We start from the raw sequence: 110713 nt of genomic DNA on the forward strand, positions 1-110713 counted from the left end.
ATGTCGCGCTGGCGGACGTGTTCGACGACGAGATCCATCATCTCGAGGCGGTGTTTCAGGTCCAGTGCACTCGTCGGTTCGTCGAGCAACAGTACCGAGGGATCGCCCACGAGGGCGCGACCCAGCCGGACCTTCTGGCGTTGCCCACCCGAGAGGTCGCCCACGTTCCGGGACACGAGGCCGTCGAGTCCAAGCCGTTCAATCGTGACCTGGACGGCCTCTCGATCGCGGTCGCTTGGCGTCCACCCGCCGTGGGGCCGTCGCCCCTGAAGGATCGTCTCGAAGACCGAGGCCGGGAACGCCTGTGATTCGGCCTGCGGGACGTAGCCGATCCGGCGAGCCCGCTCGTCGGCCGCGAGGTCGCCCACCGGGTCGCCCTCGAGAGAGACGTGTCCCGCGTCTGGCTCCAGCAGCCGATTACAGCACTGCAACAGTGTACTCTTGCCCGAGCCATTCGGGCCGAGGAGGCCGAGCAGTTCGCCCGACTCAGCGGTAAGGTCGATCCCATCCAGGACAGGTTCGTCACTGTACGCGAACCTGAGATGCTGAATTTCGAGACTCACCAGTAGTCCCTCCCTTCGACGACGAGATAGATGAACAGCGGCGCGCCAATGAACGACGTGAGGATCCCGACCGGCAACACGACCGGTGCCAGCACCGTCCGGGCGACTGTATCGGCCGCGACGAGTAGCGTCGCGCCGACCAGTGCCGACGCCGGCATGAGGTATCGCTCCGTGCCGCCGATGACCATTCGCACGATGTGCGGGGCGACCAACCCGACGAACCCAATTATTCCGACGAAAGAAACAATTAGCGCGGTCACGAGCGAGGCGACTGCCATCCCGCGAATCCGTAGCGACTCGACGTTCATGCCGAGACTTTTTGCCGTGTCCGTTCCAGCGTCGAGGACGTCGTAGTCCCAGCCGTGGTGGACGAAGTACGCCGTCGCGGCGAGAACGACAGCGAGCAGCACGAGCACTTTCGGCCAGCCCACGCGGCCGACGTCGCCGAACGTCCAGTAGACGATCGCCGCAACTTCCGTGTCGCTGGCGAAGTACTGCAACAGCGTCAAGCCGGCCTGGAACAGCGAGCCGAGCGCGACGCCAGTCAGAATCATCGTCTCGGGCGTGGCCCGCCGATAGGTCACCAGCAACAGAATCACCCCAGTCGAGACCATTCCCGCCAGGAACGCGGCGATCGGCGTCAGCGACGTGGCGAGAAATCCACCGGCTGTTGCCCCCGTACCAACGCCAGTGAGGAGTATGGCCAGCGCCGCACCGAAGGCCGCCGCCTGGGAGATGCCGAGCGTGTACGGCGCGCCCAGGGGATTCCGGAGGACGGTCTGCATCGCCGCTCCGGCCACGGCGAGGCCACCGCCGGCCGCGACGGCGGCAAGCACCCGTGGCAGGCGATTGCGCCAGACAATATTCCGGTGGAGTTCCGTGCCACCGCCGACGAGGGCCGCGAGCAAGTCGGCCAGCGGTACTTGCACGGAACCGATCGCGAGCGCAAGCAAGACTGTGACGACGAGCAAGGCTAAAACGCTGCCGAGAAACCCGACTCGACGCCGGGTTGCTCCCCGGTGACTAGTCGTGACGGTGTCTGTCATCTGAACTCGAGTCGTTGGAAAGCGTCGTACGTTTCGAGCAACTCCGCGTACAGGCCCGTGCCGAGCATGGTCTCGAAAATCTCGTTCGTCGTTGCTTCGACGTTTACGTCGTCGAAGCGGTCGGGATAGACCGTTTTCCCGACGAAGTAGGCGTTTGCGAGGATCGATCCGTAGTTGTGGTGGTACGTCGCGTGTGGCAGGATCGAGTAGGTTTCGCCGGTCTCGACCGCCCGGATCGAGTCGTACTCGGGACTTAAGGCCGCGTCCTCGCGAGCACGCCCGAGGTTCGATGCGCTGACGAACATCGTCTCTGGATCCCACGCGAGTAGCTGTTCGTCGCTCACCTGTACCGACGGGGCGTCGGTGTCGATCCCGCCTGCGACGTTCTCGACGCCTGTCCAGTGGAACGGCGCGAACCGCTTTCGCGTCGTCGCAATGCCGTGAGCGCCCTTGTAGCTGATCGCCCCGACGTACGCCCGGGTTCGCTCGCCGGCCGCGATTCCGTCCGCCCGCGTCCGGAGATCCTCGATCGTCTCTCTGACGAACCCGATCAGTGTCTCGGCGCGGTCTTCCTTGCCCAGCACGTCACCGACGAGCCGCCAGGTGTCGAACATCGTCTCACGCGCCTGGCGGTCGACGAAATCGACGATCTCGAGGCCGACGACCGGCGTGTCCGTCTGGGATTGCAGCGACTCGGCCCGGGAGCTATCCCCGTAATAGAGGATCACGTCCGGATCGACGGCGAGGATCTCCTCACTATTGCCACCAGCGTTGGGGCCGGCTGAGCCGATCACTCGGTTCTCGCGGAGTTCGCGGTTCGCCAGATTGTACGGGGCCCACAGTATCGAGGGGTCCGCATCTTCGACGCCGACGACGCGATCGGTGGCGCCGAGATAGGCGATCTGCCGGAGCGAACCCGGCCCCACCCCAACGACCCGCTCGGCGCGTTCCGGGACCGGGACTTCCCGCCCGAAGCCGTCGATGATCTCTCGTGACGTATTCTTCGGTCCCTCCCCGGACGCCGAAATCGCGTCCAGACACCCCGAAGCGCCGAAGACAGTGCTGACACCGAGCGCCCTGAGTACGGACCGTCGCGATTGCATTGGCTATGCCCCGGTAGTCTCTGCCGGAATAATACTATTTCGGATTTAAGTAATACTCTAAGATCGCTGGACGACCACCTTCTGGAGTCGGGGCATCTAACGATTCCCCTCTTCTAAGGGATGGAAATTTAATCCCACATCAATGAGATAGGATTATGACTAGTATTGTCCAGTTGAGTACCCCCGTAACGAGAGTGCGACCGTCTACTGCTTGACTCGGGCGTTGGCGGTTGTAGTAGTATCTGAACCGCCGCAGTCAACGTTTTGCGCTGGCTTGACTGCCCTGCCAGTATGAATGGAAGCGGTTGATTTGCTCGTACAGGTACAGTTGACCGGTGAGTACGAACGCTCGCCCATTGTGACAGCCGACAACACGCTGACGCTGGTGAAGAAGGAAACGGGAATTGGATAGCGAGGGTCTCTCTTCGTGAGAGCGCAGCGTCTGAGTGGCGACACTATCCAGAGTCTCGGAAATCCTCTGGATTAGTTGGCTTGAAAACAAGAACGGTCGTCAGAAAGCAATCTGACGCAGATTTCGCTCTCCGATTCGGTCGATGCCACGCATTATAGACCCGCTATACCGGCTGTAGTCTCAACTTCACAGCCACACTATTTATATAGCGATATATGATATACCAGTCGGTGGTCGAACAGAGTCCTGTGGCCATACGCGAGCAACGAGCCAGTCACCCGATAACTATTCAGCGCAGTTGGTAGATGTTCGCCTCGTAGACGGTCCGGACGCGGTCGCCCCAATCGTGGGTGTACGTGTCGATGATATCTTCGGCGACGTCGCCCCGCAGGTACTTCACGATGCCACGATCGCCGGTTCGATCCCGGAGATGGGTGGTGAAAAAGTGCCGGAAGTAGTGGGGGGTGACGTTTTCGGCAGCGTTGCTCCCGCTATCGTACCACCCTCGGTCTCTCGCACGGGTGGTCACGATATGATGGACCGCGTCAGTTGTCACGCGCTCACCCCAGTTATCTGCTGTCCGGGTAAACAGTGGCCGTGCGTCCGAGACCGGATCCGGGCGAATATCGAGCCAGGCACGCAGCGCCGCTGCCAGTTCCCCATCGACGGGAATGACGGTATCACGTCGGCGTTTGTTCGAAGCTGACCGGCGGTCACCGTTGACGACGCTACCGCGTTGTGGTTCACTCGAGACGTACAGCGAATCCGGCCGTTGTTCGAGGCTTGGCCGAAGTGCCACGTCGTCGCGAGGATCGTCCGCGAGGTGCAAATCCCGTTGATCGAGATTACAGAGCTCCCCGACACGCATCCCTGTTTTGAGGAGTGTGAGGACGAGTGCGTGTTCGAGCGGATGAGTCACGGTATCGACGAGACCCCGCATATCGGCGATCGAGAGATCTCGTCGTGCCGGGTCAGTCTCGATACTCTCATCGAGTTCTTCCATGACGATCGCCATCGGGTTCGAATCGAAGACGCCGACCTGGGTCATATAGGAGTAAAATCGGTGTAAGTACGACGCGTAGGTCGCGACGGTACTCTCGGCGCTGCCGGCACGTTGCTCGTGAATCCACGCCATGCAATCTCGATGTGAAGCCTCTTTGATACTCCCCATGTTGGCTGTCAAAAACTGCTCGAAGTCACGGAGGACACGCTCGTAGGCGTCTCGCGTCCGTTCACTTTTACCCTGGTAGGAAATATCTGTCAGGAAGTATTCGATGGGATCTTCTACTGTCTCCGGATCGACGTTTGCACTACTCATGTATCGACCAGGCGGTAGCCACCGTCACGACCGCTGTATTTGACGACGTTTGCTTCCTGGAGCTCGTCGAGACTTTCTTCGAGATCCCGTTCGAGGTCGCCGATCACTTCTTCGACCAACTCCTCCCACGTCAGTACCTGGTGGGGCTCCAGTAATTGACGAATTTGTTCGGTCAGTTCGATCTGCTCGCTGGCGGACGATGCTGACTGTGACTCTGACGCCGGTTGTTCAGAGAGGTCTTCGTCCGAAAAGTGTCGACGACCGGCCTGGACCATGGTCCGGACAAACTCACTCTGACTCATGTCGAGATCGTCCGCGTGGTCCTGCCAGGCCTCTTTTTGATACGCCGGGATGTACGTTTTTACTGATTTTCGAGATGTAGGCGTCTCGTCGGCCATTGTCGGTGCTTGGATTGTGATGTCCTTCAATCTATCCCCACAAACCCAGATAAGAGGAGTTATCTGTAATTGTGTAACTCTCTATTCGGCCGATATGCAAATATTAGGTGCATATCTGAGCCCATAATCTGCCTATTGTGCCTATGTAACCAAATAAAAGTCAAACGTCAAGTGCACAGCACGGTTCCCCTCTCTCGGAGTATCAGTCGGGCCACCCGTTCGAGGAGAGGGCATCTCGGTGCTTCGACCCCAGGGGCCACACCCCACGAATGCCATTTCTCGGCCATATCCCAATATCGCGATCACCGAGGGCCGATAGCTCACAACTGGCCACAAAACGATTTCGACACGGACCGCCAGCACGAGTAGTTGGTATGGTGAAACGCGATCCAGTGTCCCACGAAGCGATGCCCAGCGACGTTCGAGGGCCTGTCCCAGTTCTCGAATCACGAGCGCGAGGAGGATAGCTATCGGCCGGTCCGACCAGCGGGGAGTTCCTGGACAGAGACAGTCTGGCGACGTTTGGAGTATCGCCACGACGCGCAGTGTCGAATCCGTAACGCTGAGTCGACACCCAGTATCACTTCCTGCTGCTGGGCACCACTGGTACGATTGCCGTGTTCGTCTCTCGGTAGTCTGGGCCTCTCCTCGAATTGGGCTGGTCCACGGAAGATAGCCCTACCCCGGTAGTCACATGTTTCCCTGTGTCTGGCTGGGCTAGCTGCCCGCAATCGGTACTACGTCTACCACGACCATTACTGAGGCCCTGGGAGCGTTGGAGTTTACAATCGTTCGTGGAGACAGAACTTTTCCTCTGGCCGTGGTTTTGACTTGGGCAGATCCTCCCGTACGTGTGTTTCGAGTGGCTGTCACTACGTTTCCACCGCTTGCCCTACGGTAATAGTGTCGCCGTCCGAGCCCCACATGCTGCCCCTGAGCGTATATCGTGCGTACTTCGAGCTTCTCGAAATCGTAGTGCGTATACTAGGTGAGCGACCGCTCTCGGCGCAATCCCACGACCGGTGAATCCACCGCTCGCCCGAGCGAGCCGATTCACGATTGCGATTCGTTCTCGGTCTCGTCGACAATCCAACTGGGAGGAGAGGCAATGTCGTTGGCCCCCGACTGGCTCGACTGCACTGCTACCCAAGTGTAATCGACGTGTCTTCCCTCGCTGGCTGTCTAACCGTGACCTCGTTTCTGGCCGCCTGTACACTACCCCAAGGAGGGCCGTTCATACAACTGCAAAGTGGTGCCAGTGCTCTCGTTTCATGGTCGAGACATAAACCAAATAACGATATATTGACTGAAGGGTGTGACGCGGGCTTTCGTTTGGGACTGTACACAGCACGAATCGCCGAACGTGTAGCCTGTGGCCGCGAATCGATCGGTGCTGGCGTCAACGCCGATCAGGCACGGAGAGAGCAGTTCCTCGCTCAGTATTCGCGGACAGGCGTGTACAATCGGCCACCACAGATCGAATTCGACGTCGGAACGTGATCGATCAGGGTGATCGAATATAGCACAGCTCCATCCGAGTCCGAGCGACCGACTGACGAGTTACGGATACACGCGATTCAACTCGTGAGACGTGAGATCCATAGAACACAGATCTACGAAGGGGCGTCAGTGTCGATTCGTCGGACAGTAACGTCTTCAAATGTAGCTGTCGTGGCTCGTCGGGCGACAGCACTGCAAGTTGCCAATCCGACCAAGACTTCTTTGGCCAGCGGGACGTGTCGCTGGTCGATCAGATTCCAAGTGGCTCCGTCCCGTGATACCGAGCAGGTGAGCACGTCGCCCTCTCGGTCGATTCGGAGCCATTCGTAGTCGTCGTTGGCCTCCTCGAGGTGCTGGGATGTCGTTTTGGTTCCTGGTCGATCACACCAGAGCAGTTCAGTCCCGTGTTCGGCTGTCCGCCCAACGAACCCATGCAGCGAGTCTTCATCGAGCGAGTTACGGACCATGACCCCGCCCTTACTGTACGGACCGACGGCCTCGAGATCGGCAACGTGGGCTTGGATTCGCGCGTCACCGGCAACTCGCGTGAAGACGTAGTGAAACTCGTTTTCCGGGCCCGAGATGTCCGCTCCAGCGCCCGTGATCGACCACGTTTGGGCATTCGGATCGTATATCGCGTCACCTGCGCTGACCGGGTTGCCGACATCAGTCGCAGTGGTGAGCGAGACGGATTCGCCAGTCTGGACGTTCCGATCCGGCTCGGTTACCGAGAGGACGTTCGTAATTTCGAATCGTGCGCCGCCCTCGGAACTGTCGCAGACTTCGATGGTCCAATCGTGTGAATCGACGACGTCTTGGACCATCGCCAGACCGATACCGCTTCCATCGTCGGCCGTGGTGTGGCCGTGTTCGAAGATAGCGTCCCGATCGTCGGGCGGGATCCCAGGCCCGTCATCTTCGAGAAAGAAGCCTGCATTGAGCGGCCCGACCGTCACGGTCACGTCAGAGCCCCCGTGATCGATAGCGTTTCGAAGCAGGTTCTCCAAGAGAGGGCGAAACTCGCCTTTGGCCGCATTGATGTACATATCTTGAGGGAGTTCGAGTTCGAGAGTGGCCTCGCCTGTCTCGAGGTTCTCCCAGATCGTCCGGATGGGTTCGACGATCGGGACTTCGTGAAGCCGTAGCTGGTCTTCTCGCTCCCGCCGAGCCAGAATCTTGATATCGTCGATCATGCGGTCCATGCGATCGAGGGCGCCTTGCACCTCCGCGAAACTCGCTTCCTGGCCGTCCCGCGCAAGGTCAAGGTGACCACTGGCGACCTGCAGCGGGCTTTTGAGGTCGTGTGCGATGTAGTCCGAAAACGCTTCGAGTCGCTTGGATTGTCTGGCTAGCTGCTGTTTGAGTCTCACCCGGTCGGTGACTTGCTGGGAGAACCCGACGAGTCCGCGTATATCACCGGTTTCGTCCCGCCAGGGGAGCTTCGTGTATTCGATCCAGAACGGGCTCTCCTCGCCGTATTGTTTGACCTCCTGGTGGATCGGGTCGCCTCCGAGAACCTGCATATCGTCGGCATACCACTGCTCGCCGAGGTTGAACCGCCCAGCGTACAGTTCACGGTCCGTCCGACCGCGTGCCTCCTGGTCGCTTGGCCCAGTCAACCCCGAAAACAACTGCAGGAAGCGAGCTTGGTCGTCTTTGACCATGACCGTGTACTCGAGGTTCTCGAACAGCGTTTCGATGGCATCTGTCTTGAGAGTCTCTTCGAAAGATTGTAAGTGCGCCTCGACCTGCGTGCGGACCGTCTCGGGAAGCGTCTCTCGATGGGACGGCGGGACGACCGCGGTGACGGGCCCGCCGGTCGCTGCAACGAGCTCGGGGTCGAGAGTCTCGGCGTTGATAACGACTGGTGGCTCGATCGCAGTCTCGGCGAGTTTCCGAGCAAGATCAACGCCCCGTGATGCGGGCAACTCTTGGTCCGCCACGACACAACAGACGGACTCGTCGACGGCGCGACGTGCCTGGCGTCCCGTCTCGACGTGTTCGACTCGATAGAAATTGTCGTCCGGCGACAGCGCCCGAGTGAGCGGCGCCGCTTCGTCGCTCGCACCGACGAGCAAAACAGTGGGCTCTTGGTTCAAATAGTGATACGCGAACTCCACAGTGCCCAACCGTTCCGCGTCGGGCCACGTTAATCCTCCCCCACGTGTAGCATATCAGGAATATCGTGCGCGGGCCCGATCGGAACCGATCGAAGGCCCGGGCACCCAGAGAGTGAGTACGATTGTCCGCAAGGCCATGCGATGGACAAACACAGCCACAACTATTGAACAGCAGGCGTTCCACCACTCAGATATGGACACACAGCCGAAAGTGCAGGCGGATGCAGCTCGGGTTCGGGAGGGTGCATAATGGCTGGCGTGCGAGAGCCGGCAGTCGCCGGCCGGTTCTACGCCAGCCAGGCAGAGGCGCTACAGGAGCAATTGCGCGCCTGCTACGATCACCAAATCGGTCCAGGGACTCGTCCATCCCCACCAGCGGGGACACCGGCTGTCGCGGGCCTTCTCACACCCCACGCTGGGCTGCCGTTTTCGGGGCCTGTCGCCGCCCATGCCTACGCCGCCCTTGGTACCGGAGGGACACCGGAGACGGTCGTCGTCATCGGCCCGAATCACACCGGGATCGGTGCGAACATCGCGATCCCAGGGCACGACGCGTGGCAAACGCCGCTGGGCACGGTCCCAATCGACGGGACAGTTCGCGAGCAGCTCGTCGAGACGACTGACGCGACGGTCGATGATCGAGCACACGCCCGAGAGCACGCGACCGAAGTCCAACTCCCCTTCCTCCAAGAGCTGTACGATTCCGTCTCGGTCCTCCCGATCAGCCTCCGGCAACAGGACGAAGCCACGGCCCGAGAGCTGGGGAGTGCAATCGCCGAGACACTCACCGAACGAACAGTCCTGATCGCGTCGTCGGATTTCACGCACTACGAACCCCACGACGTCGCGATGGCACGTGACGAACTGGCGTTAGACCCGATCCGCGAGCACGACCCGGACGCACTGATCGAGACAGTCGAGCGCGAAGCCCTCTCTGTCTGTGGGTACGGGGCGATCGCGACACTGCTGTATGCCCTCGAGGGAAGCGTCGACGTTCTCGCCCACGCGAGTAGCGGAGAGACGGCCGGTTCGATGGCAGAAGTCGTCGGATACGGCGCCGTCGCAATCGAGTCCTGAGCAGCCCGGCGCTGTCTACACTGGCTCGCCGAGCGCGTACACTGTGTTGTGGCCGGTGATTTCGACGGTGACAAAATCACCGAGCGACAGCCCCATCGTTTCCGCTTTCGGGACGGCGACCTGTCGGTGAGCTTCGTCGTAGCCCACCAGTGACTCCTCGGTCCCGTCTTCGACGAGGAGGAGTCGCTGGTTCTCACCGACCATCGCCTCGTGGGCCGCGCCGACGACATCCATTTTCACCTCGGTCATAGCTTTCGAGCGCTCTTTTTTCACCGTGCCGCCCAGACCGTCCAACTGGGCGGCATCGGTGCCCGGTCGCTTCGAGAACCGGGTGACGTTGAGCTTCTCGGGTTCGACCGCCCGGAGGAGATCCAAACTCGCTTGGAAATCGGCGTCGCTCTCGGTCGGGAAGCCGACGATGAAGTCGGTCGCGAGCGTCCAGTAGTCCAGGTGTTCGTCGAACGCGGCGACGATCTCTTCGAATTGCGGGCGGCGATGTCGGCGTCGCATATCCGAGAGCACGTCGTCACTGCCCGACTGGACGGGCGCGTGCAGGAAGTTGTACAGTTCGTCGTACTCGGCGAAGACGGCAGCGAGTTCGTCGGCCATCCCATAGACGCCTTTCGGGTTCGCCATGCCGACCCGGACACGGAACTCCCCGGGCAGTTCACAGATCCGCCCAAGCAGCTCTGGGAGTTTCCGTTCACCGTCTTCCAATCCATAGACGCCGGTGTCTTGGCCCGTGATCCGAAGCTCCCGTGCGCCGGCGTCGAGCAGTTGGCGGGCTTTCTCGACGTTGTGGGCGACGGGCGGGGAATCGATCGTCCCGGTCGCGTGTTTCGTGATGCAATAGGAACAATCCGAGAGACAGCCACGAGCGATCGGGAGGATCCCGGTCACACCATCCAGGAGGACGTCAGTATCGGGCGTCACTGTCGGACACTCGCCGTTGCGAACGTACTCGGGGACGTCATCCCAGTGGAGGATCTCGGCATCGATGCCGGCGTCCCGAAAGGCCTCGTCCTGGGCCAGGGCCATACAGCCCGTGATGACGAGATCCGCGGGCGTCTGTTCGTCGAGTTCCGCGGCCCGCCGGAGCATATTGCGCTCCGTCTTCTCGACGACGGTACAGGTGTTGAGAATCGCGACGTCCGCCTGAGATGGATCGTCGACCGGGTGGTGGCCCCCATCGCGGAGCGACCGCTCGATCGCCTGGCTCTCGCCACGATTTGACGTACAGCCGTACGTCTCGATGTGATATCGGGCCATCCGCTATCCATGTCTACGGGTACGCGAACAAAAGGGCGACGCATCGAAGGCGACTCAATCGCCAGTGCAGCCCGTCAGAAGCCAGAATAGCGGCAATCGAGGCCGCAATCGCTTCTCAAAACAGTTAACTGTCGCTCACCAAATCATCCACTTGCATGTCACGACTGCAGCGAGCCGTCCTGATTGTAGTCCTCCTTGGATTGGTGGGGAGTTCGACAGTTGGGGCGATCGGGATTGCAGAACGCGGAGAACCGATAGCAAACGAAACGAGTGGTGCCCAAGACGCGTACGTCGCCGACGACGGGGACGTCGTGCTGGTCTTCGAAGAGAATGATTCGACCCCCGGGAACGGGCACCTCGGCATGAACGTCGAGAAAGGCCTCGCCTATGGAATCTACGAGTGGGCGGCGGTCGAATCGAACGTCACCGGGTCGATGACGATGGCCGCCAATCGCTCGCGGCTCAACGGGTCGGGAACGATCTCCGCCCCGCGGCCGGACGCCCTCGAAGAGCTCGACGTCGACGTCCAGAGTCGCCAGACCGAAGATGTCGCCAAGAGTGACGCGACGGTGGACGCAACCATCGCGCTCCCGGACGACAGCAAGATGCTCGCCGCCATTTTCAGTCAGGCCCAAACGAGTGGTGAGATCTACACGAGCGGCACGCGACTCTCGACTGCGGGGACAGCGAACCTCTCGATGATGCTACCCGGTACGTCTTCGACCAGCGTCGACTATCGATTGCGTGCCACCGAGGACGGCCACGTCCTCGAGGTCGCCCGCGAGAGTCACGTCACCGGACGGAACGCCGATCGGTGGGCGACCCGCGAGCGGGCTGCCGACCGGCTCCGCCGACAGTTCGAAAGCATTTCCTCGATGGACGGGACATCGAGTGCGGTCTCCCTCGATACCTATGCCTTCGAGCGAACGAACGATGGAGCGACTCTAGAACTTGCGTACACGGTCGAAATCGAAGGCCTCAACGAGATGCTGCAACAGGCCGTCACGGACGGGTTGGCCACTCAGACAGGAGGTGCTGACCAGTCTTTCGGGCCGACGACTGACGCGATCAGCGACAGCCTGGCGAACGTTTCGATCGATCGAGCCGTCGTCACTGCCGACCTGGGATCGAGCGGTGGCAATGTGAGTTGGAACCTGACGGTCGACAACTACGACGGTCTCGCACGGGCGTATTTCACGGCCATGGAAGCGTCCGTCGAGGGGAACGTCTCAGACCGCATCGACAACTTCCGTTCCCAACTCGACGCCATGGCGGCCGCAGAATTCTCGCGGACCCTCTCTTGGAACAGTACGGTCGAGTCGACAGACGAGGGAACGATCGAACTCGACCTCGACGCCAAGACGCGAACGACAAACTGGGAGACGTTGGTCACTGAGCGACAAGACCACGATCTGCCGCCGATCGGTACCCAGCGGTTTTCGCTCCAGATGGCAGCCACTGACGATCGGATCGACGGGAACGGCTCGTTTTGGGTCCAGCAGGCGAACCTCTACAATCGGACGATGGAGAGCTATCAACAGTCCGTAGCACAGTCGACGACGGCACCCGTCGAGTGGCTCGGTGACCTCGAAGCGGCTGGATTCAAGGGGGCACGCCTCGATGCGTCGGTGAATCGATCTGGTGCTGTCCTCGAAGGAGGTATGGCCTTCGAGAATCTCTCGGCGATCACGAGTCAGGTCGCGGACCGAACAGGCAACGGGACCATCGAGCGAGCGTACGTCGAACAGGCCGACAACGGGACGACGGCCTATCTCCGGATGGCCAACGCCGTCGATAGTGAGTCCAACGAGTCTGCTGTTCGCCAGTTGGAAATGGTCTCAGAAGAAACGACGGTTCACTCATCGGACGAATGGGACCAGGAGTCGGCGTCGTTCCCGACGATGGACGCCCAGTCAGTGCGTTCGTACGTCCCCAACGCCGCAGCTTCTGAGTCGGGCGACCTCCCGCTGCCCTTGCTGGGCGGCGGCGCCGGTGTCGCGGTGCTGGCCGCAGGCGCGGTCGTCTACGTCTGGCGGCGGTGAGTGGCTGACCCGGCGAGTCGGCGCTATCGACGGAAAATATTTTTTGTTCGCCATGTCCACAGTAATTGGCCCAAAGCCCTCTGAGCGCCGATAGCCGCGGGACGATCCGATAGCAAACAGTGGGCCGTGGCCAGTGTGTGGCCTTGACAGTCTCTTGTCGATGAGACCGGAACGTTTTCCACAGAGCCAAAAGGGATATGACATATGCCGCTATTGCCAAGCGGACTCGTTGTGCCGGATCTGCCGTACCTCCTCGCGCTCGGGTTGGGCGGGTTGCTGACAACAGTCTTTCTCGTGGGGATCGAACCGCCCGTGAGGAAAGGCCACGTGGTCGCGTTCGTCCCCTGGATCGCAGTGGGGGGTATCAGCCACGCGTTGTATCAACTATCGGTGCCGCCGACGGTAACCAGTCCACCGGGGCTGTATCCGGAGTGGGTCGCGCCATTGTTCTCAGCACCGGCAGTGTACGTGACGATCTACGTTGTCGTCGGTGGCGTTTGGCTCGCACTGACCATGGTTGGGGCCTTGAGCGGCCGTCTCGATCGTGTGGGGACGTACCTGGGTGCTGTCGGGACTGGCGTGTTGCTCGTCTTCCTCGGGGCGATCGTCTGGCAAGGACTCGGTGACGCTCTCGACTTTTCGCCCCTGTGGCCGATCGTCGGCTTCATCATCGCCGTGCCACTGTCTGGCATCACGTACGCACTGGTTAGTATTCGGTGGACGACACAGGCCGCCCGTGCCGGATTGGCCGGTGGCAGTGTCGTCTTCGCACACGCCTTCGACGGCATCACGACAGCGATCGGCACAGACATTTTGGATGTGACCGAGCGAAGCCCCCTTCCCGAAGCGATCATGGACTTTGCGGCGTCGTTACCGACGGCGGAGTATCTCGGCTCTGGCTGGTTGTTCGTCCTCGTGAAACTGGTGGTGGCCGGTCTCATCGTGGTCGCAATCGCGGACACGCTCGATGAACACCCCATACAGGGGAGTCTCCTGTTGGTGTTCGTCACGGCGGTCGGTCTGGGGCCGGCCGCGAACAACTTCGTCATCTTCACGCTCGGGTGACCTGACCCACAGCAACCGTCGAGCCAGACTGTTCGTTCCTGTTACTCTCGGGTGTGGAAGTTCGGCGATGGCAAAACAGCCACACTGGTCGAACCCGGCGACCGCCCTCAGACTGCATTGGTTCCGGATGGTCGCGGGTGCGTCGCCAAGATCAGCCAGTGTACAGTGGCCGAAGCAATCACACACAATGGCGAGTAAATTTCGAGCGACTGGACGAATTCAGACTCTGACGGTCTCCGCTGCGGCCGTGGGCTCGAAGGGCTACAGCAGTATGCACGTCGGTTCGGTCAGATCTCGGATTCGTCTTCGACTTCGAGTAATCGATCGGCAATCGCTTCCATCCCCATCCCGCCCATAGCCGACTGCACGAGGAGGTGGCCACCGATAACAGCGGGGCTGATGACCGAGTGTGCACCGGCCCGACGGAGTTTCTCGATGTTCTCTCGATCAGTGGCGGCAGCGACGATCCGTGCGTCCGGGTTGAGTTGGCTCGCTGTCAAGATGCCGAGTGCGTCTTGAGCGTCGTCGTTCGTTGCCACCAAGACGGCGCGTGCGCGTTCGATCCCAGCGCGTTGGAGCGGCTCTTCGTCGCTTGGATCGCCGACGATGGCGTTGATGTCGCGATTTCCGAGCATCGTCGCGGTCTCCTCGTCGGGTGTGACGACGATGAAGTTGACCGTTGCCTGCAGTTCTTCGAGAATCGGTTCCGTGAGATCGCCGTAGCCAAGCACGAGGACGTGATCCTCGAGTTGGTCGAGTTGTGAGCGGGTCATCGTACCGAGTGCTGCTGCGAGTCGTGCCTGGATGAGTGGGCCGATAAGCGAGCCCAGTGCGAGGGCAAACGATGCCGTCCCGAGCAGGACCACCGACAGTGCAAACAGTCGCACACCGTCGCTCCCCGACGGGATCGCGTCACCGTACCCAACTGTCGAGGCCGTCACGATCGTATAGTAGAGGGCGTCCGTCAGCGTCTGGACACCCTCGAAGCTGTCTCGGAGGGTGTAGGTCCCGATCGTCCCGTAGGACAGAGTCCCGACGAGGGCAGCCAGGGCAGCGAGTTGGGCCGTCGAGAGGTCGATCGTCCGATCGAATCGTCGGTAGCTCACCAGCACCGTCGGCATCGAAAGTATTGATAGCCCGATCAACGGGAGCGACGCGACGTTCGTCTGGACGAGCCCCTGCAGAGCCGTCACCGGCAAGAGGATCATCGTCGAGAACCACGCCGAGCGAAGCCGATGGCGCAGGCCATATGCCGAACCGAGCATCAGAAAGCCCGTGAGTGCGCCGGTAAAGCCGGCCGTCCGCTGAATCGTCGGCGGCACGATAGCGGAAAGCGGCCCGGAGATGGACTGTGCGCCGACGTTGATCAGACCAGTGGCTACCGAGAGGACGGCGACAGCAGCCGTCAGGTAGATCGCCGGCCTGGGACCGAGCCAGTCCCGTAGCTCGTCCATACCCAGAGTTCCGACTGGGAGCGAATAAAATCCGTCGCCTGCGATCGCCGACACTGACCTGAGACTGGTCTCCCCTGGGAGCTCTCGTCTCGACCACGCTCGAATTGGGGCACAGTGACCGAAACGACTGATACAAGCAGACCGAGACCGGAGTGAGTGCAGCCCGGAACGTTCATTCCGTCGGCGGTCCCCAGATTACCTATGCACGTAACCTGGCGACTCTTTGCCACGCTGGGCGAAGCGGCCGGTGACAACGAGGTGTCCGTCGACGTTTCGGGAGACCCGACTGTTGCTACCGCGATCGAGGCTCTCTTTGAAGCGTATCCCGCCGTCGCCGAGGAAGCTCGTGACGACGAGCAGGGTGTCTACGAACACGTTCGAACGCTCCACGACGGCGAAGACGTCGAAGAGCCGCTACAATCCGAGCGCGAGGTTACACGCGGAGACGAGCTCGCGCTGTTTCCGCCGGTCAGTGGCGGGTGAGCGAGCGCTGGGTAGCAGACGTCAGCATCGACGCCCGCAGCGATCGAGCAAAGGCGTTCTGGGTCGGCGTGGTTGTTCCAACTGCTGGCAACGCAAGTCGAGACCAGAAAATCAGTTACACGAACAGGCTGATTGGTGTCGTCACTCCCAGGGTGTCGACCGGTCGGTGATTTCACCGGCCAGTGGTTCCTGCATCGCCTCCGCAGGGTCGTCACGGTTTGCCAGTACCCACATGAGTTTGACCATCGCCGTGCCCGGGAGCATGTCTTCACCTTCGATGACGCCCGCATCGAGCAAGTCACGCCCGGTGTCGTAGACGCGATCACAGATCCGGCCGTCGAGACACTGGCTGGTCATCACGACCGTCGTCCCGTCCTCGACCAGGGCTTCGATGCGGTCGATCCAGTCGGTGTTGACGTGACCCAATCCGGTCCCTTCGATCACGAGTCCGGCCGATCCCGCAACCGGATCGAGCATCGACGGTCCGGCTCCCGGGGCGAACTTCACGAGATCGACGTCCGTTTCGAGATCGGCCTGGAAGGCGAGTTCTGTCTCACCACGTTCGGCGTAGTCCCGTCTGAACGTGACGTCGCGGGTCTCGTACTCGACTGTGCCCAGGGGCTCACGACCGATCGTCTCGAACGCGTCCCGACGGGACGTGTGGTTCTTGCGGGCTCGCGTCCCTCGGTGGAGAGCACAGACGTCGTCGCTCTCGGCAGCGTGCATGCAGATCATCACCTCTGCGGCGTCGCTTTTGGCGGCTGCGACGGCAGCGACAGCGTTCATCACGTTGTCCGACGATGGCCGGTCAGCCGAGCGCTGGCTGCCGGTGAAGACGATCGGGACCGGTGTCTCGAGCATGAACGAAATCGCGCTGGCCGTAAACTGCATCGTGTCCGTTCCGTGCATGACGACGACGCCGTCGGCGCCCGCTTCGATTTCGTCGTGGATCGCCTCGGCGAGATCCTGCCAGACGTCCGGCGTCATGTTCTCAGAGAGGATATTCGCGACGACACGGCCGCGGTAGTTCGCCAGACCAGCCAGTTCAGGGACGGCCCGGAGGACGTCTTCGGCGTCGAACTGAGCAGTGACAGCACCGGTCCGGTAGTCGACGGTCGAGGCGATCGTCCCGCCCGTCGAGATGAGCGAAATCGTCGGGAGGTCGTCGTCGAACTCGACGGTCGACTGGTCGCTGGCGTCACCGGATTCGATATCGTAGACGTCGGCTTCGAGGACCGTCGCCTCGGCCGCCTCGCGATCGAGGCCAACGTTGTAGCCACTCTCCAGTTTCACGACGAGTCGTTGGTCGTTCGAGGACGGCAACAAGACCCCCTCGAAGGTCTGGTCGTCGCGATCGACCTGCACGCGATCTCCTGGGTTCATGTAGGCCGGCTACCGGGGCAGGCGACTTGAAACCATCTTTCTCGCCCGGGGGCAAAGTCCAAGTCTCCCAGGAACTGAGAGATAGTATGGCAGAGCGGTCCGATCAGCTCTCGCGTGGCGAGGAATCCATGGGGGACACTGACCTCGAAGAGTTACTGGACACGCCCGAGGACGCGGCCAAAGACGCGACTGGGCCATCGGGCGGTCGTCTCGCCCGCATTCGCGCACGGCTGGGCGGGCTGGTCTCGGTTCGCCCCCAGCTCGGTCGCATCTTCTCGATTCGCTCGTTTCTGCTCGCGCTCGCGGGGAGCGTCTTGGGGGCAATTGGGTTTGGCATTGCGATCCCGTTTTTCGATTCGCTCGCGGCGCTTGGCGGGATCTTTACCGCCGCATTCGTCGCGGGCGTGTTTGGCTCACGTCGATCGTATCTCGAATTTACACTCGCCGGTGCGGCGACGGCAGCGCTGGGGACGGTCTCGAAGTTCATGGTCGTCGCCGTCGTGGGACAAGGCGAATTGCTCGCGATTTTCGGCGCCGGAAGCGGTGCGATCGCGGCACTGCTTGGCCACTACTTCGGGCGTGACCTCCGAACCGGCATGACGACAGATATCGAGGGCCAGTGACGGCCTCACCCGTCGAGTTGCCACTGCTGGCCATCCTGCTCGACGACACCACGTGACTCTAGAGTGTGTAACACGTCTTCGACGACCGAGGGTGGTACTTCGACTTCGCGACTGATATCTTCGATGTCAGTTGGCTGGTCAGCCAATGCTGCCATCACTTCGACGACGATCCGACTGTCGTCGTCGATATGATCGCCGATCCCTTCCATGACATCGGTTAGTCGGCCCTGGACCCATCGCTGTGCCAACGAAAGTTCGTTCTGGAGTCGCCGTAGTCGTCGGAGTTCGATCGCTAGCTCAGAGAGATTTCCGGCCCCATCGGGATCGACATCGATCGAGAGATGTCTGCAAGAGGCCATATCCAAGCCCGAACTCGCGGGATAGGCCGTTTTCGTCCCGAAACTGTAGGGAGATGCCGAGACTTCGAGCCGGAACCCCCGAGAGATATAAAAGTACTTGCGGCGCCGATCGTCGGTTCGGCTCTCGACTAACCCCGCCTCTTCGAGCTGTCTAAGATGGTCGATGACGGCTTTTGGACTGACACCGAGGTAGTCGCTGATTTCGGTGACGAAGCAGGGTTTGCGCGCCAGCAGACGGAGGATCCGTCGCCGATTTGCATTCCCCAATAAATCGAGCAACTCCGCGGAGTCCATTTACGTGACGTTACCTCTTACCCTTGATAACTCTTTCCTACGTGGTCGAAACCGTATTGACGCGACAACAGGCGATGTGAGGGATGTCTCCACGCGAACGCCCCGGCGCGTAGAACCGCTCAGTTCGGTCGGTCGCCACCGTGGTCGTCAGATCCTGTCGCCGCCCCGTTCGAATCCGATCCACCGCTCGAACCCTGGCTACCACTCGAACCGCTCGAACCCTGGCTACTCCCGCCTGGAGTATCGGTATCTTTGCTGTCTTTCCCGCCGGAGTCTTTCGACGACCCAGTATCGTCGCTCGACTGTCCAGTATCCCCAGTTTCCGCAGCATCGTCGGCCCCGTTTGTCGGATGATCGGTTTCAGTCGTCTCGTCTCCCGGCCCGGATGACGGCCCGGCAGTCCCGTTCGGTGGGCCTTGCTCGTCAGTGGTTGGCGGCCCAGCGGTCCCGTTCGGTGGGCCTTGCTCGTCAGTGGTTGGCGGCCCAGCGGTCCCGTTCGGTGGGCCTTGCTCGTCAGTGGCTGGTGGCCCGGCAGTCCCGTTCGGTGGGCCTTGCTCGTCAGTGGTTGGTGGCCCAGCGGTCCCGTTCGGTGGGCCGCGTTCGGCACCGGCGGGCGGGCCACCGGGAACGGCATCAGGCGGCCCAGCGGAGAGATTCCGGGCCATGGAGGCGACCTCTCGGCCAGTCATGTTTGCGGCCTGCGTTCGTAGCGACTCGAGTCGTGTGGTGTTGACACCTGTCTGCGTTGCGACCCGATCAGTCTCGTTGATTGCGGACTGTAGTGTCCGGATTTGGGCTGCGAGTCTCGACACCTGGGCGGCCTTGGCCGGTCCAGCGACATCGGAACTGCCGTTCTCGAAGCGATCCAAACGAGTCTGGAGTCGGTTTAGACGGCCTTCGAGCGTGCGAATGCGGTTCGACACGGAGCGATTCGCCGCGGATGCATTAGCCCGAACACTGGCAGCCCACATCCCGGTTTCGACGGATGCGTTCGCCTCGACGGCGTTCGATTGCATGAAGGCACTTAGCTGGCTGCCAAGTGATGGCGAACTTTCGTTGGTCGCCGTCGTGTTCGCCTCTGTCGATGGTGTTGCGTCCGATGGCGCATCGGCTGACTGTGACACCGCGGTAAGCGATCCCCCACCCGTAAACGCCAGCGCCGGGGCAACGACAAGTGACGCGACGACGAGTGTGACGAACACGCTGGCTCGGACGGTCATACCCAATCGTCCCACCGGTATCTACTAAAACCCAGAGCTTCGTTCGTGCTGTTCATTCATCAACGTAACACGTGCTAATTGTCCAGTAGCGTTTATAGCGCTGTCTCGATGGATCTCGTGACTGCGGGAATGTGTCGAAAGCGCCCTTGATGGGGCTGACGTAGCGTCGTGCCCGCGGGCGGCAATGACCGCCGCAGTCAAAACGCTTTTTCGACTTGGTATGATGTATGTTAGTGTACCGCATGTTTGAACAGTTCTCACGGTCGTACTATCTCGGCCGGTTGTACGTCCAGTCCGGCAAACGAGAGACTGCAGTCATGTGCGACCAGCAATACCAGCACGTCCACACGCAATTGTACGGCCAGTCCCCACCCGCTTCGGACGGACACCCGCTCGTGATGAAACTCGGATCGCGACACTTTCCCGTGACCGGTGCGCGATCGGTCCCCAGTGACACGCTTGCCGTACCGCCAGACGTGCTGACAGATACACCCGTCGAGCACCCACCGGCGCTACGGGAGGTGCTCCTGGCGACCGAAGACCGGGCAGAGCAACTCCTTGCGCTGGTCGGCGTCGCCAACGAGCCTGCTGGGATTTAAGCCGCTCGGGCTGTCGGATCGAAGTAATGCTCGATAAGCTACTCGGGAGAGAGAGCCTCAAAACACGGATCGAGGCACTCGAATCCGAGAAAGAAGATCTACAGCAGCAACTAGCGGCCGAATCGGACCGACGGGCAGACGCGGTGACGGAGCGCCAAGCGGCCCAGCGCCGCGTCAACGAGCTCGAAGACAAAGTTGCCCAACTGCAAGACCGGATCGAGCGCTTACAGAACACGGATCGTGACCTCTCCGTTCGGCACCGCGAGCGTCTTCAGGGAGAGCGCCTTACCGACGTCTTGGATCGACTCGAATCCATCGACGCCGGCCCAGACAGAGCGCTCACAGCGTTCATCGGCAACGGAGCCGTTCCGGCCCACGTTCGTGAGGCCTTCGGTGACCGAGCTCCACTCATCGCCGAGAAAAGCCCCTGTTTTGCACTCACTGACGATGCAGGCGTTTGCAGTGTCGCACTCGATCCGCCGATCACACCGATGCCGTTCGTCGAGTGGGGATCTGGATTCGACATCGATCGCTCACTGTTCGAGCCGACTGGCGAGTTTACCCTGGCGCTGGTCCGGTCCGATCTGTTCGCGATGGGGGAATATCGTGGTCGAGAACGGGTCGCGTTTCACGGGTTCGACAGCGACCTCGGGCGCAACCACTCGAAGGGGGGCTTCTCACAGGCCCGTTTCGAGCGCCTGCGTGACGAACAGATCGACAATCACCTCGATCGTTGCCGGGCCGCACTCGACGAGCGGACGACAGACCGCCTCTATGTCGTCGGTGAACGCTCGGTGCTGGGTGACGTCGCCGCCGAGGCAAACGCCACAGCAGCTGTCGACGCGACCGGCGATCCCGAGGACGCCCTCGAAGATGCCTTCTGGGACTTCTGGACGACGACGCTGTACGCGATTTAGTCCAGCCACTCGGCGAAAGAGTCCGTCCGCTGACTGTGGCGCACGTACTCCCGTTGCATCTCCCGAATCGCTCTCTCCAATGTCGCCCCGTCGGCAAGCCGGCGTCGAACCGTCTCACGCTTCCACTGGCTCGGCGTCGATTGCTGGGTCCACCGCGCTTCGATCGGGCCGAGCACCTCGTCGATCCGGCTGTCGGCAAAGCCCTGGACGGCCAAGCCACGGCGCGCGTACTCGAATACTTCTGCAAAGATCGTCTCGCTGTCTGTCGTTCGTTCCCCGTCAGCGTCCACCCACTGCAGGTCGGCTCCCAGGCCATCTTCGGCGGCGGCATAGAAACTGTCCCGAGCGTCCGTCCAGGGAAGTTCTGTCACGGGATGTTCAGCATCCACGAGGCCGAGCAGTAAGCCAGCCGTCAGGGCCTGCAGGCTGATATTGTCGGCAACCGTCGGCTGAGTCGGAAGCGGACGGTATTCGAGACGGATCGAGCGCTCGTCGCCGGCCTCGGGGACTGGATCGCCACCGATAACGGCTCGGACCCAGCGCCAGTAGGTCCCCCGCTTGTGTTCGAATTCGGGAAACTGGGCGCTGAAGGTTTCGTCGTCGTGGCCGTTGGCCCAGTCAGCGAGGAAGGGGGCATAGAGATCGTCGGCCACGACGCGATCGATACCGTCCGCTGTCGTGGCAATGTCGTCGGGAACGCGGACTTTCGGGTGCTCGCTGTGGTTGACCGACTGCTCGAAGACGGCGATGCGCAGTTCGTGTGGTGTCTCTTCGAGTAAGTCCCACGGATCGATACCGTCGTCGTACAGATCCGGTGGCATGAACGGCGCGTTCGTCGACAGCGCAAGGACTGGCCCGAGCGTCCGGATTGCGGCGTTGAAATACGCTGGAAACGCCCCAACGTCGGGGATCTGGAGGTGTGGCTGGATCGACGTGGCGAGAGATTCAAAGAGGATACTGGGAAACGAGCGGGAGACACCGGGTACGTCCAACGGCACCGCGCCGTCGGTCAGGTCAAGGACCTCGTTGTCGATCGCGTAGTAGCGTGGATTCGACCGCATGTGCGTCGCGATCGTGAGTCCGTCACGCGTTTCGTGGGCCGAAAGGTACGCATCGCTCCCGCGTGCAGGCGGGATCGTCCACATGGCGTCCGTCACGAGCGTCCTGTCGTCTCCGATTGCCTCACGTCCCCGTTCGAGGCCAGTTGCTGCGGCCGTCGACTGGCGCTCGAACCCGCCGGGCCGGAGAGCCACGGGGTCGGTGTTGATCTCGGCGTTGTGAAGACCCAATTCCTTGCTGATGCGGTCGTCGACGCCGAAGAAATCGGCCGGGATCGTGGCCAGAGCGTGGCCATCGTCACCAGCCCCAACCGCATAGACTTCCATTTCGAGACCGATCGCAAAGTCCGCCGTCTCCAGTCTGCCGGCATCGAGTTGTTCTCGCAGGAACGCCGCTTGCTCGTGGAGTCGTTCACGAAAGGGGGCTGTCGTTTCGGTCCGCAGCGAGCGGGCAGCGAGGTCGATCGGCCCAGTCATTGTGGGTCCGTTCGCCGGCCCCCACAAATACGTACGTACAGCGGCACTGACCCGCCCGGCTCCACCGCGTTCACTCCTCGGCGATGTCGACGACCAGCACTGGCGTGGTCGCGTTCTCGACGACGCGTTCGGTCACACTGCCGAGATTGGTAAGTCTGTCTCGACCGGTGCGACCGTGCGTACCCATGACGATCAGATCCGCGCCGATCTCCTCGCCGTATCGGAGAATATCTCGATGTGGGATCCCTTTCCGAAGCGCCGTCTCGATCGGAACGTCGGCGTCTGCCACTTGCGTCCGGAGACGATCGAGCGCGGCCTCGCCGTCTTCCCGGAGTGAGTCGATCACTTCGTCCTGGGCTTCCTTCTCGGCGGCGAGGTACATCCGCCGGTCGAGCACGTACAGTCCGTGAATCGTCGCATCGTTGTCCGCCCCAATCGAGATGGCGTGTTCGAGCGTTGCCGCGGTCCCGCTGCTGCCGTCGGTCGGCGCCAGGATCGTATCGTACATGACCACCTAGATCTTCACGGGCCTAGTAAATAGTTGTACGTGCCACGGTACCACGCGACGAAAGTTACGCTTTCGAGAGGGAGCCCTCGCGGAGTCGAACGGCGAAAATCGCGAGAGCGAGCGGGTTATCGACCGGTGAAGTTCGGGTGATCGCTGACGTGGCGGGGCAGGTAGCGGTGTTGCTGTGGGAGCCCTTCGACATCGTTGAGGACGCGCTCGCGCAGTTCCGCGGGCGTCATATCGATCTCGTCGTCGTCGAGTCGGACGTTGACGCCGAGTTCGTCGCTTTCGATCTCTCGATCGCCGACGACGACGTAGTAGGGTACCCAGTCGGTCTCGGCCCGAGCGATCCGTTTGCCGACCGACTCGTCGCGGTCGTCGACGTCGGCCCGCACGTCTGCAGCTTCGAGGTCGTCGACGAGGCCCTCACAATAGTCCAAGTGTGAATCGGGATTGACCGGGATGAACCGAACTTGCGTCGGCGAGAGCCACGTCGGCAACTGGGGTGTCTCCATCGATGCGGTGTCCTCTAAGAGAGCAGCCAGCACGCGCTCGATCCCGCCCGACGGCGAGTAGTGGAGGATCGGTGGATTGTGCGTATTGGTGCCGTCGGTGTACTCGATGTCGAACCGGTCTGCGCTCTCGACGTCGATCTGGACCGTCGGATTCTCGATGGGCCGGCCCAGGCCGTCGATGGCGGCGAAGTCGATTTTCGCCGACCAGTAGTGGTGGCGTTCGGGAATGATCTCGACGAGCGATGGCTTCCCGAGCTCGGCGACGACATCTTCGACCCACGCCTCGTTTTCCTCGTAGAACTCGCGAGTCATCCGGAGGGCGGGTTCGTAGTTGATACCGAGGTCATCGGAGGTCTGGAGGGCGAGTTCGGCTTGCTTGCGCAGTTCTTCCCGTGCCTGGTCCATGTCCTCCGTGGCCGTGTGCATATCCGGCATCGTGAACGCGCGCAGACGCTTGAGGCCGGTCACCTCGCCTTTCTGTTCACGACGGAACGAGTAGGTCGACATCTCGTAGATCCGCATCGGCAGATCGTTGACCGAGATGTGCATGTCTCGCATGATCGAGAACTGGCCGAAACAGGCCGCAAAGCGCAGCATCATCCGGCGATCGCCCGACTCAAAGCGGTACTGGCGCTCGCCGAACTTCCCGGCGTGTTCGTCGATCGAACGGGCGCCCAGGTCGTACATGATCGGCGTCTCGACGGGCATCCCGCCGTACTCGACGACCAGATCGTTGACGTACTCCATGAGAGCGTCCCGGATGAGTTTCCCACGGGGATACCATCGCAGGTTACCGACGTCTGAGAGTTCGTCGTAGCCGACCAGGCCCTTCTCCTGCATCAGGTCGACGTGTGGTGGTTCCTCGCCCTCGTTGCTGAGGATGCCCTCTACTTCGTCTTCGATGAACGCCGTGAGGTCCTCGCCAACCGAATCCTTCGCCGCAACGGCGTCTTGAACGTCTCCCTCGGGCGTCATTACCTTCCAGTCACTTGGCTCACGGTCGGGTTCGCCATCGGCTTTGCCTCCCTCGTCCTCGTCGCGATGGGAAGCGACGTGGCGGGACAGTTCCGAGAGCGGGTGGCCCTTACAGGAGACCTCGAAGGATTTGTACCAGCCAAACGGCGCACGGAGGATGGTGTAGCCAGCGGCTTCCATCTCCGTTTCGAGCCGTTGCATGACGTCCTTTGCAGCGTCCGGCGCGGCCAGGTCGTCACTGAGGTGGGCGTAGGGATACAGCACGACGTCAGTCGTGTTGAGCTGGTCGGTGACGTCTTGTAGTTCCGTCAGTGCGTTCTCGACGACGCCCTCGATGTCGCCCTCGTCGTCGCTCTCGACGCTGATGAACACCGTCACGCAGTCTTCCATGCGTCCCTCCATCGGGACGCCCTCGGTTTCGGCGAGGTCACCGCCGCCTGCCTTGTCGGTCGTCTCGAACTCCAGATGGTCCGAGTGGATGAACAGTAGTCGCATAGGCATAGACTCCCGACGGCCGGTAAAAAGCGTGCCGAATGCGATCACACAACCGTCGACGCTCGTGCCAGCGAGCCACGACGAACCCAGATTCCGTGTGGCACGATGCCGAACTATTCCGCTACGCTTCTTCGTCTTTGAGTGTCTCTAGCTCCTCGTCGATGGCGTCCGTATCGACTGCTTCTCCCTCACCGTCGACGTCGCCAGCTGCTTGTGTCGTCGTTGATTCGTCGGCCGTCGTCGCCTCAGTTGCTCCAGTCTCTGCGCCCATCTCTGCCTGGAGGGTCTCTAGTTCGGATTCGACTTCACTGTCGGACTGTAAATCAGCCAGTTCGCGGTCGAGTTGGTCCTGGTCGGTAATCGCGTCGTCGAAGGCACCGCTGTCGCGTAGTTCGTCCATCGCGGACGCACGGGCTTCCATCTCTTCGGTTCGTTCCTGTGCCCGATCGATTGCCCGGCCGACGTCCTCGAATTCGTCGCCGGCACCCGACATCGCCTCGGAGACACGGGCGGAGGCCTCTGCAGCCTCGTAGCGAGCTTTCATCGTCTCCTTTTTGGTCCGGAACTGCTCGACTTGGGCCTGGAGCTCGCTTTTCTGCTCGACGAGCTGGTCCTGTTGGGCCTGTAAGTCGGCGATCTGACTCTCCAACTCCTCGATCTCGTTCATCTTCTGCTTTTTCTTCTCTAAGGCTCGCCTGGCCAGATCCTCACGATCCTGCTTGACCGCTTCCCGAGCCTGGTCGTTGTGTTTCTCGACGTTCTCTTCGAGCCGGCGTTTCTGGATCTCTAAGCGCTTTTTCTGGGTCGTCAGATCCGCAATCCCCTGTTTGACGTCTTGGAGTTCGTCCCGTAATTGCTCGTAGGAGTAATCGAGCGTTTCGGAGGGGTCTTCGGCCCGATTCAGAAGGGTGTTGACCTTCGACCGGATGACGTAGGAGGCGCGCGAGAGGATTCCCATGGGCGTCTGTTAGGGATGGGCCGTCTTAAAAGTCGCACTCGTTGGTCCATCGCTTATCCGTGCCAGTGACCACCGAACCCGGCCGTTCCCGAAACGGTTTAGGTCCGGGCACGCCCACCGTCGGTATGCCGAACGAGCCCGAAACCGACTACGATCAGGAGCTGGGACGGAAGTTCATTTTCGTCACCGGCGGGGTAATGTCAGGCCTGGGGAAAGGCATTACCGCCGCGAGTACTGGCCGCTTGCTCGCCAACGCCGGCTTCGACGTCACTGCGGTCAAGATCGACCCGTATCTCAACGTCGACGCCGGGACGATGAACCCCTACCAGCACGGCGAGGTGTACGTCCTGAAAGACGGGGGCGAAGTCGATCTGGACCTGGGGAACTACGAACGGTTCCTCGACATCGACATGACCTCCGATCACAACGTCACCACGGGGAAGGTCTACCGAGAGGTCATCGAGAAAGAACGCGCCGGCGACTATCTCGGTCGCACCGTCCAGATCATCCCGCACATCACCGACGACATCAAGCGTCGCATCCGGGAGGTCGCGGAGGGAAGCGACGTCTGTCTCATCGAAGTCGGGGGCACCGTCGGCGACATCGAGGGCATGCCCTATCTCGAAGCCCTGCGGCAGTTCGCCCACGAGGAAGACGACGACGATATTCTCTTTACCCACGTCACGCTGGTGCCCTACTCGAAAAACGGCGAACAGAAAACGAAACCAACCCAACACAGCGTCAAGGAACTCCGATCGATCGGCCTCCAGCCGGACATTCTCGTTGGCCGGTGTGAGGACAAACTCGACCCGGACGTCAAAGAGAAGATCGCCCTGTTCTGTGACGTGCCGACGGATGCCGTCTTCTCGAATCCCGACGTCGAGGACATCTATCGCGTCCCGCTGGTCGTCGAGGACGAGGGACTCGACGAGTACGTCATGGAGCAACTCAACCTGGCCGAGGAGGCCCTCCCGAAAGACGAACGGAAGAACGGCTGGCGCGAACTGGTAACCCAGGGGAAAGACGGATCGATCGACGTTGCTCTCGTCGGTAAGTACGGGCTGGAAGACGCGTATCTCTCGATCCACGAATCGCTGAAGCACGCTGGCTTAGAGACCAACGTCGACGTCGAGACGACGTGGATCCATTCGGAGGATCTGGCGGACGGCCACGACGGCCAACTTGCGGACGTGGATGCCGTCGTCGTTCCTGGCGGGTTCGGCGCTCGCGGGACCGAAGGCAAGGTCGAGGCGATCCGCTACGCCCGCGAGAACGATATCCCCTTCCTCGGGCTCTGTCTTGGCTTCCAGATGGCTGTCGTCGAGTTCGCACGCAACGTCCTCGATCTGGACGGTGCCCACTCGGCGGAGATGGACGAACAGACACCCCACCCCGTCATCGACATCCTGCCCGAACAGGAGGGTGTCGAAGATATGGGCGGGACGATGCGCTTGGGGACCCAAGAGACCGAAATCGACCCGGACACACTCGCTGCTGACCTGTACGACGACACCACCTGTCGGGAACGCCACCGCCATCGCTACGAGGTCAACCCTGAGTACATCGAGGACCTCGAAGCGGCCGGCATGACCTTCTCGGGCGTCTCGGGCCGACGCATGGAGATTCTCGAACTCGCGACCGACGAGCACCCGTACTTCCTCGGGACCCAGTTCCACCCCGAGTTCCGGTCGCGGCCGACCCGCGCGTCGCCACCGTTCGTCGGACTCGTCGAAGCAGTACTCGACCAGCGTGAACACGCGCCAGCGGAGGTCGAACACTGATGGTCGACGTCGAGTCGTTCATCCCCGAGGCAAAAGCCGAGATCGCCGAAGCAATCGGTGCCGACGAGGCCGTCATTGCCCTTTCCGGTGGCGTCGACTCCTCGACTGCTGCCGCGCTGGCCTACGAGGCCGTCGGCGATCAACTCACGCCAGTCTACGTCGACACCGGCCTCATGCGGAAAGGCGAGACCGACCAGATCCGCGAGACCTTCGACTACATGGACAGTCTTCGGATCGTCGACGCCAAAGACCGCTTTCTCGATGAACTCGCGGGCGTCACCGACCCCGAAGAGAAACGCCACGCGATCGGCGAGCAGTTCATCCGCGAGTTCGAGGAAGTCGCCGAGGAGGTCGACGCCGACCACCTCGTCCAGGGGACGATCTACCCCGACCGCATCGAGAGTGAAGGGACGATCAAGTCCCATCACAACGTCGGCGGCCTGCCCGAACGCATCGATTTCGACGGCATCGTCGAACCAATGGCTGACCTCTACAAAGACGAGGTTCGGGAAGTCGCTCGGGAACTCGATTTAGAGGCGATCATCAGCGAGCGAATGCCGTTCCCCGGGCCGGGACTGGCCGTCCGGATCATCGGCGAGGTGACCGAGGAGAAACTCGCGGTGGCCCGCGAGGCCAACCACGTCGTCGAGGAAGAACTCGAAGAATACGACCCCTGGCAGGCGCTGGCAGCGGTCATCGGCAAGGCCACTGGCGTCAAAGGCGACAACCGCGTCCACGGCTGGGTTGTGGCCGTTCGCTCCGTCGAGTCCCGCGACGGCATGACCGCCCGCGCCCAGGAGATCGACTGGGAGACCCTCCAGCGCATCCAGAGTCGTATCACTGGCGAAAACGAGTCGGTCGCGCGTGTCGTCTACGACGTAACACACAAACCGCCCGCGACAATCGAGTACGAGTAAGATGAAGGTAATCGTCGCCGGTGTGGACGACACCGAGATCGCCAGTGCTATCGAGGAAGAAGGCCACGACGTGACGACTGTCGACGTCGGGACTGGCGAGTCTCTCGCGGACGCAGGGATCGCCGAGGCTGAGACGTACGTCCTGACCGAGATGAACCAGGCCACTTCGATTGCGGTCGCGAAAGACCACAATCCGGACGTCCGAGTCGTCGTCTACGCGGAGGGGTCGTTGCCTGAGTTTGCCACTCGACAGGCTGATCTGGTCGTCGATCCGCGGCTGCTCGATCCCGAGGCCGTCGCCGAGGAATTGGAGTAACGTCTCCTGGCGGACAGACTCGTTTTGACTGGTACGGTGGACGGATCCCACCGCTCGTTTTCGAGAGCAAACGCGTGTGTGGAGTTCGTAGCCGGCCATGCCGCGCAGTTATAGCCGCGCGGCAAGGTCTGCCAGCCGCTCACTGGCCCCTTCGACGAACGGTGTGCCGTGTCCCATCGCCAGAACGTCAACGTCGAGGTCCAGTTCGGCCAGCCGACGAATGCTGTCCGCGAGTGCCGACGTGTCGTAACTCAGTGCCCACGGTGACGCTTCGAGTCGGCCGCCCGATTCCCTGACGAGGTCGCCGATGAAGGCGACCGATCGGGACGCATCGACGTACGTGACGTGGCCGCGGGTGTGTCCAGGCGTCGTGTACACATCGAGTGTGCCCACCGTGTCCCCCTCTGTTATCGTTTCGACAGGGTGGTCTGGCACCGTCGTGAGCGGATGGGCAAGCGACTGAAAGGCCGCTTTCCGGTCGCTCCAGCCGGGTGAGCGATCGCCCCGAACGATCGCAGCGTCCGGCTGGCCGGCATAGATTGGACAGTCGAATCCCAGCGCGCCGAGACCGCCGACGTGATCGAGGTCGTAGTGGGTGAGTGCGATCCGATCGACGTCACGCGGATCGAACCCGGCCTCGGTGAGCTGTCGACACAGCGCCCGGCGTGTCCAGGGAGCGCCCGCGTCGATCACCGTCACGTCGTCGCTTCGGTGTGTCTCGTCGGCCGAGGAACCGTCCGCGACCAGCAGGTAGGCGTTGACGCCGCGAAGGTCGAACCACCAGATTCCGTCGTCGAGTTCGGTGGCCATGGGAGACGGGAGGACCGGGGTAGCCAAAAGTGTCGGCGTCGCTACGATGGGTCAGCCACGTCTTCGAGGAGTCCATCGAGCGTTTCGAGGACGATCTCGGAGACGGTAAAGCGAGCGGCGTCGGCCTCGCCGGGGACACAGAATACGGGGACGTCGTCGATAATACCTGCCGTTGGCCGCATGCTGATAACCTCAGGGCCGACCTGTTCGTGATAGCTCACCCTAAAGAGCTCACCGAACCCCGGCATCGCTTTCTCGCAGAGCGGTTCGATGGCTTCGACAGTTACGTCCGATGGACCGACGCCCGTGCCACCGACAGTGAGGACGACGTCGACGTCCCGACGGGAGACAACCCGGTCGATTGCCGTCTGGACGGCGTCGAATCCGGATTCGACGGTATCCTGCCCGGCGACGGTTCGGCCGTCACCGTCGAGCGCGTCGATGACGACGGCCACTGGATCGGCAGCCATCTCGTCTGCGCCATCGCCGATACGGAGCACGAACACTCCGGTCTCGACACTGCGTGGCTGCTCGTCCGGCTTCGCAGTCGCTGGGTCACTCGAAGACCCGTTTGACTGCTCGTCGCGCTCGTCTCCGGTCCGTGTCTCGGCTTCGTCGTCCGACCGCCCTCGACGTGTGTCTCGGGATTGAAAGTCGACCATGACTCTCCGTTGCGCTTCTACCCTCAAATAGACCGTCAGTTCGGCCGACCGCCAGGAGGGTGGGAAAGCACCTGGGGTGGAGCGGCACGGTTTAGTTCGCCGGCCCCGATCCGCGATGTATGGCGAGTGCTGTAGACGACGATAGCGAGAGAGCCGATCCGGCACACTGGGTGTTGCTCGGGGGTTGTTCGTTGCGCTGATCGCCATTCCGTGGGCGTTGATACTCTTGCCAAGTGTCCGGGGCGTTGTGGGCGGGATCGGGCTCTCCTTCCGAGACGCGTATCTCGTCGTGCCACTCGTCCCCGCACTCGGCCTGGGCGCACTCGCAGTCTGGACAGCCCTTCGCTCAGGAGGCCCGTAGCCTGGCCGACCCTTTTTCACCCAGTCGCCGAAAGTGATTGCCAATGTGGCGCCTGTATCTCGCTGTGGTGTTTTTCGCCGCGGTCTTTGGCACTGCACTCTCGCTGTACACGCTCTTGCACCAGGAGACACCTGGTGCCGGTCCGCTGGCACTGCTGTTGCTGGGGGCCGCGATGTGGGCGACGACTGACGGCCTGAGTCTGGCTACCTTCGGCGCTTCGGAGACGCTGTTCTGGGCCAAGCTCGGGCTCGCCATTACCGCTGTCGTGCCCCTGGCCTGGCTGCTGACGGCCGTCGAATACACCGGCTACGATCGCGTCCTTACCTCGAGGCACTTACTCGGGTTGCTCGTCGAACCGCTGGTCTTTACCGGGCTCGTCTGGACAACCGGGAGTCACGGCCTCGTCTGGTCGAATCTGCAACCCACCGCAATCGGACCCTACACGACGGTCGTCGCGACACGCGGACTCGCTTACTGGGGGCACGTCGTCTACTCCTACGGGCTGATTGCACTCGGTGCCCTCCTCTTGGTCCGTGTCATCCTCCGTGCGAACGAGCTCTATCGCACACAGAGTACCGCATTGCTCGTGGCGATCGTAATTCCGCTCGTCGCCAATACGGCGGCACTCTTTGGACTCTCCCCGGATGGAATCGACATGACGAGTATTGCCTTCGTCGCCTCGGGGACTGTCATCACGGCCGCAATCCTTCGCCGACAGTTGCTGAGCGTCGCAGCTGGGACGCGCGAGATCGGCCGCGACGAGATCGTCGATCAGCTCGACGACGCAGTGTTCATCCTCGACAGCAACGGTGTCGTCAACGACTGCAACCCCGCTGGTGCCACTCTCGTCGACGAGACGACCGACAGGGTGGTAGGCCAATCGCTCGTCGATCTCCTCCCGGCGCTTTCGTCTGTGTTCCCCATCGAAGACATCCCAGACAACCAGATCGTCACAATCGAACGGAGTGGCTCCGTTCGAACCTACGACTGTCGGCTATCGCCACTCGACAGCCCCTTCGGTGAGCGTTCCGGCACCATCGTGAGCGTGCGTGACGTGACCGAACAGACCAGACGGGAACAACAACTCGACGTCCTCAATCGGTTACTCAGGCACAATATCCGCAACGAGATGAACGTCGTTCGCGGGCAGGCAGAACTGCTCCGCGAGTCGATCGAGACAGAATCCCAGCACTCACGCGTCGATCGAATCGTCGAGACGGTCGATACCGTAACCGAGCGGAGTAACAAAGTCGGGACCCTCACGCGGGCCTTCGAGGACGAGCCGGCCTCGATCGACCTCGAAGCAGTCTTGCGAGACGCGATCGGCGCGGTCACGGCCAAGTATCCGGCAGCAACGATCGCTCTCGACGGCGATCCGGACCACTGCGTCGAGGGTGCGGCGTCACTCGGCGTCGCGTTCGAGGAGTTGCTGCACAACGCAGTCGAACACAACGACAGCGACCACCCACAGGTGACAGTAACAGTCACCGCGGCTCCCCCATCAGGAGCCGACGTGACGGTCCGGATCAGCGACAATGGACCGGGAATCAACCGCCAGGAGCGCGCCGTCATCGAGCGTGGCCGAGAAACGGCGCTCGAACACGGCAGCGGGATCGGGCTCTGGCTGGTCGCCTGGATCGTCCGGACCTACGGAGGCACCCTGTCCTTTGCCGAGGCCGACGTCGGGACGACTGTGGTCGTGCAACTGCCCAAAAGCGAGCCATAACGAACCGCTTGCCGTCCAGGGTCTACGACCCTCAGGGACTGGCCTCGTATCCTGCGTCTTCGACGGCAGCGACCAGTGTGCCAGGGTCGGCCTCACCCTCGATGGTCGCTTCGTCGGCGTCGTGATCGGCACTCGCGGCCGCGACGCCGTCCAGTGCTTCGAGGGCCTCGACGACGCTTTGTTCACAGTGTTCACAACTCATCCCAGTGACCGTGATCGTGCGTGACATGGACGACTGTAGGGGAGCAGTGTTTTTCGGGATTTCGCCTCAGAATCGAAAGTCACAGCGCCACCGAAGTCCGGATTGTCAACGGGACTGTCGCTCACTCGACGTCGCGCCGCATCGCAATCTCGAACCAGGGACAGAGTCTGAGCTGGCGATACCACTCGGGATGTTCGTGCAACCGCTCGTAGGGAACCCACATGAATCCCGCTACCTCTTCGGGGTCGGGATCGAGTGTCCGGTCGGTCAGCGTCGCCTGTAGGACCGAACAGACCTCGTGTTCGACGCCAGCGTTTTCGAAGTACCGTTTGTACTCGAACTTGTCCGTGACCTGCAGGTCGTCGTACTGATCGGGCGTGATGCCAAGTTCCTCTTCGAGCCGCTGGCGTGTGGCTTCTTCCTGGGATTGGCCCTCGACGGGGTGGGACGCGACCGTGCCGTCCCAGTGCGTTGCCCAGAGGCGCTTGTCCGGCGACCGCTGGGCGAGTAAGATGTTGTCGTCTTCGTCGAACAGCAGTGCTGTAAACGCCCGGTGTCGGATCCCCTCGCCGGTGTGGGCGTCCAGTCGATTGACCAGTTCCAGTTTGGTGTCCTCAGCATCGACAGCGATAACGTCTTGTCGTTCGTTTTCGTGCCGCAGTTCGGCTTCTGCAGGGTCGGACGCACTCTCCGACTCCTCGCTCGTGCTCATACTCGAATTCTCGGTGAGCGGGTTCAAACAGTCTTCGACTCGCGGAAGATACCGCCCCGGGAAGGGGCGACTTCCCAGTTGCTCTTACCCCACGAACTCCTCTCGCCAGTACCGACACGACTCCATCACCCAACCCGTTCTTCGAGAATCAGCCTCGTCTTCGTCCCGACAACTTCGTCACGTTCGCGGGCCCGTGTGATCAGTTCGTTGACTTCGCTCGTGTCGGCACAATCGACGATCAACACGACGTCTTCCTCGCCGCTGACCTCCCAAACGAAATCGACCTCGGGCCACTCGGCGAACGCGTCCGCGAGGGCACTGTGGTCGACGTTGACGTCGATACCGATCTCGATCATGGCCTTGACGTTTCCCGTCCGGGTCGCGACCGTAAACCGCTCGATAATCCCCGCTTCGACGAGTTGCTCGACGCGGTTACGGACAGTCCCTTCCGACGTCTCGACACGGTCGGCGATCTCCGTGTAGGGAGTGCGGGCGTCCCGCCGGAGAATACTCAGTATCTCGCGGTCCAGATCATCCATCGAGGTGTGTGGTTACCGCAGGTCCACACTTGAGGATTACGAATTTCGTAACTCTGTTTCGAAAGCAACGCTTATCACCCGACCTTCCGTACGGATCTCGTAATGACGGACGCCTATGTAGCCCTGGAGGGTGAGCGCATCGTCGAAGCACGCGCTCGCTCGCCGGGCACGACCCGCGGGGAACTGGTCTTTACGACAGCATACACCGGCTACGAGGAGAGCCTCACCGACCCCTCCTACGAGGAGCAGATCCTGACGTTCTCGTACCCGTTGATCGGGAACTACGGCGTCCGCGAGGAACGATTCGAGTCCGATCGCGTCCACCCGCGCGGGGTCGTCGCTCGCGAGCTGACCGACGACGTCGCCGAGTGGCTGCAAGCGGAAGGCCGGCCGGCCGTCGATCACATCGACACGCGCGAACTCGTCACCGAGATCCGTGACGAAGGTGCGATGAAGTGTGGGATCGCCGCCGGCGAGGACGTCACCGAAGAGGACGCACTGGCCGAACTCCGGCAGTGCAAGCACATGAGCGAACACACCGATATCGGCAGTCAGGTCAGTGTGAGCGAGCCAGTCGTCTACAACGAAGACGGCGATGGCCCCGACGTCGCACTCATCGATTGTGGCGCGAAGGGTTCGATCCAGGAGTCACTGGTCGAGCGTGACGCTGTCGTCCACGTCCTCCCGTACGACACGACACCGGCCGAGATCGCGGCCCTCGATCCGGACCTCTTGTTTGTCTCCAATGGCCCGGGCGATCCGGAGAACTTCGAGGCCACCGCCGATCTGGTCGACGAATACGTCGGTGAGATTCCCCTGGCAGGTATCTGTCTCGGTCAGCAAGTCGTCGCCAACGCTCTGGGCGGGGAAACCGAGAAGATGGAGTTTGGCCACCGCGGCGTCAACCAGCCCGTTCGTGACCTCCGGACCGATCAGGTCGTCATGACGACCCAGAATCACGGCTACACGGTCGCCGAGCCGGGCGAGAACCTCGATGTGACTCAGATCAACGTCAACGACGACACGCCAGAGGGCTTAGAGAACGACGAGCTAGAAATCATCACGCGCCAGTACCACCCGGAAGCCAATCCCGGCCCGCACGACTCGTTGTCGTTCTTCGACGACGTTTTGCAACTGGCCGAGTGATCGCCCCGCGGTACGCCGCACAGAGCGGGCTTATCGCTCGCCACGGGCCGTCTGCATCGCCGCGCTGTTGTACGCGCTGCCGGCGCTGCCGTCTCGATCGAGGACGATAACCCCGGCCGTCCCCTCGACTCGATCGTCGAACCGATCGATCGCCCGCGTCGCCGCTCGCTCGGGTGAATCGCCGTCTTCGAGGCACCTGACGGCCCGGCGGGCCAGAGCCTCTTTCGCGATGTCCTCGCCCGCACCGGTCGCGCTTGCGCCGCCAGCCTTGGTGGCATAGAAGCCAGCACCGACCTGTGGGACGTCGCCGACCCGCCCGGCAAGTGCCGCCCACCGTCCGCCGGTCGACGTGCCGGTGACGATCCGGTCGCCGTCAGTCGCGACCGCACCGACTGTATCGTTGCCCCCGAAGTTCTCAGCCAGCCAGTCGAGTTGCTCGGCCACAGCATCCCCAGGCGGCGTGGTTTCGTTCCAGCGCTCCCGGGTCCGATCTGCCCAGCAATCGACGTCGGTTTCGACGCCGTTGGCCCCAGCGAAGTCGATCGCCGGTTCGCCAGCGAGCATGACGTGGGGCGTCTCTTCGAGAACCGCCCGGGCGACGTCGATCGCATTGGCGACGCCTTCGAGCCCGGCGACGGCCCCACACTCCCGGTCGTCGGTCATCAGCCCGGCGTCGGTCCGAACCGCCCCGTCAGTCTGGACGGCGCTGCCAACCCCGGCGTTGAACCACGGATCAGCTTCGAGGGCGGTGATCGTCTCACAGACCGCTTCGAGGGGCGTCTCCTGGGCGAGGCCTGCCTCGATTGCGTTCTCGATTCGCTGCTGTCTTTCTGGTGGCTGCTCGGGTGGCGACCCAGCGCCGCCGTGAGCGATGATGCGCACGGCCGTGGTCACTCCTCGGGCGGGGCGAGTTCGACCTGCGTGAGGTCTCGCTCCAGCATACAGTAGTCGTGGGGCGGTTCGCCGACGACACTATCGATCCGGTAGGTCGTCTCGAAGTCAGCGCCAGCCGGTTCACAGAGGGCGTGACTCGGGCACTCCTCGTGTGGACAGGGGCCTTCGAGATCGACCTTGCTCCCGGCGTAGGCACTCTGGGCAGCGACGTTCGCCTGGATCGGGGCAGGTTCGACTTCGACGGCTGTGACGCCGACGTCGTGAACCGCACACTCCAACGTGTTTGCGTTGTCCCGGACCTCGGTGACGCGATAGCGCCGGCCCTCCGTGAGGTTCAGACACTGGTCACGATAGGGACAACCCTCACAGGCGGCCGATTCCCCCTGGTAGACGAACTCGCTGCCGGGATCGGCCAACCGCGTCCCGAGTAAGGTGATCTCTGTCATTAGACCGGCATAAGCGGCCGCGCCGATTAAGTCTCCCGACCGGTCAGCGTATCGAGTCGGTCGAGGTACGCCGCCCGTGGCTGCTGGTACAGTGTCCGATAGTCGATCTCGCCGGCCGTGAACGCACGAGCCAGTTCGAGTGCGCCGTCCAGCGCCGCGTCCCGGTCGTCGTACTCACGAGTCTCGCCCTCGATCTCCGGCTCCAGAAACAGCGTCACACGCCACGGGTCGTCGGGATCGGGTTCAGGCCGGCCCGGGCGTCGCTGTCGCCGACCGCGGGTGACGTACAGCGTCGGGAGACACGGAGCCGGAAACGCCTCGGAATCGAAGACATCCGGTCGGTAGACCAAGACCAGTGTGGTCGGCTCCTCGCTCCAGACGGACCATCCATCGGGCACCGAATCGATTGGCACGGTCGGACCACGAACCACGGTCCAAAGAACTTCTCGGTCGGTGCCGGTCCGTGCGATAGGCACACTGGACACCTACGCGAAGTCCGGCGACGTTCATCCGGGAGCGTCGCCTATCGCTGATCGTGAGTCCTCACTTTGGACGGGCGGGGAGCGACGACCCCAACGCCGACAATCAGTCACGTTTCGAGTCCCACATTCGACCGAGCGCTTATACAGACACCCGATGGAAGTGGAACTATGTCCGAGACGCTATCTGTCAACACTGACGGGCGGCTGTCGGTCATCGACGTAACGAGTCGTGTCCAAGATATTGTGCCACCCGAGGCAACCGGGACGTGCACCATTTTCGTGCCACACACGACGGCTGGTGTTACGATCAACGAAGGCGAACAGCGGTTGCTGGCTGATTTCGAGACGGCGCTGGCAGATCTGGTCCCGGATGATGGCTGGGACCACGACCGGATCGACGACAATGCAGACGCACACGTGCGATCGATGTTGATCGGCCCGAGCGTGACCGTCCCGGTCGCGGACGGACAACTCGAGTTGGGAACCTGGCAGTCGATCCTGTTCGTCGAATGTGACGGGCCGCGTACCCGGACACTGCGCGTCCAGACGAGTTGATCCGACTGGTGGTCTCACTTTGGGGACTTTTATCGACGTGGGTACCGACCTCCCTACATGGACAGCGACGACGGCTGGTTTCGGGGGGTCGATCCTGACGATGAGAGGGCGGCCGCGACAGCCATCGCGGACGGACGGGCGGAGGAGCCGGCTGCGTGGCCGGCTACCGCGGTCGAATCGGGGTTCGCACCGGCGGAAGCGACCTACTACGAGCGACTCCGGACAGCCACGATCGAAGCGGCAAAGACCGGAGTGACCGAACGCGAACAGGCCGACGATCAACAGTTGGTCCACGCGATCCGCTCGCTCGATGATTGTGAACGGACCGCAAACGAACTAGCAGAACGCGTCGCCGAGTGGGCGGGCACTCGGTTCGACGACGCCGGCACGGGAGTCGAGTACGCGCGGGAGCTGGCCGAACGCGAGCCGGACGATCCAGCCCAAGCGCGACTCGTCGAACTGGCCAGTCGCGTCGCGGGGCTCGCCGAGGAGGCAGCCACGTTGCGACAGTACGTCGAGACGACGACGCCGGATGTCGCGCCCAACCTCGCAGCGCTTGCGGGGCCTGTCCTTGCAGCCAGGCTGCTATCCTTGGCCGGGGGGCTAGAGACGCTGGCGAAAAAGCCCAGCGGGACGGTGCAGGTCCTAGGTGCGGAGGACGCCCTCTTTGCCCACTTGCAGGGATCGGCCCCGTCGCCGAAGCACGGAGTTATCTACACTCACGAGTACGTCCGAGGGACAGACCCCGAGCATCGGGGATCGGCTGCCCGGGCGCTCGCGGGAAAGCTCTCGATCGCCGCACGGATCGATCACTACAGTGGGGATCGCCGCCCGGAACTGGCGGCAGAACTCGACGAGCGCATCGAGGCGATCCAGTCGCGGGGTGAGAGCGAATGAGCCTCCCCGCGGGCGTCGAACGGCGTGAGTTCGACGGGCAATCGGGACTGGCAACGCAGGGGCCGCCGGTCTACGGCGAGCCGGTGGTCGAGGGGTGGCGTCGCTGGGATCCGAACCGATCGAAGCTCGGTGCGATGTTACAGACGGACATCCACACCGACTTCGACGGCGGCGAGACGGTGCTGTACCTCGGTGCGGCCAGTGGGACGACAGTGAGCCACGTCGCTGACTTCGCCGGCCCGACTTACGCCGTCGAATTCGCGGCCCGACCGATGCGGGATTTGGTCGCGGTAGCTCGCGACCGTGAGCGGCTGTTTCCGCTGTTGAAAGACGCACGAGCGCCCGAAACCTACGCACACGTCGTCGAACCAGTCGACGTGATCGTCCAGGACGTCGCGACTCGTGGACAGGCCGCGGTGGCACTGGCCAACCGCCGGTTCTTGCGGGACGATGGCCGGTTGTACATGGCGATCAAGGCCCGCAGCGAGGACGTCACACAATCACCAGAGACCGTTTTCGAGGACGTGCTCGATTCCCTCTCGACGGGCTACGAGATACTCGATCGCACCCGACTGGAACCGTACCACGACGACCACCTCGCGGTGGTCGCCCGGCCGCGGTGAGTGTGACGAACAGAACCCTTTAGCCCGACCGAATCCAACGAACGAGGCGATGGCGACGGCTCCGGAAGATGTGTTCGACCGTCAGGGGACGCTGGGCATCGAAGAGGAATTCTACGTCGTCGACGATCACGGTCGACCGGTGTCCGGGACCGACACGCTCGTCTACGAAACTGATCCCCCCGAGATTCTCGAAGAGCGGCTGGATCACGAGCTGTTCAAAACGGTCATCGAGACCCAGACGCCAGTGATCGCCGATCCGGCGACTGCGCAGGACGAACTGGCTGCCGTTCGCAGCGCGTTAGTAGAACACGCCCGGAATCACGGCTACAGGATCGCCGCCGCAGGCTTGCATCCGGCAGCCAAGTGGCGCGAGTTGGAACACGCCGAAAAGCCGCGGTATCAGGCTCAACTCGATCGCATCCAGTATCCCCAGCACCGCAATACGACGGCCGGACTGCACGTCCACGTCGGCGTCGACGATCCCGACAAGGCCGTCTGGATCGCAAACGAGATCCGCTGGCATCTCCCCGTCTTGCTGGCGCTGTCGGCGAACTCTCCGTACTGGAATGGCTTCGATACAGGACTGCAATCTGCCCGCGCAAAGATCTTCGAGGGGCTACCGAACACCGGGATGCCCTCTGCCTTCGACTCCTTCGAGTCCTTTCAGCAGTACGAACGCCGGATGATCGAGACGGATTCGGTCGACGATCGCGGAGAGCTGTGGTTCGACGTTCGCCCGCACACGGGCTATGGGACTGTCGAAATACGGACACCCGACAGCCAGGCGTCGATCGATCGCGTCCTGGCGCTGGTCGAGTATATCCGGGAACTGGTCGTAGACCTGGCCGCCCGGTACGAAGACGGAGAGACTGGGACGACCATTCGGCGGGAACTGCTCGATGAGAACAAGTGGCGAGCGATCCGGTACGGCCGCGAGGCCTCGTTTATTGCGCGCGATGGGGAGGGCACTGTGGCTCTGGAGACCGTGATCCAGCGCGATCGTGACCGACTAGACGTCTCGCGGATCGATGCGCTGGTCGACACCGAGAGCGGGGCCGAGCGCCAGCGCCGGCTCCGTGCCGAAGCGGGAGTCGACGCCCTCTGTGAGTCGGTAGTGGTGGCCGATCCGCAGTAGCCAAGCATTTTTAGCTCGGCACGGCTTCTGTCCCCGTAGAAAGGACATGACTGACGAGTCACCAACGGACGAGCCGACCGAGGGCGAGGACGTCCGCGAGCGGCTTCAGGAGGGGGCCGATCGCGCGGTCGAAGAGTTCGACGAGCGACTGATCGATCTGCTGTCGTGGCTGCTGGATACGGAGACCCGAGCGCGGATCTACATCTATCTGCGATCGACGGCAGAGAGCACCAGCGAGGAGATCGCTGACGGGACCGGGTTGTACCCGAGTACCGTTCGGGAGGCGCTGGCGGAGTTACACGAGGAAGAAGTCGTCACTCGCGCAAAGCGCGAACACGATGGGGCCGGAAACAATCCCTACGAGTACAGTGCGATCGCGCCAAGCGAGCTCGTCGGTGACGTGGTCGGCGACGTCCAAGAGCAGTTGAATACGGTGGTCAACCTCGATTCACACCTGCACGCTGAAGAGACAGACACCGAGGAGCCGATCACGATTACCGTCGAGGAAGCCGGGGAAACCGACGCGGAAACGTAACTGGGAGTGGCCGTTCCGAAGGCACTAAATCGCCCGCCGCCGTGGACTGAGACATGCAGATCGCGCTGGGGGGCACGTTCGATCCGATCCACGACGGCCATCGCGCACTCTTCGAACGCGCATTCGAACGCGGCGACGTCACTGTCGGACTGACGAGCGACGAGCTCGCCCCCGACACCCGTCAGGAAGGACGGCCGATCCGGGACTACACCGACCGACTTGCCGACCTCCGGGCGGAGTTGTCGGCTTTTGCCGAGGACTACGACCGAGACTACGAGATCCGGAAACTGGAGGCCCCGACCGGCATCGCGACCGAGGCCCAATTCGACGTGCTCGTCGTCTCGCCCGAGACCGAGACCGGTGGCAAGCGCATCAACGAGATCCGCCAGGAGAACGGCCGCGAAGTCTTAGAAATCGATGTCGTCGATCACGTCACGGCCGAAGACGGCAAGCCGATCTCGTCGACGCGGATCGTCCGCGGCGAGATCGACGAACACGGGAATCTGACGCCCGATCGGGACGGCCGCGAGCCCGCTGTCGAAGAGTAACTACCAGTCGGGGGCGTCAAAGCCCGCCGTTTCGAGCAGTTCTTTCCAGTGCTGCTGGACAGTGAGTCGTGAGACGTCGGTCGCCTCGGCGACCTGGCCCTGGGATCGTTGATCGCCGGCGACCAGTGCGCCGACGTAGATACTGGCCGCGAGGATCGCCTGTTTCGAGCGGTCTTCGTCCGGGACGTTAGTGAGAAAGACGTCGGTCGCTCGCGACGTGGCGGTCTCGGTCAGGTCGAGTGTCTCGGCCGCGTCCTCGATAGCCTCGATCCACTCCTCGTTTTCGACCTGATCGCGAGCGCGGTACATGGACGGGCGTAGGGTGGTCGCCGGCTTAAATCCCTGTGGGGCAAAGCGTCAGGTTCATTTTCCGGGGCGGGAATTGTACGCTGAGCGCGGGTAGCCAAGCCAGGAAACGGCGCAGCGCTTAGGACGCTGTCCCGTAGGGGTCCGCCGGTTCAAATCCGGTCCCGCGCATTTTGCGGCGAACAATACGTGAGCCGCAAATGCCGAATGAGGATTTGAACCCTGGAAGTCACAGCCCGCGAAGCCGAGCAAAGCGAGGCGAGCCGGAATGTCTTCCTTCGGTTCAAATCCGGTCCCGCGCATGAGCGAACGAAGTGAGCGAAGAGCAGGAGCGGATTTGTGGTAGACCGAGGTTCTGCGCCGAAGGCGCAGGTTCTCGGGCGTAGTTCAAATCCGGTCCCGCGCATAGCGAGGCGCGAACGGAGTGAGCGCCTCGAAAACGACGAACGGTGAGCGGAGCGAACCGTGAGTCGATCGCGAACAAATTCGCGATCGACTGCAATCGAGATTGGGATTTGAACCCTGCGAGGAAGGCACAGCGAGTGCGAGACCCGACCTGTGGGAGCATCTCGGATTGCGAGCGGTGAAACCGCGAGCGAGTATGTCTCGGTCCGGCTCAAATCCGGTCCCGCGCGAGACACGACTGTCGAAAGTGTCTCAATTATAATCAGAAGCGATCGAAGCGAGTCGTGAGTCGAGCACGAACAATTTCGTGAGTGGAGAGTGCGAGTACCGATTAGTTCGATACCCTGCGTCATTTATTAGTAGTCGCCGGAGTGCAGTGTGAGTATCTCCGATGAGTCAGGCTACGCTCACTCAGCGACCGTACGTCAATTCGAATCTGTTCTCGGGGCACTATCTCGACGAGCGTGTACAAGAACGCGAGGAGTGGGAGTGTGACGAAGCCGCTCAGGACGCGCTGGCGGAATTGGAGTCGCTGTACGAGATGGAAGGAACGCTGGTCGACGGCTACGGTGAGGACGCCCTCGTTGACAACTGGATCGACGGCGTACTCGACGTGCTCGGATACGGGACCCAAAAGGAGGTGACGCTGCCCGATGGCGGTGGGTACGTCGACGAGTTGCTGTTTGCGGACGGGGAGACTCGTCGTGACGCAGCAGAGGTGTATCTGAAGAGCGAAGACACCACAGATCTATTCGAGGGTGGCCTCGGCCTCGTCGAAGCCAAGCAGTGGGACGCTGATTTCACGGCAGAGTTCAGCGAACGTCGCCAGTATCGCAATGCGTCCCACCAGATCAAGCACTATCTGGAAAAGACGCCCTCGAACATCCAGTGGGGCATCCTGACGAACGGGCGCAAGTGGCGACTCTACGGGACGAAAGACTACGAGACACAGACGTATTTCGAAATCGACCTGCCGGAGCTAATCGAGCGCGGGGATCTTGACGCGTTCAAATATTTCTACGTCTTTTTCCGCCCCGAAGCGTTTCGGGAGTCAGCCGGGACTACGTTTTTGGACGAGGTGCGGTCCGAAAGTGAAACCGCGTCCCAGGAACTCGGGGAGGATCTGCAAGATAACGTCTTCACGGCGCTGCGAGTCCTCGGCCGTGGATTCGTTGAAACGAACGATATGGACATCGATCCCGACGACGAGGAGGCCTTAGACGAACTCAAAGAGCAATCGCTGGTGTTGCTCTACCGGTTGATGTTTGTCCTGTACGCCGAAGCTCGGGGACTGATCCATCCAGAGGACCCTTCAGAACAATCCGAATACGAGGAGAACTTCAGTCTCGACGCGCTGCGACTTGAGATTCACGAGGAGATCGGGGAGGTTGACGAAGGCTTTGAGGGGTTCAGCGAGTACTCGACGACGTACTGGAATCGCCTTGAGGATTTGTTCGGGCTGATCGACGAAGGTGAGGAGGATCTCGGGATTCCACCGTACAACGGTGGCCTGTTCGATCACGACAAGCACGATTTCTTGACCGAGCACGCGGTGAGCAATCGGTATCTCGCGGAGGTTATCTACCGGCTTTCGACGACGGAAAACGACGAGGGACGGTACGTGCTGGCTGACTACGCAGACCTGGACACGCGACACCTCGGCAGCGTCTACGAGGGGCTGTTAGAGCACCAATTTAAGATCGCACCAGAGCAATACGCCGCCGTCGCCGAGGACGGTGGCCAGGTCTGGAAGCCGGCCGACGAGGTGACCGACGACGGTGCGGTAGAGACGGTCCCCGAGGGTGGGCTGTACGTCGTCAACGACGAGGGCGAGCGCAAGGCGACGGGGGCGTACTACACGCCCGACTACGTGGTGACGTACATCGTCGAGGAGACTGTCGGGCCGCTGGTCGAGGAGATCCGCGAAGAGCTAGTCGAGCAGGGTTTCGAGCCGGGGACCCAGGAGTATCTTGGGCCGTTCCTCCGGCGTGTCCGTGATTTGCAGATCCTCGATCCAGCGATGGGGAGCGGGCACTTTCTGACGCGGGCGACGGAGTACCTCGCCAACGAGGTTATGGAGGACGTCCGGGAAGTCGAGGAGGGGGTTGCAGGATATTGGGACGAACAGCACGTTCGCCGCCAGATCGCCAAAGAGTGCATCTATGGCGTGGACATCAACGGCATGGCTGTCGAACTGGCGAAGCTGTCGATGTGGCTGGAGACGCTGGCGGCCGACCAGCCGCTGGCCTTTCTCGATCACCACCTCAAGGCCGGGAACTCGCTGGTGGGCTCGGACGTGACGGACGTGCTCAGCGAGGACGACGAGGAGGACGGCGGGCAGTTGACGCTGACGCAGGCCTTCGGTCGCGTGCGTCGGGACACCCTGGATCACGTGATGGACCTGATGGCGGACTTGCTGGCGATGGACAACGAGACCCTGGAAGACGTCCACTCGATGGAGGACCTCTACGCGGAGATCCAGGACGACCCACTCTACCGGCGGCTGTTCGAGTTGACGAACGTCCACACCGCCGAGCAGTTCGGGGTGAGCGTGCCCGAGGACGCCTACGAGCAGATGGCCGACGCCATCGAGGACGAAAGCGAGTGGGCCGCGATTCAGGGGGAGAACTGGTTCGCGGACGCCCAGGCGCTGGCCGACGAGCAGACGTTCTTCCACTGGGAACTGGAGTACCCCGGCGTGTTCTTCGACGAAGACGGGGAAGAACGTGAAGATGCCGGGTTTGACGCCGTGATCGGGAATCCGCCGTATATTCGTGTGCAGAAAATACCCCATGATTTCATTGATTATCTGAAGGAAGATTATGAAACTGCATACAGGAGGATCGATATATCGATATTATTCTGTGAATTTGCTTCAAATATCTCAAATTCAGATGGAAATGTAGGGTTTATAACCTCTCTCCAATTCCGAAACGCAAAATACGGGGAGAAAATCAGGGATTTCCTAGCTGAAAGAAATCTCCAAAAGATAGTCAATTTTGGAGACTTGCCGGTATTTGGGAATATTACAACGTACCCCGGTATCATTATTTGGAGTCCCGAAATCAACAGCGATTCGAAGGTTGATTATACAGAGGTATTAGAGTTAGAGGAAACCGCACTTAGGACAGAAAGAACCCACGAGAAAGCAAAATCGTATACAACAAAAATTGAGAAGGGTAAGAACTGGGACTTCACAGATGAGGCTCAACAAAACCTAATAAATGGGCTTGATGATTTTCAAAAACTCAGTGAGATTGCAACATCACATACTGGGATGTTTACAGGACGTGATGAGATCTTATTGTTTGAGCCCGAAAATGCAAATTCATCAGAAATTGAAGACGATATATTCATCGATGTAATTAGGGGGTCTGATCCCGATAGATGGTATTTAAAAACGTAAGCAAAAAGTCCATTTATCCATATTATGAAGAATCTGGAGATACGGTATTGTATTCGGAGTCGAAATTAAAGCAAGAGTATCCAGCTGCATACGAATACATAAAAGAAAACGAATCTGAGCTTAAGAAACGTCAAGATTCTCGGGAAAACATCAACAACGAAGACTGGTATAAATTGACCCGGCCAGGACAAATTTCAGTGTTTAATTCGAAAAAGATCGTGACTCCGGGCGAGTCAAAAAGGAATAAGTTTTGTATTGACGATTCTGGTGCAGCTTATAGCAATGCCCGCATCTTTTCCATTATCCCACGTCAAGTCCCAATCAAATATCTATTAGGCGTTTTGAACTCTAAAGTCGTAGAGTTTTATTTACATACCATCGCACCCTTAAAGTCAGGAGGATATTACAGTTATTCCTGCCAGTATTTAGATGAGGTGCCAATCCCTCAAAAAGAAGAAAGTCGCTTAAATGGAATAGTGGATAAAATTGTTGACTATGAGGAAAGTAGAGCCAACCTCAATTTAGATATATTTGACCACCTCGGCTCCTACTCGGATGGCCCGACCCTCGCGGACGTGGGCCTCACCCAGCCGCCGGAGGGCGCGGCGGACTCCATCCTCACCCAGACCACCGAGGAGCGCCCGAACCTCCGCGTCGGCGAGGCCACGGTCGTCCGGGAGTCGCCCACGGCGGTCGAGATCCGCCTCACCGCGCGGTACAAACCCGATGATCCAGACGATCACGAGACCGACCAGTGGGGCTACACTGAGACCGAGCCATTGGCGGCGTTGCGGATTTCGGACCTCACCGACGCGGAGGCGGACCTGATCGAGCACTTCGTGCCCGTCGCCGTCGCGGAGGCCGGTGGGTTCGCGGACTTCCGCGAGACCGCCACGAAGACGAACTCGCTTGTGGATCGCCTGCGAAAGCTGACGCTGCCCGCCGTCGATGACGTCCGAGAGGGGCTTGAGAGCTACGTCGAGACCAAGGAACGCGCCGCGGAACTGGAAGCGAAGATCGAGCGCACCGACGATCTGATCGACGAAATTGTGTACGAGTTGTATGGGCTGACTGACGAGGAAATCGAGATTGTCGAGGAAGCAGTGGGAGAGTAGCATCCGCGGAGCGCCGAAGGCGCGACGCGGTTCACCGCGAACGAGGGCGCGACCCGGCAGGGCGCGCCCGAGCGAGCGGGTGTTTTTGGTCCACCGGTAGAGCAAGCTCTACCGAGCCCTGCTTCGCTTCGCTCAGCAGGACAGCTTTTTGCAAGGTGGGTTCGCAGAGCGAACCCACCGCAGTAAAAAGGTGGGCCGCAAAGCTTTTTTCCTGTCCGATGATCTGATAGGACAATGAGCCATATCGAAGACGTGCTGGATTCTCTGGCGGCCGACCTGGATGGAGTTGTGCTTTTCAGTCCGGATGCCGAGTTGTACGAGGGGCTCACCGCGGATTACGAGGTCATCGTAATCGGCGCGGAAAACGAGCGGGAGGCCGACCGGTTCGTGGAGTTGCCGGTCGAGTTTTCGGAATTGAGCGATCGAGTGCGCTTTGGGATCGAAGGCGCACTCGCCCAGGAGTACCTCGGCGAAAACGATCAGGTACTCTGTCTGGCGACGACGTACGGCGACAGCCTGGATACGGCGGTGCGCGTCCGGGCCGGGGAGTTCACCGAGACGGGGGTCTACGATCTGTTCGTCAACTCCAGGGCCGAACCGGGAGTTATCCGGAACGTCGTCGATGTGGCCGTCGAGTTGGGCAAGAAAGGTCAGAAGGGCAAGCCGGTCGGGGCACTGTTCGTCGTCGGCGACGCGGGGAAGGTCATGAACAAGTCCCGCCCACTCAGCTACAACCCCTTCGAGAAGAGCCACGTCCACGTGGGCGATCCGATCGTCAACGTGATGCTCAAGGAATTCTCGCGGCTTGACGGGGCGTTCGTTATCTCCGACGGGGGGAAAATCGTCTCGGCCTACCGGTATCTCGAACCCTCCGCGGAGGGCGTCGACATTCCAAAGGGCCTGGGAGCCCGGCACATGGCAGCCGGGGCGATCACGCGGGATACCAACGCCATCGCGATCGTTCTCAGCGAGAGCGACGGGCTCGTCAGGGCATTCAAGGGCGGTGAACTGATCTTCGAACTCGATCCGGAGGAGTATTGATGGTCGAGCTGGCAGATATTGTCCGGACGCTGTTCTCCGAAGAGACAGCCGTGACCGTGGCGATCGGTGTGCTGTTCATCGGGGCGGTCGCCGGCTATCTGGTGTGGCGAACGACGCGGAACGTGCTCACTCACCTCAACGTTCCGGAGGCAGTCGAAGGGACAGCTTTCGAACGGACCATCCAGAACTTCGGTCTCTCGACAGTGGGTGTGCTGTCACAGATGGCGGCGCTGTTCGTCTACGTGCTTGCGGTATTCGTCGCGTTACAGGTTGCAGAAATCCTCGACGCGGATCTGTTCTGGCAGCGCTTCCCCCAGTATCTGCCCCAGTTGTTCATCGCCGCCGTTGTGGTCATCGTCGGGTTAGTGATCGGCGATAAGGTCTCCCTGGCGATCAGTGAGCGCCTCAAGAGTGTCAAACTGCCAGAGGTAACGCTGTTGCCCAAGCTCGCCAAGTACAGTATCTTTTACGTGGCTGCGTTGATCGCCCTGGGTCAACTAGGCGTCGCGACGACCGCGCTCGTCGTGTTGCTGGCCGCCTACGCGTTCGGTCTGTTGTTCCTGAGTGCGCTTGCGTTCAAAGACTTGCTGACGGCGGCGGCGGCCGGGACCTACCTGTTGTTGACTGAACCGTACAGTATCGGCGACGAGGTCGAGATCGACGATCGACGCGGCGTCGTCCAGGAGATCGACGTGTTCGTGACGCACGTCGAGAGCGACGAAGCGGAGTTCATCATTCCGAACCAGCGCGTCGTACGGTCCGGGATCACTCGCTTCCGCTGAGGAGACACTCACTCTGGCGCCGAGACGACTTCAGCAGGTACCCCGGCTACTGTCGCACCGGGTGGGACGTCTTCGGTCACCAGCGAGTTCGCCGAAACTTGCGCATCGGCCCCGATGCGGACACCAGGTAAAACGACCGCCCCCGCGCCGACCATCGCGCGCTCGCCGACTACGACTTCACCCGTGCGGTACTCGTCTTGTAGATATTCGTGACAGAGCAGCGTCGCGTCGTAGCCGACGATGGCGTCGTCCTCGATGACGAGCCGGTCCGGCCAGAGCATGTCTGGCGTGGCCCCGAACGCCAGCGCGACACCCTCGCCCACGTCAGCACCGAGGGCGCGCAAAACGACGTTTTTCAGGCGCACACTCGGGACGAGTCCGAGCGCCCAGATGATCGCCGGCACGACCAGCATCCAGATCGGGTTTCGCGTGCGGATCCAGTAGCGAAGCGAGTTACGCGGTCCGGACACTGTGTGGCGCTCCAGCCGGTCGTGTCGCGAGGTCTCCGAGTCGGGACCTCGAGATGGCCCGTGCTTCACGCGCTGTCGTTCGGCGCGACCGACCAAGAAAGTCGCGGGTGCCTTCGTCAAGAGGGGACCCATCCGTCGTCGTGGTGGCGAAATCCGCCCGAACGTCAAAAGCTAAACCGACGAGGGCGCTGACCACAGCCATGCACGATGTCGTCCAGGCGTTACTCGATGGGAACGAACAGCACGTAGCGACGATCGATGCGTCGTTTGAGGAGCTTCAGGACGGACAGGCCCCCGAAGCCGTCACGGTGTGCTGTTCGGACTCGCGGGTGCTGCAAGATCACCTCTTTTCCAACGACGACCCTGGTCACCTCTTTACGTGTGGGAACATCGGGAACCGCGTCGTCCAGCGAACTGCCGGTGAAACAGTCGTCTCCGGGGACGTCCTCTATCCGCTGGCACACACGGGCACCGACGTCGCGGTGGTCGTCGGGCACACCGGCTGTGGCGCGGTCACCGCGACGTACGACCACCTCACGGACGGCCTCTCCGAACCGCCGGGGATCGACCACTGCGTCGATCTCTTAGCCGACCACCTCGAAGCTGGCGTCGACGCGTTGCCCGACGATATCGATCGCGAAGAAGCGATCAACCGTCTCGTCGAGTACAACGTCGACCGGCAAATCGAGTATCTCGAATCGAGCGAGCACGTGCCCGCTGAAACGGACCTGATCGGTGTCGTCTACGACTTCCAAGATGTCTACACCGATCGCCGTGGGGAGCTACAGGTTATCAACGTCGACGGCGAGACCGACCCCGAGACACTCCGGGACGCGCAGCCGGCCATCGAGTCACGAATTCGGCGATTGTGGACGTACTGACGGCGACGATCCGAATTAGCGTTGTTCTCGCTGTTCGACCTTGTTCAACTCGATCAGGAGTCGGAAGATTGCCTTCACGAGGTTGGCGTCGACGTCGAACTGCTCGGCGTTCTCGCCGGCCCGATCCATCACGCGCTGTTCCTGCTGTTGGTCGGTCGTTGGCAGTCCTTGCTCGTCTTTGACGGCCGCGATCGTGTCGGCGACGTAGGTTCGTCGGGCGATCAGTTCCACGAGTTGCTCGTCGATCGAGCGGATTTCCTCCCGGAGCTCGTCGAGATCCATTTCCTCGGGCGTCTGTTCGGTCACGTTCTCGCGAGTCATGTCGTCGCCCCCGTGTTTTGTGTCGTTGTGAACCATGTGCGACCCTCTCGTTGGGCCCAGCTTTCACGCACGCGCTCTAAATCCTCCCGGTTCCCGATTGCCGTGACGCTCGGTCCAGTCCCGGAGAGAGAAACACCCTCGACGTGGGCCATCGCCTCGAGAAGTGGATCCGGCGAGAAGCCGAGCGCGGCGGCAAAGGCCAGCCCGTTGACGGTCATCGCGCGACCGTACTCGCCCTCCATAGCCATCTCGGCCACCAGTTCGGCCATCGGGGCGATCTGCTGGCAGCGCTCGACGTCGGCCGCGGCGCTGTAGGCCCGTTCGGGCGGCGTCCAGACGAGGACGTCCCACTCGACGGCCTCGTGGGCCAACAGTTCGTCCGCCGTATTGTCCGTCACCGTGACGCCGCCGAGCATGCTGGCGCTGGCGTCGTCGAACGCGCCGGTAACCGTCACACCGACGTCTCTGGCTGCCTGGACGCCGATACGTGCGGCGTCAGCCTTCGACACCTCTTCGGCCACATTGAGTGCGGAAAGCGTCGCCAGCACGGTCGCGTTCGCGGCAGCGCTCGAACTCTTCAGCCCGGAGGCGAGTGGAATGTCACTCTCGGTGCGGACGGTCCCGCCCTCGCCGTCGCCAAAGCGCTCGGTGACGAGTTCGACACACCGCTCGATGAGGGCCGTCTCGGCGTCGGGATCGTCGGCAATTGTCCCCGTGATGCCGTCCTCGGCGGTGAGCTGTACCTCCGCGCGAAGCTCGGTGTCGATGGCGAACGCCGAGCCAGTCCCCGTCGCGAGGGCGTTCAAGACGGTCCCTGCGGCGGGGGCTACAGCCGTTCCGTTCATGGCGCGAGGGTGGCCGAGGGCGCATATAGATGTGGTGGTTACGCCGCCGTGCAAGCGCGGTGTTTTTCCCCTGTTCGGCCGAACAACGCGGTATGAGCATTCGCGAGGACGTCCCACCGGATACCATCGGCGTCGAACTGACCGAGGAGGGGGTCGTCGTCGAGTATCTCGACGGCCGGGAGGCGTTCTATCACGGCGTTCCCACTCGCAAAGAGGCGTCAGTCACGACTGCTCCAGGCAAGCAGGCCCACGTCCTCGTGACCGACGAGTCCGAAAGTCAGGGCGTCCTCGTCTACGTCAACGATCGCGTCACGCACGAAGACATCCTCGAATCGAGCGGTGTCGGTCGCGTCCTGCTCGATCCGGGCGAAACGACGACGGTCTTCCCAGGCGTCAAAGCGACGAGTGAGGCCCATCGCGTCCACGTCGATGTAGACTTCGAGACCGTCGATGGGCGCGTGTTCGTCTTCGAGGAGGACGAAATGGGCGAACGTGCCTTCGAAGTCACCCCTGGCGAGTAAGTTACTGGATATACGACGGCTCCTCGGCGTCGCACGTGTCCTCGTGCTGGCGAGCGTCTGCCTGCTCGTCGAACAACATCCCACACTGCTCGCATTGATACCACGTCATATCATCGCGTTGGGTTGTCTGGACCATGTATGATCGTCCGAGGGCCGTGAATAAATGCGTTTTCGTGCCATGGCCTACCGTGCCACAAGACGGTGCTGAGCAGCCGGGACGGGGAGAATTCTCAAGGGCAGGACGGTGCTACTGGCGCTATGGTCGCTGTTGAGCAGGGGATCGACGTCAGTGTCGAGGGGGCACACAAGCGCGATGCCGGCCGTGGAATCGCCCGACTCCCCGAGTCCGTTCGGGATCGACTGAGTGTGTTGAGCGGGGATTCAGTCCTCATCGAGGGCGAACGGACGACGGTCGCGAAAGTCTGGCCGGCGGATAGTGACGGCGAATACGTGCGGATCGACGCCGACACCAGACAGAACGCCGAGGTCACGATCGGCTCGACGGTCACACTCCGGGCAGCCGATCTCGACGCGGCAAACCGGGTGAAGCTTCGGCCGATCGATGCGAGCGTCGAGGGGAACGCTGGCGGATCGATCGGTGAGCGACTCAGAAACAAGCCAGTTAGTGACGGTGATCGGGTCACCGTGCCCGAACTCGGCTCTTTCAGTGTGGCCGACGTCGATCCGGCCGGAACGGTCAGAATCGAAGCCGACACCACCGTCCGCATCGGCCAACCGGTCGAATCCGATCCAACCGAATCAAGTAACGACGAGCAATCGACGGCGGCAGAGTCGACTGGATCCCAGGGCGTCACCTACGAGGACATCGGTGGCCTCGACGACGAACTCGACCGGATCAGAGAGATGATCGAACTGCCGCTGTCCGACCCGGACGTCTTCGATCGTCTCGGCATCACGCCGCCGAAGGGCGTCCTCCTGTATGGGCTGCCCGGGACCGGCAAAACGCTGATCGCGAAAGCAGTCGCCAACGAGGTCGATGCGTACTTCGAATCCATCTCCGGGCCGGAAATCGTCTCGAAGTACAAAGGCGAGAGCGAACAGCAACTGAGAGAAGCCTTCGAGCGGGCCGAGGCCAACGCCCCTTCGATCCTGTTTGTCGACGAAATCGACTCGATCGCCGGCACGCGCGACGAAGACAGCGACATGGAGAATCGTGTCGTCGCACAGTTGCTCACGTTACTTGACGGCCTCGAAGAGCGCGGCCGGGTCGCAGTCGTCGGTGCGACAAATCGCGTCGATACCGTCGATCCAGCCCTCCGGCGTGGCGGGCGCTTCGACCGGGAAATCGAGATCGGCGTCCCAGACCAACCCGGTCGCCGCGAGATTCTGGAGGTTCACACCCGCGGCATGCCCCTGGGTGAAGACGTAGATCTGGACACACTTGCAGGGACGATGCACGGGTTCGTCGGAGCCGACGTCGCGGCGGTCGCAACTGAGGCCGCGATGGCTGCGCTCCGGCGACAACGAGACGAGCCCGAAGTCAGGCGCGCGGACTTCGACCGTGCGCTGGCCAGCGTCGACCCCTCTGGGATGCGCGAATACGTCGCCGAGTCACCGACAGTCGACTTCAGTGACGTGGGCGGCCTCGAAGACGCGAAGGCGACGCTCGAAGAGGCCGCCGAGTGGCCCCTAAAGTACGGCCCGCTGTTCGAGGCGACCAACACCGACCCGCCGTCGGGGATCCTCCTGTATGGGCCGCCAGGGACGGGCAAGACGCTACTTTCGCGGGCACTCGCCGGCGAAACTGGTGTCAACTTTATTCGGGTTGCTGGCCCCGAACTACTGGATCGATACGTCGGCGAGAGTGAGCAAGCCGTCCGTGAAGTCTTCGAGCGAGCGCGCCAGACCGCACCCGCGATCGTCTTCCTCGACGAAATCGACGCGATCGCGTCCCAACGTGGTGGCGGCCACGAGGTGACCGAGCGTGTCGTCTCTCAGTTGCTGACGGAACTTGACACCGCCGCCGAAGACCCGAATCTCGTCGTCCTCGCGGCGACGAATCGGCGCGACGCGCTCGATTCCGCACTGTTGCGTCCCGGGCGACTGGAGTCTCACGTCGAAGTACCACCACCGGATACCGAGGCCAGGCACGCAATTCTCACCGTCCACGCCGAGGGGAAGCCACTCGGCGAATCGGTCGACCTCGAGGAGATCGCCACCGGGACAGACGGGTACTCGGGTGCCGATCTGGCAGCCGTTCTCCGCGAGGCCTCACTCACAGCGATCCGGGAAATAGCCGACGACCACGACCCAGACGCTGGCAACGACTTGGCTGACGACGTGACGATTACCCAAGCCCACCTTCAGACAGCGTGTGATCACGTCGATCCGTCTGGCCAGTGACTACGGCACAGACAGCTGTGAGACGTCACATAGCGGCGCGGAAAGACGACGTTGGGGGTAGGCCAGCGCGGCGACGAAGAGAGGACGGGACTGGATGTCCAGGACGTGGGATCAGTCGTCCGGACGGGAGCTTCAGGCCGGTTGCGTGGTCGGATCTTTGTGCCGGGATGACGAGAAAAGCGTCGTGCCGGCAGTGAGACATTTGTCACTGTCGAATATAAATCCCCGTATGACGGACAGTCTTGACTCAGGTGTGTACCACGGCCCGCAGTCTGCAAACGTGGGAAAGGCGCGCTGACCCGACCGATATCGCGTAGATTGTGACTCTCGACGACTCCCGGCTCGCTGCCGAGTCGAATGGGTGGCCGGATTATGACTCGCCGTCGAGATACGCACGGAGCCCGGCTTCGAGATTGTCGAACTCCGCTTCGAGGTTGTCCCGGAAGAACCGTTCGATGCCGGGGATCCGGCCTTCGACCGTGAAGTGGTTGGTGAGTCGGGTCCCGGTCTCGGTCGCTTCGAGTTCGTGTTCGCCCACCACGCGCATCGCTCGTGAGCGGCCGATGAACTTGACAAACTCCGGTGGTCGTCGTTCGACATCTTCAGTCTCGATAGCGATGGTCTGATCGATCACCGGGATCGGCAACGAGAGATGCCACGTAGCACTCCCATCACCATCGACTTCGAAGTCATCGACGACACTCACGTGACGTGCGCGGTATTTCGGATCGGCGATGAATGTCCACACGTCCGCCGGCTTGGCTGGCACATCGAGCACCCGCTCCAGGCGAATCGCCATAGGCCTAGTCCGGGCGCGGACGGCAAAACCCGCCGCTAGCTGCGAGTGACGCGCCAGGTTGTCGAACGGGTACGCCCCCACTTCTCGATATCGACCTCGTCGGCCTTTTCGGCGAGTGTCGGGAGCCGGACGCCCACCTGTTTAGCCGAGAGGCCGATACTCTCGGCGATTCCTTTCGCCCGGAAGTACCCTTCGCCACCGCCGACACGGTCCCGAAGGTACTCGAGGATAGCGCGTTCTTCGTCACTAAACTCCGCCATAGAAGAGAATAGGCCGTCCAGCGATAAAAGCTCGTCCGTTCAGGCGTAGACGTGCCCAGCGGCGACCGCCAGTGAGCCGGCCCCGACGGCTACGGCAAAGCCCAGGCCGGCGAGGAGATGATCTTCGGCACCGAGTCCCATCGTCAGTGCGCCCGCCAATGCGAGAACGACGAACAGAACCGTCAACCCGATGCCTTTCTCAGACGCGTTGGACGCGGCCATATCCGTTCGATCGTCCGGAACTGGCTTGTAAGTTTGCCTGCCGGCGAGGGGGCCGTTCACCCGATGGTCACGTGCTCGGACTGGTCTTTCAACGCGAGGTTCGTGGCAATTTCGGCGTTCCGGACGGCATACTGGGCCGTCTCTTGGAGTGCAACGAGCACTTCTCGAACGGCGAGTAGATCCTCGTTGCTCATCTCGGCCAGGCCATCGAGCAAGTCGTCTTCGAGGGCATCGATCTCACGAAACTGTTCGCGGACGTCGATAGCCGTCGTGTGGTCGCGATCGATCGCCGCCTGCACGGCCAGTTCAGTCAGGTCGTCGACCTGCTCGGTGAGATCCCGAATCCGCTCCATGGTGTCGGCATCGACGCTGAGACTGTGCCCTTCTGCTTCCATTGCGATATCTGCGATGTCTTCAGCGTTGTCCGCGATCAGTTCCAGATTCTTCGCGATCGACCGGTACCCGATCAGCGGGAAGCTATCGTCCAGGCCGATCGCCTGAGCAAAGTTCGGATTCTGGTAGGCGGTAAAGATCAGTCGCAACACGAGGACGAAAATCTTGTTGGCCTGTCGTTCCCGGTTGAGCGCCCGCTGGGCAAGATCCGGATTCCCGTGGGCGAGGGCTTTGACGGCCTCGTTTCGCATCGTCGAGCCCGTACTCTCTAGGCGTTCGAGCAGGGTATCCAGCGTGAAGTCACTCGGGTCGACCGAGCAGCGAATCGAGATGCGCTCGGGCGTCTCCTCGATCACGCCAAGGCCCATCAGCTGTGTCTCGGCGGTGTAGACGGCGTTGATGTGGGAACTGGCCAACGTCTCGCCCTCGTCGGCCTCGACGTTGATGACCCGGCGACCGAGGACGTACTGGGCGACGATCGCCCGCTCGACCGCATCAGCGTCCAGCGACGAGGCAGCAATCGTGGCCTCTGAGTCTCCCGAGGAAACGGAATCCGGAAGCACGGTCAGGGTTCCGTTATCACCGACACGAAGCGACAGCTCGTCACCTTTCTGGACGTCGGTGTCGCTCGTCCAGGCCGCCGGAAGTGTCATCGCCAGCGTCGATGGACCGAGTTGCTGGACTTTCCGTGTATCCATACTCGGTGTAGGCATCCCTATGGCCTTAAGTTTGTGAGTAGCATCCGGATGTCCTAAAGTACGATCTGAGATCTATTAGGGACCGCCCCTGCTGACTCGAAGAGTAGACCCAGTTTCCGACCGTGCTCGGTCCGGCCGAGCACGGAGGCCTGAGCCACGCTCAGACGAGCTGCAGAAACCGACGTTCGCGTCGCCCGACGCGGACGCGCTGCCAGCCACGAAGCGTCTCGTCGAGGTCCGGATCGCCCGTGTCGACGCGTAGCACGCCCAGCCCGTCCAGCTTCCGGCGCGAGGCAACGATCTCGACGTCACACTCTCGAAGGACAGCCGGCGAGAGCTGTTGGTTTCCTCGTCCGAAGACGAATCCCTGGCCGCCGATCGGTGAGACGATCACGACGTTGCGATCCCCGAGTGCATCGAGGATTGCCGACTGGCCGCCATCGGCAACGAGTACCTCGCCGTCCCGCCAGACATCGACGCCGAGTGGTGACGGGTCGATCCCAAGCTGTCGTTCGATTTCCCCGACGGTGCTGCCAGGCCCGAAGACGTACGTGGTCCCCGAGTCGACTTCCTGGGCGACGCCCGCTGCAAGCGTTTCGACGCTCCCGCCGGCTCGTTCTTTCGGTGACTGGCGCAACTCCGCGACCGGCGTCAACGCGGTGGTCTGCAGTTCGGGGACGACAGCCCCGTCTCGGAAAGCGTCCTCGTCGAGATCTTGCAGGTCGGCTCGCTCGACCCGCTGGAAAGTCGCTGCAATCTCGCCGGCGGCCTCGGGATCGACGGCGAAGACCCCCGAGTAGACTTTCACTCCAGCCGGAACGCCGAGCATCGGCACGTCGGCTTCGAGCCCTGCGAGGGTCTGGGCCACGTCGACGGCAGTGCCGTCACCACCGACAAAGAGGATTACGTCGACCCCGGCAGCCACAAACGCTGCCACGGCTCGGCGTGTATCCGCCACTGACGTCGCGCTGATGTCTGCCGACGGGCCTGCTGCTGGGCGGGAGGCGACGACTGGCTCGAAGCCGGCTTTGCGTGCCACGTCGGCCCCCATCACCCCTCCGACAGTGATCACGTCCACCTCGTGAGCAGCCAGTCCGTCGAGTGCTCGCCGGGCACGATCCGGTGCCCGAGGTGTGGCGCCGCGTTCGCGGGCGTCGGCGACTTTCCCGTCGGTCCCTTTCAACCCGACACGGCCACCCAAGCCGGCGATCGGGTTGATCAGGAAGCCGACGCGTCGCATCGAGTAGACGTACGGCAATCAGTCAGAAAAGCACGGGGGTTACCGGCGGTTACTCGTTCCAGGGGGCCACGTCGAAGTCGAGGTGGCGATCCTCGCGCTCGATTCCGTCGATCGTCGCGACGTCTTCGTCGTCGAGTTCGAGAGCGAGACTCTCGAAATTGTCGCGGATGTGGCCCTCACTGGTGGCTTTCGGGATCGTGGACACACCCTTCTCGCGCAGCCACGCGAGACTGACCTGGGCCGGACTGACGTCGTGTTTCTCGGCCACCTCGACGACTTCCGGCACGTCGAAGACGTCGCCCCGAGCCAGCGGGGAGTAGGCGACGAGCGTGTAATCGTGTTCGTCGGCGTGGGCGCGGAGCGCATCCTGCTGGAGCAGTGGGTGCATCTCGACTTGGTTCGCGAACAGTGGCGCATCGAGGACTTCCAGGGCCGTCTCGACGTTGAACGGCTCGAAGTTTGAGACGCCGACGTTCCGGATGAGACCCTCGTCGTACAGCTCGTCGTAGGCGGGCAGCGTGTCCGCGGGATCGTAGTCGCCGGTCGGCCAGTGGACGTACAGCAGGTCGACGTACTCGACGCCGAGCCGGTCGAGGCTATTGTGTGCCGTCTCGATGACGCCGTCGTAGCTCAGACTCGTCGAGGAAGCGTGGACTTTCGTCGCCAGGAAGATCTCCTCCCGGTCGACGGCAGCTTGTGCGATCCCCTCACCGACGGCTTCCTCGTTGCCGTAGATCTCGGCCGTGTCGATGTGCCGATACCCCGTTTCCAGGGCCGTCCGGACACTCTCTGCACACTGGGCGGGATCCTCGTTCTGCCAGGTCCCGAGTCCGATGTCTGGTAGTTCCGTCATGTCTCACGCATGGTCGGGGGACGGTTTGGGTGTTTCTATCTACGGCGAGAAATTACGTCACAAATTGCCTGCTGTGCCACATTCGGCGAAGCGAACGCGTTACTCGTCTTCGTGGGCTTGGTCAAACTCGAAGTCCATGCTGTGCTCGGACATCGAGACACTGGAAGACTCGCTCGCTTCGCTCACGGATCACTTTGTTTTCCGTTCCCATCGAAGTCTCGCTGCAGTCGGTATCAGTTCGGCCGTCTTCCGAGCCGCCAAAAGGTCGCCAGATTCGGGTTAGGCGTCTTCGCCTATCGAAGTCCTCGCTATGCTCGGACGCCGAGACACCGCAAGTCGGAGATTCGCGAGCCCGAGACGAAGACGACTCGCACTCGGTTTACTCGTCTTCGTCGTCTTCGTCTTGGACCTCTTCGAAGTCGGCGTCGACGTACTCCTCGTCGTCACCGGCACCTGCGCCGGCGGGACCGCCCGCACCAGCGGGGCCGCCAGCGGCACCACCCATGCCGCCCATACCACCGGGGCCGGCCGCGCCGCCCGGGCCACCAGCAGCGCCTTCAGCGGCCTGCTCCTGGTACATCTGTTTGCCGATTTCCTGGAGCGCTTCGGTCAATTGTTCGGTAGCGCTCTCGTAGTCGTCTTTCGTCGCGTCCTCGTCTTCGAGGGTCTGTTGGACGGCCTCGATCTCGGTCTCGATGTCCTCACGGAGGTCCTCGTCGATATCGTCCTCGTTTTCTCCCAGCAGCGTCTCGGCCCGGCGGATCGCGGCCTCGGCTTCGTTGCGGGCCTCGATTCGCTCACGCCGCTTTTCGTCTTCCTCGGCGTGTTCCTCGGCCTCTTCCTGCATCGCTTCGATCTCCTCGTCTGAGAGACCGACGCCACCTTCGATCGTGATCTCCTCGGAGTTACCCGAGCCCTGGTCTTCGGCACTCACGTTGACGATGCCGTTCTCGTCGATGGAGAACGTGACTTCGATCTGGGGCGTCCCAGCCGGTGCCGGGGGGATGCCCGAGAGCATGAACTCACCCAGGAGTTCGTTCTCTTCGGCAATTTCACGCTCGCCCTGGAAGACGCGGATCTGGACCGACGTCTGGTTGGCCGCTGCCGTGGTGAAAATCTTCGACTCCTCGGTCGGGATCGTCGTGTTCTTCTCGATGAGTCGCTCGAAGAGGCCACCCTTGACCTCGACACCCAGCGAGAGCGGCGTGACGTCGAGCAACACGATGTCGTCGACGTCACCCGAGAGGACGCCACCCTGGATCGCCGCGCCCAGCGCGACGGCCTCGTCCGGGTTGACGTTCTTCTTCGGTTCCTTGCCAGTGAGTTCCTCGACTTGCTCTTGGACCTGGGGCATCCGGGTCGACCCGCCCACGAGCAGTACTTCGTCGATGTCCGATTTCGAGTAGCCGGCGTCGGCCAGCGCCTGCTCGGTCGGTTCGACGGTCCGTTCGATGAGGTCGGCCGTGAGGCTCTCGAATTTCGCCCGGGTGATGTCCGTCTCCAGGTGGACCGGCCCGTCGTCAGTCGCCGTGATAAACGGCAGATTGATCTCGGTCTCCTTCCGGGAGGAGAGCTCGATCTTGGCTTCTTCGGCGGCGTCCTTGAGACGCTGGAGGGCCTGGCGGTCCTCACGAAGATCGATCCCGTGTTCGTCTTCGAAGTCTTCGGCCAGCCAGTCGATGACCGCCTGGTCCCAGTCGTCGCCACCCAGGTTGTTGTCACCGTTGGTCGCGACGACCTCGTAGACGCCACCGCCCAGATCGAGGATCGAGACGTCGAAGGTCCCGCCACCGAGGTCGTAGACGAGGACGGTCTGGTCGGATTCGTCGTCCAGGCCGTAAGCCATCGAGGCCGCCGTCGGCTCGTTGATGATCCGCTCGACCTCGAAGCCGGCGATCTCGCCGGCGTCTTTCGTCGCCTGGCGTTGGCGATCGTTGAAGTACGCCGGCACCGTGATGACCGCCTTCTCGACGTCCTCACCGAGGTACTCTTCGGCGTCGCGTTTGATCTTCTGGAGGATCATCGCCGACACCTGCTCGGGCGTGTACTCTTCGCCCTCCAGCGTGACCGTATAGTCTTCCTCGCCCATGTGGCGCTTGATGGACTGGATGGTCTCGTCGGGATTCTTGACGGCCTGGTTTTTCGCCGGCTTACCGACCAGTTGCTCACCGTCGTCGAACGCGACGACCGAGGCTGTCGTCCGATCGCCCTCGCTGTTGACGATGATCTCCGGGTCGCCACCCTCCATCACTGCGAACGCACTGTTCGTCGTCCCCAGGTCGATACCGAGGATCTTGTTGCTCGCCATGTTATCCACAGTTACCGGTTAGCGCCGGTTAAACATTACTAGACGCGCCGAGACGCCACCACCACTCGATCCACTCTCGTCTGGCGATTTTGATCACGACGGCAAAATCACAGTCGAGGAATTTATACAGAAGTGCCGATCTACTCCCCGCTGTCAGTAGACTCGCTGTCATCCGTCCCATCGCTGACGGCCACCTGGGCCGGCCGCAGGACTTTCTCGGCCATCAGATACCCGGGCCGATGGACGTCTGCGATCGTCCCTTCGGGATGGTCTGTGTCGATCCGGGCCAGCACTTCGTGGTGTTCGGGGTCGACTTCGTCGCCGGGTTCGGGTTCGATCGGTTCGACGTTTTCCCGATCGAGTTCGGTCTCGAACTGCTTGAGCGTCGAATTGACGCCGTCTCGAAGGGCTTCGGCGTCGTCTTGGCCGAGTGCGCGCTGCAGGTTATCACGAACGTCGAGCAATCGATCGACGAGATCCTCGGTCGCCCGCTGTGTTTCCTCCTCGCGTTTGCGCTCCATGCGCTTCTTGAAGTTCTGGAAGTCCGCCTGCTTGCGCTTGAGGCGTGCGGTGAGATCCTCGATCTCTGCCTCCTGTTCTTCGACCGTTTCCGTCAACGCGTCGTTCTCTTCACGGAGCGTTTCGATCGTAAGCCGAGACGCCGCAAGCTCGTCTGCCAATTGTTCTGCAGTCGCGTCCTGTACGTCCTCGAGCAGTTCCTCTCGAAGCGCAGCGACCGACTGTTCAGCCGCCGTCTGGCTGCTCTCCTCGCTTGCCTCACCGACGGATTCGGCACCTTCGGTCGTCTCTGCGTCTTGGTCCTGCTCGCTGTCAGTCATGTCAAAGACGTGCCCGTCGTCGGATAAAAGGGTTGAGAATTCCGGCCTCCCAGCGATCCGCTCGGGGGTCGTCTCGACAGTACCGTGGCGGGCGCTGAACCGGGCAGATTTTCGTCCTTGGTGGGACTGGTTGGGCGAAGACGATCGTGCTGATTCGTCGTCTGTCGTGATGTGCACGACGCTGAAGCCACCGTCCTGACAACGCCATTTCGTCTTGGTCCCGAAATCGACGACCGTATGGGACCCCGCCGGAACGAGCGAATCTACGACAGCGCGGACACCATTGCTCGGCCGCCTCTGGCAGACCCTCTCTTTGGCCCCTAATCTGCACGACGATTTGACAGCGGCCATCTTCGCCCTGACGTTAATGACGACGGGACTCGTGGCTCCACTCATGTCACTATATACGGGCCGCGGCGACGACGGCGATACCGACTTGCAAACCGGCGAGCGCGTCTCGAAGGCCGATCCACGCATCGAAGCCTACGGAACCGTCGACGAGCTCAACGCGACCCTTGGCACCATCCGCCCGACCGGCTACGATGACGTCGACGAGACGCTCGCTGACGTGCAAAATCACCTCCACGTCCTCCAGGCTGAACTCGCAAACCCCGAGGCTGCGGCCGATGATCCGACGATCCAAGCCGAGCACGTAACGGCACTCGAAACCGAAATCGATGCAGCCGACGACGAACTGCCACCGCTCGAGTCGTTCGTCCTGCCCGGCGGGTCATCGGCCGGGAGCGCCTTACATCACGCCCGCACCATCTGCCGACGAGCCGAGCGACGCACCGTGGCACTGACTGGGGATCCCCAACCCGTCCGTAGCGAGGCGGTAACGTACCTCAATCGCCTCTCAGACCTGCTGTTTACGCTCGGTCGCCTGGTCAACCACCGGGATGGCGTGGCCGAATCTGCACCGACCTACTGATCGGTGCCGGCACAACGGTTATATCCGTTGTTCTCGTAAGGACAGATATGAACAAGCACTTCGAAGATGCACAGTATTATCTCAAGCGTGCCGGTGAGACGGCAAAGAAAGGCGTCGAGGAGGAACTCGACGAGGTTCGAGAGCGGTTCGACGAGATGATTGGAGGCGAATCGGAGCCGGAGCCAAGTCGCGTACAGGCGGTTCGGAACGATCTCGAGACGCTTCAGGCGACTGCCGAAGGGGAAGCCAAAGAAGCGATCACGGAGGCCCGAGAAACCATCGCGGCGTATCGAGACGAGCGGACGGACTGAGCGCCGAAAGCAATTCTTAAGTCCGCGCCTCGAAAAGACCGGGGTGCGGGTTGGTGATCTAGTCCGGTTATGATACCTCCTTCACACGGAGGAAGTCGGCGGTTCGAATCCGCCCCAACCCACTTTTCTGGCGAACATATCTGTGAGTGGTAACTGCGGTGATACGGATTTGAACTACGGAGCGAGCGTCGCGAGTGACGTTCAGGCGGTTCAACTCCGTCCCAACACTACTGAGGGCACTCAAAGGTAGGCTGCGTCCCACCGGGTCGGTTTTCGTGTATTCCCACAGGCCTCACACTCGATGCGCCCCATCGCGTCCATCGCGTTGGCGAGGCGACCACAGTTGTCGCAGTAGTAGCCGTATCGGGCCGACCGATCTGGATCGGAGTAGACGATGTGGAACGGTGCTTCCGAACCGCCTTCCGATTCGTCGTGATCGACGTAGACCGTCTGCTCGCCGGATTCGAGCGGTTCCAGGCCAGTTGCCTCGGCGACGTACCGGTATTCGACGTGACTGCGGCCCCCGATCTCGATTTCGGTTCGGCCGACTCGTTCGAACCCGTGTGATTCGAAAAACTGCGTCCCGTCCTGGTTGTTCGCCAGCACGCGCCCCTGAACACTGGCGGCGTCGGCTGCATCGAGGCGATCGAGCGTCGTTTCGAACAGCCCAGAGCCGATGCCTTCTCCCCGGTACTCCGGATCGACGTGTAGCCAGAGCAACAGCGCGTCACGGCCGTGATCTTCCTTGTCCGTGACCCAGGGCCGGTCTGCAGTCAACGTGCTCTCGGAAAACCCGACGATCTGACCATCTCGGTCGGCGACCAACAACAGTCGCTCGTCAGACGTGATGCTCGTGGTTAATTGGGCTTCGTCGTACCACTCCTCGATGCCACTCGTGATCGTCTGGGGACTCAACGAATACGACGCCTGCAACGATCGGCGTGCGACGTCTCGGATCGCTGGTTTGTCAGCTTCTCTCGCGGTACGTATCTCCATGGTAGTCCTTGTGGGACGTTCCCTCTTAAGCCAACCGGCGCGACAAGACACGAGATAGATCGGCTCACAGCGAACCATCAACTATCAGACCAGAGTGGCGTTGGGACCGAAGTGACGACAGGAGTGTTCGCACGCTCCTGTCGGTGTCGTAACGCTAAAGAGTCGAAACCACGTCTTTCCGGACAAGATGAACGTTACGCATCAGTTTCGGAGGTGGTTCTGTGGGTGTTGAGATCCAGGAGTCGCCGGTTTCCGACGCGGAATTCGCGGAGATGAAGCGGTTCGTGCACGACTACCTGAGTGCCAGCGTCGAAAACGAGGAAGCAGGCGGCCGAATGCGGTGGTACCCTTGGCACTCGGCTGAGTACCGGTACAACCACATCCTGAACGTAGTCGAACTCGCCTCCGAGATAGCCCACAAGGAGGGTGCTGACGTCGAAGTCACTCGTGTCGCAGCAGTGTTTCACGACGTCGCCAAACTCGAAGCCGAACAGGACGAACACGCCGAGGCCGGGGCTCGAATCGCCAAAGAGTACCTGACGACGCATGGGGACTTCCCCCAATCGTTCGTCGATGCTGTCATCGGGTCGATCCGCGACCACTCCTATCAAGGTGACGTGACGGACCTCCCGCTGGAGACACAATGTCTCATCGAAGCGGACGTCCTCGACAAGGTTGGGGCCAACGGCACGGCGCTGCTGTTGTTACGAATGGGCTATGAATCACGCGATCATACGGATGCCGGTGAAATGGTCGAGCGCGTAATCGAGCGGGGCGAAGACGCACGAGAGCGGATCGCCTCTGAGACGGCTGAGAGCCACCTTCACCGGCGACTCAAACGTGTCCGCTGGTTCAAAGAGTGGCTACAGGAAGAAATCGCGGCCATCGATCCCGAGCCGACGGAGTAACCGACCGATTCCTTCGCGCGACAACGGGCTAGAGCACCCCGAACGTCGTGAGGGCGTCCGTGAGAAAGAGGACGCCGAATCCGGCCAAAAAGAGCGCACTCGTGACCGCGACGGCGGGAGCAAACCGGTCGATTCGCCGACCGGCCCCGACGAGCAGCGCCGGAAAGCCGACGACCCAGACGACGATTCCACCGAACAGGCCGACGATCAGCGACGGACCCCCCGTATGGACGACGATCAGTCCAGCCAGGTTCTCCCCAAAATACGGCGTGTGTGAGAGAACATCGACAGTCCCCGGGCTCAACAACCCGACGCCGACCGTCAACCAGAAGATGATCTGGTAGGGGTTGGTCAGCGCCAGGAGAAAGGCTCGACGGAATCCCCGGGCGTCCGTCCGCGTCCTACCGGACTCGAACTCGGTGAATCCCTGATCTAACTCCCGAACGGCGTCGACAGCGAAATACAGCATGAGGAGACCGCCGATGGCGACCATCGCCCCCTGTACGTACGCCATTTGTTTGACGACAGACACCGCGCCGAGGGCCGCAAGGAGCAAAAAGGTCACATCGGCCACCATCGCGCCACAGCCGGCGATGGCGCCCGCCCGAAACCCGCCGACGACACTCTCTTCGGCAATGACGGCGTTCATCGGTCCTGGCGGCGCTGCAAGCGCGAGCCCAAACAGCCCACCGGCCAGTCCGGTGACGAGAACGTCGACAATGGCCATCGAATACGATTAGCCGTCAGCCTGCGAAAAACGTGTCGAGACGCTGCTACTGGTACATCCCGACTGGCTCGGCCTTCGAGCTCTCGTCGCTTGCCTGTTGCATCTGCTTTGCCAGTTTCTTGCGCGCGATGCGGATTTCCTCGGCCTGTTCGACGAGCGTCTCGGTCGTGACGTCGATCTGGGCAAGTGTGGCGATTCCCTTCTCAAGTAAGATCTTGGCGGCGGCTGGATCTGGAAACTGCGAAGACGCCTCGACGAGCAGCCCGATGCTGTCGAGGTCCTCGCGAGTGGCTTCGTACAGGAGCGCCCCCGTTGGCCCGCTGATCGCGCCGCGTTCGTCGGGCGTGGCAATGTCGTGATCGCGCAGTTGGGCCTCAGCTCGCCCGGTTGCAACACCATACAGCTCACGATTGCCGTCCGGATCGACAGGGATGCCACTGAGGTAGATCGGCAAGGCGTCTTGCTCGTCGAGCCAGACCGTCACACAGCCGGCGAACTCCTCGGCAGCTTCTGGAGAGACGGGCACGTCGCTCTGGAGGACGAGCAACTCACGTGCCTCGTCGGCGTAGATCCTGACCGGCCCGGCGATCGAGGTCTCGTTCTCGTGGTAGACCGCAACTTCGGGCAGGCCCTCACAATGGCAGGTCGCGTAGTGAGTCATCTCGTAGCTATCGACCAGGTGATCGGCAGCGATTTTCCCGACGAGGCCGGCACCCGGGAATCCCTCGACGAGCATCGGGTCCTCGAGCGTCAGCTCCGCATCGTGAACTGCAATATGTGCCATACGTGACCGTGACATGCTACCACAATAAGCGTGCGGGCCGCCCCCGGCGCAGCCGTTCGAAACCGACAAAGCCCTGTCTCGCGAATCCGGGGCCAATGGAGGTTCTAGACCGGTACGAATCGATCGTCGACGACTTCGAGGCGTTCGTTGCGGCATGTGAGCGCCCACTACCGTCGGTCGTTCGCGTGAATACGCTCAAAACGTCGATCAGTCGGGCAACGCAGGCCCTCGACGAGGCAGGGATTGCATACGAGCCGGTCGGCTGGCACGACGGGTTGCTGGCGCTGCCCGATGGCGATCCCGGATCGAACTGGCCGTACGTCCAGGGCTGGCTGCACGGCCAGGAAGAAGTCTCGGCACTGCCGCCGCTCGTCCTCGACCCCCAGCCCGGCGAGCGTGTCTGGGACGCGGCTGCTGCACCGGGCAGCAAGACGACGCAACTGGCGGCACTCATGGACGACGAGGGACTGCTCGTGGCGACGGACAACAATCTGGGGCGACTGTCCGCACTCCGGTCGAACGCCGAACGGCTCGGCGTGACGAATCTTGCAGTGACCAACGAGGACGCACGCAACCACTCACTGAAACCCTTCGACGGGGCGGAATACGATCGGGCACTGGTCGACGTCCCCTGCTCGTGTGAGGGGACGATCCGGAAGAACCCGGATGCCCTGGCAGAGTGGACTTTCGAACACGTCCAGGGGGTCGCCGGCGTCCAGAAGAGCATCCTTCGGCGCGCGATCGAGGCGACCCGTGAGGGTGGCACTGTCGTCTACTCGACGTGTACGTTCGCCCCGGAAGAGAACGAGGCGATCCTCGATTACGCGATCGAAGAGACAACTGCCCGGCTGGTTGAGGTCGACTTGCCCCTCGACAGTCGGCCCGGTATCACGGAGTGGGAGGGCGACTCATTCGATCCCAGTGTCCGGAAGGCCAGGCGGATCTATCCACACGTCAACGACACTGGCGGCTTTTTCGTCGCGAAACTGGAGGTGACGGCATGACGGACCAGCCTACCAACAGTGATGAGACCCACCGGGACAACGACGGCCAGCGGTTCGGCCGCCTCCCGGCGACAGCGGCCGATCGCGAGGTGGCTGATCGACCGAGCCGGGAAGCCGTTCTCGAGTTCTGGACGGACCGCTTTGGCGTCCCGCCGGAAACGTTCGCGGACTACACGTTCTGGGAGCGAGGGTCGGGAAAGATCTGGGCGTTCCGCGGTGAGTTGCCTTCGCCGGTCGAGATCGAAGCGCTGGGGCTGACGTTCCTACGGACGCGCCAGGAACACTGGAAGCCAACGCTGTCGGCCGTCCAGCGGTTCGGTGACCGGGCGAGTGAGAACGTGCTCGATCTCACCCGCGAGCAAGCCCAGACGTTTCTCGCCGGCGAAGATCAGGAACTGGCGTGGGACGGCGACTGGGGGTATCTGATCGTCACGCACGAACTGGCCGGGAGACGCGAACCGCTCGGCGTCGGCCTGTACGTCTACGGTGAACTCCGTTCACAGGTCCCAAAGGGTCGGCGGCGGGACCTCCGGGAGTGACGGTTCGGGACTGGCGTTTCACTCTCTCGGTCGGACGGTAATATCGTGTGAGTGGCTGATGGAAGCTTGGACAGCCGATTTACTGCAATGCAACTGGGGGAGCGGATAGGGCGATAGGTCGCGATCTAGCAAGCTACACGATGTAGTGGACCTCGGGAATAGTCTCTCGTCTCGAGAAGGTCGATTAACAGCAGTCGTTTCCCTCGGGATTCCACGCACACGCATTCCCCGTCGTCAGGTTGTGTTCGTCGATATGTGCCGAGAGACACGCGTAGTTACAGAAGTACTCGGGAGAGCCACAGTCGTCGTCACAGTCACGAACACAGATTGGGTCGTGTTCGAAGATCCGCGATTCACAGTACGCACAGACTTCATCCGTTGTCGGCGTCGATACAGTCGTGGCCATATCGACCGTAAAGCGGTGCGCCCCGGAAAACGTTTCGTCAGATACGATGACTGTCGAGCGAGATCAAACGCTGTCCGTTGGCGCTTCGATACCACAAGACAATCAGCGTACGCAGGTACCTGTAACCACGCATCGAGCAGAAGTTAACACATATACCCACACCCGTGTAGTCCTACGCAATATGCAATTTTGTGACGAGTGCGGTTCGATGATGCACACGGACGGAGAAACGTGGGTGTGTCGCTCCTGTGAAAACGAGGCGCCGCGGGACTCGAACGCAGAAGCGGCGATGACGACCCAGGACGGACAGCGAGACGATGGTACACCCGACGTGGCCGACGCGACCCAGGACTCAGCCGAGACAATGGAAGAGTCCTGTCCGGCCGAGGACTGTGACAGCGACCAGGCCTACTACGAAATGCTGCCAAAACCGGGTGGCTCCTACGAAGTGCGGCTGTTCACCTGCGTCGAGTGTGGCCACAAGTGGCGCGAATCCTGACCCTACATCTTGTCCACTTTGGGCTGACAGCACCACAGACAGCAGACGCCCGATCCATGGGACCCCGCTCGTTCTCGGGTTGCACTGCCCCACGTCGGCTCTGAATGGATCGATACTGCGCTGATCGTGTTACTGCCTGGGTGTGCGTAGCAAACCAAGTGCAAGAGACAGGGCGCGTATCGGTTATGACCACCGACGAGCAAGCGCGTAAGCGACGATAACAGGAACAGTGGGAACTAACCCAACAAATAGACTCTCATCGACTATTGGACCAGATTGCGTGACCGCGCTATGAGCCACGAGAGTGCCAGTAGCGAGGACACTGATGATGGTTACACCGCATTTTGGACTCCCTCGTCCGGGTTACGAATCGGTGGAGAGTATATGTGCCCTACCGACGCTGAAATTGTATGTGTCGGGTGTACCTACACGAATGTGTAAGCCTTCGTACTGTATGGAACCCCCGTATGCAGCACAGGATTGCTTTCAAGTTCTGAGGGATCCGACAGAAGCGCTCTTTCTACGACGAACGATACCAGATAGGATTCCACTTTTTCAGCACAATCGTCGTAGCCGTTGCCACAGAGATACTTACGACTACTACAAGACTCGTATTCGTCCATCGCTGTATTCCGGTCAAGTCGGTTCGATACCAAGCGAACACGGCGACGGTAATGCCGATGACTACGATGCTTACGATCTCATCACTACGCAACGCAGTCATTATCACGGTCCCCTATCTGAATAGACGCGGCGGTATAACGTCCATCCAATAGCCGAAACCGCGACGATAATGCCAATAACTGTCGGGATGGTGTTCGCAGAGCCGTTGAACGACCAGCCGAAAGTCAGGTAACCGACGACAGCAATCAACGCGACAATAGCCCCGACTGTTCTCATCGCGGATGAATCTGAACGACCTGCTCCGGGCATACGAAGCGAATATGCCTGTACGATGGTAAATCAAAGGGTGGAATTGGGCTCTCACGCGGTCGGGCTGATTTGCTCCCACAGTACGCAGACAGTGGCTCAACGAACGCTACTCATGCAGTACCCTAACGTCAAACTTCGAGTGCCAACGGTACCGTCGTCCTCCCCAAACAAATGTGTCCCGGGCAAAAGCATACAGCCCCAGGGAGACAGCGGCCGTAAGTGCTGGTACCGTGAGCAGTAGCGAGATTCGTCGGACCCCGAAGCTGGCGCTGACGCCGGCTGTCAGTACTGTTAGTGCCACCGCGAGGGGCGGAAAGCGGACACAGCCAATGAGAACGGCGACCAACACACCAAACGAGAGTTTCGCTACCGTCGGATCGTGTGTTGTGAAAATCTTGTTAAACCGGATATGTCGTTCAAGCGTCTGCCGGAGACTTCCACCCATCGGTACCCGGCGTACGCGTCGAACTGACGTCACATCGACGTGTTCTCCGAGGAGACCATCGTCGCTGATAGTCTGGCGGAGCTCCGAACGGAACCGTGCCTCGTCGAGATCACTTCTGTCGAATATGACAGCCCCGCCCCAGGCGTGGTCGCCCACGTACGTCCCGAGCGTGCCCCCAAGGGCATAAACAGGCTCTAGCAGGACTGCAAGCGGATCTTGGCCGACGAACGCCGGTAGCTCCGTTGTCGGACCGTATTCGGCGTAGTCCTCGTGGAGGCGGTCAAGCCAACCCGAGGGATGATGAAAGTCATCGTCGGTCCAGACGAGACGGTCGTGACTGGCGGCTTCCATCCCAGCTGCGATTGCGTTTGCTTTCCCGGAACACCCGAGAGGGTCGCCGGCGGGGAGCAACCGGACGTTCTCGGGGAGCGGTTTTCGGTCCGCAACCGGGTCGTCCTCGCTGTCGTGGATGATGAGCAGTTCGTCTTCAGGCCCCAACTGTGTAGCGACGTCGTCGCAGGCGGCCGTCCAAGACACCGTCGGGAGGAGGACGCTCGTTGGCGTGTGTGTCTGTCTGTTCGACATCCGTACGCGAGAGATGAGCGTAGATATGGATGATAGTTTCTCGTGACTTCTCTGACTGAAGTCAGACAGAACGCCCACAACGGCACAACCTATATTGACGAACCAGGAGACGGTCCGTTTACAGTGTCCGACGTGCGAGATCCTGAAGCACTCGCAGACCTACTCGGTGACGAGTGTGCGCGTACGATTCTCGTCGAGGCGAAAAAAGAGCCCCGCTCGGCGGCAGAACTCAGCGACTGCGCCGGGGTCTCGGAGCCGACGGTCTACCGTCGACTCGAACGCCTCCGTGAGTACGATTTGGTTACCGAAGACATCCAGCCAGTCACCGACGGAAAGAATTACAAGCTCTATCGGACAGAACTCGACGGTATCGAACTCGATCTCGGCGAAGACGGCTTCGAGATTACGGTCTCACGTCGGGAACGGATAGCCGACCGCTTCACACAGTTCGTAGAGGGTACCTAACATGCTCGATACACCGCTCCAATTGATCGATCTCGAAACGTTGCGAATCGTTCGGCAGGTGAGCGAGGTGATCCCCATGCTCCTCGGATTGGCAATCAGTTACTTCGCCTATACTGCATACCGGCAAAACCAGAGCCGTCCGATGCTGTACATTGCCGTTGGATTCGTCTTGGTACTGTTTGTTCAGCTTCCGCTGAGCCTGATACTTCTCTATCTGTTGGATTTTCCAACGCCGGTTCTCAACACCATTGTTCAGATCCCCGAGTTCGTCGGTCTGGGACTGATCCTCTACGGGCTGTGGGTGCCGCGTCGGGACTGACTCGGCGGCTCACATCGGTGTCCATGCCAGCCGAACGAACACTGATCGCGATTCTCTCGGATACATCCGCGTGTGTAGCCCGGTCGAGGCGCGAGCAGGCCAGAAGACGGCAGCGATATCAACGCTGGCCTTGAGTTCATACCGGATTCGTGTAGATTTCCCCATCTGGTGGGTGTCGAAATACTTGGGGAATACGTCCGACAGGCTCACTACGACGTTAGTTTCAGCGAGTGAAGCCAGGAAAATCGGCCTTTTGACACCGGCCTATTGGTACACATGAGATGACCGAAGCAGATGCCGACACCAACTTCGAACGAACCCCATCCCAGTTGGCCGATGACGACCGGGGAGCCAATCGCGGTGGAATCACGGGACGTGTCGTCTCCGTGCTGTGGAATCGAGCCGAAGATCGCCCGCGCGCTCTCTGGCGGATCCTTGGCGTGTACGTCGCCGCGCTCGTGGGGATTTTCGTACTCCCGGCGCTGGCACTCGCGGGGACCGAACTCCCACCGTCTGTCAACGGAGCCGCGACCAGCCTGATCGGTGCGCTCGTTGGGTTCGTCCTGGCGATTGCCGTCGCGAAGTACGTCGACCGTCGCCTGATAGCCGACTACGGACTCGCGTTCGGCCCGTCGTTCCTGAGGGACTTTGGTGCTGGCAGCGTCGCGGCCCTGGCGGGGATGGGTGTGGCACTCCCCGCGAGTCTGCTCGCTGGGTGGGCGACCGTCTCCGAGGTGTTCTCGGGTGGCGTTGGCACGAACGTGTTACCGTTCGCCGCCGCGTTTGGAGTGTACACCATCCAGTGGGCGTTTACAGCCGTCTGGGAAGAACTGGTCTTTCGGGGCCTCATTCTGACGAACGCCGTCGAAGGACTCCGGAGCCGGTGGCTGTCCGACCGTGGCGCGATCGTGACAGGAGTGGTGGCGTCCTCGGTGATATTCACTCTCGGGCACTTCCCGGGTACGCTAGGAACGTTTGGATTCCGGCTAGCTTTAGGGCTCCTCCTCGGTGCCGCGTACGTGTGGACCGACTCACTGGCGCTGCCGATCGGCCTTCACTTTCTGGTCAACTTCGCGATGAACAACATCTACGGCCTGTCGAACTTTCTTGAGGCTACGGAAACAGCGATGCTGATCCGACCGAGGTTCACCGGTCCGGCACAGTTCGTAGGGGTGTACGGGCTAGTCAACGGCGCGGCGGTGCTCTGTGTCGCTGTACTCACTGTCGGATACGTTGCTCTCCGGAACGGTGACTTCGGGTCACGGCTATCGGCGCCATACCGACAGCGAGAGTGACCTGAACAACCTCCCACAGCCGAGCGGTGAGTGATCGCAACTGCCGTGAGTCTCCGTCTGTGGGCTTTGAGGCCGCTGCGTGGGGATTGATATTGAAATTTCCTCTTACCGAACGCAGTGACATAGTACCGGCCGAAGGATCGAGAAAACACTCCGTAAATGATGTATGGCGCGTATCTCACGAAGAAGAATTCATCGATCGGAGAAATATAATTGATCGATGCAGGATTCTCGGACAACGAAAGAGGCCCACCCACCATTCAGAAATAATCACGGAGCAGATGATTCACTCCTGTTTCGAACCCAGAAGTCCTGCTAGGTGATTGTAGTACGACGACAAGTACGTGGGACGTATGGACTGGGGATTTCGGATCCGGAAAGATGTTCCATCTTGGGTCATGAAACTCGTACTGGTTGGTGCAATTCTGTTAATTGCTGGCCTTCAGCATTTTGCTGTCATATAAACGTCACCCAGAGCGATATTATTGATAGAATTGGCTGTGCAGGTACATCCTATCGGCTGACTTACGGGTAGACAAGAGCCATAAACTGCCCTCCTCTGTGGCACAGACCCGCTGTATCTTGTACTACCGTCTGTAACGATGGTTCACTCAAGACTTTCTCGCCGGTTGCGCTGCAGTGAATCGGCTATGACGGATTCTGTGCCACGCTGACCTGGCGAACAGAGAGTCGTCCCGGCTCTGTCGCCTTGAATCAGCGTCCACCATGAGAGAGACCGGTGATCTACTCTACTGCCAGCGAATCTCCGCCCAAAAGATACCGAAACATCGAGTCGCCGTTTCGGCGAGCGATGAGTTCCATGACAGCGAGATAGGGCCCAGCGAAGGCAATACCCGAGGCGATAGCCTGGAAGACGCCAAACTCCAGGAAATACCCCATCGGAACTCCGAACCCAAGGATCAAGAACACGACGAGTACCACATCCCGGAGGAGGAGATGGTCGTCGAACGCCTTATCGAACCGCGTTTTCTCTGCCATGTGACTAATTAATTTCTTCTGACACCACTTGAGCGTTGCGTCCCCACATCTCCGTGTTGTCGTGTGGTGCGTACTCATTTGCTGACGATGGGCTAGGGACCCGTTTGCCGGCGTTGACCAGGAGGCCGCGGACAGGGGTTATGCCGTCTTGCGAACTGTGCCGCCGCTGAGTCCGTCCCACTCGACGCGATAGCCCAGTCGCGAGAGGACAGCACTCGCGTCGTCGATCCCGTACGCTTCGAAGGCCGCTTCCGCGTCGTCGAGCGTCATGCCGTCCGCGATTTCCTGCTCCAGGGCCTCGAGAACGGCTGGCCTGATGAGTGTGCGTCCAACGCGCTCGTGGTCGGGGAACGTTGCCCGCTCGATGGCGTCTTCGCTGACAGCGTGGTCGTCGGCCAGTGCTGTCAGTGTAATGACGTCAGATTGTGGTGTGAGTTCGTCGGGGAGAGCGGTAGCCGCCTCGTTGACCAGATCGGCTTCGTACCGTCTGAGTGCGTCCCGGACGGCTTTGAGGCTCACTGTCTTTGAGTAGGGGATCGCTCGCTGGTTGCGCGCTTCGATGGCGTCCCCCACGCCCAGACTTTCGTCGTAGGCGACGAGCAATTCGGCATCGTCGATGGCTTCGAACTGGTCGAGTTTCTTCTGGACGTATTCCGGCGTCCAAAAGCCCATTATCTCGAAGAACACCCGAAACTCCGCGTAGCGATAGTCGAAGGCAAAATCCGGGATCGCGACGCTTGTCCCGGCTTCGAGCGGTTCCGGTTCACGCACTAACGCCCACGGGAGATCGAGCGACTGCAAGCGCGTCGCAAAGTCGGCTTCGACGCCGCTGTCGAAGGACATCTCGACGACAGGCTCGGCGTCAGGTACCGGGAGGTCCACGTCCGAGAGCGTCATCGTTCGCTCCGTGCCGTCGTCGTCGATCGTGGCCGTCACCTGCCAAGATTCCGTTCCGGCAACGGTTCGGAGCAGGCGGGCAAATCGCGTGCCGTAGCGGCGCGTGTTCTCGAAGAGCGCGTCCGGTCCGGTGACGACGAGTTCTCGCCCTGGGTCTGTGTGAACGACTTCATAGAGCAACCGGAGTCGCTTGACCGCATCGATCAGTCGCCGCGGATCGCTCGATCGAACGCGGACTTCCGTCGCGTCGAACAGTGCAGTCTGGGCCAGCGACAGATCGTACTGTACGAGCAGTTCCGAAGGCGTCCATCGCCGGTCGAGACTCGCCAGCACCTGCCGGTCATCCAGGTCTGCGTACAGCGACGTCTCGACTGCCTCCGGGTCGGCACCAAGTCGATCGGCCGCCTGCTCGATCGCCTGCTGTCGATCGGCCGTCGTGACCACGCCGACAGCCTCAGCCGCCTCGAAGGCAACTCGACGAGTACGGGCTGGTGGCAGCGGGGCGTGTGTCTCGAACGTCGCGTCGCGGTCGAGCAGCTTTGCGAACCCGCGCACGAGCTTGAAATCCGAGGCTGCCCGTTCGAGATCGGACAGTGCCCCCTGTAGTGACTCGCGAGATTCACCGACGTGGCCCTGGTAGACACCGATCACCCTGGCTGCCGTTTCGCGGTCCCGGTCGTCAGTGAACTGTGGCTGGTAGCCATCGCCAGCCCGCGAGACGCGCAGCAGGTCCTTCTTCAGCACAGTCGTCTCTCAACACCGGAGAACCGAAAAACTGCGGGGCGAAGTTGAGAGACAAACGGGTAGCGACGGGAAGATTCTTGACGCGGGGGCCGAAGGCCTCTACCATGCACCGTCGGGCGCTACTACGTCGACTCGGGGCCGTTGGACTCGTCGCAATCGCAGGTTGTGGAGAGTACGAGTCTGGCCCCCAGACACCACCCGGAGACACGACCGACCAGGCCCAAACCGAGACGACGACAACGCCCGAAGACGTCTTTGTGGTCCCGGAATTCGCGTTCGAGGAAGGGACGGGTGGCGATGCAGTGCTCGTCGCAACCGTCGAGAACACCCGGGACGACCCCCAGCAGGGCGAGATGGTCGTCCGCTATGCCGATGACGGCACGACGAAATCCGTCACCGAATCGATCGACCTACAGGGAAAAGACGAGACGACGGTCCGCGTGAAGCTCCCGATTGCCTATGCGGACCGGAATCTGCAGGGGATCGACTTCGAGACGGCGACTTGATCACAGCCCCCCGTGCCAGCCTCGTTATCGTCGCCGTCGAGCGACGCCTTGTTCGGCCGTATCGGTGCAGACGACCTCGTAGAGTAACGCTCGGCCCCCATCGTTGCTTGGTCGCAAGATGCGACCCAATCGCTGGGTGAACTCGCGCTCGCTCCCGCTGCCGGCGAGGACGACCGCCACGTTGGCGTCGGGAACGTCGATGCCCTCATCGAGGACGTTCGCCGTCATGACAGTCGAGTAGGTGCCCGACCGGAAGCCACGCAGGATCTCTCGCCGTTGGGCAGCCCCTGTCTCGTGGGTGATCGCCGGGCAAAGGAACCGCTCGGAGAGGCGATAGACGAAATCCGTCGTCGCGGCGAAGACGATGACGCGGTCGGCCGCGTGGCGCTCGAGCAACGTGGCGAGAGTCTCGACCTTTCGGTCAGCCGTGCGGACGATCTCGCGGGCACGCTCTTTCGCGAGTAAGGCATCGCGGGCTCGCGGATCAGACCCCGAGCGGATGACCAACTTCTGGTAGTCGGCTCCGCTAGTGAGACGGAGATCCGAGGTCGCCAGATACTCCGTGAACGTCTCTTGGTTGTGCTCGTATTCGGCCCGCTCTTCGGCCGTGAGATCGACGTCGAGGCGCTTGATATCGTAGGCCGCGAGATACTCGCCAGCCAGGTCGTCGGGGCCGAGTCGATACACTGGATCGCCCACCAGTTCCGAGACGGCCTCGTGAGCGTCGTCCGGGCGTTCGAACGTCGCTGTCAAGCCCAAGCGGGCCGGCGCGGCGAGCAAGCGAGCGATGTCCCGATACCCCTCTCCGCCGAGGTGGTGACACTCGTCGAATATCACGAGGCCAAAGCGGTTCCCGATCTCCTCGGCCCGCAAGTAGGCCGAGTCGTACGTCGAGACGGTGATCGCCTCGATGCGCTGTGTGCCCCCGCCGAGTTGCCCGATCGGCACGCCGAACTCCGTCTGGAGTTCGCCTCGCCACTGTTCGAGGAGGTCGATCGTCGGGACGACGACCAGCGTCGCCGTCTCCAGAGCCTCGATAGCGGCGATCCCGAGTACGGTTTTGCCGCTGCCGGTCGGGAGTTCGAGGACACCGCGCTCGCCTGCGTCCTGCCAGGCGTCGAGTGCCTCTCGCTGGTAGTCTCGAAGCCGATACGTCGAGGTCACGTCGGTCGTCGGGGCGTCAAGCACACGATCGTCGAAAGTGACTGTCGATTCGGCCAGTGCTCGCCGGAACGTATCGTACTGATATGCCGGCATCCGCCACGTCTTCGTCCGCTCGTCACGCTCGACGTACGAGAGGCCCGCGACTCGCTCGGGGAGGTCGCCCTCGATGCGAACGGTCCCGTCCGCGTAGGTCAGCGTGACCGGAGCCACTGGGTCGATTTCGGCTGTCCCCCGGAAAAAGTCTGCCGGGAACGGCTAGTTCGACGACAGTCCGGCGCACAGCAGGCGCTCGCGGCTTGCTCGCAGCAAAATGCCACGGGCCGGAAGGGATTTGAACCACGGAAAGACGATGACCTCGCTTCGCTCGGTCCTGCGACTTTCCTGATTCAAACCTTCCGTCCGGTTCGTTCACCGGTTCGCGTCGCTCACCGGTTCACTGCACGGGCCGGAAGGGATTTGAACCCCTGACCGTCTGATTAAGAGTCAGACGCTCTGCCGGACTGAGCTACCGGCCCACGCGATCTGTAGTTACGTCGGGCGATTCAAATACGTTTCCTTTCGATCGCGAGCCGTCTGTTCAGTCCCTGGCAACAACCGCGATGTTATAAGGGTTGGCGCGCCAACGTTGTCGACACTATGAGCAGCGACATCACGATGGCCTCGATGTCTACGTACGCTATTTTGGGGTGTGGAAGCGTGGGCCATGCCGTCGCAGAGGCACTCGTCGAGGAAGACAAAGACGTGCTCATCCTCGACAAGGACGAAGGACGCGTCGAGGCCTTACGGGATCAAGACCTCAATGCGCGAACGGCGGATATCCGCGAAGAATCCGTCGCCGCTGAACTCGACGACCGGGACGTCGTCTTGATCCTCTCGCCGGATGTCGAGGCCAATGCCGCCGCCGTCGAACACCTTCGGGATCGCGACGAAGATCAGTTCATCGTCGCGCGCGCATCCGATCCCGTTTCGGCGGACGAGCTCTCCGAACTCGGGGCGAACGTCGTGATCAATCCCTCCGCCGTCATCGCCGATTCGGCGCTTCGGGCGCTCGAAACTGGCGAACTCGAGCACAAGGCCAATCAGCTTGCCGCCGTCGTCGACGGGACCGACGAGCGACTGGCGATTCTCATTCACCGTGGACCCGACCCCGACTCGATCGCCAGTGCCGCGGCACTCCGGGCGATCGCCGACAGTCGCGATATCGACGCGGATATCATCTACGAGGGGGACATCGGTCACCACGAGAATCGCGCGTTCGTCAACCTTCTCGGCCTCGAATTGACGTCCCGGTCTGCAGTCGACCTGGACGACTACGATACGTTCGCGCTGGTCGACTTCGCCAAGAGCGGCGGGCCACCGGCCGAAGACGTCGAAGACCGCATCGATATCGTCATCGACCACTACGAGGTCGAGATGGGCTCGGAGGCGGAGTTCACCGACGTCAGACCGAACGTCTCGGCGACTTCGACGATCCTGACGAAGTACATCCAGGAACTGGATCTCAGCCTCGATCACGAGGTTGCGACTGCACTCCTCTATGGAATCCGGGCGGAAACGCTCGACTTCAAGCGGGATACGACACCCGCCGATCTCACGGCTGCAGCCTATCTCTATCCGTTCGCGGATCACGACACGCTCGAACAGGTCGAGTCGCCGAGTATGAGCCCCGAGACGCTGGATGTCCTCGCCGAGGCGATCCGTAACCGCCAGGTCCGGGGCAGCCACCTCGTCTCGAATGCAGGGTTCATCCGCGACCGGGACGCCCTGGCCCAGGCAGCCCAACAATTGCTCAATCTCGAAGGTATCACCACGACGGCTGTGTTTGCGATCGCCGACGATACGATCTATCTGGCAGCCCGGTCGAAAGACATCCGGATGAACATCGGCAACGTCCTCGAAGAAGCCTTCGGAGGGATCGGCGAGACGGCCGGCCACTCGACGGACGCCAGCGTCGAGATTCCACTCGGCATCTTCACCGGCATCGAGACGAGCGATGACAACCGCGATACGCTGCTCGAATTGACCGAAGAAGCCGTTCGCTCGAAGTTGTTCACAGCGATGGGCGTCGAGAATTCCGACAGCAACGGCAGTTAAGCTACAACGTCGTCTTCTGTGACCTCGCCGTTGTCCTCGTGTAGACGCTCGACGATATCGTTGATGAGCACGATATCACCGACGGCCTGGACCCACCGATACGGGACGATAACACCGCGTGCACTGGCCGTCTCGGCGTCGAACAGTTCCGTGTTGAGTTGATGAAGCGCCAGGCCGGTCACGCCCTCAGCATCGAGATTGAGCCGCAGATCTTCGACTTCACCAACGTAGACACCGTTGTTCGAGTACACTTCCCGACCCACCAGTGACGTAATTTCCTGGGGGCTCGCGTCACGATCAATTGCCATACTGGATCCCTGGAGAGGGGTCGCCTTAATTCTTGGCAGAGCGTCAGACGTTCGCTGTGGCCCACCGACTGCGAGATATTTTTCTACCGGGCGGCCGGACCACCAGTATGGTTTCAGAGGTTTTCGATGCTGAACGCTGGGAACCGATCGAATCAGTCGACTTCGCGGATGTCACGTATCACCGAGCAACGGACGTCGGGGCCGTCCGGATCGCTATCGACCGGCCCGACGTTCGCAACGCCTTCCGACCGGAAACTGTCGACGAGCTTTCGGCCGCACTCGATCACGCCAAGCGCCAGACGGACGTCGGCTGTGTCCTCTTGACTGGGAACGGCCCGTCCTCGAAAGACGGCGGCTGGGCCTTTTCGGCCGGGGGCGACCAGTCGATCCGCGGCGATGCCGGCTACGAGTACGAAAGCGAAGACGAGGACGACCAAGGAGAAGGCCCGCGACTCCACATCCTGGAAGTCCAGCGCCAGATCCGCCACATGCCAAAGCCCGTCATCGCGGTCGTCCCTGGATGGGCCGTCGGCGGCGGCCACTCACTGCACGTGATCTGTGATCTGACCCTCGCCAGCCAAGAGCACGCGAAGTTCCTCCAGACCGACCCCGATGTCGGGAGTTTCGACGGTGGCTTTGGCTCGGCGTATCTCGCCCGCCAGATCGGCCAGAAGAAGGCCCGCGAAGTGTTCTTCCTCGGGAAAACCTACGATGCCGAGGAAGCCACAGACATGGGGATGGTCAACGAAGCTGTCCCTCACGAGCAACTTGAACAGACGGCCTTAGAGTGGGCCGAACGCATCAACGACAAATCCCCGACTGCGATGCGAATGCTCAAATACGCGTTCAATCTCCCCGAAGACGGCATGGTCGGCCAGCAGGTCTTCTCCGGGGAAGCGACTCGTCTGGCCTACATGACCGACGAAGCTCACGAAGGCCGAGATGCCTTTACCGAGGGACGGGAGCCGGATTTCGACGACTACCCCTGGCACTACTGAGCGAGCGCGTGCGACGGAGGATCGCTCCGGGCGCTCCAGTCAGTCGGTGGTCAGTGGAACTGTGACGACGATGTGTGTCCCTCGGTCGGCGTCAACAAACCGCAGGCTGCCACCGACGTGGGTAATACTGTACCGTGCGAGCCAGAGCCCGAGCCCGGTTCCGTGCAAGAGTGGAGAGCGGTCAGCCTGGGGGCGCAACACGGCCTGCTCTTCGGCTGGAATCCCTGGCCCGTTATCCTGAATGTCGATCCGTAGCACGTCGCCATCGCGAGTCGCTTCGACACTCACGCGTGGCGGGTCGTTGTCGTTGTGTTCGATGCCGTTTTCGATGAGTTCGGCGAAGGCATTCTCCAGAACCGGGACTGCCTCGATCCGGGCGTCGATCGGACAGTGGAGTGTGATTTCCCCATCGGGAAAGGACGCTCGGGCGGTTTCGACAGCCGCCGAGAGCAGCGGCGCGATCGAGACGCTCGTCGTGCGTGCGTTCCCAGTGAGTAGCTCGACGATTTGACGTTCGGTGTCGACGAGTTCGATCATGTCGGTCCCGGTCGAGAGAATCCGATCGGCAGCACTCGCCAGTGGCTCTTGGGTCTGTTCTCGAAGCACCTCGGCGCTGCCGGTAATGACGTTGAGATCGTTTCGGAGGTTGTGGCGCAGGACCCGGCTGAGAACCTGTAGCTGCCGTTCTCTATCTTTGAGATCAGTGATGTCCCGACAGATAGCGATCGATCCCACGATCGTTCCCGTCTCGTCGTAGTGCGGGTACCGTGTCGTTGCGAAAGAGCGGTCGCCGCGTCCCCGCAATGACGGCGAGATCGTGTAGCTGATCGGCTCTGCGTGCTCGAGAACCAACGCTTTCTTCTCCTGGACGCGTGTGGCCGTTGGCTCGTCCATGAACGCAAACTCGTCTGTGCCGAGCAGCTCCGAACGGGGAACTCCGGCGTACTCGACGAGTGCATCGTTGACGACCTGAAACGCCCCGTCACGATCCTGAAACATGATGGGATCGTCGACTCGCTGAACGATCTGCTCGTAGGTTGCAAGTTCGTCGGTCGCTTCGACACGATCGGTGATATCGATGAACACCGCAGCGATCCGATCGCCATCCAGGGGATAGGCGGTCACGCGGTGGTGCTGATCTAGCGGCTCGGAATAGGCTTCGAACTCGATTCGGTTTCCCTTCAGCGCGACATCGCCGTACCGAGAGATGAACGGATCGTCAGTCGGATCGTCCGGCAGGTCGAAGACTGTACTGCCTCGCTTGCCCTGGATTTCCTCGGCGTCAAGCCCGGTAATTCGCTCGAAGGCCTCGTTCACGTCCTCGAACACGTAGTCTAGGGCTCGTCCGTGCTCGTCGGTGACGATCCGTTGGATCGCGATGCCGTTGATCGCATCCCGGAATAGCCGTCGATACGCCGAATCGTCAAGTACTCCGCCGTCGCGCTGGCTCTCTCCGGTAGCTGTGTGTGGTGTCCCCGATTTCTCAAGGTGACCCTCCGTTAGGACGAGTGCCACCGCAACGTCGTCTTGCCAGTTGCTGCTGGTGGCGATGTACTGGCCGGTCCACTCCCGAGCGTTTCCCATCGTGATCGACGCAGTACCGAAATCGAAGGTACACTCACCGGTCGCAAATCGTTCCGTCCACGCTGCAAGGTCACCAGCGTCCAACCCAACCCTGGTGAGGAACGCGGCTTCGGTCAGCCCGTCGGTCCCTTCTGGGTCAAACTGACTCACAGCAGCGCCGTTGGCCCACGCAAGCTCCCCGTCCCGTAAGACGAAAATCGGGTCCAGAGTACCGTCCAGAACCGCTTTCGGGTCCGGTCGTGGACCGGACCGAGACCGATAGCGTCGAGCGACAGTTTCGATGAGCGCTGCGACGCTTTCGTCCGTCTCTCCGGGCGTGAGGATGTCCGTTACCCGGGCCGCACTTGCCCGGTCGATCGTCTCGGCGTTTCGATCAACAGCGCGCACGATCACCGGGAGAAAAGGGTCTCGGGCACGGAGCGCTTCGAGAAACGCAATCCCGTCGAAATCCGGCATCTCGGCATCACAGACGAGACAGTCGACAGTCGCCGTCCGGACGTGTTGGGCCGCCGCTTGGACAGTCTGTGCCGTTACTACTCGTAGCTCGTCCCGGCCCAGGAGAGGAGCCAGAAGGTCGTCACTGTCTGGTTGTGGCGTCACGGCGAGAATCTGTATCGCCTCGTCTCGTCCCATGCTAGATCATCTCCCAGTGGCAAACTGTGTGCCGCTTTTCCCCACAGCAGGGCGAGATTCCCTCGCGGAGAGAGAACAACTGCGCTCACGAAAGCAGGGACTCACTTTCGCGATGGGAGGCGGTCTGACGACAGTCACTGTTCGTCAACGTTGGTGAGGTAGCTTCAAAAGCATGAGTGGTCACCCCGCCTCGTAGATCGGAAGCTACCGGCCAGGTATCGTGTCCCTGGCGGTGGACACGAGTGTCGGTTATACGATCGATCGCTGTCCCGGCTGCCTTGCTCCGGTAGCTTAACACGGATCCGGCCCCGAACAGATCCTAATGAGTTCGGCAGCAGCGGACGTTTCAAAGACGAAAGCCTGGGTGATGGCCGCACGGCCACAGACGCTTCCGGCTGGCTCGGCCCCAGTGATCGTCGGCGTCGGCCTGGCAGTCCACGACGGCGTTCTCGCGGTACTCCCAGCGCTTGCAGCCTTCGTTGGCGCACTCCTCATTCAGATCGGGACGAACTTCGCTAACGATTATTTCGACGCGATGAAAGGGACCGACGACGCCGATCGCGAAGGATTCACGCGCGTCACTGCCGGCGGATTGATCCCACCGAGGCAGGTCAAGGCAGCGATGGCAGGAACCTACACGCTCGCGCTCGTCGTGGGCCTCTATCTCGTGGCGATCGGCGGCGTCCCGATCCTCGTCATCGGCCTCTCGAGTATCGTCGCCGGATTGCTCTACACGGGCGGGCCGTACCCCTATGGCTACTACGGCCTGGGTGACCTGTTCGTGTTCGTCTACTTCGGCGTGATCGCAGTGACCGGGACCTACTACGTCCAGGCCGTTGCTACCCTCGACGGTGGCCTGTTTCCGACGTGGGTGCCAGCGGGAACCGTTCCGAGCGCGGTCGTTATCGCCAGTCTGGCCGCGGCAGGGCTCTCGACAGCCATCCTCGTCGTGAACAATATTCGGGACATCGAGAGCGACCGCGAAGCCGGTAAGCGAACGCTGGCTGTCATGCTGGGCTACCGGTGGAGTCGCGCCGAGTACGTAGCCCTCGTTGCGCTCGCGTATCTCGTCCCAGTCGTGCTGTGGCGGATGGACGAGTTCGGCCTGTTCGTCCTGTTGCCGCTGGTGACGATCCCGCTTGCTATCTCGGTGACGCGGACGGTTCTCACCGAACAGAGTGGCGCGGCGTTGAACCCGGCACTGGAACGCACTGGCAAACTGATGGGTGCTCACGGACTGCTGTTTACAATCGGGCTGGCGCTCCCGGCGGTGCTCTGATGGAGATCGAACCGTTCAGTTTGCCACTCGCCTCGCCACTCGGGACGGCCACCGACCGGATCGAGTCCCGCGAGGGCGCTCTGATCGTCGTCGAACGCGATGGCGTCCGTGGCGTCGGCGAGGCGACCCCGCTGCCGGGCTGGACGGAATCACTCGATGCGTGTCGGGCGGTGCTCCGTGCCGTCGCCGCTGGCGAGCGACCGCCCGCGTCGGTCGACCCAGCCGAGAGGCCGGCAGCCAGACACGGACTCACGCTGGCTGAAGCCGACGCGACTGCCCGAGCAGCCGGCGTTCCCCTTGCGCAGTGGCTCGCGGCCGACACCGCGGACACCGCCGGTTCGGTTCCGGTGAACGCGACGATCGGTGACGCCGATCCGGATGCGACTGCGCGAGCGGCAACAGCGGCTGTCGAAGCAGGATTCCGGTGTCTCAAAGTCAAAGTCGGTGCCAGGCCGCTCGGGGCCGACCTCGACCGACTGCGAGCGATCCGACGCGAGGAACGTGACGTGACGATCCGCCTCGATGCCAACGGCAGTTGGACTCGCACAGTCGCTGAAGACGCCCTGAAGGAAATTTCCGACCTGAACGTCACCCTCATCGAACAACCGTTACCTCCGGACGATCTAGACGGGCACGAACAACTGCAAGGTCGTGGCGTCGACATCGCCCTCGACGAGTCACTCAGGGAACACGGAATCGACGCCATCAAAAGCGCCGACACGGCGGATGTGGTCGTGCTCAAGCCGATGGTACTCGGCGGCCTCGACCGAGCAGCGGCCCTGGCCCGAACAGCACGTCAACACGGGATGGAGCCGATCGTGACGACGACGATCGATGGCGTCGTTGCCCGAACGGCCGCGCTGCACCTCGCCGCGAGCCTCGGGATCGATCGGGCCTGCGGGTTGGCGACCGCTGACCGACTGGCCGAGGATCTAGCTGGCGATCCCGCGCCGGTCCGAGACGGGTACATGACGGTCCCGGACGCTTCAGGGATCGGTGTAGCCCTCGAAAGGCCGTGATTGGGGGCCTGCAAGTTGGTGAGAATCGGGGGGCCACTCAAGTAGGGGCCGGACCGAATTTTCCCCAATGCGAACACTCGACGCCTGGCCCCAGATCGATCCGCTGACCGCCAGAGCGAGTTCGACGCCCGACAGCACGGCGGTCGTCGAGGCGGAAACGGGGGCTAGCTGGACGTACGAAGCGCTATTCGACGAGGCCGATCGACTCGCCGGGCGTCTCCAGGCGGCCTGTGATGGACGCCCCCAGCGAGTCGGAATCGCTATGGAGACGAGCATCGACTTCGTCCGGGCGACCCACGCTGCCTGGCGACTGGGAGCAGCGGTCGTCCCACTCGACGTCCGCGAGCCGACCGACCAACTAGAAACGCTCGCCACCAAAGCCGAGGTCGATGTCATCCTCTGTACCGAACAGACGGCAGGGCCAGTCAGCGATCTCGGCGACCGGGCGCTGTTCAGCGTCGACACGTCCCCCACCGAGACAGTGCCGACGCTACCCTCGGCGACCGGCGGCATCACACCCAGAGCCCGGTACCCATCAGAGACACATCTCGTGATGTTTACCTCCGGATCGACAGGTGAGCCGGCGGGCGTGCAACTGACGTTGACGAATCTGTTTGCGAGTGCGATTGCATCTGCATTCCGACTCGGGGTCACCCGTTCCGACCGCTGGCTGGTCTCGATTCCGATGGCACACATGGGCGGCTTTGCGCCCCTCGTCAGGTCGACGCTCTACGGCACGACAGTGATCCTCCAACAGGATTTCGAACCGGCCCGGGCCGCCGCGGCGATGGCTGACTACGACGTAACCGGGGTTTCGTTTGTCCCGACGATGTTATCACGCCTCCTCGATGCTGGCTGGGACCGGCCGGACGCGCTTCGGTTCGTGTTGCTGGGCGGCGCATCTGCATCCCGGGATCTCATCGACCGCTGTCAGCGAGAGAACGTTCCCGTCTACCCGACCTACGGCATGACCGAAACGGCCTCACAGGTCGCCACCGCGACCCCAAGCCAGGCCTTCGACAACCCGGGGACGGTCGGTCAGCCACTCCTCTTTACGCAGGTGGCCGTCATCGACGACGGGGAGTCAGTCCCACCCGGAGAGACCGGCGAGATCGTCATCGAGGGGCCGACAGTCACACCGGGGTACCTCGACGAGGAGGAAACCGAGGCGGTGTTCGATCAGCGGGGCCTACATACCGGCGACCTGGGCTATCGCGACGCCGACGGCCGCTTGTACGTTGTCGGACGGCAAGACGATCGCATCGTCACCGGCGGTGAAAACGTCGAGCCAGGAGCGGTCGTCGACGCGATCGAGTCGTGCCCTGACGTCGCAGAGGCCGTGGTCGTCGGAGTCCCGGACGACGACTGGGGCGAGCGCGTGGCCGCGCTGGTCGTGCCAAACGGGACCACAGAGCTGTCTGCCGAGCGGATCGAAGCGGCCTGTCGTGACGAGTTGGCGCCCTACAAAGTTCCCAAGTCGATCGAGATTGGTGAGTCTATCCCGCGAACGGTCTCGGGAACCGTCGACCGGGCAGCCGTCATCGAAACCATACAGAACAGCTGAATGGCCGAGAGTTTAGGCCGATCGCGTCCGAATTCGAATCCGTGTGTACTCTGATCCTGGCCTGGCAAGTCTTTGCCGACGTGCCAGTTGCAGTCGCCGCGAACCGCGACGAAGCCACTGATCGGCCCTCTCGGGCACCCACCGTCTGGAACAGCGACCCAGCGATCCTCGCACCGCGAGACGAGTCTGCAGGCGGGACGTGGATTGGATACAACGAGTGTGGCGTTCTCGTAGCGATTACGAACCGGTGGCTCGACGATCCGCCGGCAGCCGACCGTTCGCGTGGGCTGGTTGTCAGGGCGGCGCTCGACGCCGAGACCGCGCAGAAAGCGGCCAGAACAGTCGAGACCGCCGTCGATCGAACCAGCCACGCTGGGTTCAACCTCGTCGTCGCCGACGAGCAGGCGGCGCTACTGCTCGAATGGGACGGGACGCTCTCGGTCAGGTCTCTTGAACCCGGCGTCCACGTCGTCGTCAACGTCGGGGCCGACGGTCGCTATCGAATACCGACGTCTCGGTCGACCGTTGGGCCTGAACAGGCCGAAACGGCGACGCAGCTACGAACCACACTGCAACCAGGCCCCGGCGAGTCCGGTGACGATTGGCTCGATCGGGCAGCAAGGACCATCGCCGATCACGAGTACGGCGCCTGCGTGCACGGAGACGGCTTTGGTACCCAGTCGTCGTCACTGGTTCGGTTCGGTGACGACGACCGGGCGTACTGGTATGCCGATGGCCCACCCTGCGAGACCGAGTACGAACGCGTCGAAGGTCAAGTTTAAGCGGCAACCTGCCCGAAGTGATTGTATGAGCGCCGAGTCGGAGCCGGATCTCTCGGAGGACGAACGCCGGGGCCTCGAACTCGTCCGAGAGTCGGGCGGCATCCATCAGAGTGACTTCTGGAAAGAACTGGACGTGAGTTCACGCAAGGGATCGCGCATCGTCGACTCCCTGGCCGAACAAGACCTCATCAATCGTGATGAGGCCGTCTACGAGGGGCACAACACGTACCTGCTGACACCGACTGCGAAAGATCTCGATTTCTCGTTGCTGATGGCCGGCGACATGCTCTCGCCGTTCGTCGGCGACGAGGAAGTCAACGTGCACAGCGACCAGTTCACGCAGTGGTTGATGAACCTCGCCTACGAAGAGTAACCGTCGACCCGCAACTGGGAGTAAACAAGCAATCAGCTATCGGGAGCGGCATCTCTTCGAATCGCCGATCAGCGGCACGCGACTGACCGGGCGATCTCGATCAACGGAGCCGCAGAGAGGCCAGTTGCAGCGACGGAGTAGCGAGCGTCCGCACACGTCCAAGAGATGCGGAGTTCGGTACCGATATTCCGAAGGGTTGCGGTTTCCGATCCGAGAGTTACGTTCCGGCCCTCCGTACGGGGCTGGTACCAGGTGAGGTTGCTCTTCGAGACGGCCACGGTCGCCGTCTCGTTTGCGTAGCGCAGGCCGATACTCCGGACGTTCCCGACTGTTCGAGTCGCCTCGCGAAGGTCGAACGAATCCGGGAGCGTCGGCTCCGGAACGGAGTAGTTTGTGACAGCCTGTAGCTGTGCGATATCGACGAAGTGGCTCTGTGTCGGCGACTCATCCGTTTTGATAGTCGCCTCCGCCGGCGGATCGAATTGGAACCGCTCGGACGACAGTCCGGGATTAAACGTAACGTTCTCGTAGTTGACCGTTATCGTGACAGGTGTCCCATCACGGTTGTACGTAGTCGTTCGTTTCAGCGGCACGTACCACTCTTGGTCGAGCCAGACACGCTGTGAGAAGTCCGAGACGACCCCGGTCGCGTTCGTCGTCGACCGAAGGGAGAGGACGTACGTCTCCCGGCCAGCGACAGTCGCCGTACCATTGTACGTGACAGTGATTTGCCCGGCGATTCCGCTGGTGGTCCCATCACGCTCGCTGGCGACAGGGACGACGGGAAGTGGATCGACACTCCCTGCGGTCGCTGGGCCATCTGCCGCTCTCACGACGGCGAGGAGCCGGCTAATCCGATCGCCGCTCGACGAGTGGTCCGTCTGGGAAATATCGATCTGGATTGCCGTTTGGGCATCGTCGTCGTACAGCCAAAGCTCGGTCCCGTTTGCCACTTTCCGTTCAGGCCACCGCGGGTCGTCGTGGAGATCCTCGATGCGATACTGACCGGTACCTGGGCGTACCCAGACGCGTTCGACCGACTCACTCGTCGTGTTGCCCCGCTCGTAGACCGTCTTTCTGAGACCGACGAGCCCATCGAGGCTAGCCCGCTGTTCGTCGACGTCGTCGAACGCTGGGACGGCGTCGGGTGGCTCGGCAGCGACCCAGACGCCGACCGCGAGACTCGCGAGAAAGACCACGCTGACCACCGCAACGATCTGCACCGTGGGCCTCGAACGCAGTCGATCCATCCAACTGTGCGGGAAAACCATTGAGACGATGATAGGTGTTTCGGTAGCCCCACAACACGCCGGGATTCGATCCGAACTTACTGTTCGAGGGCGTCGGCGATCCGTTCGAGTTCGCGTCGCACGTCGTGAACTTCGTCACGAAGCTTTCGCATCTCGCGGGTGAGTTCCTCGTTGCCGCTGTCGCTTTCCTCGCCTTCGGGACCCATCTGTCCGGGACCGCGACCACCCGGTCCGCCCGGGCCGCCGCCCATCATCCCACTCATCATCTGGGCGAAGGGGTTGCCACCGCCACCCATGCCCGGGCCGCCACCCATGGCTTCTTCCATACGCTCGCGGCGATCCTCCATATCCCGATCCTCGCCCTCTTCGGCGCGTTCCTGTCGGATCTCCTCGACGCGCTCGCGGAACGATTGTTCCTCGTCGTCGCCGTTCTCAGCGTCTGTCGATGGCTCGCCGTGCTCGCTTTCGTTGTCGTCTGCCATGTGGCCGAGAAACGTCGCGCGGTGGAAAAGCGTTCCGAACAATTCAGGATTCGAATCGACGACGGACGAGTACAGAGAGCCCGATCGCGACCAGCCCGAGCACGACGAGGTTAAAGACCGCCCTGAAGATCGACTCGTATTCTCTGGCCACCCAGGTATCGATCGCGCCCATCGCGCTCGTGTACGCCCCAAAGACGGCGATGATACCGAGCAGTGCAAGGACCGCGACCGCGCCGAGTTCGAGATACTCGACGATCTTGCCAGCGCGATCATCAGTGACCGCCCGGCCAGGATCGTCGGCCGCGTCGCTGTCAGTCGCTCGCTCAGCTTCGCCGTCGGTGCCGTTGGATTCGCCCGTTGAGTCCGTTGTCATTGTCGACCTCCTAACCGCGAGACGAGACCGATCCCAGCGAGGGCAAGCAGGGCAGAAATAACTCCCAGTCCAGGGCCGGATGTCGCCGTGGGACGCGTCGGGCCGTCCGTCTCGCCCACGTCCTCGGCCTCCGTGAAGTCCTCGGCCTCGAAAGGCACGCTCTCGAAGGTGGTATCGGCCTCGATCTCTCTATCCGGGTCCAGATCCGCGATCGAAGACGCGGAACTGACGATCACGCCGTCGTGTTTCAAGATTGCATCCAGATGATACCCGTAGCCGCTGGGGACTGTCAACTGTGCGTCCGGCGCGACAGCCTGTCCGGAGTCGAGTCGATCGACGTCGATCGTCGTCCGGTCCGCGACGACATTCGAGTCAGACTGTCGAGCGACCAACTCCAGCGTCGCGCCCTCGGCAGGGTCGACACCCGCATTCCAGAGGTGTGTCCGGACGGCCAGGGTGGCCTGCTCGTCTCCAGCCGCTTCGATCGTATAGTCGATAGTCGGGATCGCCGTCTCGAAACGCTTGAATTCGATCGTCGTCGGGGAGAGTCCGGCGACGCCGTGGATCGAGCCGCGTTCGACGTCGATTCGTTCCCCATCGCTGTAGAGAATCGCCACGAGATCGTAGCCACCCTCGCGAGCAACCGTCAGATTCGTCCTCGACCGGTGTTCGCGATCGCCGGCGATCTCGCCGACTTGGGTCGACGTTTCGGCGGCGACCAGCCCGGACTCGGCATCGACGGCCCGAATCGTGAGCGAGACGTTGTCGGCTGGCCCACCCCGATGATCGAGGGCCACCCCAAACTGAACGGTCACGGCGTTGCCGGTCACTGCCCCCGGAGCGACAGTCACCTCGTCGATATCGAGATGACTGGGCGCGTCAATGTCGTGTGTGGCAACGGCACCCGGGACGAGGAGGAACGTGGCCACAGCGAGGACACACAGGAGCGCGGTCGCGGCAGCGAGATACCCTTCGCGTCGCATACTGTCTGGCGCGTCGGTGACTGCTAAGTGTTTTTTGGTATGGATTTACATAATTGTATTATGTGATGAATTCACTCGACAACTCTCAGTCGAACGACCCGAGACTCGCCTGGACCTCCCGGTCCGGTTCCGTCGAAGTGACCCCATAGCCCACGAGATCGCGCATGTCGACGGCGTAGACGGTGCCGTGGCGTTGAAGGACAAGCACTCGCCCCTTCGTCCCACGAACGGAGCCCGTCAACAGCGTCTCCGCGATGGGTTGGCCTGTCAGTTCCAGGCCGTAATCGAAGGCGAATTGCTCGCGGACGTCGAAATCAGCCAGAAGCTGCTCCCAGGCATCCCGATCGACGCTGCGATGGAGCCCAGCTCGCTTGCGATCGACGCGAACGCGATCGCCGACTGTCTCGGCGATCTCTGCTTCGATCTGGCGGGCGATCCGGCCGTTCTCGACGGTCCGAACGTGTGCCGCCCGATCGGCCCCCTGCTCGCGAAGCCGGGTGTCCAGCCGCCAGGATCGCGTCACACCGACTTTGAAGATGTCGGGGGCAAAGGCCGCCAGATAGATCGCGTGTTCCTCGCGGCAACTCTCGCGTGGGAGGTCACAGTCACCCCGACAGCGGGCACAGGGCCAGCGATCGGTGTGTTGTGGACAGGATGGCGCTTCTGGCGCGTTGCAAGCCAGGTGACGACCGTCGTCGATCGTCCCAGCACAGTGGCGGGCCTCAAGCGTGTAGGTCACCCCCGTTCCGGGGGTGAGCCCTTCGCGATCGATCTGGCCGTCTCGGGCGAGCAACAGCGCTGGGTCGGATTCGCCAGCGCGAGTACTGTAGCCGACAATCTGCACGGGCGGGTCTTCGATCGAGAGGATCTTTACCGTTAGCATCGTCCGGGACCCCCGGGTTCGGGGCGCTGTCAGCGTCGGAACCGACGGTTTATGAACGTCGACCCGCCAACACCCTTCATGGATGATAATAGACAGACGACGGCGCTGACGCGGCGCCGATTGCTGGCTGCCGGATCGGTCGCGGCCGTCTCCGGGGTTGCGGGGTGTAGCTCGGGAGAGACAACGACGAGTAGCGTCTCACCCTCGGCCATCGGCACGTTGACCGAGACAGCGAGCCAGAACGGGTTCCCGGAGACAGCCGTCGAACTCGACGGCGACCGTCGGACGCCGATCATTGGCGATCTAGACGCCGACATAACGGTCCGGGTGTTCGAGAACTACCAATGTGGGCACTGTGCCAGATACTCGCTGAACCACTTTCCGGCCATTCGCGAGGAATATATCGAAACTGGAACGATACGCTATGCCATGCACGACCTGCCGTTTTCCAGAGACGGGTGGGAAGCGTCCAGACGCGCTCCACACGCCGCCCGGGCCGTCTGGGAGGACGCAGGCCACACTGCCTTCTGGGAGTACTCTCAGAAGTTGTTCGCCAACCAGGACACACTGGGACCAGAGACGTACGCACGGTTGGCCAAACAGGTCGGTGCCGACCCGGACGACGCCCGAAGTGCCGCGGCCAACCGCCGCTACGAAGCGGCAGTGAGCGCGGACGTCGCCTTCGCCGAGGAACTCGGCGTGGACGCGACGCCGACGGCCTTCGTTGTGGACACAGTGACGGACGGATACGACTTCGAGACGGTTTCGGCGGCAATCGAGGACGCCAAACCCGAGGCCAACGCCTGACCAGGTGAGTAGCGATGCACGAGTACGCTGAAGTCGCCGTGTTACGCCTCGGACATCGACCGGGCCGGGACGAACGGACGACCACGCACGTCGGGTTGACGGCCCGTGCCCTGGGTGCGGACCGACTCATCCTCGAAGACGTCGCAGAAGGCCGCCGAGGGACAGTCGAGGATATCACCGACCGTTTTGGTGGCCCCTTCGAGGTGACGGTAACGGACGGGCCACTCGGCCAGATCCGCGCCTGGGATGGGGCGATTGCCCACCTTACGATGTACGGCGAGCCAGTCCAAGCCGTCGGCGAAGAGATCCAGGCCCGGCATCGTCAGGAGCCACTGCTGGTCGTCGTCGGGGCCGAGAAGGTCCCCTTCGAGGTCTACGAACACGCCGACTGGAACGTGGGCGTGACCAACCAGCCCCACTCCGAGATCGCCGCGCTCGCAGTATTTCTCGATCGGCTCTTCGACGGGGCCGAACTCGATCGCGACTTCGAGAACGCAACACAACGTGTCGTCCCACAGGAGACGGGCAAGCGCGTCGTCGACGGTGACGATGCCGATGCCGCCGAAGACTGACGGCGGCCGCCGAGTGCTGCCCGGCGGTCCCCCGAGCATCGTTCGGTGAATTTAAACGACTCACCGCCCCAAAGGTAGATAATGGCTTTTGAGGAATACCTCGAGGATCCCGTCATCCAGAAATACCTCCACGAACTGGTGGGACCGAAAGGCATGCCCGTCGCCGCTGCGCCGCCGGATGGCGAGGTGACCGACGAGGAACTCGCCGAGGAACTCGGGTTGGAACTCAACGACGTCCGCCGGGCGCTGTTCATTCTCTACGAGAACGACCTGGCGAGTTATCGCCGGCTCCGTGACGAGGATTCGGGCTGGCTGACCTACCTCTGGACGTTCGAGTACGACAACATCCCCGAACAACTCGAAGGCGAAATGTACGAACTCTACGAGGGACTGGTCGATCGCCGCGAGTACGAACTCGATCACCAGTTCTACCTGTGTGAGACCTGTGGTATCCGCTTCGAGTTCGAGGAGGCGATGGACTTTGGCTTCGAGTGTCCCGACTGTGGGTCACAACTCGAGTCCATGGAGAACACGGCGCTGGTCGATGCGATGGACGACCGCATCGACGCGCTCGAAGACGAACTCAACATCGACGTCGACGCCTAATGGTCGTTCTCGCTACCAAGTGCTACGTCGACGGTGAGGCCCGCGAGCGAACGCTCGATTCCCTCGCATCGCTGCTGGCGGACGCCCTCGGTGAACTCGACGTCACGTACGATGTCGGCGTCCGCGACGACGACTTTCCCTCGGTGACGATCAGCGGCGATGACGCCACGGTCGCCCGGAACGTGCTGGCCGATCGCTGGGGGACAATCACCCCACACCTCGAAGCCGGTGATGAGTACGTGGGGACGCTCGAAGCCTGGGACGGCGAGGGGTTCGTCCTCGATGCCGGCCGGCAAGTTCGGATTCCGGCCGACTCTATTGGGCTCGGACAGGGAACTCCAGGACAGCTCCGGACGCGGTTCGGCCTCGTCCAGCACTTACCCATCGCGTTCGTCTACGAAGGCGACGCTGAGGACGGCACCGCAACAGGCCGGCTGGCGGACGGAGAGCGCGACCGCCTCTACGAGTGGACGCGAGGCGAGGGGCGTGTGAACGTCAACAGCGCCACGCGGGCGGAAGTGCGCGCGACGGTCAACCGCGCCGGTCACGCCGAAGATATCGTGACCGTCGAGCGACTGGGGCTGCTCGAACAGAGTATCGTCTGCCGGGAAGCGACAGATCCGCCGGGGTTACTCGCCAGTATCGGGCAGTATCTCCCATCAGAGCTACTAGCCGTCGTGCCATGACCGGGCGGCGACGTCTCGCACTCGCGGTTGCCGGTCTGTTCGCGCTGCTGGCGATTTCGGGGTGTCTTTCGCCAGTCAGCGACGCCGACCTGAAGGAGAATGCAACCTACAACTGGGAATCAAACGCCTCAGCGAGCTACACCCTGTATACGAACAACTACACGGCGGTACTGGACGTGAACAACCGCTCGTCGATCGAGTTGTTCCTCGAAGACGCCTTCGGCTCGAACCAGGCGTTGCCCATCTCCGCGTTGCAGTTTCGCTATCCGAACGGAACCGTCGTCAACAATACGGCCTTCTCGGTCGAGACAGGTCGATCGAAGGTGACGCTCGAACCGCCGGCACGAAACGGCACTGCGGCGTTTACGGTCGCGCGCTCGGGCCCTGATTTCCGGACGCCCGTCGTCGTGTCCGGGTCCCACGAGGTGCACCTGCCACCCGGACGAGCGATCTCCCTCCCGTTCATCTCGCGTGCCGTCCCCGGAAATTACACCACGCAAACGGTAGACGACCGCGTCGTCGTCAAGTGGGGGTCGGTCGAACGGGAGACGATCCTCCTGTCGTTCTACCGGAATCGCGACGTGTTGCTGTTCGGTGGCTTGGCCGGGGTCGTGGTGGCGATCGGGCTGGTCGGTCTGGCGTACCATCGCCGGCAGATTTCGAGGCTCGAAGCCCAGCGGGAGCAACTGGGCCTCGACGTCGATACCGAGGACGACGATCCTCGTGATCGTGGCCCGCCCCCAGGGATGGGTTAGCCCGAGGGCACGTCCCGCCGAGTGCGTCACTGCTATGTCTATCAAGACCCGAGGACGCGTATGCGCGTCGCGCTGGTCACGATCGGCGACGAGTTGCTGGCCGGGGAGACGGTCAACACGAACGCCGCCTGGCTCGGCCGCCAGTTGGCCGACCGTGGCGTTCGGCTCGAACGGGTGACGGTCATTCACGACCGGATCGATGAAATCGCCACTGTTGTCGACGACTACCGCAGACGCTACGATGCCGTGATCACGACCGGGGGCGTCGGTCCGACCCACGACGACATGACGATGGACGCCGTGGCTGAAGCCTTCGATGTCGAACTCGAAGAGAGCCAGGACGCCCTCGAATGGATCGAGACTCACCACGGGTACGCCCGTGACGATCTCACGGAAGGAACCGCAAAGATCCCCGAGGGGGCGCGGATGATCCCGAACCACGAGGGGGTCGCCCCGGGGTGCGTGCTGGCGAACGTCTACGTCCTGCCGGGGGTGCCCGCAGAGATGAAAGCAATGTTTGGGGAAGTCAAGGCGGCGTTCACCGGCGAGACCATCCACGTCGAGACGATTCACGCGGCCGAGCCCGAGAGTGCACTCCTCGATCGTATCGAAGCGGTGGGCACACAATTCGACGTGACGATCGGGAGTTATCCCGGCGAGACTGTCCGACTCAAACTCTCCGGTTCGAATGCTGGGGAAGTCGAGGCGGCCGCAGCGTGGCTCCGCGAGCGCGTCGACCGCCCGGAAGCCAAAGAGTGACCGACACCGAGACTCAGCGTGCGAGGTGCAGCCACCAGGCCACCGCGAGGACGATACTGCCGATAGTCACGACGGCACCGGCCGCGTTGATCACTGCCGTGTTGACGCCGGCTGCCAGTGGAATGAGCATACGTCTTTGATCGGTGCCATCGGGCTTAAATCATCGTCCCGCAGAACGGAGTGGGGCCACCACAGTGTGGATGGTGGGAGAAGGCAGTTACTGGCGGCCGTCGTCGACCCGGGCTTTTGAAGTGTCTCAATCGCCTACCTCCCGATAACGAATGAGCGAGGATTTCTACGACGTACTGGGGGTCTCTCGGGACGCGGGCGAGGAGGAGATCCAGGAAGCCTATCGCGAGAAGGCACGCGAGTACCATCCCGACGTCAGCGACGATCCGGACGCCGAAGAGAAGTTCAAGCAGGTCAAAAAGGCAAAAGAGGTCCTGACCGACGACGAGAAACGGCAGGCCTACGATCGCCTGGGCCACGACCGCTTCGAGCAGGCCGAAAAGCGAGGTGGCTTCGACGACAGCGGCCGTGGCGGGGGCCGGGCCGGGCGGGGCGGACGCGCCGGCGGTAATCCCTTCGGCGGTGGCGGTCCCTTCGGCGACATGGGCGATATTTTCGACCAGTTCTTCGGTGGCGGTGGCCGCCAGCGGGCTGACCGCCCACAGCAGGGCCAGGATCTCAAGACCCGATTGGCGATCGACCTCGAGGAAGCCCACGAAGGGGTCGAAAAACAGTTCAGCGTCACGCGACCGGAGACGTGTTCGGACTGTGGCGGCAACGGGCACCCGCCGAGTGCGGACAGCCGGCAATGTCCCGAATGTGAGGGACGTGGCCAGGTGACCCGCGTCCAGCGGACGCCGATGGGTCGGGTCCAGCAGACGACGACCTGTCCGCGCTGTGACGGCGAAGGCTCACTTCACACCGAAACGTGCTCGACCTGTAACGGCGACGGCCAGGTTCGCAACGAAGCAACACTGTCCGTCGAGGTGCCGGCCGGAATCCAGACTGGCCAGACCCTCCGCATGGAACGGGAAGGCGCGCCCGGCGAGAACGGTGGCCCGAACGGCGATCTGCTGATCGAAATCGAGATCGACGACCACGACGAGTTCGAACGCGATGGCGCGGACCTGCACCACACGGCTCCGATCACGTTCCCACAGGCTGCACTCGGGGATACGATCGAAGTCCCGACCCTGGACGGGCCGGTCGAACTCGATGTCCCAGCAGGCACCCAAAGCGGCGAGACGTTCCGCCTGCAGGGCAAAGGCATGCCACGACTCCGCCGTCGCGGCCACGGCGACTTGCTCGTGACAGTGCAGGTCTATACGCCCGAATCACTCTCTGACGAACAGCGCGACGCACTCGAACAGTTCGCCGAAGCCAGCGGCGAAGAAATCGACGTCGAGCAGGGCTTTTTCGATCGGCTGAAAAGTTCGCTGTAACGGCGACGTCGGTGCCACGACGGCGACAAAATCCAATCTCCGTGCACAAACCAGCGAGACTTACTCGACAGTGATCGTCTCGATGGCGACGATATTTCGTGAGGATCGACCGACAGATACCGTGTACTCGCCATCGTCGACCGTCCAGGCCGCGCCGTCTTCGTCGTAGTAAGCGAAGTCCCGTTCCTCGATGGACAGCGTGATAGTCGTTTCTTCGCCAGCGGCGAGTTCGACCGACTCGAAGGCCGCGAGTTCCTTGGGCGGCCGCTCGACGGAGGGATCGTCCTGGCCGAGATACGCCTGGACGACCTCGTAGCCGTCCCGACCGCCGACGTTCTCGACGGTCACCTCGACGGTCGCTGTGGGGCCATCGCCCGACTCGACGGACACGTCCGTGTATTCGAAGTCGGTGTAACTCAAACCGTGGCCGAACGGAAACAGCGGCTCGATATCCGCGTTGTCGAAGTGTCGGTAACCGACGAACACGCCTTCGGAGTACTCCGCCTCGAAGTCGATGCCGGGGTGTTGTCGGCGGGTGTTCACGGAGTAATCGCCGGGGCGCTCGCCGAACGTGACCGGCAGTCGACCCGAGGGCTCGGCGTCGCCGAATAGGATCGACGCGACGACGCGTCCGTCCTCTTGGCCGGGATACCAGGCCTCGACGATGGCCTCGACCTCGTCGGCCCAGGGCATTTCGACGGGGCCAGCCGTCCGCAGGACGACGACGGTTTCCTCGGCGACCTCGGCGACCGCCGAGACGAGTTCGTCCTGATTGTTGGGCAGCGAAAGCGGCCGGTCGAAGTCCTCGGTTGCGGCGTCTTGAACCACAACGACGGCGACATCTGCGTCCTCGGCGGCCTCGACGGCCGGGGCGACGGAGACGTCTGCTGGGTCGTCGTCGTCACCGAACACCGAATCGGCGACGGTCTCCGCGGAGAGATTCCAGACGGTGACATCCCGGTCGTCGCCACCCTGGACGGGCGGGCCACCGCGCTCGAAGGACACGTCGACGTCCCCATCGACGCGGTACTTGATGCCGTCGAGCGGACCGATCTTCGAAGAGGGATCGACCTCCGAACTCCCGCCGCCACCGACTTTCGGTTCGTCGGCGTGGGGACCGACCAGCGCCATCGAATCGAGGTCCTCGGTCGAGAGCGGTAAGACGTCGTCCTCGTTTTGCAGGAGGACAGTCCCGCGCTGGGCGATATGGCGGGATCGTTCGTGGTGGGCCGGGACGTCGATCTCGCCGTCGGGCTGTTCGCCCTCGAGCAGCCCGAACCGGTCCATCTGCCCGAGGATGCGGCGAACCTTCTCGTCGAGGACCGACTCGTCGACTCGACCGTCTTCGACCGCTTGCAAAAGATCGTCGTCGAACTTCTCGGAGCGATGGACGCGGCACTCGCTCGATTCCAGGCCGACGATCGAAGTGACCAGTTCCGTCGCGTCGTCCGGTGATAACCACTCGAACGTCGAGAGGGTGTCGATCGTTCGATAGAGGACGTTCGTCTCGGGAGCCATCTCAGGGAGCGTCGCGCCCGGCATATCGAGATCGAGTCCTGCCCTGGCAGCTGCGGGACCGTCCGTGGTCGCCCACCAGTCCGAGACGACAAAGCCATCGAACCCGAACTCGTCTTTGAGAATGTCAGTGAGGAGTCGCCGGTTCTCGGTTGCGTGTGTTCCGTTGACGTGATTGTAGGCAGCCATGATCGAGGCGACGTCGGCCTCTTCGACGACGGCCTCGAAGGCGCGCAGATACAGCTCCCGGAGCGCCCGGTCGCCGACGTTGGCGTTCATCTCCATCCGGGCCGTCTCCTGGTTGTTCGCCACGTAGTGTTTCGCACAGGCAGCGACATCGCCCGCCTGGATCCCCTCGACGGAGCCGACCGCGATCCGACTGTTCAGGTGCGGGTCTTCGGAGTAGTATTCGAAGAGTCGACCACACTGGGGCACCCGCACGATGTTGAACCCGGGGGCCAACAGGACGTCCTGATCCAATGCACGCGCCTCGGCTGCCATCGTCTCGCCCATCTCCCGGGCGAGAGCTGGATCCCAGGCCGACGCCAGCGCGATCGATGCGGGGAACCCCGTCGCCGGCGTCCCGTCGCCGGCACGGACGCCAAGCGGGCCGTCGATCAGCGACAGTGACGGAATGTCGAGTCGTTCGTTCGGCGGGACGTACCCCGTCGCGATCCCGTCCGGATCCACGTCTCCGTGGACGAGATCGATCTTCTCTTCGAGCGTCAGCCGATTCACCAGACCGTCGACTCGATCACTGGCCACGTCAGTGCCCGAGTCAGTCGTCATCTGTTCGGATGTCATGATAGATCCCTCAATCGTTGCTGGACCCCACGTCACGGGTACCCGTCGAACCGATCCCCGGCGGGTACCGAACGGCCGCGCCGGCCGGACGATACAACCTGTGACGGGCAGCCAATCTTCACGTGCAGGCCAGCCTCGATCCGACCGTCACCCGCTACCGTAATAACCGTTGCTGAAAAGATGCATCATATATTTCAACGAAGTGGAGAGCCTCGCCCGCAAGCAGGCTGGCTCAGTCGACGACCCGCCAGAGGTACAGCGACGCGATCGACCGATAGGGACGCCACGACTCGGCGTGGTCGACCATCTCTGTGCGGGTCATATCAGTGTCGTAGAGGGCCTGCATCCCGCGGCGGATGCCGAGGTCTTCGACCGGAAACACGTCCTCACGACCGAGGGCGTACAGCAAGAACATTTTGGCGGTCCACGGGCCGATGCCGGATATCTTGGTCAGTTCTTCGAGCACCTGCTCGTCGTCCATGGCGTCGAAAGAGGAGACCGAATAGTCGCGTTCGTCGAACACAGTGGCGACACGAGTGATGGTCTCGGCTTTCTGGCGGGACAGCCCCACATCGGCGAGGTCTGCGGCGGGGACGTGCTGTAAGTTCGTCGGGGTGACTTCGAAGTGGTCGAACAGCCGCTGACGAATCACCGAAGCTGATTCGATCGAGAGCTGTTGGCGAACGATCGAGACGACCAGTCGTGCAAAGCAGTTTTCGGCGGGTTCGACGGTCAATTCGCCGTGTTCGTCTATCAGCGATGCCAATCGGGGGTCGGTCCGGAGGTGGTTGTATGCGTCAGTCATCGTGTGTCGGGGGTCGTCGAGACTCGTTAGTCGCCGTCGTTCCCGGCGACTGGGGCTGCCATCGGTGTCGTTCCGTTGATCGGTTCGGCAGGGACGCCAGCGACCGTCTCACCTGCGGGCACGTCGTCGATGATCGGCTCGCCTGCACCCACGGTAGCGTTTTCGCCGATCGTAACAGTGCCGATCAGTGTCGCATTGACGCCCACTGTCGTGCCGTCTTCGACTGTCGGATGGCGCTTGCTCCGCCGCATGGAGTTGCCGCCGAGCGTCTCGCCGTGATACATCATCACGTCGTCACCGATATCGGCCGTCTCACCGATGACGACACCCATGCCGTGGTGGATACACAGCCGGTCGCCGATGTCAGCAACCGGACGTATTTCGATGGCGGTCAGTAACCGACTCACCTAAGAGAGAAGACGGGCCGTGAGTCGATACCCACCCATCCAGCGGACATGCGCCAGGCGATACAGCCAGATTGCGTGCAGCCCTGGGTCAGTGAGAACTACCGCCAGTGTGGATTGGGCTGCCGGATCTTTTGCTTTCGCTGTGTGAACGTCCTCGCGAATGTGGACAATCATGGATCGGCCAAAGCGGGCCACCGTCCTACTGGTCGGGCAGCCATAGCCACCGGACGGACGGTTGACCGTGAATACGTCGACTAAGCGAGTTTCGTCTTTAAACCCGTGCGAACACCGCTACCGAGAGACAGCCGAGTGAGTTGACGAATTGTTGTCGGAAGCGAAGTTTAAACTGCCTTCCAGTCGTCTCCCCGGACGAACACATGACCGTTGACGCTATCGATACGATCGCAGTACTGGGAGCGGGAACGATGGGCCACGGCATCGCCCAAGTCGCGGCCCTGTCGGGCTACGAGGTTCGATTACGCGACATCAACGAGGAACTCGTCGCTGAGGGCTACGACCAGATCGACGCGAGCCTGGGGAAGACCGCCGAGCGAGGGTACATCACCGAGGACGAGGCCGACGCCGCCCGCGACCGGATCGATCCGGTCGTCCCGGTCGAGGACGCTGTGACTGGTGCCGATGTCGTTATCGAGGCCGTCCCGGAGGACATGGCCATCAAAGAAGACGTCTACACTGAAGTCGACCAACACGCCCCCGAACAGGCGATATACGGGACGAACACCTCCAGCCTCTCGATTACCGATCTCTCAGAGTTGACCGAGCGTCCCGGCCAGTTCTGTGGGATGCACTTTTTCAACCCGCCGACCCGGATGGACCTCGTCGAGGTCATTCGCGGGGCTCACACTGACGAGGAGACCCTCGAGACGGTCGAAGCACTCGCCGAAGATCTCGGGAAAACGCCCGTCCGAGTACAGAAGGATAGTCCGGGCTTCATCGTCAACCGGATCCTTATCCCGATGCTCAACGAGGCCGCCTGGCTGGTCGACGAGGAGGTTGCAACCGTCGAAGAAGTCGACGCAACCACGACGGAATCGATCGGCCTGCCAATGGGGGCCTTCGAGTTGAGCGACCAGATCGGCAACGACGTCACGCTACACATCATGGAGTACCTCCACGAGGTGCTGGGCGATGCGTACGAACCGGCACCCCTCCTCGAGACAGTCGTCGACGAGGACCGCCTCGGCCGCAAGACCGGCGAGGGCTTCTACGACTACGACGACGGCGGCACGGACTACGAGGGGGCCGACGTCAGCACCGAAGTCGAACACCGTCTGCTGGGTGTGATAGCGAACGAAACGGCGAAGCTACGTGCCGAGGACGTCGCCACGGTCGAGGCGATCGACCAGGCGATGCAACTCGGAGCCGGGTTCCCCGAGGGGGCCGTCGCCCTGGCGGATGCGGGCGGCCTGGAAACACTCGTCGAGACACTCGATACAGCCGACGAGGCGTCTGATACAGAGCGGTACAACGTGGCTGACTATCTGCGGACTGCAGCCGACGCCGGGGGGTTCGGCGACGTATGAGTGATTACGAGACGCTACTCGTCGATCGCGAGGACGGCATCGCTCACGTCACGATCGACCGGCCAGAGCGGATGAACGCGATTAGCCCGACGTTCCTCGAAGAACTGGCCGACGTGTTCGAAACGCTCGACGCTGCCGACGCAGTTCGCGTGGTCGTCCTCAGGGGAGCGGGCGATCGAGCGTTCTCGGCAGGCGCGGACCTCTCGTCGATCACCGACGGGAATGCGGTCGACGTCGCGGAACTCTCTCAGACGGGACAGGAAACCTTCGGCGCGGTCAAAGCGTGTTCGATGCCGGTCGTCGCGGCCATCGACGGCTTCTGTCTCGGGGGCGGCATGGAACTGGCGACCCACGCTGACCTCCGGATTGCGACGAGTGACGCCGTGTTCGGACAGACCGAGCACAATCTGGGCCTCATGCCTGGCTGGGGCGGAACCCAACGTCTCCAGCGAATCGTCGGCGAAGGGCGGGCCAAAGAGATCATCTTCACGGCCGATCACTTCGATGCCGAATCGATGGCCGAGTACGGATTCGTCAACGAGGTCCTCGATCCCGAGGAATTCGACGAGCGCGTCGAGGAACTCGCGACCGACCTCGCTGCCGGACCACCGATCGCTCAGGGCCTGACCAAGCGAGCGATGCACAAGGGCCAAGACGACATCGAAGCGGGGCTGGAAATCGAATCGCGCGCGTTCGGGTTGCTCCGAGACACAGACGACCTCATGGAAGGAATCGACGCGTTCCAGGACGATCGCACGCCCACGTTCGACGGCACCTAAACTGTAGAGAGCGCACCGACCGGGTTTTAGAACAGCCGGTGTTTATTTTTCGCTGGCTCACCCACACCGACGGGCATCAAGAGTGCGAACGGACTCCACGTCTGTCTGTCTGCTCAGGCTTCGACCGCGTCACGGATCTCCGTCGCCAGGTCGGCATACCGGTCGGTACCGGTCCCCTTCTGGACGTAGCCGGTGACTGACTGCTCGCCGAGTTCGGCGTCGATCTGTTGGCGGTCACGACCGGTGAAAAAGAAAAACGGAACGGTAGGAGCAACGTCACGGACAGCGTGGAAAAACTCGACGCCGGTCATCTCCGGCATGCTGTAATCACTGATTACACAATCGACAGCCGCCGGCTCCGCTTGGATGGTTTCGAGGGCCGTTGCCGTCTCGGTCACCGTCAGTACGTCCAACGCGTCGTCTTCCCGTTCGAGAAACGTCGAGGTAATATCGAGGATATCCTGATCCTCGTCGACCAACATGACTGTGATCGTCTCCGTCATTTGAATACGTAGAGATTAGGCCTTCTCTCCCTTGAACGTTGAGTTAGTTTTAGTCATCGCTGGACACTCCACGTCACAACACCACGGTACCGAATCATTCGTCGGCACAATTGCCCATTACTGACGATGATTCGTCAATGCGAACCGCAGTTGTCCGGTCGATCTATCCACGCAAGCCACAAGGACCGACACGGCAGGCTCACTCCGATTCGGTCGGCGGATGGACGAACAGGCGGTCGGCGATGAGTACCGCGCAAGCGATCGACGCCAGTATGAGCGCACGATCGTTCGACACCCACACGCCGTTTGAAACGGCAAATATCCCGATAAACGCGAGGGGCAACCCGACGAGCACGGCATCCGTTCGCGTGCCCGCCCGGAGTCTCGACCACAGTCGTTCGAGCGGCGGCATGTACTGGCCACCTCGACACCGGAGACGGAAAAAAGTAATTAGATATAATTACGGGACTGACTGGGAACTCCCGGCGGCACCACCAAGCCTGTATCGGGACCCACAGAAGATGCGAGGACTGAGATGACCGGGACCGGCAGACTGGCGGGGTAATTCCAACTGGGACCACGGCGCTCACCTGCCCATGCGAGACCGCTTGGGAAGTTGTTACAGAACCTGCCTCCAAGGCGGCTCTTTAGGTGCCGCCCGCCGAAGGGCTGGCATGACCGAACGCATCTGTATCGTCGGCGGCGGCATCGCCGGGGCTGGAGCGGCCCACGCACTCGATGACGCCGACACGACAGTCTACGAGATGGACACTGTTGGAGGTCGCATGGCGAGTCGGCGCCGGAGCGGCTGTATCTTCGACTTCGGTGCCAACTACCTCGAAGTCGGTGACGAGGACTTACAGGCCGTCATCGAGACCGCAGCAAGCGACGTCCTCGTCGAGATCGAGACCCCAGTCTGGCGCTTCGACGCCGACGGCGAGGTGGCACCCGGACAGACGCCGCAAAATCCCCGGTGGACGACCCGTGAGGGCCTCGATGGGATCGTCCGTGGCATGATCGAAGCGAGTGACGCCACTCTCGAAGTCGGCGTTGGTGTCACCCGTCTCGAACGACTCGCCGATGGCTGGCGAGTGACGACCGACGAGGGACAAGAAGACTTCGATTCGGTCGTGTTGGCAGTCCCCGGCGCATCGGCGTCAGTGCTGTTCGAGACGGCTGACTGGGACGATCCGCTCCGGGAGCGATTGGCCACGACCGCAGACGAGATTCCGTACCGGACGATGGACACCGTCGCGCTGCACTATCCCTTCGAAATCGAGACCGAGTTCTTCGGGCTCGTCAGCGAGGAGGGCGTCTACGACGTCGCGTGGATCTCGAACGAAGGGCACAAACCGGGTCACGTGCCGGACGGCGAAGGAATAGTCATCGTCCAGTTCGGCCCGGGGTGGGCAGTAACCCATCCCCAGACGTCACCGGCGGCCGCTGCCGAGGCGGCGACCCAGCGGGCCGTGGAACTGCTCGATGACGACCGACTCGAAGAGCCGACCTGGTGGGAGTATCAGCGCTGGGGGGCCGCGGTCCCGACGCGTGGACCGGACGAATCGCTGGTCGAAGACGCCCTCGACGCGGACCTCGCGCTTGCTGGGGACTGGGTCGAAGGAATCGGACGGACGCGGGCCGCTCTTCGGAGTGGCCTCGAAGCCGGTCGCGCGCTCCGGTGAGAAACTGACCGCTCCATAACAATCTTGGTCTCTGGGCCGTCACCCACCGAATGGGATGTCGGACTTCGAAACGTACACCTGCAACGGTTGTGGCGAATCGTTCAACGCACACCCCGATTCGAACGCCGCCGAGACGGGCTACTGTAGTCCCGCGTGTGCTAACGCTGACTAGCACTTCAGGAAACCACAACTCCTACTGGGGCAGTTGGCTTTTCGAGCGAGGCCCAGTACCGCCGCATATAGAACGGACCCGCTTTTCGACGAGCACACCGTCTGGACACTTTCAGCCATCGCGGACCTCATCCACTGGAAAGGGAGTACATGAAACACATCTGCGAAACTTATTTTAATCGTAGTATTTAAATATGTTTATACATTCTGCCAGTATGTCCAAATTGCGTCTCCACTACTATCGGCGCGAAGTACTTGGTACCTGTTGTGGGCTCGCTCTCGCGGGCTGTACGCAACCGATCTTCTCTGCAGAACAGCACCTAGAAGCATCATATACGGAGGATTGGCCGTCAGTCCAGTTCGATCCACAGAACACGGGCACCGTGTCGGGCACAGTCCCACGCGAGATCGAACGCCAGTGGCTGAAAGAGACCGGCGGTGAAGGCGTCTCCTCCATCGTCGTCGACGACGGCGTCCTCGTGGCGACGGGCGACGTTGCCACCCAGTATCACGGTGTCGCCCAGTACGAATTGAACGGCGGGTTACGATGGAAGAACGAACTCCCGGGACCCGTCAGCGCGAGTCCAGTTGGACACGGCCAGGTGGTCTACGTCCCGACTGAAACGTCCGGTGGCGGCCGGCTGCTGGCCTTTCGAACGACCGACGGTGAACGGCTGTGGACTGTCGACGTACAGGGCGAGCAGTTGTTCTCGCCGACGGTCGCCGACGAGACGGTGTTCCTGCGCACGACAGACCGGCTGCTGACCGTCGACGCTGAATCGGGAGAGATCTCGCGTTCCCGGCGTCTGCCGACCTTCGAGGTCGACACGTTGCAGGCACGGATGGACATCGCGCCGGCGGTGATCGAGAACACAGTGTGCGTCCCGAGCGAGAACGAGGTCTGGGCTATCGACCGAGACTCGAACGAGCGTCGGTGGAGAGTCCCCTTACAGAAGGTGCGAGCTGGGCCCACCGTAGCCGGCCAAATAGCAGTACTGTCGAGCGTGAAAGGAGGTATCGTGGCCGTGGACGTCGAGAGCGGCCAGCAGCGGTGGCGACGGAGCGACCTCACGTCGTGGACATCTCCAGCGGTAACGGAGACCGCACTCTACGCGACCGACGGGTTCGATCTCGTCAAACTGGATCGCGAGAGTGGCGAAGGCAGTGCGAAGCGATCACTCCAGGGCGACATCTACTCGTCGCCGATCGTCGTCGGCGACACTGTCATCGCCGGTTCGATCGATACGGACGTGGCGGCGTTCGATACCGACCTGCAGACCGAACGGTGGTCGGTCGCGGAATCCTCTATAGTCCACTCGTCTCACGCTGTTGCAGGTCAAAGTATCCTCGTGACGAGTCGGGACGGAAAGCTCCGGGCATTCCAACCACCAGCGTGATCTTGATCACACGCTGTTCTCGCTCTACAGAACCATCCAATAGTCGGCGAGATATTGGCTGACAGCGCTACTCGTCGGGCCGGTAATTGGGCGCTTCGTCGGTAATGACGACGTCGTGGGGGTGATTCTCCTGTTGACCCGCCCCGGAGACCCGGACGAACTCGGCTCGCTCTTTGAACGCCGGGATCGACTCGGCACCGACATAGCCCATCCCTGACTTCATGCCGCCGACGAGCTGGTGGAGTTCGTCCTCGACGGGCCCCTTGTAGGGCGTCGCGGCCTCGACGCCTTCCGGGACGTACTCCTCGTCGTCTTGTCCCTCCTCGACGTCTTTCAGGTAGCGGTCGCCGCCGCCGGATTTCATCGCACCGACAGAGCCCATCCCGCGGTACTGTTTGTACTTCTTGCCGTTCATCGTGATGACGCGGCCGGGTGCCTCGTCGGTCCCCGCGAAATAGGACCCGAGCATCACCGCGTCGGCACCGGCGGCGATGGCCTTGATCGCGTCACCGGAGTATCGAATCCCACCGTCGGCGATCACCGGCACATCGTGATCGGCAGCCACATCTGCGACCTCGGCGGTCGCCGTCAGCTGTGGCATCCCTGCACCCGAGACGATTCGGGTCGTACAGATGCTGCCCGGGCCAATACCGACCTTGAGCCCGTCGGCGAAGTCGACGAGATCCTCGGCGGCCTCCCGCGTCCCGATGTTGCCGACCACGACGTCGGCTTCGACCTGGGATTTGATCTCCCGAGCGCTCTCGACGACATCCAAGTTGTGCGCGTGGGCACAGTCGATGAAGAGAACGTCCGCGCCGGCCTCGTCGGCGGCGACAGCACGGTCCTGTTCGAAGGGTCCGACCGCGACCCCACAGAGAAGGCGGCCGTTTTCGTCCCGGGCAGCCTGATCGTACTCGCGGCGCTGGAGGATCCCCTGCATCGTCACGAGGCCGATGAGGCGCTCCTCGTCGTCGACGATCGGCACGCGCTCGATCTTGTGATCGTACATCAGTTCGAGGGCATCTCGGGGCGTGATGTCCTCGCTCGCAGTGATAACCTCGCCGGTCATCGCCTCACGGACCGCATCCGATTCGCCGACTTCCAGGTACGGTCGGATGTCAGTCGCCGAAATGATGCCCAGCACTTCGTCGTCGTCGTCGATAACAGGTGCGCCACTGACACCCCTCTGATCCATCAGCGCGTCGACCTCCCGAACTGTCTGGTCCGGGCTAGCCGTCACGACATCCCGGATGATCAGCTCGTCAGCCTGCTTGACACGCTCGATTTCGGCGGCCATCCGGTCGACATCCATATTCCGGTGGATAACGCCCAGGCCCCCATGGCGTGCCATCGCAATCGCCATATCGCCCGTGGTGACGGTATCCATCGCCGCCGAGAGGACCGGGACGTTCAGTGAGACGGTTTTCGAGACCCGCGTCTCCGTCGCCGCGTCGTCGGGCTCGACGCGACTCTCTTTGGGTCGCAAAAGTACGTCGTCGAAAGTCAACGCTTCCGGTTCGTCCAGTTTCGCCGAAAACTGTCGCTCGTTGTTCGCCATGTAAACCGTCGGAACACTCACACCAAAAACGTTGCGAGTCACGATGGAATCGCGCCTTGCTACTTCGTCACAGAGCCTCGAAGAAAGTAGACGAATGAGTGGGATTTGCGGAGTGAGACGAACAGTCCGGGCGAGCTGTCCCGGAATTGTCTTGGGAATCGATATCTTTGCGGGCGCTTCTCACGCAACGTTTTTACCCCCATCCTTCATTGTTTCGCACATGGCTTCCGCCATCCCCATCCGAACGCGGACCGCCTGCAAGCTGCGCGGCGACTCTTCCCGACAGAATACATTTTCGAAATCGATGGGGAATGCGTTCACACGCGGGGACAAAACAAATACAGGACACTGGCACGTCCCCCGATCCGGACGCGAGGCGGAGCATGCCCACCCCGACCGGCGACGCTATCGGGGCAGGCGCTATCACCCACGGGCCACGGGAGACGGCCGCCCCTAGGTGATGAGTAGCTCCAGACATCCGATCGCGCTGGCCATCGAGCGACGGGTCGGTGGCGCCGGTCGATTACTCGCGACTGTCATGTGTCTCCCTCTGGTTGACGGCGTCTTCCCGGCACTGATACTTGCCGGTGCTGTGAGCAACGCGGCCGGCATTCTCGAAGTCGGCTTGCTCGTCTTCGGCGGCAGTGCGACCGTGGCCGTCATCCTCGCTGATTTCGATGGAACGCCCCGTGAACAAGTCTTGACCGTTCTAGGTGTCGGGGCGATCGTACTTCCCGTCGCGGCGATCGAAGCCGCCCTCGCCCCAGCGATCAAGAGTATGCTCGATCTGGCGATCTTCGAGCGATTTGCCGGACTGGTCATCCTCGCGATTGCCGCCAAAACCGCGAGTGCCCGCATCGGTGACTGGCTCCCCCGGCCGGGAGTCGTCGTTGCCCTTGGATTGGTAGCGAGCCTCGATCTCTCCGGGGCACAACTGGCCGTCACGACCGACATAGGGCTGATCGCGCGCGGGACGGCCGCGGCGGGTGTTGGCGTCGGGTTCGCCCTGTTGGTCGCGATATTCGGCCCGTGGCTGCGAACGACCATCGACATCGACCGCTTCCGATTCGGTAGCGCCGTCGCACTGGGCGTGCTGGTACTGTCGATCTACGGGCTGATCCCGACGGACGCCCCCCTCCCGCTTGCAGTACTGGTGATCGCTGTCCTCCTGTCCCTGGACCCCGGTTCGGATCCGGAACCACGCCGGTCCGAGCCAGCCACTGACGGCGGTCAGCCGACAGTCCACAGAGACGATGAAGGCGACTCGAAACCGCCCGCGGCCGATTCGTCGCCGGGAGTCCCGGACGTCTCTGATGACGATGAGTCGCGTTCTCGACAGGCCCCGTGGCTGTGATCGAACGCACAAACGAGACCACTGCTGGTCGGCGCTGACGAGAAGGTTTAGGATCATCGACCTCCAGGCGTTCGTATGGCTGAAAACCGCGTCGTCGAGGGCCGGATGGTTACCGCTGTCAGTCTGGCCGAAATTGTCGAAGGCGAGGACGTCATGGACGCCGAATCGATAGCCGATGCCGACCGAGACTGCCCCGATTGTGGCGGTGACGTCCTGGAAGTCGGATACATGCCCTCAGTCACCGAATTCGTCACTGGGTATAAGTGCCAGGAGTGTGCCTGGCAAGCGACCGACAGAGACTGAATCGAAATCCATTTACGGCGAATCGTCCTACGCCGGAGCGCGGGGTCGTGGCCAAGTCCGGCATGGCGACTGACTCCAGAGGCTATCGCGCCCGGGACGACACTCCAGACTGATATACTGAGCGACCGGCTGATCACCGGCGCTTTGATGACCCTCTGGAGTTCCGAGGCGCAACCGGAGATATCAGTCGATCGGGGGTTCAAATCCCTCCGACCCCATACTAACCTCCAATTTTATTTACGTTCGAGTATTGAGCGACCGGTTTTCGGTGCTTTCAGAAATATCGAAGAAATCTTATTTTTCTGGGGGAAGGTCGATATGATCACCCGCACGTGCCACCGAGACGTTCCCTCGGTGGGCTTCACTGGTCACGGGTCGGCAGACACACGTTCACGGTTCGACGGCGACGACGAGACCGTCTGCGGCCACCAGTTGTGTGCGATCGCTCGTGGCCCTGCCCCGTACGATGTTTTCTTGGAGACAACCGCCGTTCATCACCGTCCGCGTGAGGGATGGCGAGACCTTGACTAATCCGTCCACGTCGATCGAAGCCCCACAGACGACGCGCGGATCTGCCACCGTGACGTGACTACGGAACTCTCGTGT

General features: G+C 61.9%; 111 protein-coding genes, 4 tRNA genes and 3 pseudogenes (1 of these 118 running past the window's edge). 59 read left to right on the forward strand and 59 right to left on the reverse strand.

The window, feature by feature from the left end; genetic code table 11:
- From Hrd1104_RS05210 to Hrd1104_RS05230, 5 genes are all read right to left on the reverse strand, one after another.
- Window positions 1–563, reverse strand: partial view of an ABC transporter ATP-binding protein gene (locus Hrd1104_RS05210; RefSeq protein ID WP_154551750.1) — the 5' portion only. The gene continues 286 nt to the left of window position 1, outside the view; the window shows 563 of its 849 coding nt (coding positions 1–563); the start codon lies at window positions 561–563; the stop codon falls past the left edge of the window.
- Window positions 560–1534: an iron ABC transporter permease gene (locus tag Hrd1104_RS05215; protein ID WP_229770547.1), complete on the reverse strand. Its 975-nt coding sequence runs from the start codon at window positions 1532–1534 to the stop codon at window positions 560–562. Before Hrd1104_RS05215 ends, Hrd1104_RS05210 begins: the two co-directional genes overlap by 4 nt.
- Window positions 1535–1605: 71 nt before the next feature.
- Window positions 1606–2712, reverse strand: coding sequence for an ABC transporter substrate-binding protein (locus tag Hrd1104_RS05220; protein ID WP_154551752.1), 1107 nt, complete (start codon window positions 2710–2712; stop codon window positions 1606–1608).
- Between the two features lie 701 nt (window positions 2713–3413).
- The gene (locus Hrd1104_RS05225; RefSeq protein ID WP_154551753.1) at window positions 3414–4442 is read right to left on the reverse strand and encodes a tyrosine-type recombinase/integrase; all 1029 of its coding nucleotides are present in this window, start codon (window positions 4440–4442) and stop codon (window positions 3414–3416) included.
- Window positions 4439–4840 carry a DUF5805 domain-containing protein gene (locus Hrd1104_RS05230; RefSeq protein WP_154551754.1) on the reverse strand — a complete coding sequence of 134 codons (402 nt, stop codon included), beginning with the start codon at window positions 4838–4840 and terminating at the stop codon, window positions 4439–4441. The genes Hrd1104_RS05225 and Hrd1104_RS05230 overlap by 4 nt, the downstream gene beginning before the upstream one ends.
- Before the next feature lie 1332 nt (window positions 4841–6172).
- Between Hrd1104_RS05230 and Hrd1104_RS05235 the strand changes: the two genes are divergently transcribed.
- Window positions 6173–6340 (forward strand): hypothetical protein, encoded by a 168-nt coding sequence (locus tag Hrd1104_RS05235; protein ID WP_154551755.1) that lies wholly within the window; start codon window positions 6173–6175, stop codon window positions 6338–6340.
- Between the two features lie 113 nt (window positions 6341–6453).
- Here the strand turns inward: Hrd1104_RS05235 and Hrd1104_RS05240 are convergent, their stop codons facing one another.
- The gene (locus Hrd1104_RS05240; protein ID WP_154551756.1) at window positions 6454–8439 is read right to left on the reverse strand and encodes an ATP-binding protein; all 1986 of its coding nucleotides are present in this window, start codon (window positions 8437–8439) and stop codon (window positions 6454–6456) included.
- A 270-nt stretch (window positions 8440–8709) separates the two neighbouring features.
- Between Hrd1104_RS05240 and amrB the strand changes: the two genes are divergently transcribed.
- Window positions 8710–9537 carry an AmmeMemoRadiSam system protein B gene (gene amrB / locus Hrd1104_RS05245; RefSeq protein ID WP_154551757.1) on the forward strand — a complete coding sequence of 276 codons (828 nt, stop codon included), beginning with the start codon at window positions 8710–8712 and terminating at the stop codon, window positions 9535–9537.
- Between the two features lie 15 nt (window positions 9538–9552).
- Here the strand turns inward: amrB and Hrd1104_RS05250 are convergent, their stop codons facing one another.
- Window positions 9553–10806: a tRNA (N(6)-L-threonylcarbamoyladenosine(37)-C(2))-methylthiotransferase gene (locus tag Hrd1104_RS05250; RefSeq protein ID WP_154551758.1), complete on the reverse strand. Its 1254-nt coding sequence runs from the start codon at window positions 10804–10806 to the stop codon at window positions 9553–9555.
- 155 nt (window positions 10807–10961) lie between these two features.
- Between Hrd1104_RS05250 and Hrd1104_RS05255 the strand changes: the two genes are divergently transcribed.
- Both Hrd1104_RS05255 and Hrd1104_RS05260 read left to right on the forward strand, forming a co-directional pair.
- Complete coding sequence (locus tag Hrd1104_RS05255; protein ID WP_154551759.1) at window positions 10962–12848, forward strand: PGF-CTERM sorting domain-containing protein; 1887 nt, start codon at window positions 10962–10964, stop codon at window positions 12846–12848.
- 204 nt (window positions 12849–13052) lie between these two features.
- Entirely contained in the window at window positions 13053–13913 is an 861-nt protein-coding gene (locus Hrd1104_RS05260) for a DUF63 family protein (protein ID WP_154551760.1), read from the forward strand.
- 287 nt (window positions 13914–14200) lie between these two features.
- Here Hrd1104_RS05260 and Hrd1104_RS05265 read toward each other — a convergent pair whose 3' ends face one another.
- On the reverse strand, window positions 14201–15367 hold the full coding sequence (locus Hrd1104_RS05265; RefSeq protein ID WP_154551761.1) for an NAD-binding protein: 1167 nt from the start codon (window positions 15365–15367) through the stop codon (window positions 14201–14203).
- A gap of 201 nt (window positions 15368–15568) precedes the next feature.
- Between Hrd1104_RS05265 and Hrd1104_RS05270 the strand changes: the two genes are divergently transcribed.
- The gene (locus Hrd1104_RS05270) at window positions 15569–15850 is read left to right on the forward strand and encodes a ubiquitin-like small modifier protein 1 (RefSeq protein WP_154551762.1); all 282 of its coding nucleotides are present in this window, start codon (window positions 15569–15571) and stop codon (window positions 15848–15850) included.
- Between the two features lie 141 nt (window positions 15851–15991).
- On the opposite strand, the gene gatD is transcribed toward Hrd1104_RS05270, so the two are convergent.
- Complete coding sequence (gene gatD, locus Hrd1104_RS05275; RefSeq protein ID WP_154551763.1) at window positions 15992–17233, reverse strand: Glu-tRNA(Gln) amidotransferase subunit GatD; 1242 nt, start codon at window positions 17231–17233, stop codon at window positions 15992–15994.
- Between the two features lie 86 nt (window positions 17234–17319).
- Between gatD and Hrd1104_RS05280 the strand changes: the two genes are divergently transcribed.
- Window positions 17320–17856 (forward strand): hypothetical protein, encoded by a 537-nt coding sequence (locus tag Hrd1104_RS05280; RefSeq protein WP_154551764.1) that lies wholly within the window; start codon window positions 17320–17322, stop codon window positions 17854–17856.
- Window positions 17857–17861: 5 nt separating this feature from the next.
- Here the strand turns inward: Hrd1104_RS05280 and Hrd1104_RS05285 are convergent, their stop codons facing one another.
- Window positions 17862–18509, reverse strand: a complete 648-nt coding sequence (locus tag Hrd1104_RS05285; protein ID WP_154551765.1) for a metalloregulator ArsR/SmtB family transcription factor — start codon at window positions 18507–18509, stop codon at window positions 17862–17864.
- A 119-nt stretch (window positions 18510–18628) separates the two neighbouring features.
- Entirely contained in the window at window positions 18629–19729 is a 1101-nt protein-coding gene (locus Hrd1104_RS05290; RefSeq protein WP_154551766.1) for a hypothetical protein, read from the reverse strand.
- A 242-nt stretch (window positions 19730–19971) separates the two neighbouring features.
- Here Hrd1104_RS05290 and Hrd1104_RS05295 point away from each other — a divergent pair, with 242 nt between their 5' ends.
- On the forward strand, window positions 19972–20328 hold the full coding sequence (locus Hrd1104_RS05295) for a DUF5802 family protein (RefSeq protein ID WP_154553199.1): 357 nt from the start codon (window positions 19972–19974) through the stop codon (window positions 20326–20328).
- A 26-nt stretch (window positions 20329–20354) separates the two neighbouring features.
- Window positions 20355–21245, forward strand: coding sequence for a Vms1/Ankzf1 family peptidyl-tRNA hydrolase (locus tag Hrd1104_RS05300; protein ID WP_154551767.1), 891 nt, complete (start codon window positions 20355–20357; stop codon window positions 21243–21245).
- Here Hrd1104_RS05300 and Hrd1104_RS05305 read toward each other — a convergent pair.
- From Hrd1104_RS05305 to Hrd1104_RS05320, 4 genes are all read right to left on the reverse strand, one after another.
- Window positions 21242–22780 (reverse strand): hypothetical protein, encoded by a 1539-nt coding sequence (locus tag Hrd1104_RS05305; RefSeq protein WP_154551768.1) that lies wholly within the window; start codon window positions 22778–22780, stop codon window positions 21242–21244. The two genes, Hrd1104_RS05300 and Hrd1104_RS05305, sit on opposite strands and share 4 nt — an antisense overlap.
- 70 nt (window positions 22781–22850) lie before the next feature.
- A complete protein-coding gene (locus Hrd1104_RS05310; RefSeq protein ID WP_154551769.1) occupies window positions 22851–23288 on the reverse strand; it encodes a universal stress protein in 438 nt (145 codons plus the stop codon).
- 125 nt (window positions 23289–23413) lie between these two features.
- Window positions 23414–25273 carry a threonine--tRNA ligase gene (locus Hrd1104_RS05315; RefSeq protein ID WP_154551770.1) on the reverse strand — a complete coding sequence of 620 codons (1860 nt, stop codon included), beginning with the start codon at window positions 25271–25273 and terminating at the stop codon, window positions 23414–23416.
- 121 nt (window positions 25274–25394) lie between these two features.
- Window positions 25395–26231 carry a PspA/IM30 family protein gene (locus Hrd1104_RS05320; protein ID WP_154551771.1) on the reverse strand — a complete coding sequence of 279 codons (837 nt, stop codon included), beginning with the start codon at window positions 26229–26231 and terminating at the stop codon, window positions 25395–25397.
- 125 nt (window positions 26232–26356) lie between these two features.
- Between Hrd1104_RS05320 and Hrd1104_RS05325 the strand changes: the two genes are divergently transcribed.
- Genes Hrd1104_RS05325 through Hrd1104_RS05335 form a run of 3 tightly spaced genes read left to right on the forward strand, consistent with a single transcriptional unit; the run spans window position 26357 to window position 29245 of the window.
- Complete coding sequence (locus Hrd1104_RS05325; RefSeq protein ID WP_154551772.1) at window positions 26357–28012, forward strand: CTP synthase; 1656 nt, start codon at window positions 26357–26359, stop codon at window positions 28010–28012.
- The gene (gene guaA, locus Hrd1104_RS05330; RefSeq protein WP_154551773.1) at window positions 28012–28929 is read left to right on the forward strand and encodes a glutamine-hydrolyzing GMP synthase; all 918 of its coding nucleotides are present in this window, start codon (window positions 28012–28014) and stop codon (window positions 28927–28929) included. The genes Hrd1104_RS05325 and guaA overlap by 1 nt, the downstream gene beginning before the upstream one ends.
- A 1-nt stretch (window position 28930) precedes the next feature.
- Window positions 28931–29245: a CTP synthetase gene (locus Hrd1104_RS05335; RefSeq protein ID WP_154551774.1), complete on the forward strand. Its 315-nt coding sequence runs from the start codon at window positions 28931–28933 to the stop codon at window positions 29243–29245.
- 108 nt (window positions 29246–29353) lie between these two features.
- On the opposite strand, the gene Hrd1104_RS05340 is transcribed toward Hrd1104_RS05335, so the two are convergent.
- Both Hrd1104_RS05340 and Hrd1104_RS05345 read right to left on the reverse strand, forming a co-directional pair.
- Complete coding sequence (locus tag Hrd1104_RS05340; RefSeq protein ID WP_154551775.1) at window positions 29354–30055, reverse strand: MBL fold metallo-hydrolase; 702 nt, start codon at window positions 30053–30055, stop codon at window positions 29354–29356.
- Window positions 30056–30096: 41 nt separating this feature from the next.
- Window positions 30097–30717, reverse strand: a complete 621-nt coding sequence (locus tag Hrd1104_RS05345; RefSeq protein WP_154551776.1) for a molybdenum cofactor biosynthesis protein B — start codon at window positions 30715–30717, stop codon at window positions 30097–30099.
- A 404-nt stretch (window positions 30718–31121) separates the two neighbouring features.
- On the opposite strand from Hrd1104_RS05345, the gene Hrd1104_RS05350 reads away from it, so the two are divergent.
- Window positions 31122–32804 (forward strand): histidine kinase N-terminal 7TM domain-containing protein, encoded by a 1683-nt coding sequence (locus Hrd1104_RS05350; RefSeq protein ID WP_154551777.1) that lies wholly within the window; start codon window positions 31122–31124, stop codon window positions 32802–32804.
- 31 nt (window positions 32805–32835) lie between these two features.
- Here Hrd1104_RS05350 and Hrd1104_RS05355 read toward each other — a convergent pair whose 3' ends face one another.
- From Hrd1104_RS05355 to Hrd1104_RS05365, 3 genes are all read right to left on the reverse strand, one after another.
- On the reverse strand, window positions 32836–33033 hold the full coding sequence (locus Hrd1104_RS05355) for a heavy-metal-associated domain-containing protein (protein WP_154551778.1): 198 nt from the start codon (window positions 33031–33033) through the stop codon (window positions 32836–32838).
- Window positions 33034–33127: 94 nt separating this feature from the next.
- The gene (locus tag Hrd1104_RS05360; protein WP_154551779.1) at window positions 33128–33718 is read right to left on the reverse strand and encodes an NUDIX domain-containing protein; all 591 of its coding nucleotides are present in this window, start codon (window positions 33716–33718) and stop codon (window positions 33128–33130) included.
- Window positions 33719–33843: 125 nt separating this feature from the next.
- Entirely contained in the window at window positions 33844–34257 is a 414-nt protein-coding gene (locus Hrd1104_RS05365; protein WP_154551780.1) for an Lrp/AsnC family transcriptional regulator, read from the reverse strand.
- Between the two features lie 102 nt (window positions 34258–34359).
- On the opposite strand from Hrd1104_RS05365, the gene carA reads away from it, so the two are divergent.
- On the forward strand, window positions 34360–35403 hold the full coding sequence (carA, locus tag Hrd1104_RS05370; RefSeq protein WP_154551781.1) for a glutamine-hydrolyzing carbamoyl-phosphate synthase small subunit: 1044 nt from the start codon (window positions 34360–34362) through the stop codon (window positions 35401–35403).
- Window positions 35404–35433: 30 nt separating this feature from the next.
- Here carA and Hrd1104_RS05375 read toward each other — a convergent pair whose 3' ends face one another.
- The 3 genes from Hrd1104_RS05375 to Hrd1104_RS05385 are packed head-to-tail and all read right to left on the reverse strand — an operon-like array spanning window position 35434 to window position 37156.
- Entirely contained in the window at window positions 35434–36285 is an 852-nt protein-coding gene (locus Hrd1104_RS05375; protein WP_154551782.1) for an isoaspartyl peptidase/L-asparaginase, read from the reverse strand.
- A gap of 8 nt (window positions 36286–36293) precedes the next feature.
- Window positions 36294–36743 (reverse strand): UPF0179 family protein, encoded by a 450-nt coding sequence (locus Hrd1104_RS05380; protein ID WP_154551783.1) that lies wholly within the window; start codon window positions 36741–36743, stop codon window positions 36294–36296.
- 26 nt (window positions 36744–36769) lie between these two features.
- Window positions 36770–37156 carry a DUF5820 family protein gene (locus Hrd1104_RS05385; RefSeq protein WP_154551784.1) on the reverse strand — a complete coding sequence of 129 codons (387 nt, stop codon included), beginning with the start codon at window positions 37154–37156 and terminating at the stop codon, window positions 36770–36772.
- A gap of 237 nt (window positions 37157–37393) precedes the next feature.
- Here Hrd1104_RS05385 and Hrd1104_RS05390 point away from each other — a divergent pair, with 237 nt between their 5' ends.
- From Hrd1104_RS05390 to Hrd1104_RS05415, 6 genes are read left to right on the forward strand one after another with little or no spacing between them, the layout of a single operon-like run.
- Window positions 37394–37780 carry a secondary thiamine-phosphate synthase enzyme YjbQ gene (locus Hrd1104_RS05390; RefSeq protein WP_154551785.1) on the forward strand — a complete coding sequence of 129 codons (387 nt, stop codon included), beginning with the start codon at window positions 37394–37396 and terminating at the stop codon, window positions 37778–37780.
- A gap of 57 nt (window positions 37781–37837) precedes the next feature.
- On the forward strand, window positions 37838–38677 hold the full coding sequence (locus tag Hrd1104_RS05395) for an NOP5/NOP56 family protein (RefSeq protein ID WP_154551786.1): 840 nt from the start codon (window positions 37838–37840) through the stop codon (window positions 38675–38677).
- On the forward strand, window positions 38674–39300 hold the full coding sequence (locus Hrd1104_RS05400) for a fibrillarin-like rRNA/tRNA 2'-O-methyltransferase (protein ID WP_154551787.1): 627 nt from the start codon (window positions 38674–38676) through the stop codon (window positions 39298–39300). Before Hrd1104_RS05395 ends, Hrd1104_RS05400 begins: the two co-directional genes overlap by 4 nt.
- A gap of 49 nt (window positions 39301–39349) precedes the next feature.
- A complete protein-coding gene (locus tag Hrd1104_RS05405; RefSeq protein WP_154551788.1) occupies window positions 39350–40435 on the forward strand; it encodes a glutamate--cysteine ligase in 1086 nt (361 codons plus the stop codon).
- Between the two features lie 46 nt (window positions 40436–40481).
- A complete protein-coding gene (locus Hrd1104_RS05410) occupies window positions 40482–40970 on the forward strand; it encodes a helix-turn-helix domain-containing protein (protein WP_154551789.1) in 489 nt (162 codons plus the stop codon).
- Between the two features lie 53 nt (window positions 40971–41023).
- Window positions 41024–41518, forward strand: coding sequence for a phosphopantetheine adenylyltransferase (locus Hrd1104_RS05415; protein WP_154551790.1), 495 nt, complete (start codon window positions 41024–41026; stop codon window positions 41516–41518).
- Here Hrd1104_RS05415 and Hrd1104_RS05420 read toward each other — a convergent pair whose 3' ends face one another.
- Complete coding sequence (locus Hrd1104_RS05420; RefSeq protein WP_154551791.1) at window positions 41519–41827, reverse strand: transcription initiation factor IIB family protein; 309 nt, start codon at window positions 41825–41827, stop codon at window positions 41519–41521.
- A gap of 84 nt (window positions 41828–41911) precedes the next feature.
- Here Hrd1104_RS05420 and Hrd1104_RS05425 point away from each other — a divergent pair.
- From Hrd1104_RS05425 to Hrd1104_RS05440, 6 genes and pseudogenes are all read left to right on the forward strand, one after another.
- Window positions 41912–41995: transfer RNA gene (locus Hrd1104_RS05425), tRNA-Leu, on the forward strand.
- 625 nt (window positions 41996–42620) lie between these two features.
- Window positions 42621–45635 carry an Eco57I restriction-modification methylase domain-containing protein gene (locus tag Hrd1104_RS05430; protein ID WP_229770548.1) on the forward strand — a complete coding sequence of 1005 codons (3015 nt, stop codon included), beginning with the start codon at window positions 42621–42623 and terminating at the stop codon, window positions 45633–45635.
- Window positions 45617–46018, forward strand: a pseudogene (locus Hrd1104_RS13285) (TaqI-like C-terminal specificity domain-containing protein); the annotation flags it as partial. The gene Hrd1104_RS05430 and the pseudogene Hrd1104_RS13285, both read left to right, overlap by 19 nt.
- A 93-nt stretch (window positions 46019–46111) precedes the next feature.
- Window positions 46112–46750, forward strand: coding sequence for a restriction endonuclease (locus Hrd1104_RS13290; RefSeq protein ID WP_229770566.1), 639 nt, complete (start codon window positions 46112–46114; stop codon window positions 46748–46750).
- 234 nt (window positions 46751–46984) lie between these two features.
- Window positions 46985–47791 (forward strand): diadenylate cyclase DacZ, encoded by an 807-nt coding sequence (gene dacZ / locus Hrd1104_RS05435; protein WP_154551792.1) that lies wholly within the window; start codon window positions 46985–46987, stop codon window positions 47789–47791.
- A complete protein-coding gene (locus Hrd1104_RS05440) occupies window positions 47791–48573 on the forward strand; it encodes a mechanosensitive ion channel domain-containing protein (RefSeq protein ID WP_154551793.1) in 783 nt (260 codons plus the stop codon). Before dacZ ends, Hrd1104_RS05440 begins: the two co-directional genes overlap by 1 nt.
- Window positions 48574–48581: 8 nt before the next feature.
- On the opposite strand, the gene Hrd1104_RS05445 is transcribed toward Hrd1104_RS05440, so the two are convergent.
- Entirely contained in the window at window positions 48582–49043 is a 462-nt protein-coding gene (locus tag Hrd1104_RS05445) for a DapH/DapD/GlmU-related protein (RefSeq protein WP_370454833.1), read from the reverse strand.
- Between the two features lie 200 nt (window positions 49044–49243).
- Here Hrd1104_RS05445 and Hrd1104_RS05450 point away from each other — a divergent pair, with 200 nt between their 5' ends.
- Window positions 49244–49924: a carbonic anhydrase gene (locus tag Hrd1104_RS05450; RefSeq protein WP_154551795.1), complete on the forward strand. Its 681-nt coding sequence runs from the start codon at window positions 49244–49246 to the stop codon at window positions 49922–49924.
- Window positions 49925–49939: 15 nt separating this feature from the next.
- Here Hrd1104_RS05450 and Hrd1104_RS05455 read toward each other — a convergent pair whose 3' ends face one another.
- Window positions 49940–50245, reverse strand: a complete 306-nt coding sequence (locus tag Hrd1104_RS05455) for a chorismate mutase (protein WP_154553200.1) — start codon at window positions 50243–50245, stop codon at window positions 49940–49942.
- Window positions 50242–51090 carry a shikimate kinase gene (locus Hrd1104_RS05460; protein ID WP_154551796.1) on the reverse strand — a complete coding sequence of 283 codons (849 nt, stop codon included), beginning with the start codon at window positions 51088–51090 and terminating at the stop codon, window positions 50242–50244. The genes Hrd1104_RS05455 and Hrd1104_RS05460 overlap by 4 nt, the downstream gene beginning before the upstream one ends.
- A 92-nt stretch (window positions 51091–51182) precedes the next feature.
- Between Hrd1104_RS05460 and Hrd1104_RS05465 the strand changes: the two genes are divergently transcribed.
- Window positions 51183–51611, forward strand: coding sequence for a DUF5796 family protein (locus tag Hrd1104_RS05465; protein WP_154551797.1), 429 nt, complete (start codon window positions 51183–51185; stop codon window positions 51609–51611).
- A gap of 1 nt (window position 51612) precedes the next feature.
- Here Hrd1104_RS05465 and Hrd1104_RS13435 read toward each other — a convergent pair whose 3' ends face one another.
- On the reverse strand, window positions 51613–51747 hold the full coding sequence (locus Hrd1104_RS13435) for a hypothetical protein (RefSeq protein WP_255470249.1): 135 nt from the start codon (window positions 51745–51747) through the stop codon (window positions 51613–51615).
- Window positions 51748–51869: 122 nt separating this feature from the next.
- Between Hrd1104_RS13435 and Hrd1104_RS05470 the strand changes: the two genes are divergently transcribed.
- Window positions 51870–53975 carry an AAA family ATPase gene (locus Hrd1104_RS05470; RefSeq protein ID WP_154551798.1) on the forward strand — a complete coding sequence of 702 codons (2106 nt, stop codon included), beginning with the start codon at window positions 51870–51872 and terminating at the stop codon, window positions 53973–53975.
- 370 nt (window positions 53976–54345) lie between these two features.
- Here the strand turns inward: Hrd1104_RS05470 and Hrd1104_RS05475 are convergent, their stop codons facing one another.
- The 8 genes from Hrd1104_RS05475 to grpE all read right to left on the reverse strand — a co-directional run bounded on the left by Hrd1104_RS05475 (window position 54346) and on the right by grpE (window position 61587).
- The gene (locus Hrd1104_RS05475; protein ID WP_154551799.1) at window positions 54346–54774 is read right to left on the reverse strand and encodes an SRPBCC family protein; all 429 of its coding nucleotides are present in this window, start codon (window positions 54772–54774) and stop codon (window positions 54346–54348) included.
- Between the two features lie 35 nt (window positions 54775–54809).
- Window positions 54810–55034, reverse strand: a complete 225-nt coding sequence (locus Hrd1104_RS05480; protein ID WP_154551800.1) for a hypothetical protein — start codon at window positions 55032–55034, stop codon at window positions 54810–54812.
- Window positions 55035–55073: 39 nt separating this feature from the next.
- Window positions 55074–55256 (reverse strand): hypothetical protein, encoded by a 183-nt coding sequence (locus tag Hrd1104_RS05485; protein ID WP_154551801.1) that lies wholly within the window; start codon window positions 55254–55256, stop codon window positions 55074–55076.
- Between the two features lie 56 nt (window positions 55257–55312).
- Window positions 55313–56347: a phosphate uptake regulator PhoU gene (locus Hrd1104_RS05490; RefSeq protein ID WP_154551802.1), complete on the reverse strand. Its 1035-nt coding sequence runs from the start codon at window positions 56345–56347 to the stop codon at window positions 55313–55315.
- A 160-nt stretch (window positions 56348–56507) separates the two neighbouring features.
- Window positions 56508–57587, reverse strand: a complete 1080-nt coding sequence (locus Hrd1104_RS05495; RefSeq protein ID WP_154551803.1) for an ATP-NAD kinase family protein — start codon at window positions 57585–57587, stop codon at window positions 56508–56510.
- Between the two features lie 49 nt (window positions 57588–57636).
- Window positions 57637–58440: an aldo/keto reductase gene (locus Hrd1104_RS05500; RefSeq protein WP_154551804.1), complete on the reverse strand. Its 804-nt coding sequence runs from the start codon at window positions 58438–58440 to the stop codon at window positions 57637–57639.
- Between the two features lie 379 nt (window positions 58441–58819).
- Window positions 58820–60748: a molecular chaperone DnaK gene (dnaK, locus tag Hrd1104_RS05505; protein ID WP_154551805.1), complete on the reverse strand. Its 1929-nt coding sequence runs from the start codon at window positions 60746–60748 to the stop codon at window positions 58820–58822.
- 140 nt (window positions 60749–60888) lie between these two features.
- Window positions 60889–61587: a nucleotide exchange factor GrpE gene (grpE, locus tag Hrd1104_RS05510; RefSeq protein WP_154551806.1), complete on the reverse strand. Its 699-nt coding sequence runs from the start codon at window positions 61585–61587 to the stop codon at window positions 60889–60891.
- A gap of 394 nt (window positions 61588–61981) precedes the next feature.
- Here grpE and Hrd1104_RS05515 point away from each other — a divergent pair, with 394 nt between their 5' ends.
- The 3 genes from Hrd1104_RS05515 to Hrd1104_RS05525 all read left to right on the forward strand — a co-directional run bounded on the left by Hrd1104_RS05515 (window position 61982) and on the right by Hrd1104_RS05525 (window position 62951).
- Window positions 61982–62518 carry a cob(I)yrinic acid a,c-diamide adenosyltransferase gene (locus Hrd1104_RS05515; protein WP_154551807.1) on the forward strand — a complete coding sequence of 179 codons (537 nt, stop codon included), beginning with the start codon at window positions 61982–61984 and terminating at the stop codon, window positions 62516–62518.
- Between the two features lie 47 nt (window positions 62519–62565).
- A complete protein-coding gene (locus tag Hrd1104_RS05520) occupies window positions 62566–62829 on the forward strand; it encodes a hypothetical protein (RefSeq protein ID WP_154551808.1) in 264 nt (87 codons plus the stop codon).
- Between the two features lie 47 nt (window positions 62830–62876).
- Window positions 62877–62951 (forward strand) — tRNA-Val (locus Hrd1104_RS05525).
- Between the two features lie 118 nt (window positions 62952–63069).
- Here Hrd1104_RS05525 and Hrd1104_RS05530 read toward each other — a convergent pair.
- Entirely contained in the window at window positions 63070–63825 is a 756-nt protein-coding gene (locus Hrd1104_RS05530) for a GNAT family N-acetyltransferase (RefSeq protein ID WP_154551809.1), read from the reverse strand.
- 221 nt (window positions 63826–64046) lie between these two features.
- Between Hrd1104_RS05530 and Hrd1104_RS05535 the strand changes: the two genes are divergently transcribed.
- Window positions 64047–64733, forward strand: coding sequence for an HD domain-containing protein (locus tag Hrd1104_RS05535; RefSeq protein WP_154551810.1), 687 nt, complete (start codon window positions 64047–64049; stop codon window positions 64731–64733).
- Between the two features lie 28 nt (window positions 64734–64761).
- Here the strand turns inward: Hrd1104_RS05535 and Hrd1104_RS05540 are convergent, their stop codons facing one another.
- Window positions 64762–65418 (reverse strand): LysE family translocator, encoded by a 657-nt coding sequence (locus Hrd1104_RS05540; RefSeq protein ID WP_154553201.1) that lies wholly within the window; start codon window positions 65416–65418, stop codon window positions 64762–64764.
- Window positions 65419–65506: 88 nt separating this feature from the next.
- Window positions 65507–66244 carry a proteasome assembly chaperone family protein gene (locus tag Hrd1104_RS05545; RefSeq protein WP_154551811.1) on the reverse strand — a complete coding sequence of 246 codons (738 nt, stop codon included), beginning with the start codon at window positions 66242–66244 and terminating at the stop codon, window positions 65507–65509.
- Window positions 66245–66339: 95 nt separating this feature from the next.
- Here Hrd1104_RS05545 and Hrd1104_RS05550 point away from each other — a divergent pair, with 95 nt between their 5' ends.
- Window positions 66340–67248 (forward strand): RsmB/NOP family class I SAM-dependent RNA methyltransferase, encoded by a 909-nt coding sequence (locus tag Hrd1104_RS05550; protein ID WP_154551812.1) that lies wholly within the window; start codon window positions 66340–66342, stop codon window positions 67246–67248.
- A complete protein-coding gene (locus tag Hrd1104_RS05555) occupies window positions 67245–67787 on the forward strand; it encodes a hypothetical protein (RefSeq protein ID WP_154551813.1) in 543 nt (180 codons plus the stop codon). Before Hrd1104_RS05550 ends, Hrd1104_RS05555 begins: the two co-directional genes overlap by 4 nt.
- 184 nt (window positions 67788–67971) lie before the next feature.
- On the opposite strand, the gene Hrd1104_RS05560 is transcribed toward Hrd1104_RS05555, so the two are convergent.
- Window positions 67972–68193 (reverse strand): hypothetical protein, encoded by a 222-nt coding sequence (locus tag Hrd1104_RS05560; protein WP_154551814.1) that lies wholly within the window; start codon window positions 68191–68193, stop codon window positions 67972–67974.
- 181 nt (window positions 68194–68374) lie between these two features.
- Between Hrd1104_RS05560 and Hrd1104_RS05565 the strand changes: the two genes are divergently transcribed.
- The gene (locus Hrd1104_RS05565) at window positions 68375–68692 is read left to right on the forward strand and encodes an RPA12/RPB9/RPC11 RNA polymerase family protein (protein ID WP_154551815.1); all 318 of its coding nucleotides are present in this window, start codon (window positions 68375–68377) and stop codon (window positions 68690–68692) included.
- Between the two features lie 1039 nt (window positions 68693–69731).
- On the opposite strand, the gene Hrd1104_RS05570 is transcribed toward Hrd1104_RS05565, so the two are convergent.
- Window positions 69732–70655: a glycosyltransferase family 2 protein gene (locus Hrd1104_RS05570; RefSeq protein ID WP_154551816.1), complete on the reverse strand. Its 924-nt coding sequence runs from the start codon at window positions 70653–70655 to the stop codon at window positions 69732–69734.
- A gap of 123 nt (window positions 70656–70778) precedes the next feature.
- Here Hrd1104_RS05570 and Hrd1104_RS05575 point away from each other — a divergent pair, with 123 nt between their 5' ends.
- From Hrd1104_RS05575 to Hrd1104_RS05585, 3 genes are all read left to right on the forward strand, one after another.
- A complete protein-coding gene (locus Hrd1104_RS05575) occupies window positions 70779–71120 on the forward strand; it encodes a winged helix-turn-helix domain-containing protein (RefSeq protein WP_229770550.1) in 342 nt (113 codons plus the stop codon).
- A gap of 1 nt (window position 71121) precedes the next feature.
- Window positions 71122–71439 carry a hypothetical protein gene (locus tag Hrd1104_RS05580; protein WP_154551818.1) on the forward strand — a complete coding sequence of 106 codons (318 nt, stop codon included), beginning with the start codon at window positions 71122–71124 and terminating at the stop codon, window positions 71437–71439.
- A 281-nt stretch (window positions 71440–71720) separates the two neighbouring features.
- Window positions 71721–72734, forward strand: a complete 1014-nt coding sequence (locus Hrd1104_RS05585; protein WP_229770551.1) for a CPBP family intramembrane glutamic endopeptidase — start codon at window positions 71721–71723, stop codon at window positions 72732–72734.
- 744 nt (window positions 72735–73478) lie between these two features.
- On the opposite strand, the gene Hrd1104_RS05590 is transcribed toward Hrd1104_RS05585, so the two are convergent.
- The gene (locus tag Hrd1104_RS05590; protein WP_154551819.1) at window positions 73479–73733 is read right to left on the reverse strand and encodes a hypothetical protein; all 255 of its coding nucleotides are present in this window, start codon (window positions 73731–73733) and stop codon (window positions 73479–73481) included.
- Between the two features lie 138 nt (window positions 73734–73871).
- A complete protein-coding gene (locus tag Hrd1104_RS05595; protein WP_154551820.1) occupies window positions 73872–75374 on the reverse strand; it encodes a DUF790 family protein in 1503 nt (500 codons plus the stop codon).
- A gap of 104 nt (window positions 75375–75478) precedes the next feature.
- On the opposite strand from Hrd1104_RS05595, the gene Hrd1104_RS05600 reads away from it, so the two are divergent.
- Complete coding sequence (locus tag Hrd1104_RS05600; RefSeq protein WP_154551821.1) at window positions 75479–75880, forward strand: hypothetical protein; 402 nt, start codon at window positions 75479–75481, stop codon at window positions 75878–75880.
- A 24-nt stretch (window positions 75881–75904) separates the two neighbouring features.
- Here Hrd1104_RS05600 and Hrd1104_RS05605 read toward each other — a convergent pair whose 3' ends face one another.
- Both Hrd1104_RS05605 and Hrd1104_RS05610 read right to left on the reverse strand, forming a co-directional pair.
- Window positions 75905–77254: a DEAD/DEAH box helicase gene (locus Hrd1104_RS05605; RefSeq protein ID WP_154551822.1), complete on the reverse strand. Its 1350-nt coding sequence runs from the start codon at window positions 77252–77254 to the stop codon at window positions 75905–75907.
- 231 nt (window positions 77255–77485) lie between these two features.
- Window positions 77486–77559 (reverse strand) — tRNA-Lys (locus Hrd1104_RS05610).
- Window positions 77560–77680: 121 nt separating this feature from the next.
- Here Hrd1104_RS05610 and Hrd1104_RS05615 point away from each other — a divergent pair.
- Complete coding sequence (locus Hrd1104_RS05615) at window positions 77681–79138, forward strand: DHH family phosphoesterase (RefSeq protein ID WP_154551823.1); 1458 nt, start codon at window positions 77681–77683, stop codon at window positions 79136–79138.
- On the opposite strand, the gene Hrd1104_RS05620 is transcribed toward Hrd1104_RS05615, so the two are convergent.
- The gene (locus tag Hrd1104_RS05620; protein WP_154551824.1) at window positions 79135–79446 is read right to left on the reverse strand and encodes a PRC-barrel domain-containing protein; all 312 of its coding nucleotides are present in this window, start codon (window positions 79444–79446) and stop codon (window positions 79135–79137) included. The two genes, Hrd1104_RS05615 and Hrd1104_RS05620, sit on opposite strands and share 4 nt — an antisense overlap.
- Before the next feature lie 107 nt (window positions 79447–79553).
- Here Hrd1104_RS05620 and Hrd1104_RS05625 point away from each other — a divergent pair, with 107 nt between their 5' ends.
- Entirely contained in the window at window positions 79554–80444 is an 891-nt protein-coding gene (locus tag Hrd1104_RS05625) for a 1,4-dihydroxy-2-naphthoyl-CoA synthase (RefSeq protein ID WP_154551825.1), read from the forward strand.
- A gap of 39 nt (window positions 80445–80483) precedes the next feature.
- Here Hrd1104_RS05625 and Hrd1104_RS05630 read toward each other — a convergent pair whose 3' ends face one another.
- On the reverse strand, window positions 80484–82661 hold the full coding sequence (locus Hrd1104_RS05630; protein ID WP_154551826.1) for a PAS domain-containing protein: 2178 nt from the start codon (window positions 82659–82661) through the stop codon (window positions 80484–80486).
- Window positions 82662–82983: 322 nt separating this feature from the next.
- On the opposite strand from Hrd1104_RS05630, the gene Hrd1104_RS05635 reads away from it, so the two are divergent.
- The 5 genes from Hrd1104_RS05635 (at window position 82984) to Hrd1104_RS05655 (ending at window position 87678) form a co-directional block, all read left to right on the forward strand.
- A complete protein-coding gene (locus tag Hrd1104_RS05635; protein WP_154551827.1) occupies window positions 82984–83940 on the forward strand; it encodes a 1,4-dihydroxy-2-naphthoate polyprenyltransferase in 957 nt (318 codons plus the stop codon).
- Window positions 83940–84959: a mandelate racemase/muconate lactonizing enzyme family protein gene (locus Hrd1104_RS05640; RefSeq protein WP_154551828.1), complete on the forward strand. Its 1020-nt coding sequence runs from the start codon at window positions 83940–83942 to the stop codon at window positions 84957–84959. The genes Hrd1104_RS05635 and Hrd1104_RS05640 overlap by 1 nt, the downstream gene beginning before the upstream one ends.
- Before the next feature lie 67 nt (window positions 84960–85026).
- Window positions 85027–86523, forward strand: coding sequence for an o-succinylbenzoate--CoA ligase (gene menE / locus Hrd1104_RS05645; RefSeq protein WP_154551829.1), 1497 nt, complete (start codon window positions 85027–85029; stop codon window positions 86521–86523).
- A 41-nt stretch (window positions 86524–86564) separates the two neighbouring features.
- The gene (locus Hrd1104_RS05650) at window positions 86565–87305 is read left to right on the forward strand and encodes an NRDE family protein (RefSeq protein WP_154551830.1); all 741 of its coding nucleotides are present in this window, start codon (window positions 86565–86567) and stop codon (window positions 87303–87305) included.
- A 25-nt stretch (window positions 87306–87330) separates the two neighbouring features.
- A complete protein-coding gene (locus Hrd1104_RS05655) occupies window positions 87331–87678 on the forward strand; it encodes a MarR family transcriptional regulator (RefSeq protein WP_154551831.1) in 348 nt (115 codons plus the stop codon).
- A gap of 68 nt (window positions 87679–87746) precedes the next feature.
- Here the strand turns inward: Hrd1104_RS05655 and Hrd1104_RS05660 are convergent, their stop codons facing one another.
- The 5 genes from Hrd1104_RS05660 to Hrd1104_RS05680 form a co-directional block, all read right to left on the reverse strand.
- Complete coding sequence (locus Hrd1104_RS05660; RefSeq protein WP_229770552.1) at window positions 87747–88901, reverse strand: outer membrane lipoprotein carrier protein LolA; 1155 nt, start codon at window positions 88899–88901, stop codon at window positions 87747–87749.
- A gap of 104 nt (window positions 88902–89005) precedes the next feature.
- The gene (locus Hrd1104_RS05665) at window positions 89006–89410 is read right to left on the reverse strand and encodes a hypothetical protein (protein WP_154551833.1); all 405 of its coding nucleotides are present in this window, start codon (window positions 89408–89410) and stop codon (window positions 89006–89008) included.
- 43 nt (window positions 89411–89453) lie between these two features.
- Complete coding sequence (locus tag Hrd1104_RS05670; RefSeq protein ID WP_154551834.1) at window positions 89454–89783, reverse strand: hypothetical protein; 330 nt, start codon at window positions 89781–89783, stop codon at window positions 89454–89456.
- Window positions 89780–90766 (reverse strand): hypothetical protein, encoded by a 987-nt coding sequence (locus Hrd1104_RS05675; RefSeq protein ID WP_154551835.1) that lies wholly within the window; start codon window positions 90764–90766, stop codon window positions 89780–89782. The genes Hrd1104_RS05670 and Hrd1104_RS05675 overlap by 4 nt, the downstream gene beginning before the upstream one ends.
- 85 nt (window positions 90767–90851) lie before the next feature.
- Window positions 90852–91649: a DUF2797 domain-containing protein gene (locus Hrd1104_RS05680; RefSeq protein ID WP_195837635.1), complete on the reverse strand. Its 798-nt coding sequence runs from the start codon at window positions 91647–91649 to the stop codon at window positions 90852–90854.
- Window positions 91650–91727: 78 nt separating this feature from the next.
- Here Hrd1104_RS05680 and Hrd1104_RS05685 point away from each other — a divergent pair, with 78 nt between their 5' ends.
- From Hrd1104_RS05685 to dnaJ, 7 genes are all read left to right on the forward strand, one after another.
- The gene (locus Hrd1104_RS05685) at window positions 91728–92456 is read left to right on the forward strand and encodes a DsbA family protein (protein WP_158853923.1); all 729 of its coding nucleotides are present in this window, start codon (window positions 91728–91730) and stop codon (window positions 92454–92456) included.
- Window positions 92457–92470: 14 nt separating this feature from the next.
- Entirely contained in the window at window positions 92471–93028 is a 558-nt protein-coding gene (locus Hrd1104_RS05690) for a tRNA (cytidine(56)-2'-O)-methyltransferase (RefSeq protein ID WP_154551837.1), read from the forward strand.
- An 81-nt stretch (window positions 93029–93109) separates the two neighbouring features.
- The gene (locus Hrd1104_RS05695; RefSeq protein ID WP_154551838.1) at window positions 93110–93634 is read left to right on the forward strand and encodes a transcription factor; all 525 of its coding nucleotides are present in this window, start codon (window positions 93110–93112) and stop codon (window positions 93632–93634) included.
- Window positions 93634–94320 (forward strand): DUF2110 family protein, encoded by a 687-nt coding sequence (locus Hrd1104_RS05700; RefSeq protein WP_154551839.1) that lies wholly within the window; start codon window positions 93634–93636, stop codon window positions 94318–94320. Before Hrd1104_RS05695 ends, Hrd1104_RS05700 begins: the two co-directional genes overlap by 1 nt.
- Entirely contained in the window at window positions 94317–95075 is a 759-nt protein-coding gene (locus Hrd1104_RS05705; protein WP_154551840.1) for a DUF5803 family protein, read from the forward strand. Before Hrd1104_RS05700 ends, Hrd1104_RS05705 begins: the two co-directional genes overlap by 4 nt.
- A gap of 60 nt (window positions 95076–95135) precedes the next feature.
- Window positions 95136–95834, forward strand: coding sequence for a molybdopterin-binding protein (locus Hrd1104_RS05710; RefSeq protein ID WP_154551841.1), 699 nt, complete (start codon window positions 95136–95138; stop codon window positions 95832–95834).
- A gap of 281 nt (window positions 95835–96115) precedes the next feature.
- A complete protein-coding gene (gene dnaJ / locus Hrd1104_RS05715; protein WP_154551842.1) occupies window positions 96116–97285 on the forward strand; it encodes a molecular chaperone DnaJ in 1170 nt (389 codons plus the stop codon).
- A 60-nt stretch (window positions 97286–97345) separates the two neighbouring features.
- Here dnaJ and Hrd1104_RS05720 read toward each other — a convergent pair whose 3' ends face one another.
- From Hrd1104_RS05720 to epsC, 3 genes and pseudogenes are all read right to left on the reverse strand, one after another.
- Window positions 97346–99604: a beta-glucosidase gene (locus tag Hrd1104_RS05720; protein ID WP_229770553.1), complete on the reverse strand. Its 2259-nt coding sequence runs from the start codon at window positions 99602–99604 to the stop codon at window positions 97346–97348.
- A 232-nt stretch (window positions 99605–99836) separates the two neighbouring features.
- Window positions 99837–100409, reverse strand: coding sequence for a DNA-3-methyladenine glycosylase (locus tag Hrd1104_RS05725; RefSeq protein ID WP_154551843.1), 573 nt, complete (start codon window positions 100407–100409; stop codon window positions 99837–99839).
- 26 nt (window positions 100410–100435) lie between these two features.
- Window positions 100436–100990, reverse strand: a pseudogene (gene epsC, locus Hrd1104_RS05730) (serine O-acetyltransferase EpsC).
- Window positions 100991–101193: 203 nt separating this feature from the next.
- Here epsC and Hrd1104_RS13295 point away from each other — a divergent pair.
- Window positions 101194–103139, forward strand: a pseudogene (locus Hrd1104_RS13295) (3-hydroxyacyl-CoA dehydrogenase NAD-binding domain-containing protein).
- Between the two features lie 113 nt (window positions 103140–103252).
- On the opposite strand, the gene Hrd1104_RS05740 reads toward Hrd1104_RS13295, so the two are convergent.
- The gene (locus tag Hrd1104_RS05740) at window positions 103253–103642 is read right to left on the reverse strand and encodes a response regulator (RefSeq protein WP_154551844.1); all 390 of its coding nucleotides are present in this window, start codon (window positions 103640–103642) and stop codon (window positions 103253–103255) included.
- Window positions 103643–103841: 199 nt separating this feature from the next.
- The gene (locus Hrd1104_RS05745) at window positions 103842–104054 is read right to left on the reverse strand and encodes a hypothetical protein (RefSeq protein ID WP_154551845.1); all 213 of its coding nucleotides are present in this window, start codon (window positions 104052–104054) and stop codon (window positions 103842–103844) included.
- A gap of 262 nt (window positions 104055–104316) precedes the next feature.
- Here Hrd1104_RS05745 and Hrd1104_RS05750 point away from each other — a divergent pair, with 262 nt between their 5' ends.
- Together Hrd1104_RS05750 and Hrd1104_RS05755 are read left to right on the forward strand one after the other, a co-directional pair.
- A complete protein-coding gene (locus Hrd1104_RS05750) occupies window positions 104317–105324 on the forward strand; it encodes an NAD(P)/FAD-dependent oxidoreductase (protein WP_154551846.1) in 1008 nt (335 codons plus the stop codon).
- A gap of 386 nt (window positions 105325–105710) precedes the next feature.
- Window positions 105711–106892 (forward strand): PQQ-binding-like beta-propeller repeat protein, encoded by a 1182-nt coding sequence (locus Hrd1104_RS05755; RefSeq protein ID WP_195837638.1) that lies wholly within the window; start codon window positions 105711–105713, stop codon window positions 106890–106892.
- A gap of 67 nt (window positions 106893–106959) precedes the next feature.
- Here Hrd1104_RS05755 and guaB read toward each other — a convergent pair whose 3' ends face one another.
- Entirely contained in the window at window positions 106960–108450 is a 1491-nt protein-coding gene (guaB, locus tag Hrd1104_RS05760) for an IMP dehydrogenase (RefSeq protein WP_154551848.1), read from the reverse strand.
- A gap of 460 nt (window positions 108451–108910) precedes the next feature.
- Between guaB and Hrd1104_RS05765 the strand changes: the two genes are divergently transcribed.
- From Hrd1104_RS05765 to Hrd1104_RS05775, 3 genes are all read left to right on the forward strand, one after another.
- Window positions 108911–109804 (forward strand): DUF5794 domain-containing protein, encoded by an 894-nt coding sequence (locus Hrd1104_RS05765; protein WP_154551849.1) that lies wholly within the window; start codon window positions 108911–108913, stop codon window positions 109802–109804.
- Between the two features lie 75 nt (window positions 109805–109879).
- Window positions 109880–110107 (forward strand): DUF5795 family protein, encoded by a 228-nt coding sequence (locus Hrd1104_RS05770; RefSeq protein WP_154551850.1) that lies wholly within the window; start codon window positions 109880–109882, stop codon window positions 110105–110107.
- Between the two features lie 41 nt (window positions 110108–110148).
- A tRNA-Trp gene (locus Hrd1104_RS05775) sits at window positions 110149–110325 on the forward strand.
- 172 nt (window positions 110326–110497) lie between these two features.
- On the opposite strand, the gene Hrd1104_RS05780 is transcribed toward Hrd1104_RS05775, so the two are convergent.
- The gene (locus Hrd1104_RS05780; protein ID WP_154551851.1) at window positions 110498–110686 is read right to left on the reverse strand and encodes a hypothetical protein; all 189 of its coding nucleotides are present in this window, start codon (window positions 110684–110686) and stop codon (window positions 110498–110500) included.
- Window positions 110687–110713 lie beyond the last annotated feature (27 nt).

Source organism: Halorhabdus sp. CBA1104 (assembly GCF_009690625.1).
In the GTDB taxonomy this organism is placed as follows: Archaea; Halobacteriota; Halobacteria; order Halobacteriales; family Haloarculaceae; genus Halorhabdus.

What these genes read in the sequence shown, in the direction of transcription:
- Hrd1104_RS05220 (WP_154551752.1), bottom strand. Translation starts at nt 2,712, where the DNA reads ATGCAATCGCGACGGTCCGTACTCAGGGCGCTCGGTGTCAGCACTGTC.
- Hrd1104_RS05225 (WP_154551753.1), bottom strand. Translation starts at nt 4,442, where the DNA reads ATGAGTAGTGCAAACGTCGATCCGGAGACAGTAGAAGATCCCATCGAA.
- Hrd1104_RS05230 (WP_154551754.1), bottom strand. Translation starts at nt 4,840, where the DNA reads ATGGCCGACGAGACGCCTACATCTCGAAAATCAGTAAAAACGTACATC.
- amrB (WP_154551757.1), top strand. Translation starts at nt 8,710, where the DNA reads ATGGCTGGCGTGCGAGAGCCGGCAGTCGCCGGCCGGTTCTACGCCAGC.
- Hrd1104_RS05250 (WP_154551758.1), bottom strand. Translation starts at nt 10,806, where the DNA reads ATGGCCCGATATCACATCGAGACGTACGGCTGTACGTCAAATCGTGGC.
- Hrd1104_RS05255 (WP_154551759.1), top strand. Translation starts at nt 10,962, where the DNA reads ATGTCACGACTGCAGCGAGCCGTCCTGATTGTAGTCCTCCTTGGATTG.
- Hrd1104_RS05260 (WP_154551760.1), top strand. Translation starts at nt 13,053, where the DNA reads ATGCCGCTATTGCCAAGCGGACTCGTTGTGCCGGATCTGCCGTACCTC.
- Hrd1104_RS05265 (WP_154551761.1), bottom strand. Translation starts at nt 15,367, where the DNA reads ATGGACGAGCTACGGGACTGGCTCGGTCCCAGGCCGGCGATCTACCTG.
- Hrd1104_RS05270 (WP_154551762.1), top strand. Translation starts at nt 15,569, where the DNA reads ATGCACGTAACCTGGCGACTCTTTGCCACGCTGGGCGAAGCGGCCGGT.
- gatD (WP_154551763.1), bottom strand. Translation starts at nt 17,233, where the DNA reads ATGAACCCAGGAGATCGCGTGCAGGTCGATCGCGACGACCAGACCTTC.
- Hrd1104_RS05280 (WP_154551764.1), top strand. Translation starts at nt 17,320, where the DNA reads ATGGCAGAGCGGTCCGATCAGCTCTCGCGTGGCGAGGAATCCATGGGG.
- Hrd1104_RS05285 (WP_154551765.1), bottom strand. Translation starts at nt 18,509, where the DNA reads ATGGACTCCGCGGAGTTGCTCGATTTATTGGGGAATGCAAATCGGCGA.
- Hrd1104_RS05290 (WP_154551766.1), bottom strand. Translation starts at nt 19,729, where the DNA reads ATGACCGTCCGAGCCAGCGTGTTCGTCACACTCGTCGTCGCGTCACTT.
- Hrd1104_RS05295 (WP_154553199.1), top strand. Translation starts at nt 19,972, where the DNA reads ATGTTTGAACAGTTCTCACGGTCGTACTATCTCGGCCGGTTGTACGTC.
- Hrd1104_RS05300 (WP_154551767.1), top strand. Translation starts at nt 20,355, where the DNA reads ATGCTCGATAAGCTACTCGGGAGAGAGAGCCTCAAAACACGGATCGAG.
- Hrd1104_RS05305 (WP_154551768.1), bottom strand. Translation starts at nt 22,780, where the DNA reads ATGACTGGGCCGATCGACCTCGCTGCCCGCTCGCTGCGGACCGAAACG.
- Hrd1104_RS05310 (WP_154551769.1), bottom strand. Translation starts at nt 23,288, where the DNA reads ATGTACGATACGATCCTGGCGCCGACCGACGGCAGCAGCGGGACCGCG.
- Hrd1104_RS05315 (WP_154551770.1), bottom strand. Translation starts at nt 25,273, where the DNA reads ATGCGACTACTGTTCATCCACTCGGACCATCTGGAGTTCGAGACGACC.
- Hrd1104_RS05320 (WP_154551771.1), bottom strand. Translation starts at nt 26,231, where the DNA reads ATGGGAATCCTCTCGCGCGCCTCCTACGTCATCCGGTCGAAGGTCAAC.
- Hrd1104_RS05325 (WP_154551772.1), top strand. Translation starts at nt 26,357, where the DNA reads ATGCCGAACGAGCCCGAAACCGACTACGATCAGGAGCTGGGACGGAAG.
- guaA (WP_154551773.1), top strand. Translation starts at nt 28,012, where the DNA reads ATGGTCGACGTCGAGTCGTTCATCCCCGAGGCAAAAGCCGAGATCGCC.
- Hrd1104_RS05335 (WP_154551774.1), top strand. Translation starts at nt 28,931, where the DNA reads ATGAAGGTAATCGTCGCCGGTGTGGACGACACCGAGATCGCCAGTGCT.
- Hrd1104_RS05340 (WP_154551775.1), bottom strand. Translation starts at nt 30,055, where the DNA reads ATGGCCACCGAACTCGACGACGGAATCTGGTGGTTCGACCTTCGCGGC.
- Hrd1104_RS05345 (WP_154551776.1), bottom strand. Translation starts at nt 30,717, where the DNA reads ATGGTCGACTTTCAATCCCGAGACACACGTCGAGGGCGGTCGGACGAC.
- Hrd1104_RS05350 (WP_154551777.1), top strand. Translation starts at nt 31,122, where the DNA reads ATGTGGCGCCTGTATCTCGCTGTGGTGTTTTTCGCCGCGGTCTTTGGC.
- Hrd1104_RS05355 (WP_154551778.1), bottom strand. Translation starts at nt 33,033, where the DNA reads ATGTCACGCACGATCACGGTCACTGGGATGAGTTGTGAACACTGTGAA.
- Hrd1104_RS05360 (WP_154551779.1), bottom strand. Translation starts at nt 33,718, where the DNA reads ATGAGCACGAGCGAGGAGTCGGAGAGTGCGTCCGACCCTGCAGAAGCC.
- Hrd1104_RS05365 (WP_154551780.1), bottom strand. Translation starts at nt 34,257, where the DNA reads ATGGATGATCTGGACCGCGAGATACTGAGTATTCTCCGGCGGGACGCC.
- carA (WP_154551781.1), top strand. Translation starts at nt 34,360, where the DNA reads ATGACGGACGCCTATGTAGCCCTGGAGGGTGAGCGCATCGTCGAAGCA.
- Hrd1104_RS05380 (WP_154551783.1), bottom strand. Translation starts at nt 36,743, where the DNA reads ATGACAGAGATCACCTTACTCGGGACGCGGTTGGCCGATCCCGGCAGC.
- Hrd1104_RS05390 (WP_154551785.1), top strand. Translation starts at nt 37,394, where the DNA reads ATGTCCGAGACGCTATCTGTCAACACTGACGGGCGGCTGTCGGTCATC.
- Hrd1104_RS05395 (WP_154551786.1), top strand. Translation starts at nt 37,838, where the DNA reads ATGGACAGCGACGACGGCTGGTTTCGGGGGGTCGATCCTGACGATGAG.
- Hrd1104_RS05400 (WP_154551787.1), top strand. Translation starts at nt 38,674, where the DNA reads ATGAGCCTCCCCGCGGGCGTCGAACGGCGTGAGTTCGACGGGCAATCG.
- Hrd1104_RS05405 (WP_154551788.1), top strand. Translation starts at nt 39,350, where the DNA reads ATGGCGACGGCTCCGGAAGATGTGTTCGACCGTCAGGGGACGCTGGGC.
- Hrd1104_RS05410 (WP_154551789.1), top strand. Translation starts at nt 40,482, where the DNA reads ATGACTGACGAGTCACCAACGGACGAGCCGACCGAGGGCGAGGACGTC.
- Hrd1104_RS05415 (WP_154551790.1), top strand. Translation starts at nt 41,024, where the DNA reads ATGCAGATCGCGCTGGGGGGCACGTTCGATCCGATCCACGACGGCCAT.
- Hrd1104_RS05420 (WP_154551791.1), bottom strand. Translation starts at nt 41,827, where the DNA reads ATGTACCGCGCTCGCGATCAGGTCGAAAACGAGGAGTGGATCGAGGCT.
- Hrd1104_RS05430 (WP_229770548.1), top strand. Translation starts at nt 42,621, where the DNA reads ATGAGTCAGGCTACGCTCACTCAGCGACCGTACGTCAATTCGAATCTG.
- dacZ (WP_154551792.1), top strand. Translation starts at nt 46,985, where the DNA reads ATGAGCCATATCGAAGACGTGCTGGATTCTCTGGCGGCCGACCTGGAT.
- Hrd1104_RS05440 (WP_154551793.1), top strand. Translation starts at nt 47,791, where the DNA reads ATGGTCGAGCTGGCAGATATTGTCCGGACGCTGTTCTCCGAAGAGACA.
- Hrd1104_RS05450 (WP_154551795.1), top strand. Translation starts at nt 49,244, where the DNA reads ATGCACGATGTCGTCCAGGCGTTACTCGATGGGAACGAACAGCACGTA.
- Hrd1104_RS05455 (WP_154553200.1), bottom strand. Translation starts at nt 50,245, where the DNA reads ATGACTCGCGAGAACGTGACCGAACAGACGCCCGAGGAAATGGATCTC.
- Hrd1104_RS05460 (WP_154551796.1), bottom strand. Translation starts at nt 51,090, where the DNA reads ATGAACGGAACGGCTGTAGCCCCCGCCGCAGGGACCGTCTTGAACGCC.
- Hrd1104_RS05465 (WP_154551797.1), top strand. Translation starts at nt 51,183, where the DNA reads ATGAGCATTCGCGAGGACGTCCCACCGGATACCATCGGCGTCGAACTG.
- Hrd1104_RS13435 (WP_255470249.1), bottom strand. Translation starts at nt 51,747, where the DNA reads ATGGTCCAGACAACCCAACGCGATGATATGACGTGGTATCAATGCGAG.
- Hrd1104_RS05470 (WP_154551798.1), top strand. Translation starts at nt 51,870, where the DNA reads ATGGTCGCTGTTGAGCAGGGGATCGACGTCAGTGTCGAGGGGGCACAC.
- Hrd1104_RS05475 (WP_154551799.1), bottom strand. Translation starts at nt 54,774, where the DNA reads ATGGCGATTCGCCTGGAGCGGGTGCTCGATGTGCCAGCCAAGCCGGCG.
- Hrd1104_RS05480 (WP_154551800.1), bottom strand. Translation starts at nt 55,034, where the DNA reads ATGGCGGAGTTTAGTGACGAAGAACGCGCTATCCTCGAGTACCTTCGG.
- Hrd1104_RS05485 (WP_154551801.1), bottom strand. Translation starts at nt 55,256, where the DNA reads ATGGCCGCGTCCAACGCGTCTGAGAAAGGCATCGGGTTGACGGTTCTG.
- Hrd1104_RS05490 (WP_154551802.1), bottom strand. Translation starts at nt 56,347, where the DNA reads ATGGATACACGGAAAGTCCAGCAACTCGGTCCATCGACGCTGGCGATG.
- Hrd1104_RS05495 (WP_154551803.1), bottom strand. Translation starts at nt 57,587, where the DNA reads ATGCGACGCGTCGGCTTCCTGATCAACCCGATCGCCGGCTTGGGTGGC.
- Hrd1104_RS05500 (WP_154551804.1), bottom strand. Translation starts at nt 58,440, where the DNA reads ATGACGGAACTACCAGACATCGGACTCGGGACCTGGCAGAACGAGGAT.
- dnaK (WP_154551805.1), bottom strand. Translation starts at nt 60,748, where the DNA reads ATGGCGAGCAACAAGATCCTCGGTATCGACCTGGGGACGACGAACAGT.
- grpE (WP_154551806.1), bottom strand. Translation starts at nt 61,587, where the DNA reads ATGACTGACAGCGAGCAGGACCAAGACGCAGAGACGACCGAAGGTGCC.
- Hrd1104_RS05515 (WP_154551807.1), top strand. Translation starts at nt 61,982, where the DNA reads ATGTCACTATATACGGGCCGCGGCGACGACGGCGATACCGACTTGCAA.
- Hrd1104_RS05520 (WP_154551808.1), top strand. Translation starts at nt 62,566, where the DNA reads ATGAACAAGCACTTCGAAGATGCACAGTATTATCTCAAGCGTGCCGGT.
- Hrd1104_RS05530 (WP_154551809.1), bottom strand. Translation starts at nt 63,825, where the DNA reads ATGGAGATACGTACCGCGAGAGAAGCTGACAAACCAGCGATCCGAGAC.
- Hrd1104_RS05545 (WP_154551811.1), bottom strand. Translation starts at nt 66,244, where the DNA reads ATGGCACATATTGCAGTTCACGATGCGGAGCTGACGCTCGAGGACCCG.
- Hrd1104_RS05550 (WP_154551812.1), top strand. Translation starts at nt 66,340, where the DNA reads ATGGAGGTTCTAGACCGGTACGAATCGATCGTCGACGACTTCGAGGCG.
- Hrd1104_RS05555 (WP_154551813.1), top strand. Translation starts at nt 67,245, where the DNA reads ATGACGGACCAGCCTACCAACAGTGATGAGACCCACCGGGACAACGAC.
- Hrd1104_RS05560 (WP_154551814.1), bottom strand. Translation starts at nt 68,193, where the DNA reads ATGGCCACGACTGTATCGACGCCGACAACGGATGAAGTCTGTGCGTAC.
- Hrd1104_RS05565 (WP_154551815.1), top strand. Translation starts at nt 68,375, where the DNA reads ATGCAATTTTGTGACGAGTGCGGTTCGATGATGCACACGGACGGAGAA.
- Hrd1104_RS05570 (WP_154551816.1), bottom strand. Translation starts at nt 70,655, where the DNA reads ATGTCGAACAGACAGACACACACGCCAACGAGCGTCCTCCTCCCGACG.
- Hrd1104_RS05580 (WP_154551818.1), top strand. Translation starts at nt 71,122, where the DNA reads ATGCTCGATACACCGCTCCAATTGATCGATCTCGAAACGTTGCGAATC.
- Hrd1104_RS05585 (WP_229770551.1), top strand. Translation starts at nt 71,721, where the DNA reads ATGACCGAAGCAGATGCCGACACCAACTTCGAACGAACCCCATCCCAG.
- Hrd1104_RS05590 (WP_154551819.1), bottom strand. Translation starts at nt 73,733, where the DNA reads ATGGCAGAGAAAACGCGGTTCGATAAGGCGTTCGACGACCATCTCCTC.
- Hrd1104_RS05600 (WP_154551821.1), top strand. Translation starts at nt 75,479, where the DNA reads ATGCACCGTCGGGCGCTACTACGTCGACTCGGGGCCGTTGGACTCGTC.
- Hrd1104_RS05615 (WP_154551823.1), top strand. Translation starts at nt 77,681, where the DNA reads ATGAGCAGCGACATCACGATGGCCTCGATGTCTACGTACGCTATTTTG.
- Hrd1104_RS05620 (WP_154551824.1), bottom strand. Translation starts at nt 79,446, where the DNA reads ATGGCAATTGATCGTGACGCGAGCCCCCAGGAAATTACGTCACTGGTG.
- Hrd1104_RS05625 (WP_154551825.1), top strand. Translation starts at nt 79,554, where the DNA reads ATGGTTTCAGAGGTTTTCGATGCTGAACGCTGGGAACCGATCGAATCA.
- Hrd1104_RS05630 (WP_154551826.1), bottom strand. Translation starts at nt 82,661, where the DNA reads ATGGGACGAGACGAGGCGATACAGATTCTCGCCGTGACGCCACAACCA.
- Hrd1104_RS05635 (WP_154551827.1), top strand. Translation starts at nt 82,984, where the DNA reads ATGAGTTCGGCAGCAGCGGACGTTTCAAAGACGAAAGCCTGGGTGATG.
- Hrd1104_RS05640 (WP_154551828.1), top strand. Translation starts at nt 83,940, where the DNA reads ATGGAGATCGAACCGTTCAGTTTGCCACTCGCCTCGCCACTCGGGACG.
- menE (WP_154551829.1), top strand. Translation starts at nt 85,027, where the DNA reads ATGCGAACACTCGACGCCTGGCCCCAGATCGATCCGCTGACCGCCAGA.
- Hrd1104_RS05655 (WP_154551831.1), top strand. Translation starts at nt 87,331, where the DNA reads ATGAGCGCCGAGTCGGAGCCGGATCTCTCGGAGGACGAACGCCGGGGC.
- Hrd1104_RS05665 (WP_154551833.1), bottom strand. Translation starts at nt 89,410, where the DNA reads ATGGCAGACGACAACGAAAGCGAGCACGGCGAGCCATCGACAGACGCT.
- Hrd1104_RS05670 (WP_154551834.1), bottom strand. Translation starts at nt 89,783, where the DNA reads ATGACAACGGACTCAACGGGCGAATCCAACGGCACCGACGGCGAAGCT.
- Hrd1104_RS05675 (WP_154551835.1), bottom strand. Translation starts at nt 90,766, where the DNA reads ATGCGACGCGAAGGGTATCTCGCTGCCGCGACCGCGCTCCTGTGTGTC.
- Hrd1104_RS05680 (WP_195837635.1), bottom strand. Translation starts at nt 91,649, where the DNA reads ATGCTAACGGTAAAGATCCTCTCGATCGAAGACCCGCCCGTGCAGATT.
- Hrd1104_RS05685 (WP_158853923.1), top strand. Translation starts at nt 91,728, where the DNA reads ATGGATGATAATAGACAGACGACGGCGCTGACGCGGCGCCGATTGCTG.
- Hrd1104_RS05690 (WP_154551837.1), top strand. Translation starts at nt 92,471, where the DNA reads ATGCACGAGTACGCTGAAGTCGCCGTGTTACGCCTCGGACATCGACCG.
- Hrd1104_RS05695 (WP_154551838.1), top strand. Translation starts at nt 93,110, where the DNA reads ATGGCTTTTGAGGAATACCTCGAGGATCCCGTCATCCAGAAATACCTC.
- Hrd1104_RS05700 (WP_154551839.1), top strand. Translation starts at nt 93,634, where the DNA reads ATGGTCGTTCTCGCTACCAAGTGCTACGTCGACGGTGAGGCCCGCGAG.
- Hrd1104_RS05705 (WP_154551840.1), top strand. Translation starts at nt 94,317, where the DNA reads ATGACCGGGCGGCGACGTCTCGCACTCGCGGTTGCCGGTCTGTTCGCG.
- Hrd1104_RS05710 (WP_154551841.1), top strand. Translation starts at nt 95,136, where the DNA reads ATGCGCGTCGCGCTGGTCACGATCGGCGACGAGTTGCTGGCCGGGGAG.
- dnaJ (WP_154551842.1), top strand. Translation starts at nt 96,116, where the DNA reads ATGAGCGAGGATTTCTACGACGTACTGGGGGTCTCTCGGGACGCGGGC.
- Hrd1104_RS05720 (WP_229770553.1), bottom strand. Translation starts at nt 99,604, where the DNA reads ATGACATCCGAACAGATGACGACTGACTCGGGCACTGACGTGGCCAGT.
- Hrd1104_RS05725 (WP_154551843.1), bottom strand. Translation starts at nt 100,409, where the DNA reads ATGACTGACGCATACAACCACCTCCGGACCGACCCCCGATTGGCATCG.
- Hrd1104_RS05740 (WP_154551844.1), bottom strand. Translation starts at nt 103,642, where the DNA reads ATGACGGAGACGATCACAGTCATGTTGGTCGACGAGGATCAGGATATC.
- Hrd1104_RS05745 (WP_154551845.1), bottom strand. Translation starts at nt 104,054, where the DNA reads ATGCCGCCGCTCGAACGACTGTGGTCGAGACTCCGGGCGGGCACGCGA.
- Hrd1104_RS05750 (WP_154551846.1), top strand. Translation starts at nt 104,317, where the DNA reads ATGACCGAACGCATCTGTATCGTCGGCGGCGGCATCGCCGGGGCTGGA.
- Hrd1104_RS05755 (WP_195837638.1), top strand. Translation starts at nt 105,711, where the DNA reads ATGTCCAAATTGCGTCTCCACTACTATCGGCGCGAAGTACTTGGTACC.
- guaB (WP_154551848.1), bottom strand. Translation starts at nt 108,450, where the DNA reads ATGGCGAACAACGAGCGACAGTTTTCGGCGAAACTGGACGAACCGGAA.
- Hrd1104_RS05765 (WP_154551849.1), top strand. Translation starts at nt 108,911, where the DNA reads ATGAGTAGCTCCAGACATCCGATCGCGCTGGCCATCGAGCGACGGGTC.
- Hrd1104_RS05770 (WP_154551850.1), top strand. Translation starts at nt 109,880, where the DNA reads ATGGCTGAAAACCGCGTCGTCGAGGGCCGGATGGTTACCGCTGTCAGT.